Here is a 109,470-nt window from a genome sequence, read left to right on the forward strand (position 1 = left end):
AGTACAGGGAAATTCATCATGCTTAAGAAATTAAAATCACTATTCTCAAGCTCTATCGAAATAGAAGAAGCTGAAGGTAGACCTCAATTAATTGCTATTAATCATGATGATTATCATGCCGAGCACATTGGTAGAGCAGAGGATGGTAGTCAGTTCTTTTTAACTACCCCGTTCGAGCCGAAATTTTCAAATAAGGAAGGTTGTGAATATCTTGCGCTGTTCAAGTTTGATTCAGAAGGTAATCTGATTGATTCTGAAGTTGAATCTTTTGGTCCAAGAGGAACTTTTAACGAAGATAAAAGAAAAGCAAGATATACCGAGCTACTAAAAAAATTAGGAAAAGTGGCATATCAAAGAATAGAGATAAAACCATTTTCAATTACATACAACAAAACAGAAATTGGGCTTATCGTAAGAGAGCCTGAAGACTATTTTTATGGAGCTTTCTAGTGCAGCATTACTTTCAAAAAATTGTATTTTCATCTCTGATTTTGTACGTTTTCTTATTAGTTAATCCGATTTTATTTCCGCGAGAATATTCCACTGAAATTATTAACGCGTACTCTTGGTCAGGGTACGGTGGCCTATTGAATCCCCGTGGAATTCTCCCTTATTTGTTAAGTATATCAATGGTGGCGTCTCTTATCGGTATTTCACTTTACGATAGAAGAGCTAGAAAAGCGCTACTGTTTTTATATACTTTAAACCTGATTCTATTGCCACTTTGGGGTATACACGTATCTGGCCCACTCGATGGTCTATTAAGTTCTCTGATTAATGTAGGTTTGGTCAGTACTTTGGTTCTATCGTATACCAGCCTAGACAGTTTTTTTGACTAGCAAGCTGTCTTTAGAAGGTTAGAAGGCTTTAGAACGTCTTCGGTCTAAGGCGAGATGAAAAAACTGATTGAAGTCACTGTCTAGATACCCACCGAACACCTCTCCTTGAGTAAAACCGTATTTTCGATATAACTCAAGCGCCGGTTCAAATGCTTCTCCTGATCCAGTTTCAAGGCTCAGTATCTTAAAACCCGATAGGCGTGCTTCAGTCATGATGTGCTCCAATATTTTGGCCGCCACGCCTTTGCGTAAATGCTTTTGGTGTGTGCGCATGGACTTAACTTCCGCTCGTTGCTTGGTTACCGCCTTCAAGGCTCCGCATCCCATTAACTGATTGTCCTCCCAAGCTGTCCAGAATTGTATTTCCGGCGCTCTAAGCGCCGATGTATCCAATGCAAAAACACTTCCAACCGGCGAGTTCTCATGCATTTGCGCTAGGTGTTCGTGTAAGAGCTTAGTTACCATAGGGTTATCTAGACCACCTTCCACGATTTTCATGGTTTGCTGTTGATCACTAAATATTCAGCGTCAACACCTCCTAAATTTTGAAATCGTGATGCACCATGAAGTTTTAATGCCACACAGTCCATTGCTCTAACATGGTAAGGCTGGTCATCAAAGGTCAATTGAAGCTCACCCTTGAGCACAATGATGTGTTGCTCCATCCCCTCAATTGGTGGCTTCGCGTATCCGACATCGGCACCTTTAGGCAGCGTGCCGTGCATAACCTCAACTCGGTAATTTTGAGCGGGAGGAGACAGCGCAACTCGAATGAAGCCTGATTCAGGGTCGCGCCAACTTTGTGCTTCACTAAATGTCAGGTGGCGGGCTGAGTCTGCTTCTAACGCCAACATTAGACTCGACATGGTGACACCATAGACTGAGCACAGTTTTCCTAAAGTGCTGGCCGTAGGGCTTGTCTTTGCTCGTTCAATTCGCGACAACGTAGCTCGACTGATTCCTGACAAGTTAGCAACCTCATCTAAAGACAAACCCCGCTGATCGCGAATAACTTCAAGCCTAGTGGCCAATAAGTGATCTTGATTTACACCCATATTCCCATATATGCAATTAATTCTCTTATATGGAATATATTGTACTCACAGCCACAATTCAAGTTCAGACGCTAAGATCAATGAACACACTGCAATTTCATCAAAAATTATGATCGAAATAGGCCCAACTCATCACTCGCTGATTTAATTGCGTTAACGGTCTCTTCGACGTCTTCACGACAGGTTACCCATGACGAAACGCTGATTCTAAAAGCTTGTCGCCCTTGCCAGCGAGTAACTCCAAACCAGGCGATACCAGAATTAACAACCCATTCTACGATATCGGACACTCTGGCTTCATCAGGCGAATAGGTTGCCACCACTTGGTTTAAGACAACGTCGTTTAGTACCTCAAAACCCATCGCCTCCAACTCATCGGCGAGCAACCTTGCGTGATCACAACAATCATTTACTAATTCTTGCACTCCGTGACGCCCTAGGCTTTTTAAAGCCGCCCAAATGTCTACCCCTCTTGCGGCCCTAGAAAGTTCAGGCATCATGTCTTTTGCATCAATGTTTTTACTCACCTCAAAATAGGGGGCAACGGTAGCCATTGATTTGTGTACGTCTTCAGGGTGACGGCATATTGCAATGCCGCTATCGTAAGGGGTGTTGAGCCATTTGTGGCCATCGGTCACCCAACTGTCTGCTTCCTCAAACCCGGCGATCAAGTGCTTTTTACGACTACTCGCTGCCGCCCAAAGACCAAATGCGCCATCTACATGCACCCATGCGCCGTTAGATCGGGCTTTTTCCACAATTTTGCCAATTGGATCTATCGCTCCTGAATTAACGTTGCCCGCCTGAGTCAAAACGATGGTGCGTTCATCAAGCTCGGGTAGCTCAGACACCTTCATGGCACCGTTAGAGTCCACCGGCACGTATTCGATTAAATCGGTGCCTATACCCAACATTGCCAGTACCTTCTCAACGGTAAAATGCACTTCCCGTGAAGCTACCACCCGCAAACTGGGGGCTCCGAATAGGCCCTGTTTTTCCACATTCCAATTAAGCTTACTCAATAAGCGATGCCTTGCTGCAGCTAGGCTTACGAAGTTGCCCATGGTGGTACCAGTTACAAAACCAACGCTACTGCTCCTTGGAAGGTTAAACAAATTCAGTAGCCAATCGGAGGAGACTCTTTCCAGATGAGCTGAAATCGGGCTTGTGATTTCCGTTGTGGCCAGCTGATCCCATGCTGACATCAGGGCTCTTGCTCCGACGCAGGCCGGCAACGAACCACCAACGACCAGCCCAAAAAATCGTCCCCCAGCAGTGGCGACCGTTGCTGGGCTTCCAAAGCGGTGCAACATATCAACCACGTCTAAAGGGTTACTAGGCCCGTCCGGTAGCGGTTCAGAAAACGCATCCATTAACGTGATATCAGCTTTTGAAGGCGAGACTCTTCGCAAGGCTAGATTGGACAAATAGTCTGACGCATGTTCGCTGCCCTGTTGATGAGCCTTCTCAGAAAGTAGGAGTTTTGAATGTGCAGAAAGTGTCTTCATTGAGAGTTATACTAGGTTGACGTTATCTATATTTGAATATTACTATATAACTATATGACTGAACAGCATGACGTACAAAGGTCGGTCAAAGTGCTTAAAGCCATCGCCAACGAGAACAGATTGCAAATACTGCGTTGGATTTTAAACCCGGTCGCGCACTTTGAACCTCAAGTCGACGGAGATTTGGTTGACGACGGTGTTTGCATTGGCCGAATAACCGACAAGATAAGGCTCAGCCAACCCACCGTTACCAACCACATGAAACTCCTATGTGATGCTGGCTTAGTCTCTTCCAAGAAAATCAAGAATTGGGTTTTCTATAAACCACATCGTGAAAAAATACGCCAAGCCTTAGAGTCAGTGATCTAATTCAAGGCGCGAATATACAATCGAAAAAAGACTACTCAGATTTTCTTCGCTGGTCTGAACCTCTCAATTGCTTTTACTTAAACAAGACCAATAACGCCTCTAACTCTGCCTGAGTTGGAGGCGCTAAGGTACCCTCGTCGCTAATGTTACGAGCTAGACTTAATCGTTTTCGCCGCTCTTCCGATTCATGCCATTGGTATTCAAGGCTTTTAGTGAATCTGTTACCATGAACAGTGGATATGGCCCCATTCGTCAGGCCCAATAACTCTAGCGCTTGGTAGTGAACCGTCTTACCACCTATTTTACGTCCATTGTCTATCTCATTTTCGATACTGGAAGCAAAATAAAGTGGGTTCTTTAACTTCTCAGTTCGCTCGCGCTTGCGAAAGTTAATGAACGTTTTCTGGCCCTGTTGATCTAAATACTGCCATTGGCACTCCGTGGTAGTCACGCCGTCTCTAGAGGCATAGACGTTCTGTTCTACGACGCTACCCTCTTCGAGTTCAAGTAATGCAGCAATCTGAGCGGGCGTTGACGCTGCACAAGCATGCTCATCCTGAGCGTAACTTGCGCTACTAAAAGAAATTAATAGGGAGATTAAAACGGGGACGCTAAACGATGATGTTTGTTGATTCATTGACTACTCCTTTGGTTGACGCATCAAGCAAGAGGCTTAACCTTGCCGTGAACCGAAATTCTATCGCTTACTCGATCGACAATGGAATCCCCTGTTTAGGTGATATTCGATAACGTGGGCATCAATGTTTGTGTGAGCTGACTTGATTCCGCAAATGCTCCTCACGTAATTCGGCACGCGCCAGACCAAAGATTTTCACCGCCGAGGTCAACGCCAAACTCGCCATGATCACGGCAACAATCAAGTCAGGCCAACGGCTGTACGTCGCAAAGACCCCACCGGCGGCGGCAATGACCGCAAGGTTACCAATGGCATCATTTCTGCTACAAAGCCAGACCGATTGCATGTTGCTATCCCCGGTTCGAAACTTAAACAAAGCAAACGCAACGGCGACGTTCGCCAGTAATGCCAAGAATCCGATCGCGCCCATGGTCTGAGCAACTGGAACGCTACCATTCGCCGCCTTGTGGATCGCACTGAGCAGCACAAACGCGGCAAAGGCGAGCATCGTTAACGCTTTAAAAATCGACGCCCTTGCCCTCACCGTCAACGAGGACGCAACCACAAAAAGACTGATTGCATAGTTTGCCGAGTCACCAAAAAAATCCAACGCATCGGCCTTTAATGCGAGGGAATCGCTCAATTCGCTGGCCGTAATTTCGATAAAAAACATCCCTGCGTTCACGATCAAAGCAAACCACAAGACTTTTCGAAAGACCGGGTCGTTTGCATTCGCGTTCTCTGATGGACAACAGTGACCAGACATAATCTCCTCCAGGCTAAGCGCCTACTTCTCCGGTGGGCTCTGAAAAATGGGCGACCATGTCATCAATGACACATTGAACATGAGCATCTGCGGCCACATAGAATATCTGCTTACCTCGCCTCTCTGCTCTCACCATTCTTGCTGCTTTGAGCAACCTTAAATGGTGACTTACTAGCGGCTGAGATAACGATAACGTTGATGCAATATCACTGACGCTGATGGGCTCGCGAAGGCAAGTCATGATAATGCGCAGGCGAGTTGGATCTCCCATCAAACTGAATAGGTCAGCCAATTGCTCTATCAAGGCATTTTCGTCAGGTTGAACTTGCTGATTTAGCTCACCAGTCATGAATAATATCCCTTGAGATGCTCGGGTATGGGCATGGTTTGTAAAGCGCTCACTGACGCTCTGCCTGAATTTCCTTCAGGCACCCATATTTTTGAAAAAATAAGAGACGCGAGCATTCTGAGAATTTGCCCAAAAAACTCTCGCTTATCGTTCGTACGCAAGGATACTCTGAGCATCCACCAATGGCTTAACGTATGCTCTCTAATATATTTTTGCCCTAAAATGTGTGCGTCTTCAAAATGCTCATAGGCTCGTGAGTAATCACTCTGCTTGAAGAACGCGATGCCGGTCTTCAACCTTTCGCGGGATTCGCGTTTTAACAATTGCATGGCGGATTCCAACTTCTCATATAAACACATATTTATATATACACTTATGAGCACAAAAGGTCAAATTGTTTGGTTCGCAACACTGTATTGCAACAACATAGTCGCCGCATAAATAAAGGATGACGCCAACAACCCCAAGCTATTCCTTATTGGGGCTGTCGTGTGATGTTGACTGGCACAAGGGTTAGGCCCTAAGCTTTCCGCGCAAGAAGCGCATAATCCAAGCGAATTGTTTTTAACTTAGTTCAAAACAATTCAAAAGCGGCGTGCACGAGTGCAGCAAAGCAGTCGGTGCTCGGCCCTTGAATCAGCTTAATTCTACTGAATGATTTTGATCATTTGGCCCGCTTTAGGCTCACCATCAGGATACAGCCCATTGATTAAGCGAATTTGTGCTTGAGCGTACTTATCTAAATTAGACTTTCTTGCAAGTGATGCGATCGTATCTCCCCGCTTTGCTTTGATCAGCTTTATGCTGCGTCCTTCAGCTAATTTTCTCTCGCTAGGCTTTAAACGTCTCACGCTTTTCGCAACGTCAAAAAATTCTTGATTTGGCGGCTGACTTTTACCAACGCCAGAAATCACGTACGCCTGATTACCTCGGGTTACCATTGCCACCCGAAGGTTTTGTTGTTGTCCCGTTTGCTTATCGCTGATTGTGGCAACGCCCGCTACCGCCATGTCTTCATGCGTCTGTACATCCGTTGCATCTCTAAACTGAGGAAATTTCGTACCTAAGTATCTAACGCCATCTACCGGCGGCGCGACCGAGTCCATTTTCATCTGAATGAGCTTCGAACGATCCGGCGCGATTGCCGCTAAGACAGACGGTGTATTTTGTATGCTCCAGCCGTCGGGAAATTCTACGAAAAGGTCTAACGCTTTATGATAAAACTTATTTCCTCTTGTAATGCCCTGCTTCTCACTCTCTCCATAGGCCATGCCATTGGTTAACCTCAAAAATTCACCATCGTCCGGAACAGGTTTGGTTGTGTCTCGGTATTTATCCGCAGCCGCAACCGCCTCTTGTAATCGGCGATCGTTTTTGGGGTGTGTGGAAAACAAGCCATGATACCCTTGAACTTGCCTACCTTCAGCGCGCGCTTTCTCCTGTGCGAAGAGCTCCTGGTCTTTTAAAATACCAATGACTCCAACCATGTCATCCGGTGAGTAGTTATTTTGAGCAATGTATTCTGCGCCCAATCGATCCGACTGTAACTCCTGCTCGCGACCATAACCACTGATTAAAGCACCGCCGAACATTTGCGACGCTTGAGCCAACTCCTGACTCCCGGTTCCGATAGCCACTGCCACCGTCGCGAGTGTTCCCAACTGAGATTGCGCTGCGCGTTGAGCGCCGTGGGCAGCCGTCACGTGGCCAATTTCATGCCCTATGACACCCGCAAGGTGGGCTTCCTTGGTCATGTACGACATGATCCCACGTGTTATGTAGATAAATCCGCCTGGCAATGCAAAGGCGTTAACCTGGGGGCTGTCTAGCAGCGTAAACGTAAAATCCAGATTTGAACGATGGCTTTTCTTTGCTAGCCGCTGGCCGATATCATTAACGTAAGCTTGCAGTTCAGGATCATCATAGACAGAATATTCTTGCATGATTTTGGGGTGATTAGCGCGTCCAGTACTGATCTCCCAACTTTCAGACATCGCCAGTTGGCGTTTGCCTGTCACAGGGTTAGTAGAACAGCCCTGTAATAATAACAACGCAATCGCGATAAAAATAAACGGGCCAAAACGACTCATAGTGCACCTACGTGAGATAAAATTATAGCGCCTGTATGGTAACAAGCCTCAGCAACGACATAAACTCAGGTTTATGTCGTCATCAAACGTTTTGCAAAATCTTACCTTTCAGAGGGCTAGTTTTTTACCTTTCGCTTGCCTTCTAACCACTTAATGATAGGTTCCCACTCCTTCATGTCTTGCTTGACTTCCGCCAATGGCATTTCAAAGATGCCTACGCCAGTGTCTGCGGCTTTAATGTAGTTTTGAGAGTTTCTCAAAGCGCCAATAAATGGAACGTCTAAGGCTTTTAGAAACTTTGCTAAAGACTTATACGACGCGTAGTTTTTGTGCGTGCGATTAGCAACCACGCCCAAAATGGCTTTAGAGTTATTCTTTTTTACATGCCCTAGAATGTCTGCCACAAAAGAAGCGGCAACACGCATGTCAATAGCACTTGGCATGACTGGGATCAGTACGACGTCCACCAACTCAACCAACCTCGCTACCTTTTTACTGTCTGTCCGAGCTGGGCAGTCATAAATCACTCGCTCCGTATCTTCCTCGGGATAAATCTTGCCACGAAGACCATCGAACCCTTGAATGGGGTTTTCCGTTTCAGGCCTGACTCGAAGCCACTCGATACTCGATTGTTGAGGATCAAGGTCAACGAGAGCCGTAGAAATATCCCAGACAGCGTAATAGGTCGCTAGGTTAGTAGCGATCGTGGTCTTTCCACACCCTCCCTTAGGGTTAACGACTAAAATTGAGCGCATTTATTGTCTCCTATGAGGTAGCCTAAAGCAGCATTGGCCTAGCTAAGCCTACGCCATATTATGGTATGTATCGGTGCGAGCGGACTGAAAGAGCACCACGAGCATACCGCGAGCATACTATTTTTTCATTTTCTTGCCAAACGACACGAAACAGACTAGCTTCACGTTAGTACTGCACAGCATGGAGAAGAACAAATTTGAAACCCGCTATTTTACTCGTCGAGGACGAGAAGGAAATCGCCGATACCCTCAATTACGCGCTTGCGACTGAGGGCTTTGCGCCTCATTGGGTATCAAATGGGCAAGCCGCATTAGATTGCCTAAGTAACAACAAATTTGTTTTGGCTGTCCTTGATGTCGGCTTGCCGGATGCAAATGGATTTGAGTTACTCAAGTCCATCAGGACATCCGGGCAAGACTTCGCTGACCTGCCCTGCCTATTTTTGACCGCACGGAATGAGGAAATCGACCGTATAATCGGACTCGAAATAGGCGCTGACGATTACGTTTGCAAACCGTTTAGCCCGCGTGAGGTCGTGGCGAGAGTTAAAGCAATATTGAAGCGCTCAAATACGGTCCAACAGGCCACTAAGGTCAAAGAAAACTCTTCGACACAAACCAATTCAGAATTCATACACATCCAGCAAAAACGCCAGATTTTGTATCGTGGAGTTCACATAGAGTTTACTAAAGCTGAATATGAACTCATGGCGCTGTTCTTAGACAAACCTAATCACGTCCATACCCGGCGTGAGCTAATTGAGCACGTATGGTCCGATAAACACCCGTCAGACGATAGGGCAATAGATACACATATAAAGACACTGCGAGCTAAGCTAAAGCAACATAATCCATCAAACGACTTTATCGTCACCCATCGAGGGCATGGTTACAGCCTGAATTTTGACCATCTCGGCACCGAACATCAACAGAGCTAACGTTGAATATTAATGATGGCATTACCCACATCCGCAATGGTCTTGGGCTAAAAGTAAGTTACGGACTGCGCGCGTTCGCAATCTACTTTCTGATACTCGGTTCTTTAGGCTGGTTCTTACTTGACCACGCCATTGAGCGCCTAAATGACGGCATGCGCCAAGCGGCTGAAAACGTCATGGTTGATTCTGTGAACCTGCTAGCGGCGTTAATAGAAAATGACCTAACGAGTGAGGGAGAACTCAACACCGACTCTCTGTCCAACGTTATTGAAAATGCGAAATCTAGGAAACTACTCGCCAACATATACCAAGTCAAAAAGTACAAGGTCAGTGCCGACATCTATGTTACCAACCATCGTGGGATTGTCGTTTACGACTCAACAGGCGAAAACCTAGGACAAGACTTCTCCAATTGGCGCGATGTAAATCTTTCGTTAGGCGGGCGATACGGTGCGCGCACATCACTGATCAGCCGAGAAGTCGATTCAGATCAACGCAAAGCGATGGTAGTCGGCGCACCGATCTCTCATAACGCCGAAACCAGGGGTGTGGTATCTCTGTCTACGCCGATCGAAAGCTTAGAAGAACACTTGGCAACTGAAACTAAACAAATGCAAAGAACGATGATCAGCGCGTTAACGGTCGCTTTGTTTCTGGGCTTTCTTTTGTCAATTTGGTTCAGTAGGTCGGTGAATAAAATTGCTGTCTTCGCGGACAAAATGGCGACGGGGGAAGCGGTCGAAAAACCCAAATTGGTAGACCAACGACTCGCAGATCTTGCTAATTCGGTCGAAAACCTACGAACCCAGCTCGATGGTAAGGAGTACGTTGAAAACTACATTCACAGCCTTACACATGAACTTAAAACCCCTATAACGGGCATTCAAGGGGCCATTGAATTGATTAATGAAGGCCTTCCCAAAGCCGAACAAGAACTATTCCTGACTAATATAAGAACCTCCAATCAACGAATGGCTCGATTGGTAGAAAAAATGTTGCACCTCGCTCAACTAGAGAGCAAAACCATTGCAATAGATCAGAGCAAATTTAAGTTAGCGCCGATGATTCTACGGATCACCAATGAGCGCAAACAAGCACTCTCAGATCGACAGCTCTCGGTAAACACCGATTGCGAAGACGGGCTTATGGCTATAGGAGATAGAGTTCTTATCTCACAAGCCATTTCAAACCTAATAGACAATGCCATCTCTTTTTCCAGACATCACTCAACCTTGAAGATCATGGTAGAGAATGTCAGCGAAGCGACTAAGGTTTGCATTATAAATGAGGGGCCATCGATTCCAGATTTCGCCAGCGAAAGACTTTACGAACGTTTTTTCTCACTGCCTAGAAAGCAAAATGGAGGGGTAGAAACCAAAAGTACTGGATTAGGATTGAGCTTTGTAAAAGAAGTAATGAAGCTTCACAACGGCACGGTCGATGTCAAAAACCACCAAAACGGCGTCAAAGCCGTTCTCTACTGGCCATCAGCTCAGTAGTCACCCTGTATTACGCAGACTAGCCAACTAAATCAAAGATCTTCTCGCAACACCGGAATCAGCCAACCGTGATGGTCAATGAATTTACGCTCAATACGTAAACATAACAGGGGGGGTAAGTGTTCGAGCCGCAGCCCCGAAAGGCAAAATTACTTACAAGACATCACTCTGAAACACTACTGCATCGCGAGAAGAGCTTCGATAAGTCAATTATGATACGAACGTTCCGACCAAATTTCAACTTAACAACAGGTTTTAACCTTTTTTACAAATGTTTGTTATATTGCAAAAAACTAGACAATTCGACTAATTCTAAGATGTCCAAAACAGAAAAATTGTCCCCTCGAGAGCACATTCTCGACGAAGCTGAAAAATTATTTGCAAAAAAAGGGTTTTATGGAACTTCAGTTAGAGAAATAACAGACGCGGCTGACGTTAGATTGGCAAGCGTTAATTATTATTTTAAAAGTAAAGACAATCTATATTCCGAAGTACTGGCCCGACGAGCCAATACGCTTATTGACGCAAGGCGGTCGAAACGAGAGTCTCTGGACTTTAGCGGAATGAGCCAGCGAGAATCGGTTGAAGCGGTCATAAAAGCCATCGTCGACCCACCTTTTAAAAAAGCGGCTACGGGAAATCCTGGATGGCGAAACTACTTAAGTCTGATTGCAACGGAATCAACCTACAGCTACAGCAGAATCGATGAGCATGAAACGGTGCATGACCTTAAGCAAAATAGCACTGACTTTGTTAAATCCTTACAGGAATTGTCTGACTTTGAATCAGATCAAAAAGCGCATCACGCCTACCAATTTATCACCGGTGCTATTCTGTTTATGCTCACTAACAATGGAAGATTAAATCAGTTATCACAGAATAAATATCGCTCAGACGACTACGACGCAATTTATCCTAATTTTTTGAAATTTTTAACTGAAGGCACCTTGGCATTATTGAGTGATGGCGGCTAATCTCATCAAAGGATGCGTGGTCTAAAAGTTCGGTTGCTTAACTGAACCCAGACAGCAATCCAAACCAAATAACCGCTCCGACCCAACCATTGTTTAAAAACGCTTGGAAGCAAGGTATTTTTTCACGACCGCTAATCAACCAGTGCTGGTAGGCAAACATTGAACCCACAATGAGGATTGCAAAGTAAAAATGATTGGCTAGATGAAGTTGATACTTAATGGCGAGCAAACCGAGCATCACAATCAGATGAAGAACGCCAATAGCAAGCCTATCAAACCGTCCAAATAAGATGGCCGTTGATTTGACGCCAATGTTCAAGTCATCTTCACGATCAGACATTGCGTAAGCTGTATCGTAAGCAACCACCCAGCAAAAATTCACAATCACGAGCAACAAAAATACCAAATCGAAATCTCGACTCATTGCCACGTAGATCATTGGAATACAAAAACTGAACGCCACACCCAAAACAGCTTGAGGCGCTTGTATAAATCGCTTCATGAAAGGGTATCCAATCGTCACCGCCATTGCAGGTATTGCCCAAGGCCAAACCTGGGAGGGTAGTGCTAACAGAAGGCACAGTGCGACAATACTCAAAGCCACAAACAACGCTAGTGCTTCAATGGGGGCAATATAGCCAGCCGCTAAAGGCCGTTCTTTAGTCCTCTCTACCAGCGGGTCAATCTTACGATCAGCCAAGTCATTAATTACGCAGCCAGCTGAGCGCATTACAAAAACGCCCATGACGAAAATCCAAAATAAAGATGCCGATGGACGCCCTTCGGAAACTATCCACAAAGTCCAAAGCGTTGGCCACAAGAGTAATAAGGAACCAATCGGCTTATCAAAACGCATCAGCTTTAAGTAATGCGGCACTTTGGTTTCAATGATGTTATGCATTTACGTAATTTTCTTTGCTGCCGATCCAGCGTTCTATCAATGGGTCAACATTCTGAGGTGTAAACTGTAAGAACGCTGTCGCACTGGATTCAATTAAGGGTAATAGGTGCTGATCTCTCATCAGGTCAGCAACTTTAAAACTGACGCTTCCCGTCTGCCGAGTGCCTAAGAGCTCACCAGCACCACGTATCTCAAGATCTTTTTGAGCAATCACAAAACCGTCATTGGTATCTCTAAGAGTCTTCAAACGCTCCTTAGCGTGCTGACTCAGAGGGGTATGGTATAACAAAATACAATAGGATTGATCACTTCCCCGACCAACTCTTCCACGCAGCTGGTGTAACTGAGCTAGCCCCATTCTTTCAGCATTTTCAATAACCATCAGACTGGCATTGGGAACATCAACTCCAACCTCAATTACAGTGGTAGCCACAAGCAAATCTACGTCCCCTTCCCTAAACGCGGCCATCACCGCTTCCTTTTCTTTTGGCTTCAAACGACCATGAACAAGCCCCACCTTTATGCCACCTAACTGAGCACTCAATTCGTCAGCGGTATCGGTTGCGGCTTGAGCTTCGAGCAGTTCCGACTCATCAATCAATGGACACACCCAATAGACTTGCCTGCCTTGTTCGCACGCTGATCGAATCCGCTCTACCACCTCAGCTCTTCGAGACTCAGACGGAATCACGACGGTATCAACGCTCTTTCGCCCCGGCGGTAATTCATCAATGGTCGAGACATCAAGGTCGGCGTAAAACGTCATGGCGAGGGTTCGCGGTATGGGCGTGGCGGTCATAAGCAACTGATGTGGCACTTGCTTATTTGGCGTTTTTTCACGTAACGCTAAGCGCTGCTCCACCCCAAATCGATGCTGCTCATCTATAACAGCAAGCCCTAGAAACTTGTAATTTACCGCTTCTTGAATCAGCGCATGCGTCCCAACGGCCACCAACAACTCTCCAGAGGCCAAGCGTTCTAATGTTTGCCGTTTTTCCTTTGCTGGTGTTTTACTGGCAAGCCAACCCACCTCGATACCCAGGGCATTAAACCACAAAGAAATGGTACGGTAATGTTGCTCTGCAAGAAGCTCGGTTGGCGCCATCAAGACGGTTTGGACGTGACAGGACACTGCCTGCAACATGGCGATCGCTGCCACCACCGTTTTGCCTGACCCGACGTCTCCTTGCACCAAACGCATCGACGGAGAGGCCTCTGCCAAGTCAGACGACACTTCTGCGCACACGCGTTTTTGGGCAGCGGTTAGATCGAATTCAAGTAGCTGCAAAAACCGTTGTTCCGCGCCTAGATCGCGTTCCAATCTTGGTGCACGATCTCTTTCTCGTAAATCGCGTGTCTTTCTCAAACTAAAGTGGTGAGCCAGAAGCTCCTCGACAATAAGGCGTTGATGCGCCGCGCCATTAGCTTGTTGCATCGAAACCATGTTCAGGTCAGCGCTCGGCCGGTGTAACGTCCTCAAAGCTTGCTGAAGCGTCGCCGCTTCATACGCCTGCTGCAAGGATTCGGGCAAACACCGCTGATCAACCAACTCATCGACTGAGGATAATGCCGAGCCTAACGCTTGATCTGTGAGCTTGCGCCAAAGCAACTGCCCTACCCCGTCGGTGGTTGGGTAAACGGGCGTTAACGTAGTATCCAAGCCACCCCGAGGTTCCTCGGCGGTTACCCTATATTCTGGATGAATCATCTCGAGCCCTTTTGCTCCTCGACGTGCTTCGCCAAAAGCTCGAACCCACAATCCTCGCTGAAAACTTTTTTCTTGAGCCCGGTTAAAATGAAACATACGGATTGTGAGGCTACCCGTCCCGTCACTGACCTTGACAACCAGGCTACGGCGACGCCCGAAAACAACTTGTGCCAACTCTATTTGCGCAATAATTACGCTCGACATTTCCGGTAACAGTGAGCCAATCGGGGTCACTGATGTTTTATCCTCGTAACGGTGGGGCAAATGGAAGAGAACATCTCTCACGGTTCTGACATGCACTCGCTCTAACTTCTGGGCAAGTTGCGGGCCAACTCCAGTCAAAACCGTTACTGAATCAGCTAATTCGATACTCATTTGATCTTAGCTTTCCGTGAAAGTTATGAGAGTCAGTCCTAGTCAATCTGCAAAATCGCATCCACTTCAAGCAGCACACCTTTTGGCAAGGCAGACACCTGAACAGCGGCGCGCGCTGGGTAAGGCTGGCCGACGTACTCTTCCATGACCTTGTTCACGGTAGCGAAATCTTCAAGGTCGGTCATGTAAATGGTCATTTTCACTGCGCTTTTAAGGGTCGATCCGGCGGCTTGAGAAACGGCAGCCAAATTCCGAAACACCTGTTTTGCTTGTTCCTCAAACTCATCGCTCACCACATTCATGCTTTGGGGATCTAAGGGAATTTGGCCAGAAATATAGACGGTATCACCAACTTGCACCGCTTGAGAGTATGCCCCAATAGCGAGTGGTGCTTGATCTGTTTTAATAATTTTTTTCATACATTGAGTCTGACAGCACCTAATTCATTAAACAAGACGGATCAGGTGCCACCCTTAGAAATAACTGTTTATACAGCCAGCATATCGACACTAAGATGTTATTTCCAGCACTTTTCATACACCCTCAAATAGCCGCTATTTAGCAATTAATAAAAACGTTTAAATAACAAACATTTAATTAACACTAAAACAATGGTATGGTGGCGCTGGAACGGTTAAACAGGCGTATTCTTATTACATCTGTTAAAGATGTTGTATTCAAAGAATACCGACATCGCTTTCGATCAAGAGTATAATTGTCGAGAGTTGATGCAATTCCATAGATATTTGGGATGCCTTAGTCCTAATTTTTGTATGTTCGATCTGGTGAACCCGAACATATCTACACATATTTCACCAAAAAAACGAGTAAAGAAAATGAGTAAAGGTACAGTTAAGTGGTTCAATGCAGACAAAGGTTTTGGTTTCATCACTCCTGAAGGTGGTGGTAAAGACCTGTTTGTACACCATTCTGAGATTCAAAGTGGTGGTGGATACGCAACACTTAATGACGGACAAGAAGTAGAGTTCGAAGTTGGTGAAGGCCAAAAAGGACCATGTGCAAACAAAGTAATTCCGTTATAGGAAGTTACTGAGAAGTAAAGTTTTTACTTTAGAAATGAGCATCTTTTGATGCTCATTTTTATTTCCGTAGCATTACTTAGAATGCTGAGTTTTCATTCCCAAGCTGTGTAAATCCCTACTCAGCGTATCGTGCTGCACCACCTCCGGACAAGGATTTGACGTCCAAGATACAAATACTTCCAATTTCTATTGGTCTATTCACTCTATCGCAGAGTCAGTTTTCCTATCCTTTTTGCCTGATAACTTTGTTAACGTTTGATGTCCGGTAAATCGCTTTAACGATTTTAGCGAGATGAACACGATCCTTTACGTCGATCACAAAATCCATTTGTCGAACGTTATCTGCGCCCTCCCGCAAATCAACGTAGTTAATATTTGAACCATTCTCCGCAATGGCCATCGCCACGTCTGCAAACGCGCCAGACACATGATTTATCTTAACCTGGATCTTTACATGAAACATTTGATCTAAGTCTGCATCCCAATCAACCATCAAGCACTTTTCCGGCTGTCGCTGAATTTCCGATATGTTCGGGCAATCGGTGGTATGGACTGCGAGACCATGCCCTATGGTGAATGTTCCCATAATAGAATCACCGGGGATCGGGCAACAGCATTTTGAATAAGTGACTAACAGCCCTTCCGAGCCTCTAATAATTAGCGGCTCAGGTTCATGCGATTCGCCTTCGGCCCCTTCATCAGACAGTTGCGCTATTTGACGCGCCACCATGTCAGGCAATCGTTGCCCTAGCCCAACTTCAATAAGCAGATCGGACCAGGTTTCCACCTCAAGCTGACTGAGTAGCTTGGTCTTAACTTTGGCCGGTATTTTTCTGCGCCCAAACAACCTTTGCTTAGTCGCACCGGCCAAGAGGCGCTTTCCTAACTTCAGTGCATCGCCTTGAGTTTGGTGCTTTAAATAATTACGGATTTGCGTTCTTGCCTTTGCCGTCACCGCATAATTAAGCCATGCCGTGGTTGGCCAAGAGCTCTTTGAAGTTATTATCTCTACACTGTCACCGTTGGATAACACACTGGGCAGCGAAGCCAGCGAACGATTGATTCTTGCGCCCGTACAATGATTACCCACATCGGTGTGAACCGCATAGGCAAAATCGAGCGCCGTAGAGCCTCTGGGCATCTTCTTAATATCGCCCTTAGGTGTAAAAACATAGACTTCGTCTGGATAAAGGTCCGTCTTTAAGTGCTCTAAGAACTCCACAGGATTTCCTGTTTGGTGCTTCGGATCTAGTAAGTCTAACAACCATTGACGAGCCAAGTGGCTTGAGTTTTCTGCACTGTCTTCTCCTTGCTTATAAACCCAGTGCGCGGCCACGCCTGCTTCCGCCACATGATCCATGTCTTTGGTCCTAATCTGAACTTCAATATTATCGCCTAATGGTCCAAAAACCACGGTGTGTAACGATTGATAGCCATTCGCCTTAGGAATTGCTATGTAATCCACAAAGCGTCCCGGGATGGGCTTGTAAGCATTATGAACAATACCTAAAGCTCGATAACACTCATCGACCGAGTTAACCAATATTCGAAAACCATAGATATCATGCAACTCGTCAAAAGATTTTCGCTTACTGGTCATCTTCTTATAGATGCTGTAGACGGTTTTTCTACGCCCTTTGACAGCAAAGTCAGTCAAGCCAGCAGCTTCAATAGTTTGATCAAGACTGTTTTGCAGCTTTTCAACAATGAGCTTGCGGTTGCCTTCGCGCGTTTCAATCGCTTTAAGAATCGCTGAGTGTCGTTTAGGGTAGAGGTAACTAAAGCATAAATCCTGTAACTCACGCGCCCAGTGATACAGACCTAGTCGTTCAGCGATGGGGGCATAAATATCAATGGTCTGTTGAGAGATACGCTTTTGCTTTTCCGCTCGCATTATCGACAACGTGCGCATGTTATGCAGCCTGTCAGCCAATTTGATGATCATGACCCGCACGTCTTCTGACATGGCCATCAGCATTTTCCGAAAGTTTTCGGCCTCAGCCTGCTCCTTACTCTCAAATTCTATTTGGCCAATCTTGCTGACACCGTCAACCATCAACGCGATGTCTTCACCAAACTGTTCAATTATTTGTTCTTTTGTGGCGTCAGTGTCCTCGATCACGTCATGCAATAACGCGGCCATCAGGGTTCGCGAATCCATCCTAAGTTCCGCCAATGTTTCCGCCACTTCGATTGGATGATGGATGTACTGTTCACCTGACTTTCTGACCTGTCCGCGGTGATACTTTTCAGCGAAAACAAACGCGCGATAAACATCGTCTATGCCAGACTGGGGTAGATACGATGCTAGCCGGTTTTTACACACCGATCTAATGGCTTTTTCTGGCGACTGTGTAAAAAAGCGCCGTTTAGAAAAGCTGTAAGGGTAGGGCTTGATAATCAACTGAAGCTGTTTCTCATAGTGCGGTCGGTCACTGACATTTACGCCACTCAGCAGGCTCGCTGAGTGCGCACAAAAAAGGGCCTAGCCGAAGCCAAACCCTTTAGATAAATCGCGCCTAACGCTGGACGTCATTTTACTCAGACGCGCCCGTTGCTCCAGCCAATTCCGCCTGAAGAGCGGCCGTCAGCGCATCAAGCTCATTCGACTCTGCTTCCTCTTCCTCTGCTGGCGCTGCTTCCAAAAACTCATCTTCCACAACATCTTTCAATATATCGCGAGTAACAAGACCATCAGCAATTTCACGCAGCGCGATTACCGTAGGCTTATCATTTTCTTCATCAACGTACGGTTCTGAACCTAATGAAATTTGACGCGCACGTTTTGTAGCAACCAACACAAGTTGAAATCGGTTATCAACGTTGTTCAAACAGTCTTCGACGGTAACTCGAGCCATGGCTCACCTCTTAATCTTATTAAATCTAACTAAAAATTCGAATATTTTCTAACCTGATGACCGTAACTTTACGTCACGCTCAGGCTATGTTTATCTGGCTTAACGCCCATTGATCGCGCCCCAATCATTCAACGCAACTGGTGCTTCGCGTTACACACCGTCCAGCAGTGCATCAATATCCAGCGTAAGGGGACGAATACTATCACCTTCTCCATCAAGAATCAGTGTCAAATCACGTAAAGCTTGATTAAAGTCATCATTGAGCACGATGAAATCAGATTCTCTGCAGTGCGCCATCTCATCATAGGCCTTCTGCATCCGCGCTGCGATCACATCAGCTGAGTCACTACCACGACTGCGCAGGCGCCGTTCCAGTTCGTCAATAGATGGTGGAAGAATCGAAATACTCACCGCCTTTGGCATCTGCTGCCTCACGAGACGCGCACCTTGCCAATCGATATCAAGCATGACATTGTCCCCTTTCGCCAGCATTTCTTCTACCGCCAGCCGAGACGTTCCATAGTAGTTACCATAAACTTGAGCGTGCTCTAAGAAAACGCCGTCTTCCGTCATTGCCAGAAACTCATCTTTACTCGTGAAAAAGTAATCTACGCCGTCTACTTCATTTGCTCGACGATGACGAGTTGTGTGGGACACCGACATTCGGCAATTCCCTGAATTTGCAATCAAAGCGCGCGCCAGACTGGTTTTGCCCGCTCCAGAAGGGGCAGAAATGATAAATAGCTTGCCGGTGACGTGCATATTCTAATTTGGGGGCCACAAAATCTAAAGGCCGTAGTTTACTCGAAATAGCGAAGGTAAATAAAGGCTCATCACGGCTTCACTGACTATAAAGCAGACTCACTCAAAGCAATCTTATCAACGACTATTACACAAAGCCCCATAGCACCCATTTTGGCGCATTCAAGGCTGTACAAATCAACAGTGCGTAAATTGCTCGACCGCCGATACCAACAATTTAATTGAGCTCGCAACCACAGCGCGAACCGAACGAGTTAAGCCTACATCGATTCACCGAGATTTACGAAGACCCCTCTTTAACAAGCTCACCTAAGATTCGATAGCTTTCTTCTATTTTGTCGCTCCACTGAACCCCATAGCTGACCCGAATGCAGTGCTTGAATTTGTCGCTCGGAGAAAAAAGCGTTCCCGGCGCAATGCTAATATTGTGATCCAAAGCTCTGTGAAATAGATCATTACCATGATTCTTGGACGGCAATTCTACCCACAGAACTCCGCCACCTTGAGGATTACTCATTCGGGTTTCCGTGGGAAAGTACTCAGTTACTAAAGCGATAGCTCGTTGCTTATATCGCTCTAGCACTTGTCGCAAGACTCTGATATTTCTTTCATACTCTCCACTCGCCATAAACTCAGACAAAGTCCATTGATTTAGTAATGACGAAGAGCAGGACAAAGCCCGTTTAACGCGCTTAGCTTGATCATGAAAGCGCCCCGCCAATAGCCACCCAATTCTGTAACCCGGTGCCGCTGTTTTTGAAAAAGAAGAACAGGTTAACACCAACCCTTTAGTCGAAAATCGTTGAGCCAACACACTGCGCGTTTTCTGAAAGTGTAACTCTCCATAAACATCGTCTTCGATCAGGGGTATATCTTTCGACTCAAGTAAATGCACTAACGCCTCTCGTCGCTCATCGTTCATGTACGAACCTAGAGGGTTACTTATGGAACTTGAAAACACACAGGCCTTGACTGGATGTTTCTTCAAAGCGGCTTCCAAATCAGCGAGTCCAACTCCGTGATCTGGACACAATGGTATTTCAAGCGCCATCATACCCAAGCTCTCGATTAGCTCTAAAACACCAAAGTAGGTTGGCGATTCGACCGCGATGATATCTCCTGCTTTGGCCACGCATTTTAATGCTATCGCGATGGCCTCTTGAGCGCCATTGGTAATAAGCACCTCACTTGGGTCAATTTGTAAACCTTGATCAATATGACTAAGCGCCAGTTGTCGCCTTAGTGGCGGAAACCCTTCCATAGGCCCATAGGCTATCGCCTTGTTACCTGCGTTTGCTAACACTCGTCTCATAACTCTCGCCAACGCCTTATCAGAGGAATGTGCCGCGGTTGGGTTCGCCAAACCTAGAGCAACGGATCCAGGCGCATGTATGGCCGTAAATACTTCTTCAATCAGGCTTTGCTTGTTGACCACTCTAGGGCGGCGAGGCGGCGTCGCCTTTTTGGGTCCCTGAACGTCTATATTCTGGGCTTTAAGAAAATAGCCAGATTTCGGCCTGGCCTCAACCATACCCTGACGTTCTAACTCCACATACGCTTGACGAACCGTCGGTATGCTCACCTTTAGCCCCTGGCTAAAGCTTCTCAATGAGGGTAAACGATCTCCCGCCCTAAGGGTTCCAGAGCTTCGCATCTCCATCACCATCTCAACAACCTGCTGATATAGAAAACTCGACTTGTCTCGTTGAATCGCTGTGGACATGGCGCTTAACCCTCGGGTATTGACGTGATGAGAGGGGCTCTCTCGCCACACCATCTGTATATGTTCTATTTTTAATGATCTGTATCTGTTATGTAAACAGATGGAACGTACACTCTACTCAAGTACAAACATTAATGCACCTAGTCTGCCTATATTTATATGAAAAACACCATTCTATATATCGCTACGGTTCTCATTTGGGGGTCAACATGGTTGGCCATTGAATTCCAGCTAGGTGAAGCCTCTGTTCTAACGTCCGTGTTCTATCGTTTTGCGATTGCAGCAGCCGTGATGTGGCTTTACTGCCTCTGGGCGAAAGTACCGTTGAATTTTTCTGTTAAAAACCACGGATATATTGCCCTATTAGCGCTGTTTAACTTCAGCATGAATTATGTGCTGATCTACTCGTCTCAAAAGTACCTAACTTCAGCGATGACAAGCATTGCGTTCTCCACAATGCTACTGATGAACATTGTAAACACGCGATTGTTCTTCGGCAGCCAAATTAGTGCTCGAGTGTACCTTGGTGCACTGTTAGGAATCTTCGGGCTGGTGGCACTCTTTTGGAACGATCTAGCGACAAACGATGAAAACTCTTTGCTAGGACTAGCGCTTGTTCTCGCCTCGGCACTGGTTGCCTCATTGGGCAACATGGCCAGCGTCCGAAACTCTCGAGCAGGCATGAATGTGCTGGCCGTCAACGCCTGGGGCATGCTCTACGGGGCCTTGGCACTGGCACTTATCGTGATAGCAACGGGTACCGGCTTTGACGCGTCTTGGACACCAGCTTATACCGGCTCACTCCTTTACCTAGCAATATTTGGAACCGTAATCGCATTTGCAACCTACTACGTCCTGCTGAACGAAATGGGCCCAGAAAAAGCCAGTTATTCGATTGTTCTCTTTCCCATGGTGGCCGTTGTGTTGAGCAGCCTGTTCGAGGATTTCGTTTGGTCTGCCAACACCTTTATCGGCTTCGCACTCGTGTTGTTAGGCAACGTAGTGATTTTGACGCCTGTGGCTAAAATTAGACAACGCATAGCGGCCTTCAAAACAGCTCGCATTGCGGCGTAGTAAATCAGCGCTAGCGTTTTTACAATTACGTTAATTCAATCGCGATATCAACACTAATTTAACGCGTTGATATCGTATCTCACACCTAAGTAAAAAGAACGTGGCTGGCCCGGAAAATACCGCTCATCCGTAAAACTGGTAAAATCCGCTCGCTCGGCATATCGCGTATCTGAGATATTAAGAATACGCGCCATCACCTTCAAGCGATCACTCACTTTATAGTCAGCTCGCATGTGCCACACATCGTGCCCAGGATACCGTCGTGTATTTTCAGGCTCCAGAAAGTAGGAGTCTGTGTGCTGCCATTCTAATTGGGCTGAGAAAGAGTCACTTGCGCGCCAAGATAAGGTACTGTTTACTAGGCGCTTAGGTGCAGTATCCACCTGATTTCCGTTAATATTAACGTCACCAGAGAATTGGTCAGAGGCGTACTCATGATCCGCCATGGTCGCGGCCACATTCAGCATGACTGACTCACTAAAATTGTGCAAAAACGACACTTCCAGCCCTTGGCTGTCAATCTCGTTGCCGTCAATATTGAAGAAATCACTGTCTCTGATGATGACGTTCTGTTGTTGCATTGCATAGATACTCGCAACAAACTGAGTTCGCTCGCCTTGATAAGAAAAACCAACTTCAATATTGTCTGCGCGCACACTGTCCAAATTCGCTACCTGTTGCTGACGCTGTAAACGATACAATTCCGTCGCTTGAGGAGCTCTAAAAGACGATGCCGCCGAAAAGTGTAACTTTGAGGCGTCGCTGAGCGAGTACTGCAATTCCAGTTTTGGAGACAACTCTGAGAACGAATCGGAGCCGTCTGCAGGACGGCTGTAGCGGCAGCCACCAAACCCACACTCTGTCCCGTCATCTCGAGTTCTGCCGTCAAGGGTTAAATTATCATAGTCGTACTCTAATCTTTCCGCTCTCACGCCCGAGATCAGACTCAGCGAGTCAGTTATTGCCCACCGGATATGGCCAAATGCAGCAAACTGTTGAGCATCCACTTGGTAATCATAGTGAATTCCAGTGGGAATCGTGGCTTGTAAAAACGCAGCCCCCTGAGTGGGCTCGGACTGAGTCTGCAGTAATTCTCCATCTGAAAAGTCAGCGTCTAGGCCAACAGACCAAGATACTAATTCTGCCATGCCTCCACTGAGAGATGACTGCCAACCAATTCCAGTTTGCTTATTCTGCTCAAGGGGGTCTCCAGGCAAAAAATGGAGTAAGAAGTCCATATCAGTTGAACGCAGATAGGGCGTAATTTGTAATTTGTACCCTTGTGCTACTTCTCTACTGAGCTTAGCCCAAGCTCTTAAAGATTTCGTTTTACGAAATGCCTCAGGGTCTAAATTTTGCTCTGACAACGATTCGCTTCGATAACTGTCTAAGCCTGTAATAAAACCCGCTGTTTGCTGATCTAAGCGTGTAAACGTAAGCCCCAAGTCGAGCTTCCAGTCGGCTAATGAACTGGCTTGACGCCAACTGACTTTCTGCTGTTCATAGCCGGCTTCTTGACGAAAAGAATCAGCGTCGGTGATAGTCGCGTAGAATCGACCCTTCGACGTCTCGCCTGCGTATGAATACCCAGTCTTTAAACGGCGATAGGAATCACTCCCAACTTCAAAAGCCACGAAGTCATTACCTTGGCTCGGCAGGTGAACATTAACGCTGCCAGTTAAACTGTTTGAACCGTAAAAGGACGTACCGGGACCGCGAGTCACTTCAATTTGAGATGCTTGCTCAAAATGAGTATCAAACAATTCATTCACATTACAAAATGCCGGCCCCCGCACTGGAATGCCTTCTTCCATGATTAACACGCTAGCACAAGCACCAGCGCCAGTCAGAACCGCACTGCGAATGCCGGGCAAAGATTCCTGTCCATCACCTCGCTGCATACTCACGCCAGGAACTTGCGCGAGGTGCTGCTGAATGTGTTCGGCTTGAGTCCTTGTGAGCTGATCTTCATTGAGAATGGCGATGTTGCTGGGCGCATCGCTCACGGACAGTTCTGTTCGAGTAGCTGAAACAACCACCGTTTCGATGTCGCTAGCAAAGGCCGTGAAACTGGATGAAGACATCAGAAACAAACCAATAGCGGTGAACCTTAACTTACTTTTCATGAGTGCATACAACGTGATTTTTTTGCAGAATATCACCAATCAGATGAAACTTGTCTTGGCTTATGAAACAACTGGAAAGATTGGCCTCAATTCACAATCCATTGCACATAATCTGCAGTAAACTCGATCAAGTTAACCAATTAAAAGCTGACTAAAGAAACATGAAAACACAATTATTGGGAATTACTCTTGCCTTATCACTCTTGTTTTCAAATTCAGACACTCTGGCAACTCAACACAGTACTTCTATGGCCGAACAACTTTATACAACGCAAGACGCCGCCACACCAGAACTGGCCAAAGCCGGCTCCTTAACGGTTGGAGTAACAACAATAACGATCCCTGGGCCCAGTCTTCTTAAAAGCAAAGAAGAACGGACGCTTACCTTAGAGGTTTGGTATCCGGGTAAACACACTGTAGGCGCAATCAACGCGACTTACACCGACGTTACTAGGACAAAAAAGAGTTTTACTCTTCAAGGGAGCGCATTCCGAGATGCCAGCCCACAAGATGGCGATGTGAGCCATCCATTGATAATTTTGTCGCATGGCTACACTGGGTACAGAAGCATCATGTTCTACCTTGGCGAGCATCTCGCCAGCCACGGGTACGTGGTAGCCGCCATTGATCACACCGATTCGACTAACAGTGAAGTTGACTTTGAAAATGGATCTGGAGCAGGGTTTCAAAGCACACTATTACATCGATCTAGAGATCAACAGGCCACGCTCGATTTCTTCAAAAAGAACGGGGCACCATGGAACATCGACTCGAAACGCGCTGGCGTAATCGGCTATTCCATGGGCGGCTATGGCGCACTCAACACGGTAGGAGCGTGCCATTCATTTTCGGAAGAAGTCGCTTCAGCCTTCGGTTTTAAGGCAAATGAACAAAAGGACATTCTGCGTCATCTCAACGGGTGCAACGCCGGGCTAACAAACGTCGATGAAAGCTGGAAAGCAATGGTCGCCCTGGCCCCGTGGGGCGGAGAAAGTGGTGTGATTAGCCAATTGGATAAAATACGCGTGCCAAGTCTTTTTATTGCAGGGGAACAAGACGACGTTTCGGGCTATGAAAATGGCGTTAAGAAATTATTTCTGGAAACGGGAACAAAACATAAGTACCTACTGGTCTATCAAAATGCCCGCCATAACATAGCCCCTCATCCTGCCCCTAAAGCCGCGTACGAAAATGAGTTGGGCCTAGGGCATTATTTCGAGCCAGCGTGGAATACCGAAACTCTGAACCGAATTAACAAGCACATGATTTTAGCGTTCTTAAACTATCATGTAAAAGAACTAAGCTCATTTGAAGAATTCCTTCCAAAAAGAGAAAACATCACTCAGACAAAGCAACAGAATGGACAACTCAACCAGCCTTGGCCTGGATTTAAAGATAGATTTGGAACCGGCGTTTTGTTCTTTCGAGGCGCCAAGTAACGAGAAAGCCTCGAAGCTTTCACAACGAGGCTCTTAAAGTTACGCTCAATTAGTATTGAGCGTAAGCAATACCAAAAGCTTTGGCCGATTACGCTGCAGCGCTTTCGTCTTTCTCCACACCCATCGATACTTGCACAACTCGTTCGCTGCCGCTGTGCTCATTATGCAGTCGAATTAAATGATTCAGTTGATACAAAGAGATCAAAAGCGAATACAGTGGCGCAAGATAATTCTTTTCTCTGAGATCCTTAAATTGCTCTTCACTCAAACCTGCTAATTTAGCCTCGTCAATCGTATTCAGGCCTTTTAGCGTATTAACAGATCCGCCTTCGTAACGGACAGTGACGTCGATCGACCGAATTAAACCCAGCTCATCGATGTATTTACAAAACTGATAAGTGTGAACGTCATTTCGCATATCGTCTTGCAGTACGGAGGTAATGCGAGAAAGCATCGCGCCTGCTTTTTTGTTTTCCTCGAATAATGGTTCACCGTCTTCTTTAGAAAAAGCCGCGTGCTCGGGATCAATCCCAATAGTATATTGCTTCTCTTCTGTGGGATGTTTCATCAAGAAAAAAGGGTACGTCGTCATAGCTGAAGGCTGATAAATGCCTTGCCATTTGCCATCGCGAACCAATAAGTTTTTCTCTAGTTCATACGATGTAATCGCTGAAATTAACCATTCGCCATCTTGACCAGACTTGGTTAAAAACACGGGAACCTCACAAGCCGCTCGACTAATTTCAGTCACACGTAAGCTCATAATATGAGTTCTTCTTGCTACCTCTACTGCGGCTGACGTATCTAATTTAAGATGACCATGAGCCTCGGGGGTTAATTCTACTAATTCTGCCATTGGTATAAAATCGTTCAAATATTTTTATTATTAGCAACCCATGTCGGGCCACCATACTGATTAATGAGTCGTGGCTAACCACTTCTCTATGTATTCACGGTGTGAAGGCAAAGTCTGTAACATTTGCTGCGTGATCTGATGATTCTGCTGCATGATTCGATTCGCCTGCGTCTTTTCTTTGTACAAATAAGCTTGCTCGGAAAAGTTTGGCCGGAACCCCATACCATACAACACATATTGATAACTCGCAGCGGGAAATAACTCGATTGCACTATCAAAGTCAGCACTTATTGGCCCTCGAGTTGACCAAATCGCCAAATCTTCTTTTAATGAGTCAGGAATGTAGGTCTCATCCGCATGCGCTCGCCAATATGGCTCAGGTCGTTTGGTCAACATGTAATGCAACTTAAGAAAATCAACAATACGCTGCCACCGATAATCCATTTGCTCATTAAATCGCTTCTCAGTGATCTTCATAATGGCCCTATTGGGGGGCATATTTTCAGCCACATACCTTGCTGCGATTTCGACTAACATGATAGCCGTCGCTTCCAATGGTTCAACAAACCCTGCCGACATCCCAATTGCAACACAGTTATTGTTCCAAAACCGTTCTCTGTAACCCGAGTTAAAACTAATTTTTCTTGGTTCAAGCGTCTCCGGTTCGGCTCCAAGGTAATTATGAAGGTTCTTGGCCGCTTCATCGTCACTTAAGTACTTACTTGAGTACACGTGCCCAACACCTCGCCGGTGAGTCAGGCCGATGTCCCATATCCACCCGGCATTTTGCCCTGTGGCAATGGTATGCGGCGCAATGTCAGCGCTTTTGCTCTGGTACTCAACATGCAACGCTAACGCCGAATCATTAAATAGAACGTGATCCATATTGTGGAACTCAACGCCCATTTCTTTACCAAGCAACAAAGAGCTAAAGCCAGTGCAATCGATGAACAAATCACCGTCAACTTTTTGTCCATTGCTTAAATGCACCGCCCCAATGTCCCCATTGGGGCGCGAAGCCACCCTCTTAACGGTGCCGATAATATGGTTAACGTTAAGCTTACTTTTGCAGTGCTTTTTTAAGAGTTCGGCAAATGCGCCTGCGTCTAAATGATACGCATAGTTGCACTGACCAGAATATTCGTTCTCGGCCAAGGTCCTAGGTGCCAAACCTGCTTCACACACGTGATGTTGAAAATTTGCTTCAACCGCAAACTGATCTATGTCATTCACATACGGCGCCAAGTCAAGGCGTCCGTATCCCAGTGGAACCGTAAAAGGATGATAATAAAAGTCTCCATTGCCATGCACCCAATCTACGAACTTACCGCCCTGCTTAAACGCAGCAGAACAGTGTTCAAATAGGTCGCTTTCTTTGATGCCGATGCTGCGCACGGTATTTTTCATTGTTGGCCAGGTTCCCTCTCCAACTCCAACCGTTGGAATATCCGACGATTCCACCAACGTCACCCTAATCGCATTAGGATCATCGCTCAGATGATGCGCAGCAATCACCCCAGCGGCCAACCAGCCAGCGGTGCCACCACCGACAATAACTATTTCTTTAATCGAGTCACTCATTACATTTTTGCTCTAATTTCTCCGATTAATCATAAACCATCGAAGTGATAACCTTGAAAAAGTTTAGGACAAAAAAATAGCTCGCGCTTTTAACAGCGAGAGCTATTTCTAGTTAACACTTGATCAAGTGAGGACAACCATTGTGCCCCCACTAACGTGATCTTTGTTAGAACTTACCACGTAGGCCAACGGCGTAACGTGCTCCATTGTCTTCGATGTTGTATGTCTGGTTTTCAAAACGACCAGTCTGAACCAATTCTTCTTCAGTAATGTTAACCCCTTCGAAGAAAACCGTCAGCGTGTCATTGATATCGTAACTCGCGCTAATATCAACTTGCCCAAACTCGTTAGTGTTGATCGGCTCACCATTAAAACCATTATTAATGCGTCTTAAGAAAGCTTCACGGTTGTTGTATGCAATACGTGCTTGCAAACGCTCATTCTCATAAAACAGAACAAGGTTTTGAGAATCGCCAACGCCTTCTAGAGCGAAAGTCTGTGAGGTATCCCCAGTTAAGCTTGCATCACTATCAACAAACGTTGCATTCGCCGAAAAACCAAACCCATTATCAAAAATATGCGTTATTGATACTTCGAAACCATCAACTTTGGCTGATTCACCGTTCTGAGGTCGAGTAACACGATACGTCTCAAACTGACCGTTCAGTTCTTCCGTGGAAGCAACGATGTCCTGACCCGCCACTAATGCGCCAGGGGCACACAATGCATCGGCGCAACGAAAACCATTAGCCGCACTACGATCAGTCAATTCAAACTGCTCAGTTCCGACCAATCGAGTGACAAAATTATCAATGTCTTTCTCAAAATACGCGATTGAGAATACATTTGAGTCGCCGTAGTAATACTCGAAACCCAAGTCTATATTGCTTGACTCAAACGGGTTTAGTCCAGGATTTCCGCCCTGAGCCGTCAAGTTTTGACGTCGAGGCTCATTAAACGTGGTTGCCGGAGAAAGCTCTGAAAGAGTCGCTCGCGTCAGAGACTCATAGATTGCCGCCCGCAAAACCATACTGTCATTGAGTTCGTACTTAGCGCTGATATTCGGTAAAAAGTTATCGTAGTCATCGCCTTGGTTGAACTCATTCGCAGGACCAAAACGGTTAGCAAACAGAGTTAAATCAGTCGTAGGTATAACATCACTAATGAAGCTTTGAACGGTATCGACATCAACCTCAGTTTCAGTATAACGAGCACCTACGTTCAACGTTAGAGGCTTGTCAGCTACCGACAAGTTAAACGTCGCGTCTACATAAGCACCGGTAATATCTTCATTTACAGTGAATCGATTATTTTGCAATGTTGGGGAGACAGGGTTGCCTGTCGACGCCAAGAAAGCCTCATAAGCATCGCCGTCGTACGTGTAAAAACGATCAATTAACCCTGGGAAGAAGTTCTCGGCTTGAAAAGCACGCAAACCAACCGTGGCATTAGGCGCTGCTGTGCCATAACCACAAAAAGCACATTGATTTCCAAAGATACTGAAACGCTCGTTTTCACGCGTTTGACTGTAAGCTCCAAACTTCACCGAGTCGATGATGTCAGAGTCAGGTAAATACTCAAAATCTAGCTTCAGTTCACTGATTTCATCTTTGAAGGTATTACCACCACGCTCATTGTAATGTAAGCGTGTGCGTCCGGCATCCGCTAGCTGCCCGTTACCAAAACCGTCGTGCGCTACCGTTGGCGTTCCGCCAGGATTTCCCGTGAATTGGTAGTTATTAATAATACCAATAACGTTGAATCTGGCTTGCGCTGCGTAATCATTTTCTGACTCGGAGGTCGATGCATCAAAGTTAGCTCGAAGCTTCTCGTTAATGTCCCACTGTACGTTAAGCCCAAACCCCGTCGTCTCTGTATCACGTCCGTTACGTGTGTGAGACACAAAATCCGTAGCAGGATCACCAGACCCTTGATTCAAACCAATTTCTTGCGTGAAATTTGTCAGCGTACCATTCGATGCAATAGCGCCTGATCCAACGCGATCGGGCTCAAACCAAGAAGCCAAGTCAGTCACCACAGAATCGATTTCAAATTTTGAAACGAAGCCGTCTAACGTAACCTGTAAATCATCAGAAGGCGCGAACTGAAGCACGAGACTCGCATTTGTACGCTCGCGTGATTGCTCATCCACTATTTGATCCCAGTTACGCGGAATGTAGGCATTTTCAAATAGCACACCGTCGCGATTATTCGAGATCGTTTGACCGGGTCGCCAACCGGCTGTCTGAATGCGGTTTATTTGAACTTCTCGCTCTTGATGACTGACGGCGACACCGATGCCAATTGTGTCATCTGCAAACGTGTTGCTGATCAATAGTGAAGCGGCCGGAGCGGTCTCTTCAGAGAGTGTTTCATAGATGGCTTTGACTTGACCAGCAATTTGTAGGCCGGGATTATCCAACGGCTTTGCTGTATTGACGTTGATCGTGGCGCCAATACCACCGTCTTGCAAGCTTGCCTTACCAGTTTTGTAAATGTCTGCCCCGGAGATTTGCTCTGACGCCAAGGTATCGAAGTTAAATTCGCGTCCACCGGTATCTGTTGCAATCTGACGCCCATTGACTAGTACGGTATTAAATTGTGGCCCTAAGCCACGCACCGTTACCTGCTGGCCTTCGCCGCCAGCGCGATCAATCGAGACGCCTGAAATACGCTGCAATGATTCCGCAACGTTCAGATCTGGAAACTTACCTAAGTCCTCAGCCGCGATCGAATCTACCACACCTGATGCATCGCGCTTTATATCTTGTGCACGTTTGATTGACCCTCGTATGCCGGTGACAACAATTTCCTCTAACTCATTGTTTTCCTGCGCTAAGGTAGTAGTGCTTACACCCATCATCGGAATTGCACTGGATACGGCAATCGCTAAGGCCGTGCGTCGCAACGCAGTCCTTGATCGAAAGCCTGGTTGAGTAGACTTCTTATTCATAACTTAACTCCTCGATAATTAGTTAATTCAAATATTCGATTCGGCCAAATCAGCGACTTTTGAAAACCAGAAAGTCACGTCAAACTTCCAATTTTTCTGCTGCGTTCAACACGTTTCACTTATTTGATCGCCCTCGCCATAGTTTGACGAAAGACATTTTGAGTTCTGCGTCTCTCGAACAGGCTAAATGCTCTTACCACCCGCTCCACAAAACTGGTTCACCATAGAAAAAGAAGACATATAACTTCGAGTCATTCAGTTGAACCACTGATTCACTTCCGAGGTTATTCTTCTGCCTCTAAACTGATTATTCTTTTTTATCATATAAATAAGACTTAATCAAACCAAATGCGAACTTGTGTTAAATTTTGATGTCAACCTCAAAAAAATAGGCAACCAATTGATTAATAAGGAAATATCGCGGGAATTTGCCGTAAAACATGGACCTTTCGTCTAAAAAATAACAAGAAAGAGATGAGTGGCAACCAGCACAAGAAGGGACGTTTTTCGAGTTAGCGTACAGACTGTAAATTATTCCTGCGAGGAATACTGAGCCAATGCGATGAAGAACCGCTAACCGGCGAAATACCCGCTTTGTCATCGACCAGCTATCGGCTGATCGACGATAATCAGTCAGCGGATTTTCTTACAATCAGCTTTAATCGATCCTTCGAGTTCCCGACTGCGTTACACTTAGCGTTTGATACTCAATTTAGTTTTTTAAACGGAATTTAGCATTGAACGAATTGATAAGCCGATGCTTACCCACTAAAAAATTCTGATCGATTATTTTTGAGAAAAAGACATGAACATTAGCGAACTGTATATACACCCACTAAAATCCGCGGCAGCAAAATCCGTTGAGGAATTAAGCTACACAAGGGTTGGGCCTGCTTATGATCGACAATGGATGGTCGTGGATGATAGTGGGAAGTTTATGTCTCAAAGGTCGGAGCCCATAATGTGTAAGATAACCGCCGACATCGACATCGGCACGCTCGTTCTGAGTGCGCCTGGAATGGACATTCTCGCCGTACCAAAAATGTCTTCAGCTCGCTCAGTTAAAGTGTGGGGCGATGACGTATTGGCCAATGATTGCGGCGAGCAAGCCGCCCAATGGCTAAGTGAATATCTGGGAAAGTCATGCCGCCTTGTTGAGCTATCTGAGGACACTGAACGTGCGGTGGATTTGGACTACGCAAACAATGGGGAAACCGTCAGCTTTGCAGATGGATTCCCCACACTGATCGTTTCTCAAGCGTCGCTGGATGAATTCAATACTCACTTAGATGTGCCAGTGGATATGCGAAGATTTAGGCCCAATATTGTCATCGATGGCTGCTTACCCTACGCCGAAGATGCGTGGGAGAAAATACGAATCAATGATATCGAATTCAGTCTAGTAAAACCTTGTTCTAGATGCATTATGCCGTCCATCAATCCAGACACCGCCGTCAAAGAGCTTAACGTTAATGACGTTCTTCTGAAGACACGCAGAAAAGACAGAAAGACGTTCTTTGGCCAAAATGCGCTTCATCGAGGAGTAGGCACCGTGAGAGTCGGTGACAAAGTGGAGCTTATTCGCTAGTTTGCTTAGCCAAGTGAGCGACTGATGTTACTAAGTTCTCGTAACACCTCGTCAGACTCTTTTAACGTCTTAATGCTCTGAAAAGCATCTTTTGCTTCTGGGTAGGTAACCAACAAGAAGCCTAGCCATTGCTTGGCTCTATTACCCACAAACTTAGGGTGTAAATTTGTGGAACGAGTAAGGTAAGTAATCAACATGGTCAGGACAGCATTCCAAGGCATGCTATTGTAAGGAACGTTCTGCTGATGTTGTTTAATCTGCAACGCTAAATCTGGAGAACGAAGTGCTCCGCGCCCCAGCATGATATGTTGTGCGCCACTTTCAGCTAAAGCGCGACCGGCCAAATCGACACTCCAAATATCACCATTAATTGTCAGCGGCACGCGCGCAACGTCTGTTAACCCACTGACCCGTCTGACTTCATGCCAGTGAGCCGGCGGTTTATACCTGTCTTCCTTTGTTCGCGCGTGAACGCAAACCTCGGTGGCACCAGCTCTGATCACTCGTTCAACGATGTCTTCTAAATCATCGGTATGAGAAAAACCCAATCGAATTTTTGCCGTCACAGGAACGCTGGGGTCTACTGCGTCTCGGACTGCTGCAACGATATCTCCGACTCGGTTCGGTTCGCGCAATAAAACAGACCCGCCTTCTCGCCTAGTCACCGTTTTGGAAGGACAACCGAAATTTAAATCTATGCCTGCGGGCTCCAATTTTTCAGCTCGCATTGCATTTACAGCCATCCATTTTGGGTCCCCTCCAAGTAACTGTAAGTAAACAGGCACACCTGATGACGTTACTCCCCCAGCATGTAATTCTGGACAGAATCGCAAGAACACATGGTCAGGGATTCGCTGTTCCGTCACACGTACAAACTCCGTTACACAACGATCAAACCCACCGAGTGCTGTAAAAACTGCTCGCATTTCGGCATCAATTACGCCTTCCATGGGCGCCAATAATATTTTGGTTTCTGAATTTAAAGCCACTCGAAGTGTCATACGCGATCAAGAACAAAAGCGAATTATACGGGCATTATCATTTACAGAACTACTATTCAAATAATGTGGCTGAATCTAATCGACGCGTAACTCGCTCTGACGGCGAAAACCTCATGCTTTTACTTAACTCCGACGCCCTCTAAATCTAACTCCAGATTTTCAGAACGCTGAACCATGACATTGCCTCGCCCACTGTCTTCCTGTTCAACTTTCAGCTTTTCGTCACCGCCACCGACAAACGTGGACGCTACGATCCGTACGGTAACATTACCCGCACCGGACTCCTCTAACTCTGCGCCTTCTTTTCGACCATTATTGTCAACACTGACCGAATCTTTAACGACGGCGGACAAACTCCCGCCATCCTCTTCTGATGCTTTGATCCCTTCACCTTTATTGCCCATTGCGAGCAAACCATCAACGCGCAATGAGATATCTCCCTTGCCCTGTTCATCAAAGTCGAGCCCTTCATCAAAATTGTTACTTACCGTTGAGTGATAAACACCTACGTGAATAGAGCCTTCACCAGCTTCATCTATGTCAAAACCATCGTCCACATCCCGTTCTCCATCGTCGTCACACGGCCCCTTCGCGTCAAAGGGTATCAAATTGCAATATTCACCATTGCTATCAAAGACGCTATTTCGAACATCCGCAATCACATCGCCCTCATTGCCTTCATCCAACTCGATACCATCAGCCCCCACTTTGATAAAGCTAGAGTTTTGCGCTGAAAAGTAGATATCGCCCTGGCCGCGCTCATCGACACGGACACCATCCGCATCCTGCTTACCATAACCAACTCGATTAATTTTCACATCGTCAAGCTGTACCGACACGGAGGCCGGAGAACCTTGGCCGATCCCTCCACTACCGCCGCCGCACTGATCTCGCAAGGCGCAATCAGAAACATGAACCCCATGATTACCAACAGCGGTAACGGTTACCCCACTCAATTGTACTTTTACGGTGCCTTGACGAACGCTCGGCACATTGACAACTATGCCTTTACCGCCTCGATGGTTGTTCAAATCAGCGTTAACCGCCGAGTAGTTGCCGACAAACTGCAGATTACTAATCGATACGTCAGCCCCATTAACAATGGCTAAAATGTCCGACTGCCCCGTTAACGCCGATGCATCTATCGTCTGTCCAGCACCTTGAATCTTTAACTTTTTGTCGCCTGTATAGGTCAGCGTCTCTGTGATTGATATCGAAGATACCTTGCTTGAAATTTTCACGGTGCTAGCCCCACTTTTTAGGGCAGCGCGAAATGAACCAACACCGTCATTATCACCATTTTTGACTGTGGCCATATTCGCGGCATACGACATGACAGGAAAACTACAGACAAACATGATCAGAGTCTTGGAAAAAGTGTGTTTCATAGTAAGAGTGTCTTTTATTCAAAGGTTGTGGCGCATCGCAAGTCTACGTCACAATTATTACGATTACTTTAAATCAACCTGAGCGTAATTGGGCTCACTAGCTAGGCTATTCAAAACCGCACACTTCATTGCGCTTCATTACTCTCTAAGACTTACGCGTGTATCTCGCTGGCGGAGCGAAGTATCCCTATCCTGTTAATTCACAGATAAGACCGTCGCTGTCAAACAAGGTATGATCGAACCGCACCTTATCACCTACGTTTAGGCAGCGGCACCCAGGTTAACTTTAATCTGAAATTTCAAAAAATCAGAACTAAACATTTGGAAAAATGGACTATATTTTTAACTATTTCAACATATTGCTGACAGGCTTTAGTATTTTTACTTGTTTAATCTTACTGGCCGCCTATCTGTTTTTCCTGCCGGACATGAGAAAGAGCCGGTCATCAAAAATAAGTTGCATCGTCCTGCTGCTGGGTCTCGCCACATTACAGTCAATGCATTCAATGTATTTTTTTGAACAACTGACATTGCTTGACGGACGGGCTTATGGCTTTTTATTCACGCTCATTCCTCCGAGCTTTTATTTTTTCAGTCGAGCTATTTTATCTGGCGCCACTGCGCAAGCGCACATCAAAAGTTCAGACTTGGCGCATGGGTTACCTCCAATATTGGCACTGATACTGCCCATTTCGATTCTACCAGTCGTCGCATTTGTCTTCGGAACTGGGTATACATTTTGGTTCACCCGAGTCATCGTTCAATTGCGAGGCCACACTAATCGATTCAAGTTTGAATTGTTTTTCTTCGCCATGTTCGCGGCAATGGCTCTTGGCGCCCTAATATTAGGCCTGTTTTTGCCTAGCATGGACCCACACATATTCTATAGCGCCTACGCAAATTCCATTTCTATCGCGCTCCTGTTGATCTTGTCTTCCTTGTTGTTTTTTCCCGAACTGCTTAGCGACATACTGTTGGTCACGGAAATGGCGTACGCAAACTCCAGACTCGGCGGCATAGATACTGATCTTAAATTAAAAGAATTAGATAAATTGGTTATCTTAGATAAACAGTTTCAGAATGAGGATTTGAGCCTTACTACCCTGTCCGAATTAATCGAACTGACCCCACATCAACTATCTGAACTAATTAATAGCCATCATGGTTTTGGCTTTCCTCGCTATATCCGAGAGCAAAGAGTGCATGAAGCCAAACGCTTACTCCGTGAGGACACCAAATCCTCTATTTTGGCCATCAGCATGGAGACGGGATTTAAATCTCAATCGAATTTCTATACCGCATTCAAAGAAATCGTTGGCATGTCGCCAGGTCAGTATCGGAAACTTCCGAAATCATAAATCAGGAAAACCCCAAGCCCTTGTATTTTAAATAGAAATAATTTTTCTATTCCAGTTCTATGTCTTAAGAAGACGCCTTTCCTTCAATTTAATATCGTTGCCTCTATAACGTAAAACTAGAGGTAACATCATGTACAACGCCAGCGCATACGCTCTGTATATCGTCATTAGCATCATCATCACCGTGGTGGTTTCAAAAACCCTAAGCCGCAACGGTGAGGTCTATCTGATTGACGGGTTCAACGGAAATGAAGTGCTAGCAAAATCGGTTAACCATATGTTGGTAGTCGGTTTTTACTTGCTAAACGTAGGTTTCGTTCTGCTTAGGATGGAAACCGCGCTCACGATCAACGAAGTTGACGCGCTGCTGCTCTATCTCAGCAGTAATATCGGTATTGTTCTATTTGTGCTCGGCATCATGCATTTTATTAACATGTACTTGATTAATCGTTTTCGCAACCTTCAGATAAATAAGGTTAGAGATGACGTGGCGTTTAACCGATCATTGAACGCAAACCAAATTAACAACGCCATGATCACTGAGGGCCAACATGATTAGGACACCCAAACTCGGCGCTCACCCAACGCTGTATTATGGCTTGCTGGGCCCACTCATAGGCCTAGGGTTAGTAAATCTGGGGATGATCTCCGTCTACGTTTTTGAGCTAATAACTTCAGCCACGCTGACGCCCTCTAACCTAATCGACGGCATGAAACAATTGATCGTGATAAATCTCTTTGGTTTCATTGTTGCCTACCTCGTTGGCTTCATCCCTGCGATGATTACAGGCTTTTTTGCAGGTAAAGCGGACACAATCAAGGAGGAAATTTTTTACGCTACGTCGATTGGCTGCTTACTATATCTGTCTCTTGCCGTATTACTCAATGACAACTCAAACCCTACCCCACTTATTATTCTGAGCGGTATTGGAACGATAAGTGGTGGCTCATGCGCGCTTCTTCGCCATACGTTTAACGGTCATAAATAGAGCCCTATTAATAATCGCTCTTGCGCGTTCCGCTAATACAGCACTTGATCTTTGGTAAACAAAGACGCGAAAATGGGCAAATACCAAAACGTTCACCAAGCTGTTATTGATCATGTGCGGCCGATACAACGAACATCTCCCTAAAATGCACGGTTGGAGTAACGTATTAACTGACTGGCCTGAAGAAGTCGAGGGTCGCTTCAATGCCTACCCAACCTCGACTGTCACCGCCTTTGCTGGAGAGAACTTTAATACCCTACGCGGCCATGCCATGCGCTGGCAGCTCGTTCCATCTTGGGCTCCAGAATTTAGCGTAAAGTTCCCCACTCATAATGCTAGATTAGAAACTGTAGAGGAACGCCCCACCTTCAAAAACGCTTGGGTTCGGGCGCAGCGATGCCTAATCCCCATGGCAGGCTTTTATGAGCGACAGCAATCAGGAGCCAAACAATGGCATTATATTCATGATGCGCATACTGGCTGCCTAGTGGTTGCTGGGCTCTATGAGCGTTGGCACGGCCAGAATGAAGTACGCCACTCATGCACAATGATCACCAAACCCTCGACGTCAGTGATAGCGCAATTGCACCACCGCTCACCCGTACTCTTAACCAAAAAAGCGGCTCAATCTTGGCTCAATAGCGACCTTAATGACCCAATAGGTTTTCTAAGCTCCGTGGACGACGTGCCTGTGACGGCCTACCCAATCAGCTCAAGAGTTGGCAACGCGAAAAACAACGATGCCAAGCTTATTCATGAAGAGCCGAAAATTAAAACACTCTTTGACTAGTAAAATGGCTAGCCAGTTACTTCTTTAGGGCCGCCGCCAATTTTGCTGCCATTGCATTGTTCGCAACCGGTTTCGACTGTTTTATTTTACGCTCTTGATGCCGGTTAGTTTTAGGCCGAGGCTTTCCTGGATTGCCTGCTCGATCACGCTGGTCTTGCTTGGTGTCCTGCAAACGCATGGTTAGTGCGATTCGTTTACGCTGCGCGTCCACCTCCATGACTTTCACCTTCACAATTTGCCCCGCTTTAACAACGGCGTGAGGATCGTCGACGAACTTGTCTGCCAAACAAGAGATATGAACCAATCCATCTTGATGAACCCCGATGTCCACAAAGGCGCCAAAATTCGTAACGTTGGTTACGGTTCCCTCTAGGATCATGTCTTCAACCAAGTCCTTAATGGTTTCAACACCGTCTTTTAGATTAGCGGTTGTGAATTCAGGGCGGGGGTCACGGCCGGGTTTATCAAGCTCTCTAATAATATCGGTGATGGTCGGCACGCCAAATTGTTCAGTGGTATAGTCTTCCGCCTTAATCGACTTTAAAAAGGCGGTATCGCCAATGATGGAGTCTATTTTTCGACCATTGTTTTGCGCAATAGACTCAACCACTGCATACGCTTCAGGATGCACACCTGACGCGTCCAAGGGATTAACATTATTCGACACAATTCTCAAAAAGCCTGCGGCCTGCTCAAACGTCTTGTCACCCAAACGAGGAACTTCTTTAAGAGCGTCTCGGCTCTTAAATTCGCCATGAATATTACGATGAGCAACAATATTTGATGCAATTGTTTCATTGAGGCCAGAAACGCGTTTTAGCAACGGCATAGAGGCCATATTCAAATCAACGCCGACGTCATTCACACAATCTTCAATCACGGTGTCCAATTGGCGACTAAGCTGATACTGATTTACGTCATGCTGATATTGCCCAACACCAATAGACTTAGGTTCTATTTTTACGAGCTCCGCCAATGGGTCTTGCAGGCGTCGAGCTATTGAAACAGCGCCACGGATCGTCACATCAAGATCAGGAAACTCCTTGGCCGCGAATTCTGACGCTGAATACACCGATGCTCCAGCTTCATTGACCATTACTTTCTGCAACTTAAGCTCAGGGTGCCGTTTCATAAGATCTCCAGCTAACTTATCCGTCTCTCGAGATGCCGTTCCATTTCCGACAGCCACGAGTTCGGCACTGTATTTTTTAGCTAAGATTGCCAGTTGAGCAATTGACTGGTCCCATTGATTCTTAGGGGCATGTGGGTAAATAGTTCCTTGATCAAGGTATTGGCCCGTTTGATCTACCACAGCCACTTTTACCCCAGTCCGCAGGCCTGGATCTAAACCTATTGTCGCTTTCGCACCCGCTGGCGCAGCCAACAATAGGTCCTTTAAGTTCATTGAGAACACCCTGATCGCTTCCGCCTCAGCCCGCTCTTTAAGGTTTAACATCAGATCCCCGCTGATATGCAACAACACTTTAATTCGCCAAGCCCAACTCACTACTTGAGCCAGCCACTTATCAGCTGGGCGCCCTTGAGCGGATATACCCACGTTTTTAGCGATCATTTGTTCGCAGGGATGCGATAAATCGCCGATCCAGCCTCCTTCTGGGGCTTCAATATCCAAAGTGGACAAAAGAATGCCCTCATTACGCCCACGAAAAATCGCCAATGCGCGATGGGAAGGGATATTTTTATAGGGTTCTTGATAATCGAAGTAATCCCTGAATTTCGCTCCCTCTTGTTCCTTATCCTTAGCAACGTTAACTGATACCACCGCTTTCTCTTCCAAGAAATTCCGAATTTCGGCAAGTAATTTTGCGTCTTCGGCAAAACGCTCCATGAGAATAGCTCTGGCTCCATCTAACGCAGCCTTGCTGTCGGCGACAGGTGTTTCTTCGGAGACGTTCACGTATTTGGCTGCCTCATCTTCAGGAACCAATAGCGGATTACCCAACAAGGCTAACGCTAACGGCTCTAGACCCGCCTCTATGGCTATTTGCCCCTTCGTTCTGCGCTTGGGCTTGTAGGGTAAGTAGAGATCTTCCAGCGCCGTCTTAGTTTCAGCGGCATTAATTGACTGCGCCAAGTCGGCTGACAGCTTCCCTTGTTCATCGATACTCTTAATAATGCTGGTCCGACGCTCTTCTAACTCCCTTAGATACTTCAGTCTTTCTTCTAAGGTCCTAAGCTGAGTATCGTCTAAACCGCCCGTGACCTCTTTTCGATATCGAGAGATAAAGGGTACCGTAGAACCATCATCAAGCAGGCCGATAGCGGCGGTTACTTGCGCTTGACTGACGGGATTGGAGGCTTGCGATATTTCTTCAGCTATGCGCTTTTCTATGGACAACATTAACAAGATATTTGAGGGTAAGATAAATACAGCTGCCGATTATCAAGCCTCGCAATATCTCGTTCAACTAGAATTTTCATTCTGACCTCACTTGGGATAAAACCATGCCAAATGTCCAATATTTTCCACTTTTTGACCAAAATCGACTTGAAATAGCAGTCAAATGGTAGCAATGTTTCATAGAGGGTAAGGTAATCGGTCAAAAAGGGAAGGGTTATCATACGATTAATAACTAGGAAAGGAGCATACCTAGTAAGGTGTGAGTATTGCAAAGGGGTGATGTATGAGCAGTTATAGAGTAAATATATGCGAGCTGACGCTAGGTCAGTTGAACGCGCAATGTCTAATAAAGATCAACCAGCTTGCCAAACTTGTCGAGAGACAAGACCCAACCATCGAGTTGGATTTAAGTGATGATCAAGTGATCAGAAAGTTGGTGAGAGTCGCAAAGAAGAGCAAAGACCCAGAAGTGCAACGTTTGTATGTGTCAACCAAGGAAGAAATCAGCAAGCACATAAACAGCCCGCGCTTCACGAAACAACTGGATTTGGCGATGAACCGACCGAACGAGTCAGCATCACAAACAGAGCCAGCGGGTAAGCTAACTGGCCGCTAAAGGCCCGAAAACGCTCAATAGAGGCAGGCGACAGTGATGTGACAGCATGTGACATCAGTATGACCAATGCACGACTAAGGCCGGACAAGCGATTTTATTGTTCCCATTGTGTGTTAATTTTCACTCATCGAAAATCAACCTCACTCAGGGAACAAACCAAATGCAAACGCAGCCCCCAAAATCATTAAGGTGGTTTAGCTCGTTAGCCGCTTACTTACCGCGGCTCAGCAAGAAGCCAAACGTTCACCTCCTAACTGCATCCACGCTCACTCTATTTATCATCACCCTACTTCTGACCACGGTGCTGACAGCAGCAGAACTTAATTCCTTGGACTTCAAACCGTGCACCGTCACGGTCGCCGCCGTCGAGGTTGATGCCCATTGTTCAGACTTCGCTCGATTAGAAAACCCCGAAGATACAAATGGTCGAGTTATCACACTCGCAGCAATCAAATTCCCTGCGCGAACCCCTGAGCCTGAAACTGATGCATTCACGATTATCCAAGGTGGCCCCGGCGGCTCATCTATCGATATGGGTATTGGATTCAGTCGCGCTTTTGAGGACATCCGCCGAAAGCGGGACATTATTATTATCGACCAAAGAGGCACTGGGCGTTCAAATATGCTCACGTGCGACATGCCAGAAGACTCCTCTGTGCAATACAACCCCGAAATAGCAAAACGGCTTAACAAAGCGTGTGCGGACAAACTGTCTAAAGACAATGACTTGCGGTTTTATACAACCAGCGTTGCAGTCGATGACTTAGAGGCGCTTCGCCAAGCAGCTGGGTATAACCAACTCAACCTTTATGGAGTATCCTACGGTACTCGTGTGGTTCAACATTTCATGCGCAAGTACCCTGACAGTACGCGCACGGCAATACTTGACGGCGTGGCTCACATTGGCCTCAATCTAGCCGGAGGAGAAATCGCAAGACGTTGGGAAAACAGCTTCAACGCAATAAATCAGCGCTGCCAAGCGGACGCAGTATGCAAAGCACAACATGGCGACTTAAGAGAATCGTTTGATCAAGTCATCAATGACCTCTCTGAGGCGCCGGTGTCTGTCAACATTCCTCACCCATCAACCGGAGAGCCAAAACAGTACACCTTTAATAAAGACAGTCTTTTTGGCGCCGTTAGATTAATGGCCTACAGCACTGAATCCGTCTCATTGATGCCATTACTAATAAGCCGAGCTAAAGCTAAGGATTATCGATTCATGGCAGCGCAACTCATAAAACTCGAAGAAGGGTTTAGTAAAGAGTTTGCCTTTGGCATGCATAACTCGGTCGCTTGTACCGAAGACGCGCCCTTTGTCACGCAAGCTGAACGAGCAAAAGCCGATGGGACGATTGTTGGTGACCTGATGGCCAGCGTCATGCAAGCCTCCTGCAGTGTTTGGCCAAGAGGCGTAATGGATGAAAATTTCCGAGAGCCCTTTTCCAGTAACGTTCCTACTTTGGTACTGTCCGGCGCAACGGACCCAATTACCCCTCCTGAAAATGGTGAAATTGCCACCAAGATGCTCGGGAACGCAAAGCACATTGTGATGCCCGCTCATGGACACGGTGTGATCGCTCGCGGTTGCATGCCTAAGCTAGCGAGTATGTTTATTGAAGATGGAAGTTTTGCTGAGCTCAAAACAAGCTGCGTTGAACGAGAACGTGCAATGCCAATTTTCACTAGCCTAACAGGACCACGACCATGATTAAGGTAGATAATTTAAGCAAGTATTTTGGCGACGTGAAAGCCGTCGATGGCGTTAGTTTTACTGCAGAGGATGGCAAAATAACTGGCCTTCTAGGCCCCAATGGGGCCGGAAAGTCTACAACACTGAGAATGCTGTACACCGTATTCAAGCCCGATTCAGGAACCGCCAGCATTGATGGCCATGATATTCAAAAAAATGCGTTGCAAGTTAAATCCAATATCGGTGTTTTGACTCACGGCGCTGGGATTTATGAACGACTCAGCGCACGTGAGAACGTTCGCTATTATGGCCAACTCCACGGCCTTGGCGGAAAAGCCCTCGATACCCGGGTTGACGAGCTTGCCGAACTTTTGGATATGCAAGATTTCTTAAATAGACGCGCTAAGGGCTTTTCTCAAGGCCAAAAAACCAAAGTGGCATTAGCGAGAGCGTTGATTCACTCACCCAAAAACGTATTGCTGGATGAACCAACCAATGGCTTAGACATCATCGCAACACGAGGCCTTAGAACGGTTATTTCTAGGTTAAAGGACGCGGGGCATTGTGTCTTGTTTTCAAGTCACATCATGCAAGAGGTGGCTGCACTTTGCGATGAAATAGTAATTATTGCCGGAGGTACCGTCGCTGCATGTGGATCACCAGCTCGCCTACTTTCCGACACAGGTGAACATAGCCTTGAAGATGCCTTTGTTAAGGCCATTGGTTCTGAGGAGGGACTAATCTAATGACTACAGCTCAACAAAAATCGGCCCACAAGTTCAACGGCTTGTGGACAGTTTTCAAAAAAGAAGTGATCGACAACCTGCGTGACAAGCGAACACTCACCACCATAGCGGCATCCGTGGTAATCACACCCATCATAATGATCGCATTCATATGGTTTGCCGAAAAAACCGTCAAAGAGGAGACTGATCCAGTAACGGCGACCGCATTTGAACTTCCTGTTATTGGCGCCGAGCACGCACCAAACTTAATGGACTGGTTACGCAATAACAATGTAAGCATTTTACCTGCTCCAGAAAATGCGGAAGAAGTGATTAAGAGTGGCGAACGCCGGGTGGTGATGGTCATTAAAGAAAATTTTCCGGAAGCCTTTGAAAAAGCCAAGACAGCACCTGTATTACTGATCCATGACAGCTCCATTTCAGGACTGGAACAACTCGGGTTTGTTACCGTAAAAAACGCACTACGTACGTACAGTGGCCGCATCGGCCAACTTCGCCTAGAGGCTCGAGGAATCAACCCAGAGATTACGCGCGCCATTCAGGTCAATGTCTCAGACGTTGCTACCCCTGAGTCTCGCAATGCTAAGATAATTGGAATGATGCCTTATATGATCATCATGTTTATCATGGCGGGCGGTATGTACTTGGCTATCGACAGCACCGCGGGCGAGCGAGAAAAAGGGTCTTTAGAATCATTGCTTACATTACCCATCACTAGAAATCACCTTCTGATAGCAAAACTGCTAGCCACAGCCTTTTTCTCAGCATTAACATTAATGTTCATGCTAATCAGTTTGAGTCTCTCTATGCAGTACGCTCCAGTCGATGCGTTTACAATAAATCTGAGTACTCCTAAGCTCCTGCATATTTTTGTTACCTGTCTGCCATTTGTTTTCGTAGCCAGTTCGATGCTTATTTTACTTGCCTCGTTTACGAAAAGTTACAAAGAAGCGCAATCCTATTTGAGCTTCGTGATGCTCATCCCCAGTATGCCGTTGATGCTTTTAATGTTTCTATCGCCCGAAGCAAGCATGGCAAACATGTGGGTACCCAGCTTAAGTCAAGCATTGATCATTGTTGAGACACTCAAAGGTGAAACCATACCAGTGCATCTAACAGCCCTGTCGATGGCGGTCAGTCTGGCGGTCTCGGTGATTCTGGCATCCATTGCCATCAAACTATATCAGCGGGAGCGAATCCTTGGCTAGAACAACATAAGCCAATAAAGTCTATAAACCCGCCTATTCAGGGCGGGTTTTCTATTGATCAACTAGGTCGGGCTTACTGGCTGGCTTTTGGTTAAGTAGTTAGGGTAAACGTAGCCTTCCTCTTGCTTAATGCGCCGATGAAGAATTTCGGAGATCTCATCCATCCTCTGCAAAAATTCGTCATCAATGGCCGTGGACTCCTTAATTCCATAATCGAGGAACTGCATCACTTCGCGCCCTATTTGTTCCATCTCAGATTTTACCGAACGAATTGCTCTCTTCGATGTAACGCCCTGCGCTGAATGCTGAAGATAGATATAAAGAGATGTGTTTTCTCGCAGAACATGATCTACGAACATGTCTTTAAACTGACTCAAGAGTTTTTTGGCGCGTTTCGTAAGCCGAGCATGCGCAGCTTTCGAAGACCTATCGTAGACATCAAGTAATTCCTGATGCTCTTTTTGCAAGGTAGGAATCAGTGATGGCTTGTAGGCAATCTTAGTATTAGGCGCGAATTTAGGTGAATCTGGACGTGAAGACACTTCGCCTTCTTTAAGTTCGGCCTCATCTCGGCCGAATAACTTCTCAAACATGGTTGAACTCTCCAAGGTAAATAAGCAGTGACTGTCTATTACAACCCCTCGAACCCCAACCAAGCTCGACCCGACCCGCCAAGACGGAGAAAAGCAGAGTCGGCCTCTAGGTATACCACGCCAACCCTTTGTTTGTAAAACAAATTTCTAATCACATCTGTTTTAGCATTAGATTTCTCGCACCGGCACCCACACATTACACAGCTCAATTTTACCCGTTGACTCGATAAACCAATCTTCATTTCGCGTTGTTCTAAGCTCAACAAAGCGAGAAAATTCGGGCGTATTGGTCTTCAATACTTCTATTTTTCGAGTGGGCTTAAGAAACTCAACCGCCTCTATCGGCACGTATTTTTCCGCAGTAGTATAAAAACCTAAAGAGCCTTTTCCTCTAGGCAAACTGGATAAATGTTCCATTCCGATCCACACTTTTCCCACCAAGGTAACATTTAGGTCTAAGTGTCTTGGCGCATGCCCGGTAATGGCGTACAAACCCGACCCATTGCCACTGTCCGTAGGCATCCCTCTGGACACCCCGACCATGCCATAACAATGGCTCAAATAAGCGCCTTTTGACGTCACTGAGGTTGGTAACCCTCGAGTAAAACCAACCTCGTCGGCGTAAGCATCACGACTGACGATTGCGTTAAACGGCACATCGGACTTATTTCTAAAAAACTCGACTTCGACCTTTTCGACCGCACTGCCAATCGACTTAGGCTTGCTGTCTGGATTGCTGTCACTTACATCAGTCGTGTCCCCCCATTGAGCCACGTAATTATCTTGTGAACGAATAACCGCTGTCCCGTCAAAGTATTTTTCGGCAACGAGTGTTTTTATATTTGCGACATGATTGGGAGCAAAGTCTGGCGCCAACTCAATAACCACCTCACCCGTGGGCAGGCTCATGACAATCGTATTGTCTGGAGACAGGCTGCGCCAAGCTGAGGCTGGCAACGATTGAATCAAATCCGCAGAAGACTTGTATTTATCTAATGCTGATTTTTCTGCCATTGCAGGGCTTATTGTACTAATTAAAAAACAACTAAAAATTGCATTGATGATGTGACTTTGCTTCATGTTCAAGACGCTCCTAGTTAGTCCTCTGAAATATATACGGGTGTAATGAATGGTGGTTGAACTGGGTAATTATAACTACTGTAAGATGACATATTCGGAGAACCAGCATCCTGCCAGGCCAATAGCCAGAGATTTGCCAACACATCGGCTCCAATCGCTAGCCGCTTAACAGCAAACTTTTCGAACTTCGAGGCGACGTCTTTAGCAGGTTTTCGAATTGCCGAGTCTCTGTTTTCTGGCGATATATTACTCTTAGTCACAATAGCATACCGGTCATCCAGTGCCGTTAGCTTGGAAACCTGCGCATGGCTGTTGGCAAGCAAAGCCCAAACCAGTTTTTGCGGATCAGCCAATATTTCGCGTTGTTCTTTTTTACTGTACTGGGATAACCAACGCCGTCTACTGCCAGCCTTCTTATATACTTTTTCAGGCAATTTGAGTGACAACTCAGCTACCACGACGGACTCAAAGTAGGAGTGCAAACCCTTATTACCCGTCAATTGCCCATCGTAATTGGCACTCGTATGATGTGGATTAGCCAAATCACCAACGAAATGCGCCATTAACCCAGCATACATTAGAGCTTGATTAATGTGACGTACTTTTAACTCGTCTGGCTTGGCGTCTAAATTGATAAGTTCATTGACGATGAGTTTATATAACTGAAGTACCCGCCACGGAACGGTACCGACATCGGCAGTGGATTTATCATGGGACTTACAAAGAGCACGATACTCGCGAAAATCTCTGGGTAAATCGTCCCAACGCGCAACCCCAGATATCACCTTTTCGAGATTGATGTAATGCGTTGGCGAGTTTGCTTTCTTAGCATCTTCGTCCATATAGTCAGCTCGCCAAACAATGTCGGGCACATTCGAAAGGTGTGCAAGCATATGATCTCTTAGTAAAAATGGCCGCATAAGCTGAGCATTATCATCACTGAGTTCCCGGAGATGTTGTACGGCCACCCGTGTGACAACATCATGCCCTCGCTCGCCCCACGCTGATGCCGGCGCCGTCCAAGCTTGGCCAACAATTAAGACGAGAAGACTTACTACGTATTTTATTTTCATTAAGAAGACCTTTGCTTGGATTACTAAGCAAATTAAGTTTACATTTTCAGGTTCAGACTATAACGACTAAAAGTACCTAGTCTATAAAGCTTGTAGAGAAATTCACAATTGAATTGCTAGTATTCCAATAAGCAACGTGAACCTAGGCCAGAACCGTAATGCAGAAGAACACTCAGATCCCTAACAGCCCACACATTCCGACGACCCTACCGATGGCTAAGCACTTAATTACGCTCGCGGAGAAGGGCAAGCTTCCAGACTTTCTTATTCGATTTGGAATACGACAATTGTGTTTAAATAGATTAAAACAAGAACAAGCTAGCGACCCTGAATCACAACAACGCCGTTTCCAAGCATTAATTGAGGAATTAAGGAACAGTCCTATTGCCGTTGAGACTGAGACGGCAAATGAACAGCATTACGAGGTTCCGACCGAGTTTTATTTGGCGACTCTGGGATCACGGTTAAAGTACAGTTGTGGTTATTACTCTGAGCCCAACAGTACACTTGATGAAGCTGAAGATGCCATGTTATCTAAATACTCTCAAAGAGCAGAGCTGAACGATACTCAACGCATATTAGAGCTAGGCTGTGGGTGGGGTTCATTGACACTTTGGATGGCTGAAAAGTACCCCAACAGTTCAATTACCGCCGTTTCCAATTCAAGCACACAGAAACAACACATTGAGAGTCAATGTCGTAATCGCGGTTTTAACAACGTGACGGTGATAACGGCCGACATGAATGCGGTCGAACTCCCACCACACCATTTTGACAGAGTCGTTTCAATAGAAATGTTTGAACACATGCGCAACTATCGAGTGCTTCTCAACCGTATTGCTGGGTGGCTGAAGAGTGATGGCAAGTTATTTATTCATATCTTCGCTCATCGCAATGTCATGTACACGTTTGAACCTCAAGGGGATGAGGACTGGATGTCTAGGCATTTTTTCACCGGCGGCCTGATGCCATCCACCGACACCATGCTGCACTTTCAAGAACATCTGAATATTGAGCAACGCTGGCTCGTGAATGGCACACATTACCAAAAGACGTGTAACGATTGGCTAAAAAAAACAGATCAACAAAAAACCACTGTTATCGAAGCATTCCAAACGTCCTATGGCAAAGATCACGCCGAACTTTGGTTTCATCGTTGGAGAATTTTCTATATGGCTTGCGCTGAACTCTTTGGACTGCGCAATGGGAGAGAATGGATGGTTGCCCATTTTCTATTCAATAAACGCTAAGCGCTTCAGTCCTTTTGAAACTCTGCATACGCTTCCAGCATGATTTGGTCGCCAACCAATGGAATGAACGCATCCATGCCAAAATCGGATCGTTTAAACTCTCCTATCGCCGTAAAACCTAGCGTGTATTTGCCCGTCAGAATATTTTCGGCACCGCCATTGAAGGTCACCTGCATCACCAGGTCTTGAGTCACCCCCCTCCAAGTCAGCGCTCCTGTGAAATCAAATGCATTGGCCCCTGAGGGCGCTACTCTCTTAGTTACAAAGACCGCTTGTGGGAATTTTTTTTGATTAAACCAAGATGCTCCCATCAAGTCTTCTTTCAAACTTTCATCATTGATATCAAGAGATCCAATATCAATGACCGCATTCAAATCCGCTTGTTCTATGTTACTTGGGTCGAATCTTAAGGTGGCGTCTATTTTATTAAAACGCCCCACGTACGTAGAGAGTCCTAGGTGTTGAACTTTAAACAGAACAGCCGCGTGCGATTTATCCAATCGATACTGGCCCGGTTTCAACTTCACCAGCTCGGTGTCAACCTTCGGGGTAACCAATGAAGTCAAAAAACTCCCACAGCCTGATAAAAGCATCAGGCCGAAAACAACAAAGGCCCGCGTAACATGTTTCTTTAATCTACGATTTCTCATTAAGAATAAGCCTCCGTCTTGACGTTATTAGATACGCACCCGTCCCCAGCACAATCGTCGGCAAAACAGCCAATAACTTTGACGGTTGGTTAACTGCTGAGAGCCCAGCGAAACCAATTGTGCACCCCACAAACAATAAGGGAGCAATGGGATAAAAAAGAGAATCTGGCTTTTCACCACGGCGCCAATGCCTTACAAACAAACTACTTACCGCTAGGGCTAAACAAAGAGACAGCGTCAAACCAAGGTAAGAAAGCAGACCTTGTAAGTCAGAAACTATCACCAATAGCAATGCGGTAGAAACCTGAAGCACGATTGACGACCTAGGCGGTTCTCCAGACCTGGCTTTAAAGATGGCTGGAAGCGCTCCGTCCTCGGCCATTTTTGCATACACTCTCGGCCCAGCCAAAACCATGGCGGTGATCGATGTTAACAACGATACCGCTATGGTTATCTCAACGATGCGTCTACCGAATTCACCGGATAAGTGGCTAGCCGCTATGGCGGCTATCTGTGGTTGCCCCACCAACGCGTCATAAGGAGCGCCATAGAGAATAATTCCATTTACCAAGACGCACAATACCATGGTAATTAGCGTACCAATCACCATGCCTTGCCTTACGGTCACCTTGGGATTCTTAACCTCTCCGGCCACGTAAGCGGCGGCATTAAAACCTGAGTAGCTTAGTGATATCCAAACCAAGCTGTTGGCAAACGCTACCCAATTAAACATCGTCGATTGTGAATGCGACACCGGCAATTCTGGCCTTGAGGAAAAAACAATGAGGCTCCATATGATGATGAGTGTTAGTGCAATAATCATCAAAAACACAACCCATTCGTGGGCTATGGCACCGGCCTTTACCCGGACTATGTGAATAAGACCGGCGAAAAGAATGATTCCCGCCGCCAACCAATCAGTTGAAATGAAGCTCAGATCAATCGCGTTTCTGAGGTAACTCTCAAAGGCGGTTGCAGCAAAAGCGATTGCTCCAGGAAATCCGGCTAACAACGACACCCAACCAGCGATAAAGCCCGCGAGAGGGTGAATCGATCGAGATAAATATAGATATTCACCTCCCGATTCAGTCAATTTCTGCACTAACATCCCGTAGGAAATAGCGCCCATAAGAGCAATTAGCCCGGCAACCACCCACGCCAACATGACCCAATTCCGGTCTCCGAGGTCGGCAAGCGAAAACCCTGAAGTTGTGTAGATACCAGCACCAATGGCATTACCAACCACCAAAGCAACTAAGGTCCATAAACCAAACTGATGTGACTTATCAGTCATTACATGAGCTTAAAAGGCCCTGCATGTGTTCGGCCCCAAGCTTTTTCAACAGGGCAATATTCGCCAGCGGGATTTGCTCAGTATCTTTGTGGGACTCTATGACTGAATCCAAACTCGCCTCTCGTAGTACATGCAACATCGGGAAAGGCGAACGATTAGTGAAATTTTCAGCGTCACCATGTGCGGTACCCGCGAACTGATAATCAGGGTGAAAACTGGCAATCTGATAAACACCATCGAGTTGCATTTCTTCCAATAGGACATCAGTAAAACTCAAAAATTGATTGTAATCATCAAAATCAACCAACACCTGCGGGTGAACAATGATTGTGGTTTCTATCTCCGGCTTGCGGGCTAACAATGCCAATTCAACCACGAGATTCTGCAACAACGCTTCATTATCTAGGGCGTCGCTTTCAATGATTCGGATACTGCCTTTCACCCATTCACGTTTCGCAAAGGGGCATAAGTTTAAACCAATAACAACACGTTCAACCCAATTACGTGTTGTTGAAACAACGTCATTTCTCACTCGCTATTGCCCTTCAATTTTCGTTCAATACGTCTAAGTTTGTCCGTCGCCAGTGTCCACTCTGGCTTAATATTAAGTGCGGCCGTGTAATCTTTTTTGGCTTGCAAAAAGCCTCCTAAGTTTTCGTGTGCCAGACCTCTGTTGAGCAGCGCCACAAAGCTCTTAGCCGCTCCAAGCTCGAGCGCTTTATCATAGTCTTTAACGGCTTCTTCAAATTTTTGAACCGCAAACCATAAATTACCACGGTTTATGTACGCCTCCGCTAGAAGAGGATCTATTTCAATAGCCCGATTATAATCACGGTACGCTTCCTTTAACTCCTCCATCGCCATGTGGATCACACCCCGATTGGAAAACGTCGCTGCGAGTTCTGACTTATTGAGTGAACCTTGAAATACGGCTTTATCACACACGGCGACATCCATACGACTGGCAGACCTTGACATAGCGGCATGCTGTGAGAGGTCGAAACACTCCCTTGCCAATGAACCGCCGCCGATAACCGTGGAACTATTTTGTGCACCCACATCAGTGACACAAAGCCCGTGAAGCACCAGAGCGAATATGACTACGATTTTGTTTTTCATCAACGCCTCCTCTTTATAGATACCGCATTTTCTACGCATCAAGACAAGACCATACTAGGCAAAAGACATGCCTAGATGATCGATTTATTGTCGTTAACACTAGGCCAAACGGCGTAAAGATTCCAGTGGCGCAACGGTAATAATTTCACGACTACGCAATAAGCCCAACAGCACAATCAAAGCGACACCAGCAAATATACCAATGGCCCAGAGCGATGGATGCCATTGAGCGCTAAGATCAAACACCTTAGTTTGCACAAAATACAGTACCGTTTCCGCCCCCATGCTTGCGATCAATCCTGAAACAAAGCCAAGAGCGGCGTATTCGACAGTCAACGCCCCTAGTATCACTTTTTTCGAACTTCCCAATGTGCGTAAAATGGCATTCTCTCTGAGTCTTTCATCAAACGACACTCCGATCGACGCAAAGAGCACCATGGCTCCACACGCTAGGACTAACAATAAGATCAATTCTAGCCCTTGAGTAACACGAGTAATGACGTCTCGTATTCTTGATACTACGTCAGTCAGCTCTAACACAATGGCTGTTGGGTATCGCTGTACCATTTCCTTAATAAAGGGCGCTTGCTGCGTCAATGCATCACCCTCTTTTCGCACAAGATCGCCTGCTTTCACTGCCGTGACCCAATTGGGCGCGTATTTATCCAGGGCGCCAGGGTAGAAAATGACGTAGAAATTCGGGTTCATACTTTGCCAATTAACGCTTCTAAGGCTGGTCAATGTCGCTGAAAATGTAAGTCCTCCTACGCTGTAAGTGATTTCATCACCTAGCGTGACGCCTAACTCGGTCGCAACTTCTTCTTCCATCGAAAAAGCTGGCTTCTCTGGTGCTGACTCCCACCAAGAACCAGCCACAATCTTATTCGAGGGCGGTAACGTGGTGGTTTGAGTTAAGTTAACTTCGCGACTAAGACCACCCGACCTCGCTAATCTTTCTTTTGAAATTAAATCACCGTTAATATGGGTTAGCCGCCCTCTGACCATGGGGTACCACTCAGTCGTTTCAAGGCTGTCTTTCGCCAAAATTTCTCTCACCCCTTCTACTTCGGCGTCCGCCACATTGAATAAGAAGTGGCTTGGTGTATCGGCGGGCAATTGGGCCTCCCACTCTGAAATTAGATTTGTCCTCATTCCAGTCACAATGAGCAGCAACATCAGAGTGGTTGCAAACCCGACTAGCTGAACTAAGGTTTGCGCTCGGCGACGCCAAAGATTAGCCAAACCTAAACGCACGTAGCTTCCCTGCCAAGCACCAAATCCCTTGACCAGTCTCAAAAATTGCAAAGCCACCAACGCACACACGGCAAATAAGACAAACAAAGCGCCCAAGAACAGACTGGCGGTTACCAAGCTGGTGCTGTACCACGCTGTCAACGCAAACAAGGCTGCAATACCTATCCACAGACGCTTACCTTGGCTGACAAGCGATGTGGGCAAATCACGTCTCAACACTTTAAGTGGCGCTATCGCAGGCAAATGCCACAAGGCAGGCAAAGCGAAGCCGAGCACACAAATAACCCCTGTCACCGACGCAACAATCCACGGACGCCAACTTGGCAATGGCAATTCTACGTTTAGCAAGCCCTTGGCCAGCTCTAGCAAAAAGTAATGGGCTAACCAACCAAAGAGGATGCCTAAACACGTCGCCACCAACGCAATCATGAGTAATCTAACGAATTGGCTTCGCCTGACCGCTGAGCTTGGCTGCCCCCATGCTTTCATCAACGCCACTTGATCTGTCAATCGGTTCGCATAGCGATGACTAGCAAGGGCCATTGCTAAGCCAGCCAAAAGAACCCCGATAGTGCCACTCAACAGTAAGAAAGCACGCCCACGGGTAAACGTTTCTCCGAGTTGTTCTTCGGCACCCTCAGGCGTCAGCAAGCGATAATGGGGTACAGTTAGTTCATCAGCCTCTTTGCGCTCCTTGTCCTCATACCATTGTTTAAAATTACTGATCGACGACTCATTACCACTCATTAACAGCCGATAGGTCGCCCGACTGCCTGGCCGAATGAGCTTTGAAGCTGGCAGATCCTTCAAACTGATCATTATTCTGGCTCCAGCACCTCCAAAACCCGTTCCACGGTCCGGCTCGTTGATAATTAACCGAGTGATTTCAAGAGTTAGATACCCAACCTCCACTCTATCTCCGAGTTTTGCATCAAGCAACGTAAGCAATCGAGGCTCTACCCAAGCTTCACCTTGACTCGGACCGATGCCACTGACCGACACATTATGCCCAAGGGGGTCCGACGTGAGTTCCATTTGCCCACGTAGAGGGTAATCCATTGAAACGGCTTTGACCGCGGCTAAATGGTTCTTATCTCCAACGAAAACCATCGAGCGAAAACTCGCGGTGTCGGCCGTTTCAAGACCCAGCTCAGTGGCTTTTACACGGTACTGATCGTCTATTTCAATACCGCCTCTAACCGCAAGATCAGCCGCTAAAAATTGGCTTATTTGTTGAAGTATTCCCCGTTCCACCCGGTCCGCGAAGAGACTCACCGCCGTCACCACCGTCACCGCCAAAACCAAGGCCGATATGACTAAATTTAGCTGGCCACCGCGCCAATCACGATAAAGAAGTTTTAAATCAATTAACCTCATGCGATTGCTCTACTTTGCTCTTTACGATTATCGACAGTTTGGGTCAGTTCACCCCCATCAATCGTAATGATGGTTTGACAGCGATTCGCTAACCGTTGTTCATGCGTCACCAACACCAGCGTGGTTTGTGATTGCTCATTTAGCTCGAACAATAAATCCGATACCTTTGCGCCGGTACCTTGATCTAGATTCCCAGTTGGCTCATCCGCAAATAAGAGCTTAGGAGCGCACGCAAATGCGCGTGCCACTGCGACTCTTTGTTGCTCCCCGCCCGAAAGTTGTTTTGGGTAATGCGAAAGGCGTTCCGAAAGCCCGACTTTATCAAGAAACTCTTTGGCTCTTGATTGCGCATTAGTTTGCCCCGCTAACTCCATGGGTAAGGCGACATTTTCTAATGCGGTTAAACTACCAAGTAGTTGGAATGTCTGAAACACAAATCCAACCAGCTGCGCTCGCACCCGCGCTCGCCCCTCTTCATCCATCTCTGTAATATGGTGCTCACCCATCCAAATATCTCCCGACGTAGGTTCATCTAAACCCGCAAGCAGTCCGAGCAATGTTGATTTTCCAGCTCCGGATGGACCGACAATCGCCAAGCTCTGACTGGCTTCAAGGTCGAAGGATATATCGTTTAAAATTGTTAGGCTTTGATCCGCCGTTTGCACGGTCTTGTTGACCGAGCGAACTCGCAATATTTTGTTTGGCATGGTTTTGATTTGGATTTTAGAGGGCTATGCTAGAGTAATAGGCTAAAGATTTTTATAATGTCCACAATGATACTGAACATGCGATTTAAAAACTTCACACATATTGCACTTTTATTGCTTTGCACTCTCAGCGTCTCTATTCCACCGGTAGATGCAAAAAATATTTTGATCTATGGCGACAGCTTAAGCGCCGCCTACGGGATGGATGAAGACCAAGGCTGGGTGAAGTTACTAGCCGATGCCGTCGAGGGTGAGCATCTGATAACCAACGCAAGTATTTCGGGTGAGACCAGTAGCGGCGGCTTAGCCAGACTTGAGTTAACGCTTAAGGAGCTTTCGCCAGACATGGTTTTTTTAGAGCTAGGTGCAAACGATGGCCTCAGAGGGTACCCAACAGATTTATTAAAAACCAACTTAAAAGCGATGATTAATGCTATTGAGGCGTCTGGGGCAAAGGCTGCGATCGCAAGCATCTCATTGCCTCCAACCTACGGTCCCCGGTACATCGACCAGTTCAGGAATGTCTATAGTGAATTAGCCCGTGAACATAATGTTCCTTTGCTTGATCTATACCAACCAAGTTTTGCCGAAACACCAGGCTATATTCAAGAAGATGGACTTCATCCAACCGAAGTTACCCAGCCCATCATTCGCGATATGGTTTTGGAGTTTTTTAACAATTCTAATCTATTGAAATAGAATATGGGCATAACACTTTACGGTTTAGGGCCATCGCGGTCCTTCAGATGCTTATGGGCGCTAGAAGAATGCGAGCTAGAGTACGATTATGTGAATTTAGATCTTGCCAGCACCGAGCCTGATGGGGCTAAATCGCATCAGTACTTAACGCTTAATGCGCAAGGAAAGGTCCCAACATTAGTTCACGATGACTTCGTCCTTACGGAAAGCGCGGCGATTTTAAACTACCTAAATTCGATTTCGTCTTCAGGATTCGTCCCAACTGACGATACACGCAAGCGAGCACTCTATGATGAATTGGCATTTTTCATTTTGACAGAATTAGAACAACCTCTGTGGACAACAGGCAAACACCGGTTTGCAATCCCCGAAGAACAACGAGTAGAAGCCGTCTTAAGCACGGCAAAATGGGAGTTCGAAAAGGCCGTGAACGCACTAAAATCGATCGTCCCTTTCACCTCTCAATCAAGTTATAAGGGCGAATATGCACTTGGAGAGACATTCAGTTTTGCCGATATTCTGTTAGCCCAAACTATCAATTGGGCCGACCGGTTTAACTTCGAACTCGCAAATTCGATGCTCAGCTACCGCGATGCTATGTATGCGCGCCCAGCCTCTAGTCGCGCCCTAAATCGCATCGATTGACCATCAGCATTAATACTGGCTAGGTAAAAAGTTACGCTTCATTAGACTTATATCGTCTTCTTAAAAGAAGTAACCTAATCGTCGGCCGCAAGTTTTTCCAGTGCAAGCCTCACGGCACTAATATAAGGGTGCACTTGCGGTCTCTGGCGCCGGAGAACATCCAACCCTTCGTCAATGCTCATTCCGCGGTAATGACACAAGTACGCCAGTACAGTCGCCGGAGCACGGCAAATTCCAGCATTGCAATGCACGTAAACTCGATGATTCAAAGACAAGATTTGATGAAGCGCCTTCGCAGGCGAATGAAGCTTTCGCCCTAAGTCCGCTTCATCAAAATCAATGATCGGAAACCGCTGAACATACACACCGGTAGACTGATACGCATCTTGCAACTTGTTCCAATCTATTCGGTGCGCGTTAAAATCATCATCGCTTTGCAAAGACAAAACCGACGATATTTTCATCTGCTTCAGCCGAGCAACGTCGACCGCGCTTTGAGGAGCGCTGCCTATGAACAAATTTTCTTCGATGCGGCTAAAGTTAATCATTTCACTGGTCGCGATTAAGTATGAAACTGCGAACTATTCGCTTGAACCGTTTGAACTAATCTCTGCATATTTTCAGGATGCGCAAACGGCTGGATACCATGCCCCAAATTGAAAATATGGCCTTTATCGTTAGGCCCGTGATTACCATAACCTAGCAACACTTCCATGGCTTGCTCAGAGACTTGCTCGGGCCCTGTGTTCATGACCACTGGATCCATATTGCCTTGCAAAATAACCTTATCACCCACGCGAGCCTTAGCATCCGCTATGTCAACGGTCCAATCCAATCCCAAACCATCACAACCGGTGTCAGCCATTAATTCAAGCCACCGCCCTCCACCTTTTGTAAACAAAACAATGGGAACAGACGAGCACAACGGGTCAGACTTGATGGCACTCACAATTTGAGACATGTAACTCAATGAAAAACGTTTATAGTTTTCCGTGGAAAGCATTCCTCCCCAAGTGTCAAACACCATTAAAGATTGTGCCCCTGAAGCCACCTGAGCCTTTAAATATTGAATGACGGAATCCGTAACGATTTGCAGCAATTTATGAGCGGATTCGGGAGACTCAAACATCAACCCTTTGATTCTACGAAAGTCTTTACTACCACTTCCTTCAACCATGTAGCTGGCTAACGTCCAAGGGCTTCCAGTAAAGCCTATCAATGGAACCCGATCGTCAAGAGCGTGACGAATCACTCGTATGGCATTCATCACATAACCAAGCTCCTGCTCAGGATCAGGAATGCCCAAGGAATCAATGTCGGCTGCACTGCGGATTGGTTTATTAAACACTGGGCCAACGCCTTCCTCTAACACCAATTCCAACCCCATCGCATCTGGGATGGTGAGAATATCAGAAAAGAGAATCGCGGCATCTAACCCAAACCGATCAATCGGTTGAAGAGTGACTTCGCACGCAAGTTCTGGAGTTTTACACAGCGTCAAAAAGTCTCCAGCCTGTTTTCGTGTCGCTCTGTATTCTGGTAAATAACGCCCTGCTTGGCGCATAACCCAAATTGGCGTTCGTTCCACCTTCTCACCGCGTAGGGTGCGCAGGTATAAATCATTTTTTAAATCAGTCATGACGTGAAGTATAACGTGAGGAAGAGACTACTGGTGTATAAATGACGTAAAAAAGCCGCTTTGAAAGCGGCTTTTTTACGTCTGGCATTTCAATTAATTTGGCCATCGGCACTGCTCGCGCCATCAGCCAGTTAATCCGTGATTCTATTGCTAATGAACACTCAGGTAATTTAATATTCCTTGAGCTGCCTCGCGACCTTCAAATACCGCGGTCACGACTAGGTCCGAGCCTCTGACCATATCCCCGCCCGCAAATACCTTTGGGTTAGTGGTTTGAAACTGTACCGACAAATCACTGCTAGTTTGAACGCCACCCCACTCGTTAATTTGAATGTTGTGGTCGGCAAACCAAGGTGCGGGGCTTGGTCTAAAACCAAACGCGATCACCACATCGTCTGCTTCGATCACTTCTTCTGAGCCTGGTATCACTTCAGGCCTTTGACGCCCACGCTCATCGGGTTCTCCCAGTTGAGTGGTTGCCAATTTTATACCCGTGACTTTTCCGTTCTCTCCAACGACTTCTATCGGCTGCCTATTCCAGAGAAACTCAACTCCCTCTTCTTTTGCATTAGCAACTTCGCGCATCGACCCGGGCATGTTTGCCTCATCTCGCCGATACGCACAAATCACCGAATCGGCGCCTTGGCGAACCGAGGTCCTTACACAATCCATGGCAGTATCGCCACCACCCAAAACCACGACTTTCTTGCCTTTCATATCAACAAAATCCATGGCGTCTTTTTCGAACCCCATGAGACGATTGATGTTAGACACCAAAAATGGCAACGCTTCATGGACGCCCTCCTGTTCTTCGCCAGGGAAACCTCCCTTCATATAGGTGTAGGTGCCCATCCCTAAGAACACAGCATCATAATCATCAATGAGTGATTGAAAATCAATATCTTTACCAATCTCTACGCCAAGTTTAAATTCAACACCCATCTCTTCCATGATCGCACGGCGAGTTTTAACAACGTCCTTTTCCAATTTAAACGGTGGGATGCCAAACGTCAGCAAACCGCCAATTTCAGGGTACTTATCAAACACAACTGGCTTCACACCGTTTCGAACGAGTATGTCCGCACAACCAAGGCCCGCCGGACCGGCACCAATAACGGCTACCTTTTTGTCGGTCCATGTCCTATTAGACATATCAGGTCGCCAACCCTGCTTAAGCGCCTCATCTGTGATGTATTTTTCCACAGAACCAATCGTTACTGCGCCGAACCCATCATTGAGCGTACACGCCCCTTCACAAAGCCGATCTTGAGGACAAATACGGCCACAGACTTCAGGCAATGAGTTTGTTTGATGGGACAGCTCAGCTGCTTCAAACAAATTACCCTCAGAAACTAATTTGAGCCAATTTGGGATGTAATTATGAACAGGGCACTTCCATTCACAGTATGGATTACCACACCCCAAACACCTCTCAGCTTGTGCGCCGGCTTGGTCAGCGTCGTAATCGCCATAGATTTCTTTGAATTCTTTACTGCGTTGTTGTGCCGAGACCTTTTCGGGGTCTTGGCGAGGCAAGTCTAGAAATTGAAAATCATTACTCATAGTAAAACCTGTTGAGGGCCGCTTATGCCGCCGCCCTTAGTGAATCGATTAGGGTTTCAAGGTCGCTGGCTTTTGGCTTAATCATCCAAAAGCTCGGTAGAAAGTCCGCAAAGTCCTCCAGTATTTCAGCCCCACGCACGCTGCCCGTGGCCTCAACATGACGCTCGATCATATTCTGTAAGAAAAGAGCATAAGACTCCATTGCTTCTGGCATCAGACGATAGGTATCGATCAGCTCATGATTATAACGGTCAATAAATCGGCGGTCTTGATCTAGCACAAAAGCCACACCGCCGGTCATTCCAGCGCCGAAATTAACCCCTGTTTCACCCAGTACGCAAACCGCACCGCCAGTCATGTATTCACAACCATGATCTCCTAAGCCTTCAACCACCGTCAAAGCGCCTGAGTTTCTAACGGCAAATCGCTCACCAGCTTTGCCCGCCGCAAACAATTCGCCACTGGTCGCACCGTACAAGCAGGTATTACCAATAATTGTGGAATCAGCGGCAACGAAACGAGTTCCTTCAGCGGGGTATATCGCAACGGTTCCACCAGACATTCCTTTGCCAACATAGTCGTTAGCATCACCCTCGAGATTTATATTCAAACCATTTGCGTTCCAAACAGCAAAACTTTGACCCGCGTTACCTTTAAGGTTCAACGTCACAGGCGCGTCAATCAGCCCTTCGTGACCATGAGCCTTTGCGATCTCACCCGATAGCCTTGCGCCGATAGAACGATGAATGTTTTTAACTTCATAACTAAAGGCGCCTCCCAATTTGCCAGTTATGGCAGGAAGCATGTCGGCCACCATTTGTTCAGCTAACTCGGCTCTGTCATAGGGTTCGTTCTTTGGTTCAACACAAAATTGTGGTTTATCACTGGATACGTAGTCACTGGATAAGAGTTCAGATAAATCCAAGCCTCGTTGCTTTTCAGTTTCCCCTTCAAGCACCTCAAGCAGATCGGTCCGACCAATCAGATCCGTTAGTTGAGTGACACCCAACTTAGCCATCCACTCTCGAGTCTCCATTGCAATGAACTTAAAGTAATTGACGGCTCGCTCTACTGTTCCCACGTAATGCTTTTGGCGCAACACATTGTGCTGAGTTGCAACACCAGTCGCGCAATTGTTCAAGTGACAAATTCTCAAATATTTACAACCCAGGGCAACCATAGGCCCAGTACCAAAACCGAAGCTTTCAGCGCCCAAAATTGCCGCCTTGATCACATCTAAACCGGTCTTCAACCCGCCATCAGTCTGTAATCGGACTTTGTCTCTGAGATCGTTGGCACGTAGCGTTTGATGTGCTTCCGTCAATCCCAGCTCCCACGGTGAGCCGGCGTACCTGACCGACGTTAACGGGCTGGCTCCGGTACCGCCATCGTAACCAGAAATGGTAATTAGATCGGCGTACGCTTTAGCAACGCCTGCGGCAATCGTTCCCACTCCGGCTTCGGCCACCAGCTTAACTGAGACAAGAGCCTGAGGGTTTACTTGTTTAAGATCGAAGATTAGCTGAGCTAGGTCTTCAATAGAATATATATCATGGTGTGGAGGAGGCGAAATCAGCGCAACGCCCGGCCTTGAGTAACGAAGTCTGGCAATTAAGCCATTTACTTTGTGGCCCGGCAATTGACCACCTTCACCGGGTTTTGCACCCTGTGCCACTTTTATCTGTAACACTTCGGCATTGACTAAATAGTGAGGAGTAACGCCAAAACGACCCGAAGCGACTTGCTTGATTTTTGACATTTTGGCCGTTCCAAAGCGAACAGCGTCTTCGCCACCTTCTCCAGAATTAGACCTACCACCAAGCGTATTCATGGCTTCGGCCAACGACTCGTGCGCCTCAGGTGATAATGCTCCAAGGGACATCCCAGCGCTGTCAAAACGCAGAACAATATTCTCCCATGGCTCTACGCTATCTAACTCTACCGGAGTCACATCGTCACGAAGCTTTAATAAGTCTCGTAGGACCATCGGCTTGCGATGATTAACGGTGTCTGCGTAATCTTGATACAACTCATAATCGCCGCTTTCAACCGCCGCGTGCATAGTTCGAACAACATCAGGATTGTAGGCATGATATTCACCTCCGTGAATAAATTTAAGCAACCCGCCTTGCTCTAATCCTGTCTGAGAGTTCCAAGCGAATGTGTTCAATACTCGCTGATCGTTTTCTAAATGTTCAAACGTACTGCCTTGAATACGACTTGTGGTGCCATTGAAACAGAGATCAACGACTTCACGTGAAAGACCAACCGCTTCAAATAACTGGGAACCACGATAGCTGTGTATCGTAGAGATACCCATCTTAGAAATAATTTTGTATAGCCCTTTATTCACCCCTTTACGATACTGACGTAGCAATACCGTTAACTCACCAACGATTTTGCCGCTACGACACATGTCATTGATACTTTCATAGGCAAGATAAGGGTGAATTGCCGTTGCGCCGTAGCCAATTAAGACAGCGTATTGATGTGAATCACGCGCCGTGGCCGTATCAACGACGATATTTGCATTACAGCGCAAACCTGATTCGGTTAAACGATGATGAACGGCGCCTGTCGCCAACAGAGCCTGCACGGGCAGCCTGTCTTTGGCTATCTCACGATCAGAAAGAACAATGATTCTAATGCCGTCCTTAATCGCTTGTTCGGCTTCATCAGCAATGGCCAGCACTCGATCCACCAACGTTTCATCTCGAGTGTAAGTTATATCTATGGTTCGACTCTTAAATCCCGAATCATCACTGTTAATAAGTTTTGTAAATTTACCCGTTGATAACACAGGAGAATCAACAACAATTGACTTCGCCATACGCTCACTGGGTTCGAACAAACTGGACTCAGCCCCAAAGTACGTTTCCAACGACATCACGATTTGCTCACGCAATGGATCAATCGGCGGGTTTGTCACTTGCGCAAACTGCTGGCGAAAATAGTCACTTAGCATACGATGACGCATAGACAACACCGCCATCGGAGTATCGTCGCCCATCGAACCAGTCGCTTCTTGCGCCGACTCTGCTAGAACTCGAATAACGTCTGTGCACTCTTCATTCGTTATTTGAAAAAGTTTTTGGTAGATTTTTAACGACGCGGAATTCAACGAAACCGTTTCTTCTTGCTCTGTTAATCCGGATTTTAACCGCACAATATTATTTTTCAGCCAAGCCTTATAAGTGTGCTCAGACTTAATTCTCTGATGTACATCATCAGGAGTAATGATGTCTCCCGTTTGAGTATCTACGGCCATCATTTGGCCAGGTTTCAGACGCCCCTTTTCGACCACATCTTGCTCGTCATAGTCGTATACACCAACTTCTGACGCTAAGGTGATTATTCTGTCTTTGGTTACTACGTATCGTGCAGGACGCAGACCATTTCTATCAAGCGCACAGGATGCGTAACGCCCATCGGTCAGTACAATTCCAGCTGGGCCATCCCATGGCTCTGCATGAATCGCTTGAAAACGATAAAATGCCTTAAGGTCTGGATCAATGTGTTCAGCGTTTTGCCACGCTGGTGGAACCAGAGTTTGGGTAGCACGAAAGATATCCATACCGCCCATTAAAAACACCTCAAGCATATTATCCAAGCTCATGGAATCAGAGCCGGTTTTATTAACGAAAGGCGCTGCATCACTGAGGTTTGGAAGAAAAGGAGACTTAAGTTTTGCGCCACGGGCAATAGCCCAATTTCGATTGCCCTGAATCGTGTTGATCTCACCATTATGAGCAAGATAGCGAAATGGTTGAGCTAAGCGCCATTGAGGCAATGTGTTTGTTGAAAAGCGCTGATGAAACAAGCAAAGTGAAGACGCCATGTCTTCATCATTTAAGTCTTTATAAAATACCGGTAAATACTCGGGCATAACTAGCCCTTTATAAAGAATAACCTTTGAAGACAAACTGGGAATATAGAATGAATCGTCCGTTTGCCAAATCTTTTTCTCGGCTCGCCGTCTGGCTAAGAACAACTTTCGCTCAAGGCCACTGGGCGTTTCTCCGTCACGGGCGCTGACAAATACTTGCTCTATACGCGGCACAGAAAGTTTTGCTTGATCGCCCAATGCGGACTCATCAGTTGGTACAACCCTCCATCCAGCAACGCAAAGCCCTTCAGCTTCAATCTCGCCATTCAAGACGTCCTTGGACGCTGCCGCTTTACCTTCATCAGAAGATAAAAACACCAATCCGGTGGCGAAGTCATCGCCCAATTCGTAATTATTCTCCGCCGCGACCTGACGCATAAACGAGGTTGGCATTGACATCAAAATGCCACACCCATCACCAGTTTTACCATCCGCGGCTACGGCGCCACGATGAGTAAGTCGAGCTAGTGCGCTGATAGCCGTACTGATCAACCAATGACTTGGTTTACCATCCATTTGGGCTATCAAGCCGAAGCCACAATTGTCTTTTTCGAACTCCGGTCGATAGAGTCCGCCTTTGCCGTGATACATATCGGTCATGAATCAATACCTACTTAGTTTTGATCGAACTTAGCGTTCGAAAAGCTATAGTCGTTGAGCCAGCAACGAGGCCAAACTAGTTCGCCCTCAATAAAACAGTATGCCGTGCAACACCCTCGCGCGCATTTCTTAAAAATACGCACGATACAAGTCCAAACTTGCTTTTAATTAGAACTCAGCGTGCGGCTTTCACAAAAGCCTACGTCGTGAGCGGTGAATTTTTCTTACATGAATTTGAATTCCCAATAAACATTACCCTCACCCAAAGAGCAACTGAATATATTTTCAAAAACATCAAGCAAACCGAATTTTATTCGGTTTAAAGTCAAATGGAGCCATAGTATATGCTAAAACGACTCCCTAGTCACCATCCCTGCAATCATTCAACCTAATAGCCACTATCTAACCACAACCCAATCCAAGGACTGTGGAAATTTTAGGCAGAAACTTAATGAACTCTAACGATCCATAGCTTCAATAATTTCATCAACAACCTTCGACACAATCCGATCGCCTGAGACAACGATTAAATCAGCCTCTTGCTCATACAAAACGCCACGCTCAGACATAAGCTCTACCAATTTGCTTTCTGCATCTACATTTTCCAATAAAGGACGATTTTGGTTCTTTTGCGTACGAGCCAATTGCGTTTCGATACTCGTTTTTAAGTAGATAACGTATCCTTTTCGCAGGAGAATACGATTTTCTTCGCTGGTGATCGCACCTCCACCGGTAGCAAGAACCACACCAGCTCGCTCACATAACTCAGATAACATCTTTGTTTCACGCTTACGAAACCCGTCTTCCCCTTCAATATCAAAAATCGTGGAAATGGAAACGCCGCATCGCTCTTCAATCATGTGATCCGAATCAACAAAGTCTAAACGTAGCCGCTTAGCAAGTTGTTTTCCTACGGTGGTTTTCCCTGACCCCATCGGGCCGATTAGAATGATATTTTGCATAGTGTATTCAAATGTTTGGAGAGCTGTCGAAAGCCGACATGAGCACTGAAGTTTTCGCAAGCATAAACGTAAATTGTAAGGCTATACGAAAACAAAAGCAGGAGACTCAGCTCCTGCCTTGTACAAATTTAGATGCTGCACACAATTAAGTATGCAGCGGATCGTCATAGTATAGTGATCATTATCCCAAATTCAATTTCGGACTGATAATTTTTGGTGTCAAAAAGATAAGTAACTCGGTGCGAATCGACTCTTTGCTCTTCTTTTTAAACAAATTGCCCAGAACAGGCACGTCACCCAATAAGGGAACCTTTGTCTCGCCGCTCGTTTCTCGCTCTTGATAAATACCACCAATCACCACGGTTTCACCGTTATCGGCCAATACTTGAGTTTCAATTTCCTTGGTTCCGAGCGTAGTAAACGTACCCGACGCATTGATCAATTGGTCTTGTATAATATTAACATCCAAAATCACTCTGTCATCCGGGGTGATCTGAGGAGTAACGATCAATTCCAATTCAGCATCGATTCTCTCAAGGCCACCACCGCCACCACCGGCACCACCACCGTTACCAGGAATAGTGACGAAGACCTCTTGTCCTTGGCTGATTCTGGCTTCTTTTTGATTAGCAGTCAGCAGCCGAGGACTTGCAACAATCTTGCCTCTACCGTCAGCTTGCAATGCAGAGAGCTCTAGAGTAATTAAATTTCCAAACCCAGTTCCTGCGCGAAAGATATCCACAGCATAGGACGCTGCGTTATTACCACCAATAGCATTAGCACCGAGATCTACAGCCAAACCGCCCGGCGTACCAGTGCTGGTATCGAATGTTAATGGTGGCGGAAAACCAAAAGGATCATCAGCAATAGCTTGCTGCTGCTCATTATAGGAGTTAACCAAAGTAGTATTACCCGCTAGAGTTCCGCTTCCGAATACTGTGCCAATGTTAGAATCATTGGCGCCAGGAAATCGAGCATTCTCAGTAACTCGCTGAAAACCCAATCGAGCACCCAGTTCGCGACTGAAGTTATCATTAGCTTCGACTATTCTAGTCTCAATGAGCACTTGCCTAACCGGCTTATCAAGCTTTGCAATGACCTTTCTTAGCTCTTTGATTTTTTCAGGAACGTCTTGAACCAACAAACTATTCGTTCGCGCATCAACGGTGACACTTCCTCTAGAACTTAATAAAGAGTTTTTGTCTGTTTCTGTCACATTCAAAGAATTTTGAACACTGTCCGCAAAATTATTCGAAGATGAAATCGCTCCCTGCCGCACGACTTTTACTGATTTAACCACATCTGCAATAGCCTGCGCCTTAGCGTAATTTATCTGCACAACCTCTGTCACTAAAGGCGCGTATTCAGCAATCACTGCGTTTGCCTTTAGCTCCTCTTCTTCAAATTTCTGTAGCTCAGGATTTGGTGCAATCCATACGACATTACCGGTCTTTCTCTGTCCCAAGCCTTTGGTTCTGAGAATGACATCCAATGCCTGATCCCAAGGTACATCTTTCAAGTTGATCGTTATTGAGCCTTGAACTGCATCACTGGTAACAAAATTGATCCCAGTAAAGTCAGCAATCACCGCCAGCGCAGAGCGCACATCGATGTTTTGAAAATTGATCGACAGCCTTTCACCTTCATAACCTAAAGCGAGGTCGGCCTCATTACGAAGGTCTTCTTCTTTTTCTATGATCGGATCTACGATCAAGGTAAAACGACCTCCAGCCTGAAAAGACAGATGCTGATACTTGCCCTGCGGGACAACAACAATCCTGACATTTTCCGAGTTTTGAAAGGAGTCCACTTTCTTCACTGGCGTTGCGAAATCAGTAACGTCCAAACTCTGCTCGTACGTAGATGGCAAGTTTACACCGATCAAGTCAACGACAATTTCCCCATCTCGCTCGCGAGTATCTACCGCAAAATTATCATCATCCAAGTCGACAATTAATGTTCCCCCGCCGGCTTCTGAACGGCGAAAGTCTATATTAGAAACAGAAACATCCGCAATCACATCGGGTCGTTTAGAAAAAGGTTTAGGAGCCAATGTTGCGCTTAAATCCGCCTCCTCTTGAAAAATAGTGATCGAGTAGCCGTTTTCGCTTTCGTTTAATGTGTATCGCGCGGATTCATAAAGGTTCACAATAACGCGCGTTCTATCTGAAGTTTCAACGGCAACCACGCTTTTGACTTTTCCAGCTTCAACCAAAGTTTGCGCAGAAGCTAACTGACTTTTCATTCCAAAAAAGTCTAACGCGATACGAGCAGGCGTGTCGGTACTGAAACTGCCCGGCTCGGCTAATGGCGCATCGGCCACGATATTAATTTGTACATTATCACCGCTCAGTTTACTGTGCACAATGTCAGTCAAATTCACTGTTTGTGCGTGTACAGTATGTGTTATTGCGGTGCCGCAGATGACAACCATTGCGACAAGGCACTTGAAGCTTGTTTGCACGCGGCTATTGATTCGGCTTGCTTTCATAATTCTGCTTCCTAATTTCATGATTCATCTATTGTTATTTCTACGTCACGAGTCACCCATCGCCCCGCTGGATCGAGAACGGTTTCTACTAGCACCACTCGCTGCTCTTCTGGAACTATTTCTTTAATTTTTCCATCATTTTGCCCCATATAACTTCCCAAAGTAGCCAACACCGCAGTACCTTCATTGGTCTTTACAACAACATGAGGAACTCCTTCTTTAGTTATGGTGCCCACCATGCGAAGAGCATCTAAAGGAAATTTCTCTAACGGCTCTTTACGTCTATCAGCATCAGGTCGCTTACCAACACCCACTCCTCGCCCATCACCATCATTAGAAACGATGTTTGCAGCACTAAATGGATCAGTTTCATCTTCCCTTTCATACTCGAACGCTTTAAAAGGTGGAATTTCTGGTAATGGCTCTATCTCAGGCTTTCTATCTTGGTGCGCTGTCTTTACGAAATTTTCCAAGTCAGACATATCCCCACCCACGCAGCCGCTCAAAACGACTGCACAAGCTAACGAACTAAGCCTTAACGTCCACGCCGACTTAGCATGTTGTTTAAATTTACTTGACATCAGCTTCTTCCAAATAGTGGTAGGTTTTGGTGACTGCATTCAATGTCAATTCATCAGTTCCAGCTATTCGCCTAAGACCAAAGTTATCGACATTAATAATTCTTTGCAGAGCCGCTATATCACTCACGAAACCGGCGATTTGATGATAGGTTCCGGTCGCTCTCACATTAACCAATTTTTCGGCGTAAAAATCTTTTTCAATAACATTACCGGGTCGAATTTGCTGAAATTGCAACCCTCTTGATAATCCAACTTGAGTCATATCAATTAACAAATCAGGGATTTCACTTTCGTTGGGCAATTGTTTCAACAACACACCGAATGTTTCTTCAGCCTCAACCATTTGTTGTTTGTAGGCATCTAAATTAATTGCTAAAGCCTTCTTATCGAGGTAAGTATTCTTCAGAGTGGGCTCTTTTTTCTCGACCTTCGTTAGGCTCGCAATTTGTTTTTTTATTACAAAGTGATAACCAGCGAAAATTAGGCCAATGGCCAAAACACCGGCCATAATCAGCTTGACTCTACGAGTCCACGACCCGATGTCATTGAAGTCTAAGCCATTTAATTCTTCTATTAGTCCCATAACGATATCTTCTTATAATTTGCTAAATTGCGCGGCTCAATCAAAGATCACCTAGATTGTCACTATTTTTATCTTTACGCTCTTCTTTAACGCTCAAATCAAACTTACTGACCAAAGCACCATTTTCATCGATCACATCAACCACTTTCAAACTGGCGCCATCAAACCAATCTGATGCATCAAGACTACGCATTAGAGCCGAAACGCGTCCATTCGACTGAGCTTTACCATTAATGCTAAGCCCGCGATTACTCTTAGAAACATTGTCGTAATAAACACCTTTAGGTAACTTGCTAACCAGATCATCAAACACATGTACGATTTGTGAGCGGTTTTGCTGCAAATTCTGTATTACTTCCATTCTCGCCAAAAGTGCATCTCGCTTGTCTTTTAACGTTTCAATCTCATTTATAATTTTAGAAAGCTTATTAATTTCAGTTTGCAAATATCGATTACGCGACTCTTGATGATCGATTCGCATATCCATAAATGTCTTTGCTGCGAACACGATAAGACCAGCGACTACCCACAAACCAATACACATAAACAGTGTCATTTGATTGCGCTCACGTCGCTGAGCCTCACGCCAAGGCAGTAAGTTAATATTTGCCATTAGTTTAAACCTCGCAAAGACAAGCCGTACGCCATAGCAAGAGCCGGCGCCTTCGCCAACACAGCATCTCGCCTAGATTGCACATTGGCGTTAGTGAACGGATTGAGAACAACCACCTTCGAGCGTAGCTTGAGCTCAAGATCTCCGCCTAACCCGGCTAGCGCACAACTTGCACCAGTTAATACTACGCTATCGATATTCGAGTGAGAGCTGGACGAATAGAAAAACTGAAGGGCGCGACTGATTTCCTGCCGCAACATTTCAACGTATGGCTCTTGTACAGCACTGAGAAAGTCAGCCGGCGGCTGCGAAGAATTAAGAATCTCTTCAGCTTCCTCAGCAGAAACCCCATATTCCTTGCGAATCAATTTAACCAACTGGGCTGCGCCAAAATTTTGATGACGCGAATAAAGGACCCTTTCACCATCGACCACCATTAAGTGGCTACTCGAGGATCCAATATCAAAAATAGCAACTGGCTCATCCGAATGTGAGCCTAAATTATTCTGAGATCGGTAAACGCGCTCGAGAGCATAAGTATCGATGTCTACGTACTCTAGACTCAACTCAAGGCTTTCAATCAAATCAATATAATCTTCAACAATGGTTCTGCGGCAGGCAACCAAAAGAACATCTTCTTCGGAGTCGTTAGATAAAGACGGCCCCAACACTTCGAAATCCAAGTTCACTTCATCAATCGGGTAAGGAATAAAGTGCAACGCCTCAATGCTGATTTGCTCTTCCATTTCTAGATCACCCATACCGGTGGGCATTCCTAACACTTTGGTAATCGCGTGCGAAGAGGATACGGCAACCGAAACAGTGGTTCCTTTAACGCCAGAGCTGACCAACAAGCCAGACAAAGTGTCTGCTATGAGCTCGGCGTTTGCGATCGCATTTTCTGAAAACGCACCAACAGGCAAGGGGGCTACTCCCCATGCGATAACTCTTGGATTTGCTTTTGTTCCTGCAAGTTCGACGACTTTAACGGAGTGCGTTCCGATATCGATTCCGACGACTGCTTTGGATTTTGGGCTGAAAAGTTTCAAGAAACCTCCATAAAAAACCGCTATTTATATTGTTTTTATAATCACTTACCTTAAAGTCTAACCAACCCGTGGCAATAATGCCACACTTCTATTTAGGAAATCCAACAATTAATATATTATCCGCTTGTACAAAACCATTCTAATACCGCAGGCATTTTGAATAAGTCTAAGCTCTGGTTGAAAATCACGACCGCCCTAAGCGCCCTTACTTGCCTTGGGCTATTCATCGGCACGTTCGTAGTATTGGAGTTTGCAAAAGGGCTACCCGATGCCGACGGCATCCGCGAAATTGAACTTAAAGTCCCTCTGCGTGTCTTTTCTTCGGATGGCCTATTAATCAGCGAGTTCGGCAACGAGCGGCGCATACCCATCGACTTTGAGGACACGCCACAAGCGTTGATCAACGCGGTTTTAGCCAGTGAAGATGACAACTTTTTCAATCACTTAGGCATCGACCTCTTTGGTTTGGTGAGAGCTGCACTCGCCAATTTCAGTAGCGGACGCTCCGGTCAAGGCGCGAGCACAATCACCATGCAAGTGGCTCGAAACTTCTATCTCACGCCCGAGAAAACCTACACAAGAAAAATTAAGGAAATTTTGCTAGCGATACGTTTAGAGCAAGTCCTAGACAAAGAGGAAATTCTGTCCCTCTATCTGAATAAAATTTTCCTTGGCCACCGCGCCTATGGTTTTGGAGCGGCCTCCGAGGTGTATTACGGAACCACATTGGATCAACTGAGCCTGGCCCAAATCGCCATGTTAGCGGGGCTGCCGAAGGCGCCATCGAGCTACAACCCTCTCAGAAACCCCGAAAGAGCAACAATCCGACGCAATTATGTCCTAAAGAGAATGAAATCTCTGGAATGGATAACCGAATCCGCCTATTCCGACGCGGTAGACGCACCTGTGACGGCCGAAAAGCATGCGCGTGAAACCGGGCTAAACGCCCCGCACATCGCTGAAATGGTACGCTCACAACTCACCGAGCAATATGGTGAAGGCGCTTACTGGCAAGGACTTAACGTGTACACCACCGTTGAATCCGACAAACAGGTGGCCGCCACTAACGCACTTAGATCAGGATTGAGGGCCTACGATCGCAGACACGGGTTCAGAGGCCCAGTAGGGCACATTGATCTGAGCGAGCTTGAGATAACAAATGAAAACGCATCTGAGTTATACGAAGATGCGCTAAGAGAGTTCCCAGGCAGCCAAGAACAGAGTCCCGCACTAATACTTGGCTTTTCAAACGAAAATGATTCATTTCTTGCAAGGATATGGTCGAGAGACAGCGGTTTTACCTCAATAGACCTGAAAGAAGCTAAATGGGCTAAAAAGCACATTAACGCAAATAAAGTGGGCCCCCCTGTTACCGCATGGGATGATTTATTCAAAGTCGGTGACATCGCCTATGTTGCCCCAGCAGAGGACAAAGATGCATCAACGAGCGAACAAAAAGAGCCTAACCGCTGGGTTCTATCGCAAATTCCCGACGTAAGCGGCTCTATTATTTCTCTTGACCCGTCCAATGGTCGAATTATCTCTCTAGTTGGAGGATATGATTTCTTCCTAAATAAGTATAACCGCGCTACTCAGTCAATTCGTCAACCAGGGTCTAACATTAAGCCATTTATTTACTCGGCATCACTGGAGAAAGGCTTTAGCCCTGCAAGCTTGATTAGCGGCGCTCCTATAGTGCTTACAGACCCGACTCACGGCACCAGATGGAGACCTGAAAATTACAGCGGCAAGTTTTTTGGCCCTACTCGCATGCGGGTTGCGTTGAGTAAGTCGATGAACTTAGTTTCGATAAGACTACTTAGGGCAATCGGAATCCCATTCGCGCGAGATTACGTGTCTCGGTTTGGAATCGATTTATCTCGTTTCTCAAGCACACTCACCATGGCACTCGGGTCTGGCGGCGTTAAGCCCATTGAAATGATTTCCTCATACGCTGTCTTAGCAAACGGCGGATACAAAATTTCACCCTATTTCATAGAGCGCATAACAGACAGATCCGGAGCGGTCATTTTTGAGGCTCCCCAGCCCACCTATTGCGACGAATGCATTCTAGACTACCTGCCAAAGCCTGAAATCGAGCAACCAGAGGTCGAGCCGGATTTTGCCCTAGACGTCGATGAACCATCCAACCAAGACCAAAGCCTAATCACACTCGAGGTGTCAGAGCAAAAAGAGAGTTTAGACATTGACGCTAACACCTACCCGGCACCACGCGTAATGACACACGCAAATAATTTCATGATCGTCAGCATGTTAAAGGATGTGGTAAAACGAGGGACGGCGCGCAAAGCGCTAAGCCTTAATCGCCCCGATATTGCTGGAAAAACAGGCACCACAAACGATTACGTCGACGCGTGGTTTAGCGGCTTTACTTCTAACGTTGTCACCACAGTTTGGGTTGGATTTGATCAACCCAGCTCCATGGGTAAAGGCGAAGCGGGCAGCTTGGCTGCGCTGCCAATTTGGATCGATTATATGAAAGTCGGCCTAAATGGAGTCGAAGTAGATCGAGACGTTATCCCTCCGTACATTGAAACAGGGTTCGTCGATCGCAACAACGGACAAAGGACAGACGAAAGCAATCCTAGCGCAACTGCTGAGTACTTTACGATTGAAAATCTAACGCCAGAATACACGCTTATGGAAAATTTCGTCGACAGCATGCTGGGCGACACAAGCAGATCTTTAGAGATCAGCGATGAAGGCGCCGATGTGATTGGCGAAATGTTAGATCAAGATAGCGACTTTGAAGAGCTAGACGACGCACTCATTCTTGATGACCCAACTCTGCCTGAAGAAAGAATCATCGAGTCTGAAGAAGACACGGACGGTCTGTTTTAAATACAAGCCAGACAATGATCGTGAGCCACACTAGACTAAAGAGGCTTGCTGTAAACTCACGATCAGTCAAATTTAATAACCCTTTTGGGGCTAGGTCGAAGCCGAGTCGAGCCCGAGCCTAGACTTTTTTACTTACTTTCTTTTTAGCTTTTTTCTTTGCTTTCTTTTTAGCCGCTTTTTTCTTGGCTTTTTTCTTTACCGTCTTCTTGGCAGTGACGACCCACTTGCCTCCTTCATAAAACGCTTTCCACCCCGTCGCTTTACCTTCTTCTTCAGACTGAACGTAGATTTCTTTGGTTTTACGGCTATAACGAATAACGGTAGGCAGCCCATCATCATCAGCGACTGGAGCCATAAATAAGTAATTATATTTACTGTCTATCTCGTCTTTATGTGGCAGTATTTCCGCGACCAGAGGTGCGCGTGTCTCACGGTTTTTTGGAAAACCACTTGCCGCCAAGAACATGCCCGATGCGCCATCCCTCAAGACATAATGATCATCCACCTTTAAGCATTTGAGCTCCGGCATCTGCACTGGGTCCATTTTAGGCGGCGCTGCCTCTCCATTTCGAAGCAACTTTCGAGTATTTTTACACTCATCATTTGTACACCCAAAATACTTGCCAAAGCGACCATTCTTAAGCTGCATTTCACTGCCACACTTGTCGCAGTCCAGCACAGGCCCTTCGTAGCCCTTAATTTTAAATGACCCTGCTTCTATTTCGAAGCCGGAACAATCTGGATTATTGCCACATATGTGCAGCTTACGCTTTTCGTCCAGCAAATAGCCATCCATTGCGGAGTTACAAATACGGCAATGTCGCTTCAAAATCAGAAGCTTTGCTTCAGCCTCGTCATCCTCATCAACGTTAACAGCCTCATCACCTGATACCAAATTCATAGTGGATTTGCACCGCTCCTTTGGCGGCAAGGAATACCCTGAACACCCTAAAAACACCCCTGTGCTGCCCGTGCGAATTTGCATATTACGACCACAGGTGCCGCATTCAATATCGGTTTCCGTCGGCGAGTTCGGCCTCATCCCACCGTCATCATCGTTCTCGGCTTTCAATAGGGTTTGAGAAAAATCACTGTAAAAACTATCCAGCAAATCACGCCATTGACGCCGCCCCTTTGCGACGTCATCCAGCGCTGCTTCCATATTGGCTGTAAAGTCGTAATCCATGAGATCTGTAAAACTCTCTACCAATCTTTCGGTTACGATGTCGCCCATTTTTTGAGCATAAAAACGTCGTTTCTCTACATTGACATACCCACGATCCTGAATCGTCGAAATGATCGCTGCATAAGTCGAAGGGCGTCCTATACCGCGTTTTTCCAACTCCTTAACTAAACTAGCTTCTGTGTATCTGGCAGGCGGCTTAGTAAAATGTTGTGATGGCAACAAGGACGTCAAATGCAATACCTCACCAACCTTCATAGCAGGCAAGACGCCATCATCATCGCCTCTACTCATCGGAGGCTGAACCTTCTGATAACCATCAAAGACCACAACCCTACCACGAGTTCTGAGCTCATAGTCTCCGGCATTAATAGTGACGCGAGTACTCAAAAATTTAGCAGGCACCATTTGGCAAGCAACGAATTGGCGCCAAATCAACGTATAAAGCCGCTCAGCGTCGCGATCAACATTACTAATTTGCGTTGGCTTAACATTAACATCTGAGGGCCTAATCGCTTCGTGAGCATCCTGAGCACCATCCTTGCTCGAATAAGATATGGGTGCACTAGGCAAGTATTTTTTTCCGAACTCAGAATTGATGTATCCGCGACAGTCGTCCACAGCGGTCTTACTCAAATTCGTTGAGTCAGTACGCATATACGTTATATAGCCTGCTTCATACAGCCGTTGGGCCAGCATCATGGTTTTCTTAACACCGAAACCCAACCGCGTGCTCGCAGCCTGCTGAAGTGTCGACGTAATGTATGGGGCCGTAGGTTTAGTACTGGTTGGACGCTCATTAACGTCCGATATTATAAATTGTTCATTCTCAAGCTCGGCAACTGCTGTCGAGGCTTGCTCCTCATTGACTGGCCGGAAGGCAACGCCTTTGTGGTTTTTAACCTCGAACTTCACGTCATTTTGATTGCCGGTTTTTAGATCGGCAAATAGATCCCAATACTCCTCAGGAATAAACGCTCTAATTTCGCGCTCACGCTCAACAACCAAACGCAATGCAACCGATTGAACGCGACCAGCAGACAATCCTCGAGCAATTTTTGCCCAAAGTAGCGGGGACACCATGTAGCCTACAACACGATCAAGAAAACGCCTCGCCTGTTGGGCATTTACACGGGCCATATCCACTGGCCCAGGATTTTCAAAGGCTGCTTGAATTGCCGGCTTTGTGATCTCATTAAACACAACCCGTCGATATCGAGCGGGATCTCCACCGATGGCTTCTTGAAGATGCCATGCTATTGCCTCTCCCTCTCTGTCCATATCAGTCGCGAGGTAGATGGTGTCTGCATTCTTGGCCAAGCTAACCAACTCATCCACAACCTTTTCTTTACCAGGCAAGATTTCATATCGAGCGGACCAGTCACTATCAGGGTTAATCCCCATCCTTCGAATCAACTGCGCTTTGGCCTTCTTTTTTCGATGGATCACCTTATCTTCTGGTGACAGCTTGCGAGTAATGGCTGCTTGTCGAGCCCTTTCTTTCGGGTCTACGTTTTTTTTATCGCTACCACTGGTAGGTAAATCACGAATATGGCCAACGCTGGATTTTACAATGTAGTCGCTCCCAAGATACTTATTGATCGTTTTCGCTTTCGCTGGCGACTCCACAATCACTAAAGATTTACCCATATTAGTATTCTATTTCTATTTCCAAAAAAGGTTGTAACTTATCATCGCTCTCTCGAGCCCTTAATTACCATAACCGAGTTTTCATCAAGATAACAATACCTTTATTGGGGTATGCATTATTTCAACTCAAGGCCAGATAATCTTGAATTACAGCGTTTCTCCAATCCAAAAGCAGGCATGATGCGAGAAAAGACGGCAAATTGGAGGCCACATAAGCGGCGCGAGTATCCACTCATTTTATGGTTCGAGCAAGCACTACAAGTGTAAACTTTCCATATTTAACGCTTTGAGTGCCTACCTAACAGCGATAAACGCTAATGAATCAACGGCACGAGTCCGTCCCCAACAATGCTTTCTGCCCACTCAGAAATTTCTTCGAAACCAGGCTGATTACTCAATACCATCAATACCACCCATTTAATATGATCGATATTTATATCCTTGGAATCGAGTGCAAGCACGCGGTCGATCACCATTTCTCGAGAATTAAGATCTAACACACCAGTATTCACTAGGCGTGTAATAAGCGCCCGGCCTTCTATGCCTAGCCGATCTTGTTCAGGCTCAGAGTAATGTCGAACTAACGTTGTGTTTTTGACGTTAAAAGGCGTTATTGATTCTTGCTCACATACGATAAGTAGCTCTTCTAACCACAAAAAAGCTTTGTCAATTTCTGATCCATCAAAACCTGCGCCGAGCAACTCTTCTTCAATTTCTGAATGATCGGCATCCCACTCCATACCATCGGCAATGTAGTTTTCAAAAAGATAAACCAGCACTTCTAACATATCCTCTTTCACTATTACCTCACCACTCTATATTTACCGAGCTAAATTGTTTTAATGTAACCACCTTCAATAGTTTTTGCTACACAACCATTGAGCTCTAACTCCAATAGAATGGCCGAAACTTCCGCAGCCGTCAACGAAGTCTTCTCCACGATCGAATCGACACCAACTGACTCATAGTCCAACACTCCCATGACTGTCGCCTCTGCTTTAGTTAAAGACTGCGTTGAACTGTGCACCTTCTTCTTTACCACCGACCTTGAGAAACAATACGATGAGAGTTCAGTAGACAGCTGCTCGAGCACTTGATCGGCAGAGCAAACCAATGAAGCCCCCTCACGAAGCAATTTATGCGAACCGATGTACTGAGCACTCACAGCGGGCCCAGGTACGACCAGCACCTCTCGATTTTGATCTACCGCGTGCTCGGCGGTGATTAACGTTCCACTGCGCCGCGCAGCCTCAACAATCACCACCCCCTCGCTCAACCCACTCACTAGGCGATTCCGATCTGGAAAAGAATACTTTGTTGGTCGAAAACCTAAAGGGTATTCAGACAAGACAAGCCCCTTATCAGCGACCTTCTCGAAAAGGCCCTTATTCTGATTCGGGTAAATAATATCCAGCCCCGCCCCCAAGACAGCAATAGTGGGTCCGCAAGACGATAGCGCAGCCGCGTGCGCCACTCCATCAATGCCCAACGCAAGCCCACTAACAACGGACACCCCGGCCACTGCGAGCTCACTTGAAATATCTGAAGCCGCTCTCACTCCGACCGGAGTGGGGTTTCTAGAGCCTACAATGGCGACACAGGGTCCATCGAGTAAATCCAGATTGCCTATGGAAAAGAACCCCAAAGGAGGATCGCTGATCTCTCTCAGCAATCGTGGAAACCGGCTATCTAGCCTGTGCACAAATTCACAACGATCACCGCTCAACCACTGTAGATCACGATTAAGATCTTGCTCCCTCACCAGTGGCGCATCTCTGGGCTTTCCAACCACAGCATACCGCTCTCCATCAGTAGCCCGCAATACATTGAGCGGCCCGCCAAAAAAAGCTAACAACCTGTTTTTTTGTTTACGAGACCACCTTCTGTCTCTAATGAGACTCAACCAAAACCTAACATCACTGTGAACAACATCCGTGTTGCTAATCTTCATTTCACTTGCCCTCCAATGGCATTGAACTAACTGTCTCTACTCACATCCGTGTAAGTATTACTCTACTAGTAAGACGACTCCGTTTTATTTCTTGGGACTGATGAATATATCGCCCGGCGTTACCTGTTGAGACGTATCAGTAATAAGCGCATAGCTTACTTTCTCAAACGTTCTAAACACCAGTGCCAGCCCAATTTTTTCCTCGGGAATCTCATAACTTTCGCCATTAAACGGATCTTTACGAGTCTGTTTTTGACTTAAAATTCTGAATACATCTCCGGCACTAACACCTTCCCTTTCCCCCAAATTGACGGCTACAACTGACATTGCACCCAATTCGGTTGCTTCATTTTCAGTAATTAAAATCATGCCTCTCAGCTCATCATTATCAGGAGCTTTAGGGTAGAAGAAAGGCAAAGCCTGTTCTTCATAAATGGGTCTCAATCTGTCTCTAACGCCTGCATCCGTGTAAGTTTTAGTCAATACCAAACGAGACACATCATCGCCTCGGCGTAACATATTCGCATCGCCAACATGGACAGCCTCAAAACCCAATGCCTCTTTACTCACTGGATCGACGAAAGTTCTGCCGGGCCGGAAAACGCGGAAAGAATCAGCATCTTCAGCGACTGCCCTCGCATAAACTTGGTCGTACTTTCCTGCGACCAAACGGTTGTCCTTCCCTTGCACGATATACCCAGCCTGCTCTAACTCTTTAGTGTTAGTAACCAGAGGAGAGTTTATGTACGCTTCAATAGCACTGGGGTCAATGGGTGGTATCGCATCCAGAAAGGACGTTGCTCTGGGTTCTGGCGACAACTTGACGGTTTCCCGTCGAAGAGCCCGCAAACTGGGGCGACCGTCAATGAACGACAACACCAATACATCGCCTGGATAGATCAAGTCAGGATTTTCTACCTCAGGATTTCCTTTCCAAACTTCAGGCCAGCGCCAAGGGTCGCTCAAAAATCGAGACGAAATTCCCCAGAGTGTGTCCCCATCGACCACGGTATAGCGATCAGGGTGCCCATCAACTAGGCCTGCTGTATCGGCTGATACGGCAAACGTCCCAAAAAAGGAGGTCGATATGGCCAAAAGCAATACGCGCGCGGATCGTTTAAACCTTTCAATTCGCCCTCCCATTTTGGAGTAAAAACGTTCTGCCTGGGCAGGCTGGGTAGTTATGCTTGAGTTATCAATATTCATTTTTATCATTCTTATCATGCGACTGTAATTAATCAAAAGTGCATTTTTTGCGCTCTGCTGAACGCCAATCTACCAATCACGACAAGTAGTTATCCAAAACGCGTAAACTGTATTGGCATGCTCGCTTGCATAATTCATAATACGGTCATCAATCAACTGTTTTAAACAGTTTAACCTACGGCCTTTACAATATCTTCGCGTGCAGTCATATTTCGCATTATCACTGGATCGTCGTGCATAAGACAGGTACCAAATACGTATCTAGTTACAACATACAATTCATTTTAATACATCATTCATCGGCACATACGTTTGTATCATAACAACGGCCTGCTTAATGACTTTAAAAAAGCGAAAACATCACCTTTTTAGGTTAGTTGTAAAGCAGCGCAGTTGCACAATCTACCCTCAAACACCCATTGTTATGGCTTTTAAAATACCATAAAGCGAATCATTAAGAACCTCGGAAAAGACTAAAACCATCTTATCCGAAATTCAATAATCACAGCTAATTTAGCATGTTACGTAAATAATGTAGAATGTAGTTTACGTTATTTTTAGCTTAAACAGTAACCATTAAAGAGATTTAGTTGCCTGCTATGGCCATTTTAGAAATTCTTGTATATCCGGATGAGCGTCTGCGCAAGATCGCAGAGCCAGTTGAAAACGTCGATAAATCAATACAAACCCTGGTCAATGACATGACTGAAACAATGTACGATGCTAATGGCATAGGGCTTGCGGCCACTCAAGTTGATGTCCACAAACAAGTCATTGTCATGGATCTATCTGAGGAGCGCAATGAATCGCGGGTGTTAATAAATCCAACGATCATCGAAAAAGACGGAGAGCAAATTTACGATGAAGGCTGTCTCTCAGTGCCCGAGTATTATGCCCCGGTTAAAAGAGCCGAGCGGATAAAAATCACGGCCCTTGACGAGCAAGGAGAAATATACGAACTCGAAGCCGATGGGCTACTGGCTGTTTGCATTCAACATGAAATGGACCACCTTGCTGGGAGAGTCTTTGTTGACTATTTATCTCGACTGAAACAGGACCGTGTTCGTAAAAAGTTGGTTAAAAGAGCCAAATCAGCCTAGACATCACAACGGTAAGACATCCTGATGAACATACTATTTGCGGGCACTCCTGACTTTGCAGTACCCGCGCTTAAACTATTATTCGAAGAACACGCCATACTGGGCGTTTTCACCCAGCCTGACCGCCGCTCTGGACGTGGAAAAAAAATAACACCGCCACCCGTCAAAGTAGCCGCTCAAGAATTAGGGCTGGAGGTACATCAGCCGTCCAGCCTGAAAGATCAGGCTGCATTGATTGAAAGCATCAAACCCGATGTAATGATCGTTGTCGCCTATGGCATGTTATTGCCACAATCTATCCTCGATATCCCAAAACACGGCTGCATCAATATTCATGCCTCTCTGCTGCCCAGGTGGCGAGGCGCAGCGCCGATTCACAGAGCAATAGAAGCCGGCGACACAGAATCGGGAGTCTCTATTATGCGCATGGAGTTAGGATTAGATACTGGCCCGGTCTACCAAATGCTTAAGACACCAATCGCGATTGATGACACCACAACAAGCCTGCACGACAGGCTTGCTCAATTGGGCGCAAAAGGGGTTTGCGAAACTCTGCGTCAAATTAATCAAAACCCGTCGCTCATTCCTACACCACAAAACGATGAATTGGCTTGTTACGCAAAAAAGATTTTGAAAACCGAAGCCAACATCGACTGGTCGCTAAGCGCGACCGAAATACAACAAAAGATTCGTGCATTTATTCCGTTCCCCGTAGCGCAATGCCACCATAATGATACTCGAATCCGAGTCTGGCGAGCCTCTGTCGCAGACGGCCAGAAAATGGGCGACGAAATCGGAAAAGTAATTTCCGTCTCCGACGAAGGAGCTATAATTCAGTGCGGCAAAGGCTCACTTCTTTTACAAGAACTACAACGAGACGGCAGTAAAGCGTTGAGCTGGAGAGAATTCGCCAACGGCTACCAAATCGGCGCAGCCGACACGCTCGCTTAAAAATAGGTTATGCACAAAAAATCGAACAAACAATTAAACAGTAGAGCCGCTGCCGCGAAAGTTTGCTGGCAGATCATTGATCAAGGCCGCTCGCTGGATTCCGCATTAAATGACTACATCGCAAACCAGCAACCCAGCGTTAAGGACAAGGGGTTCGTGCAAGAAGTGGTTTATGGCGTCTGTCGTTGGTACGGCGAACTTGATCAGGTATCTAAAAAGTACTTGCGCTCACCTATTCGTAAGAAAGATCGTGTGGTGCACTTCATTTTATTGGTAGGTTTTTACCAGTTACGTCATCTACAAACGGCCGATCATGCCGCCGTAGCGGAGACGGTTCAGGCTTGCAAACAGTTGAATAAAGTTTGGGCGAAAAAACTCGTTAATGGCTGCTTACGTAACCATCAACGTAGCCCTGCTGAAGTTTCAAATCCTATAAACCTTAGCCATGGTGAATGGCTTCAAGGCCAAATAATAGAAGCATGGCCAAACCACTCCTTGGCAATCATGCACGCCAACAATCAACGACCTCCAATGTGCTTAAGGGTGAATACCACCCATCAATCAAGAGACGACTACCTTGAAAAGCTTGAAAAAGCGAAGATAGCCGCGACTATCGATCAAAGCTCCCCCGACGGAATAATATTAGGTCAGCCTGTTAGCGTGAACAAACTCCCAGAATTCAATGTTGGCGCGTGTTCAGTTCAAGACACGGCAGCACAGTTGGCGGCGCACATACTTGAGGCCAAACCAGGAGACACTATCTTAGACGCCTGCGCAGCACCAGGAGGAAAAACCGCTCACATGCTTGAGCGAATGGAAAACAAAGGACTAATGCACGCGCTGGATATCTCTGAAAAACGATGTGAGCAGCTGCATGAGACTCTAGCCAGACTCTCATTTGATGCGTCAGTCTTTTGCGCGGATGCCACACTCCCACCCACTTGGTCGCCTCCGGAGCACGGGTACGACAAAATTCTCATTGATGCACCTTGTTCAGGACTGGGAGTCATTCGACGTCACCCAGATATAAAACATCACCGAAGAGCGGACGATATTCAAAAACTAAACGCAATCCAACAGAAACTAATCGAAAATTTGTGGCAACTTTTAAAACCCGGTGGCACCATGCTATACATGACCTGTTCGATCTTGCCCTCTGAAAATGACCATCAAATCAAACGATTTTTGTCTTCCAACAAAGAAGCGCATGCCGTTGCCGTTGCCCACCCATCTGCACTGAGTTTAGAACACGGAGTTCAAACGTTGCAAGGCGTTCACGCAATGGATGGTTTCTACTATGCACTACTGCAAAAAGCCTCCTAAAGTAGGGCCATACCGACCATGACGTTAAGCCGGAAATGTGTCGTACCCTTCACTTTGGCCATGTCTTTATTCACCCAAGGTTTTTTTCCGGCCGTTGCGGAACCCGGTATTGAGCACTCGGTCGAAGGTCCCGTCATAGAACTGTCTGCACATACGTTGGAAGCCATTGATAGTGGAGTCAGTCTCACTTTCAAATGCGACTACGCAATAATAAAAAAATGGCTGTTTATGAAATGGCCAGAACAGAGAAAGAAACACCAGTTTGTCATCAGCAAACACGCTTTATCCGACCGTTACCTGGTTCACATTGACGATAAGGCAACGCCTTATATATTTCGATCCAGTTCTCAAGGGGTCGCATTCATAGGCAAGTCTGCGCAGAACCTATTCTACGAATACGTGCGTCAAGACCCTGAGACTCAACTGCGGATCTCTTTAAGCAAATATGAACTTCCTGCACCCATTCGACTGAGTGCGTACACGTCAAAACAATGGAACTTTGATTCCGGGTGGGCTGCATGGAAATCCGTAGAGCAATAAAAGTACTAACTCACCCGGCGCTGGTAACCGCCGTAAGCACTCTATTTTTGTTTGCCTTATGTTTCCTTATAGTACGCAGTTTGAGCGACGATAGCTTAAGTCAAAGTCAACTGTCGTGGATCGCTATCCTGGGCATGGCTGGCATTTTGGTTTTAATGCTGCTCCTAGTCATCAATATCTATTACCTCGTTAGGCAATTTTCAAAGGGGGAAATGGGCTCGCGCTTGACCGTTAAGTTAGTCTCAATCGTTCTATTTTTAACCCTGATTCCATTCTCACTGCTTTACTACTTCTCAATTCAATTTCTTAACAAAGGAGTGGACAGTTGGTTTGACGTTCGAATTGAACAGACCATCCAAGACTCTTTACTCTTAAGTCAGTCAGCTCTAGAGGGGCTAAAAGAAGAGATAACCGCGGATGTTGAAGGCTATGCCAACAACCTAATCGGCGGCTTGGCGGGAGGAGGCCTGCTTAGAAACCTTGACGAGCTCAGAGAGTTAGAAGGCTATTCCGAGCTATCACTGTATCGAGATGACGGACGTGTTATCGCTTTTTCAAGAGAAAACTCCTCAAACCTACTACTCAGCCCTCCGTCAGAAGAGGCTTTTTCTGAGTTACGACTAAATCAGACCTTCACGCAACTGGAGACCTTATCAGCGGATGTTCAACAATTCAGAGTCGTGGCCCCTATTCCCGCCAATGAACTCGGCCGGCAGTTTTACGGACTACAAGCGATTAAAGTTCTACCATTGCGTTACGCAACATTAGCCAGCAGCGTCGAATCGGCCAATAAGCAATACAAACAAATGGTGTTCGCTCGCGGCCCTCTTAAGTTTGGCTTAGTGGTCACGTTAAGCCTTATTTCGCTAGTCAGCCTATTGTTTTCCATACTCACTGCGGTTTATTTATCCCGTCGCCTTGTCGCTCCCATTTCTAATTTAGCCGCGGGAACTCAGGATATTGCTGAAGGCAATTATGGGGCGCAATTGCCAGTCACCACACGGGATGAACTCGGTATATTAACCAACTCATTTAATAATATGAGCCGCAAGATCGACGATGCCCAACAAGCCGCGCTTGCCAGCCAAACCGAAACAGAACAACAAAAAGGCTATCTAGAAACCGTACTCACGAACCTATCCTCTGGCGTATTCTCGTTTAATAGTAGCAAGCAACTTGAGATATCCAATAGTGCTGCCGCGGAAATTTTGGGCTTGGACCTCAGTGAGGCACTTGGAAAATCTCCGCTAGACCTAGCAACACAGCAAGATCACAGTAAGCGATTCTTCGAACTCATCAACCTCGGAATTGATTCTGGGCAAGAACAGTGGCAAGACGAAGTCAATCTTCTGGGAACTCATGGGCGACAAATGCTAATCGTTCGTGGCAGCCAATTGCGACACGCGTTCTCAAATGAAAACGCTAAAGCAACCTATGTGATCGTATTTGACGACGTTACTAACCTAATTCAAGCTCAACGAGACGCCGCGTGGGGAGAAGTCGCTAGAAGGCTGGCGCACGAAATTAAGAACCCGCTCACACCTATTCAACTATCCGCAGAACGAATCAAGCATAAATTGACCAATCATGTTGATAACGAGCTTCAAGAAACGTTAGACCGGAGTACAAGAACCATTGTTCAGCAAGTCGAATCAATGAAAGAGATGGTGAACGCGTTTTCCAGTTACGCCCAACCTGTCAGGGCAAAACTGGCACCTTTGGACCTAAATCAACTTGTTCGCGATGTGGTTGAGCTGCATGTATCAAGCTTAAAAGACATTGAATTAACACTCGACTTAAGTGAAACCTTGCCCGAAATAAAAGCCAACTCTAGCGCCTTGAGGCAGGTCCTTAACAATCTTCTTATTAATGCCTGTCACGCAATTGAGAGCGTGTGCGTGTCCGATAGTAGCCACAAAGGTCAGATACGAGTTAGGACGTCAGCAGCGGAGCATGTTGCTGGACAGTACGTAGACCTAGTCATTGAAGACAGCGGAGAAGGCGTACCCGATGACATCAAAGAATCCCTATTTGATCCCTACGTCAGCTCAAAGGCCAAAGGTTCAGGCTTGGGCCTTGCCATTGTCAAGAGAATTGTTGAGGAGCACAGTGGCTCAGTGTGGTCAGCCGATAGCCTTTTAGGCGGCGCAACCATGCAGGTGCGTTTACCAATCAACGCGATGCAAACATATCGTGGCAATCGAACACAAAATCCCTTACAGTCCGATTGATGTAAGGCAATCAGGCCAAATAGATAATGCCAAATACCAGCGCGCACATATTAGTCGTCGACGACGAGCCAGACATACGAAATATCTTGCAGGATATCCTGCAAGACGAAGGTTACTCTGTCAGCGTAGCTGAGAATGCAGAACAAGCTCGCATCAGGTTTAAGGAAGATCAACCTCATTTGGTTATGCTGGATATATGGATGCCAGGAGAGGATGGCATGAGCGTACTAAAGCATTGGGTTGAGACCGAACAACTCCAGAACACACCCGTCGTGATGATTTCGGGCCACGGGACCGTAGAGAATGCCGTCGAAGCGGTGCGCTTAGGAGCCTATGATTTTTTGGAGAAGCCTCTATCAACGGGAAAACTTCTGCTAAGCGTTGAGCGTGGCCTTGAGAATGCGTCCTTACGTAGAGAAAATCAAAAACTGAAATCTCGCTTGAAGAGCGACGACCCCATGATCGCCAACAGCGATGCTAGCCGAGAACTCATGCGGCATATTCAATTGCTTGGTCCGACTGATAGCTGGGTCTTCATCACCGGCGAATCAGGAACTGGAAAACATTTGGTCGCCAAGAAAGTTCACGAAAATAGTCCTCGAGCTGAAAATGCATTCGTCGAATTGAATTTGGCCGCCATGCCAGCAGAAAATGTAGCTCAGGCACTTTTCGGCAGCGAGCACGGTGGTAATGTTGTGCTCGGGCGATTTGAAGCGGCAAAGGGCGGAACATTGTTTATCAATGAGGTCCTAGACCTAACGCTCGAAACACAAAACAAGCTCTACAGCGCCCTGCAAGAACGTCAGTTTTTGCGGGTTGGCGGCACCCAGTATGTAGAACTGGATGTCAGAGTTATTGTCACGACCAGTGGCAACCCTCAGAACGCGGTGAGTGAAGGCTTGTTCCGAGAAGATCTGTATTACCATTTAAACGTTATCCCAATAGACGTCCCACCACTAAGACAACGTAAACAAGATTTACCAGAACTAATTGCTATGTTTATCGAGGGTGTCGCCCAAAAAACAAACGCGCCTGCGCCGGACATCACCGTCGCCGCTCTGCAGTGGTTAACCGACTTTCATTGGCCAGGGAATGTGCGTCAGCTGCAAAATATTGTCCAGCGACTCATCATTCTGAATATGGGCAAAGTGATTGATGTAGCTCAGGTCGAAAGCGCTCTGGGCGGCGACGCGAATATTAAGCCCGAAGGCGTGAGTAATGAAATGCCTGATTATTTTGACCACGATATGCGTTCCGCAAAAGAAAGTTTTGAAAAAGCCTATTTGTCGTACCACCTAGGTAAAGTCGATGGAAACGTAAGTGCCTTGGCGAAAAAAATTGGCTTAGAGCGAACACACTTGTATCGAAAGCTGAAAAACCTAAACATTAATGCAAAAGACGCTAAAAGCTGATGAAAATTCTTATTTTAGGTGCTAGTCAAGTTGGCATATCCATTGCCGAAGTGCTGGTGGGTGAAGAGAATGACGTCACGATTGTTGATGTTGATAAGCGAGCGTTACAACAACTCCAGAACAGACTCGATATTCGCACAGTCGCAGGCAACGCGGCACACCCGTCTGTATTACGAGCCGCCGGGGCTGAGGATGCTTCGTTAATTCTTGCGGTCACCAATAATGACGAAGTCAACTTGGTTGCTTGCCAGATCGCTGAGGCATTCTTTTCCACGCCCACAAAAATTGCTCGTTTGAGGTCTAAAGAATACTTAAACAATGATGAATTATTTTCAAACGAATCTGGATTCCATGTCGATGTTGTCATTTCACCCGAAGTAATTGTCAGAGATCACATCGCAAGACTGATCGAGTTCCCTGGCGCTCTTCAGGTCTTGGACTTCGCTGACGGGCTCGTCCAACTGGTCGGAGTGAAAGCCGTATTGGGTGGTGCTCTGATCGACTGTCCTTTAAGTGATTTAAAGTCCCACATGCCTGGAATAGAGACACGGGTGGCAGCAATCTATCGAGATGGCGAGATAATCACGCCTAAATCCGAAACAGAAATTCAGACAGGTGATGAGGTTTTCTTTGTTGCAGCCCGTCAACACATTCAAGCTGTAATGCAGGAGATGAGGGGGAAAACCAATAAGATAAAACGAATATTCATCGCCGGCGGTGGCAACATTGGACTAAACCTTGCACGCGAGCTTGAAAGAAAAGGCTACAGCGTCAAACTCATCGAATTCGACGTCAAACGCGCAGAAGCCATTGCGGACATGGTCAGTAGTACCGTCGTTCTGAACGGAGATGCCGCTGACGCTAGCCTCTTACTGCAAGAAAACATCGAGAATGCCGATGTATTTTGCGCCGTCACCGAAAAAGATGAAATCAATATTCTATCCGCTAACCTTGCGAAACGGTTAGGAGCCAAGCGTGTCATGGCGCTGGTAAACCGCCCTGCCTTCGTTGATCATTTGGATCACAGAGACATCAATGTCATTGTATCACCCCGAGTGGCGACCATCGGAAGCGTACTCGCCCACATCCGAAGAGGAGACGTGGTCGCAGTACACTCACTACGTCGAGGCAAGGCTGAAGCCATTGAAGCCATCGCTCATGGAGATGCCAGCACATCAAAAGTGATTGGTCGAGGCGTGCGTGAAATACCGTTTCCTCCTGGCACTGGTGTTGGAGCGATTGTGCGCCTTGGTGAAGTCATCATCCCCAACGTGGACACCGTTATCGAACCTGAAGATCACGTTATTATTTTCATGGACAATAAATCGTGCATCACGGACGTCGAGACCCTTTTCCAAGTCGGTGTGACTTTCATTTAACCCATGCACTACCAAACAGTCGCAAAAATACTAGGCGTATTGCTGGGAATATTCAGCGTAACGCACCTAACGCCATTACTAGTTTCAATCATCTACGACGATGGCAATTCAATGCCCTACGTCATTTCCTTCTCCGTGACACTTTTAACAGGTCTTCTTCTATGGGCGCCCAATCGTAAGCTCAAAAAAGATTTACGTTACCGAGACGGCTTTTTGGTCGTGGTTCTCTTCTGGACCGTACTAGCCACATTTGGAGCCCTACCGTTCATATTTGCCGACCAGCATAGCTTAAGCATTACTGATGCTTTCTTTGAGTCTATGTCTGGCTTAACCACGACGGGCGGAACCATTCTGGTTAATCTGGATCAACTTCCACAATCGACTCTGTACTACCGTCAGCAACTACAGTGGCTTGGCGGCATGGGAATCGTTGTCTTAGCCGTTGCAATTATGCCCATGCTCGGCATCGGGGGTATGCAGCTCTATCGGGCCGAGACTCCCGGCCCGATGAAAGACTCTAAGTTGACTCCTAGAATAACCGAGAGCGCCAAAGCGCTTTGGTATATATATCTCGGTTTAACGGTGTCTTGCTTACTTGCGTATTGGGCTGCCGGGATGACCTTATTCGACTCGATCGGCCACGCGTTTTCCACGGTTGCCATCGGCGGATTTTCAACACACGACGCAAGTCTGGGGTATTTTAATAGCCCGTTAATTGAATCAATTGCGATCATTTTCATGCTGATAGCGTCCGCTAATTTTTCACTGCATTTCTTAGCATGGCGCAACCGAACTGTGGCTCCGTACTTTAAAGACAGTGAATACCGATTCTTCCTCCTAATCGCCTGCGTCGCGACCGTCGTACTGATTCTGTTACTAATTTCTCAAAATGTATTCGCGAACAACCTAGACGCAGTTCGCTCAGGGCTTTTCCACATGGTGTCGATCATGACCACAACGGGTTACACGGCCGGCGGTTTTGCTTGGTGGCCAGGAGCCCTCCCAGTCATGCTGATCTTATTTAGCTTTATGGGCGGCTGTGCTGGGTCGACAGCAGGCGGAATGAAAGTCATGCGCATTCAGTTAATGTACAAACAAGGTCGAAAAGAAATTGTCAGATTAGTGCATCCTAATGCCGTGTTGTCGATCAAGACGGGTGGCCAAGTTATTAGCGAAAAAGTCATTAACACCGTCATGGCCTTCTTTTCAATGTATATGTTGAGCTTTGCTATGACCGGATTTGCATTGTGTCTGGTTGGTCTTGATTGGGTTACTGCGTTTTCAGCCGCGGCGGCATGTCTGAATAACTTAGGTCCTGGACTGGGGTTGGTGGCTGACAATTACGCTCAAATTAATGACAGCGCAAAATGGATTCTTTCCTTTGCTATGCTACTTGGTAGGCTCGAGCTATTTACCCTGTTAGTTTTGTTCACCACTACATTTTGGCGTGACTAAGCGAGCGTAAAAAAGGCCGCTAGTTGCGGCCTTTTAAAAGTCTTTAAGTAATCATTACTTATATAAAGAAGCTTTACGAAAATGCTTTACCAACAAATAATAAACAACAGCACGATATTTGTTGCGATTTGAACGCCCATATTTCTCAATAACGGCTTGAATGCCTTCATCCAGTTTAGGGCCGTCTTTCAATCCTAGCTTTTTGATCAAAAAATTCTTCTTAACGCGGTCCAGTTCCTTAGGATCTCCGGCTGAAACAGTCGCAGCGTCCTTATTATAAATTGATGGGCCGCAGCCTATAGTGACAGCGGTCAGTAATTTTTTATCTACTTTTTCTTCACACTTAGTTTCCAAATCACCGGCATACTTGGCAATCAATTCTTCACGTTTACTCATCAAATGTCTCCCATGGTTTAGCGGACGGGAAAGGAAATTATTTTAACCTCACCCACAGATTCCGGCTGTTTAAACGACACAACCGCCTCGACATTAACGCAACAGTGTAGAAAAATAAATTACTATTCGTACAAATTAACGCTTCGTTTCAATTAAACAAACTTAATCAATAGCAATTAGTCGCGCAAAAGTCAGGTCTAAAGAGTCACACACACGATCACAACAACTTTGTTAAACTAACAAAATACGAAGGGGGCTTCACCATGAATCGCAGAACTCTAATTTTTGCATCAGCGGCTACCATGCTCGGTGCTGCCAGCTGGCTCAGAGCACATAATCACGTTGACGACGAAAGCGCCGACGCCAACACATTAAAAACTAATCCTATGAACTCTACCGATCTGCAAACAGAAGCTCACCCACAAACAATAGAAAAATGGAACCTAAGCAAAGATGAGTGGCAAGCCAGATTAGATGAAGCCGCCTTTCATGTGTTGCGCAAAGAAGGCACTGAACGTCCATTCTCAAGCCCACTCAACGACGAAAATCGAGAAGGCGAATTTGTATGTTCAGGCTGTGGCCTTGCGTTATTCACGCAATCTCAAAAATTTGACAGCGGCACAGGTTGGCCGAGTTTCTTCGACACGATAGATGGCCACGTTGACACCAAAAGAGATTTCAAATTAATCATGCCTCGCACTGAATATCATTGTGCTCGGTGTGGTGGCCACCAAGGTCATGTGTTCAAAGACGGCCCTGCTCCAACGGGGCTTAGGTATTGCAATAACGGCGTGGCCATCAAGTTTGTTCCCGCTTAAACTAATAAATGCTTTGCAGAAAAATAGCGCTTAACCAGCCCCTAAAAGGTTCTGCCTCTTTAGGTAGCGTTGTATTGTTGGCAGCAAATGCAATTCTGACACCAAGTCTTGCCACTCATCAATATCTTGAAGAGTGGCAAGCTCCTTAAGCTCGAAACCCGCCTGAATAGCACGCTCTCGTGTAAGACTAAGAACCTCCGATGTTCCCCATGGCATATCACAAAAGATAGAAGGCAGCATTTCGCTCAACCCTATTAGATAGTAACCTCCGTCTAAACTTGGCGCGATCGCCGATTTACCTTGCTGGAGCAACTTATGCATACTGATTAACGTTGCTTGCGTTACGTGCGGTGCGTCGCAGCCCATAATTGCCATCGGCAATCCGTACGATTCGAATGCGTCTTGCATCTTGTCCCCTAAAGACCCATTGCACTGCTCCACCAACTTAACGCCAAAGCGCTCACAAAGCCTCAGTAACACAGGGTGATCGATATCCAGCCAAGTACTCACCAAGACTTCTCCGGGCCAATGTGAGCAGGCCTGATGCAACGATGCCTCAAGCAACAAATGGGCTATTTCTGCTGCCTGCTCAGCACTGCAATCAGTCTGTAACCGTGTCTTTACACGCCCAGGGATCGGCGCCTTGGCAAATAGTAATAGTGGAGTAGGTCTAGCCACTTCAACACAACCGTGCGCTATCTATTTCGACGGCGCTACTGCCTGACTATCGAGCCCCAAAACATCCTTGCCCTGCTTATAGACGATGTCGACAGGTATATTTTTTGCCACCAAAAGATCTAAGTCTGATTTCAGCTGATCACTCATCCCGCCTAAGTCGGCTACAAACTGATCTACCGTTTGGTAATTTCCATCGCCTTGTAAAACCAGTATCTTTTGGCTGAGGTCACGTATTGCTTTTTCAAATTTTGGAACGTCAATGCTATAGGTTCCTGTATTCGAGTTACGAGCAAACGCGCCCTCTTGACTAAAGTAATTGAATCTAATCATGTTCGCTCGCCCATGCGCACTGCTGGCACCAAAACGAACAGACCTGAAAATGCCGGCAAGAAACGTCACGTAATTATCCATCAATTCGCCTTCTTCGATCTCCCCTTTAGCACGTAACTCCTGAATCATGTATAAACCTAAGATATCGGCCTTCCCTTCTTCAAGAGCCGACGCATGCTCCTTGAGAGCCTGGCGCACCGTACCCTGACCATCTAGTGTGTTTTTGATTCCCAGACCGTGTGCCACTTCATGAAACATGGTGTTTGCAAAAAAGGCATCAAAGGTTATGTTTTCGCGCTGCTCTACGTCTATGAGTTGCTCTGAAATCGGCAGTAAAATACGATCGAACTTAGCTCGCATGGCATTTTTTAGCTGGAGCCTACGAGTGCCTTTGGCAAGCTGGACTTGCTCGTCGTTGGGCAAATTAATGGCAATCGTTTTCGCACCAGAGTTACAGTCTCCCGCGCAATACAACATATCGTAGGCGTTTAGATCTGCATCAGAACCCGGCATTTCATCCTTATATTTTTGGGAAACCGGCAAGCCTTTTTGCAAATCCGGCATGTACTGAGCAAACTTAGCCAACCTCTTACTCCAAGCCTGATCCTTTAACAATACAAATGTTTCAAACGCAGCTCGATAGCCATAAAGAGCATCCTGGTAGGTCTCGATAGGGCCAATAACGACTTCTATCAAATTGTCTTTCATGTCCATCCAAGCCATATCCGACGCTTGGTATTCGCCTGATAAGAGAGCATCCGCTCTCAAATTCAAGTACTCAGCAAAGCCTTTATCTTCCGCTAACGCAGAAGCCTGTCTTAACAACTTAGCGATTTCACCCAGCTGCTCTGCATAGGCCTCTCGATATGGCTGGAGTATTAACTCGCCCTGCGAGTCCCTTTTGACCAAAGAGTAAAGCCCGTCCTTCCCTTTCATTGACCAAGCGGCAAACTCTTCCTTTGACATATCACGAGGGTAGTATTGCGCGCCTTCGGGTCTGGCCCCAAACTCTGCGATGAACGGCTTGTCTCCGTCTAAGCGATCCCAAGGGCCATAATTGTAAAGCGCGAACTGTCTTGCTTTAGGGTCGTCTATGCTACGTAATAAGGCTTCCTTATCGCCCCAAACTTGCTGCCAAAATAATTCATCTGTGATTTTCCCTGCGTCTATCAGTAAGCTCACCATCTTCTTTTGATCTTCGCTCAACTCTCCTAGATCCACCGACAATTCAACCTCTGAATATATATCGAACCTGGGGTTATTGATTGGAGCCGTGGATTTGACATTGTCGACTGACGGAATCTTGCTCTTAGACTCTACTTGCTCGGTTGCTTTTGTCGGTGAATTCGCAGTCAGATTACCGTTGTCGCACGCAGCTAAAGCAAACGAAAAGAACGGCACAAAGATGAGGGGTGAAAATTTCATGATCGATGAGCAGGTTGGTTTTTTGTGTCGGTACTATAACAAAGATCGATAGGCAGGAAATAATTTGAACGACGTTCTAAGAGCCAATAAAACGGCAACGCCCTCTTGCCAACACAAGAGGGCGCAATCAGAGATCCACCCACCCAAAGATGGTTACCACCGGACTGATCGAGAGGTTTAACGCTAACTAAACTCCTCTCTCCCAACTGTCCGCCTTCACTCCGATACCCTACCGAACTCTTCCTTGAACTAACCCAGACCCTACTACTTAGACCTCTTTACCCTGACCAACTTCGATTCCTAACGACCCTAACTACCCTAACTACCGACGATTAAAGCGCTCACTTCACTGTATTTGCCCAGCGCAGTCACGCTCTTCTTGTCTAAAGTAACGCTATTAAGCCCCAGAGATTAATAGCGATACTCAGCTCTGTCTCCGACAACTTCTATGCATTCCAAATCAATATTCGGGTTATTTTGTAACGCCTGAAACAGTTCATTATGATCAGAGATATCCTTTGCAAGACTTTTGAGTTCGTCCAGCGTTAGGTCTTCATTCATGAGTTCTTCAACCATGCCACTTAGAATTTCTAACATAATGCCCTCTCTAACAATGCTACTTAAATGTTGCACGGTATATCAGGCTCCAAACTTATTGCCTTTAACCGCTAAGCCTTTATTGGCTGAGTTAAGATTCTCACAACAACGTAAAATGATCCTGAGGAGAACATAGAAATAACATGATGGTTTTATGATGAAACAAAAATCCTTTTTAAATCAATGATGTGGAGCTACTTTTAGCTAATATTTATTCTGACTTTCGCCTACTTACATTCAAACTGGTGATTTGAGCCATCGGTTCCTTTGAAAGGCTGCACCGTTTCAGGCCACCCATACTTCTGCCATGCTCTGACCAAGCCAATGGATTCGGCAAACTTAGGGAAGTCTTTGTGGGTTCTCACACCGATGGCTTCTTTGGTTGGCTCCCAAATCCGGCTCAGAGAAAAGCCGACATAGGGGTTTGGCTTAGTCAGCACGTGTTGGAAGAATTTCTCCGGACGCCCAATCATAATAAAACCAATAATCGTACCCAGAGCCGGCTGATACTTTGGGTCGTTCATCCGCTTGGTTAAAATACCGTCCATGATTACTCTAGCTGTACGCGAGTTTCTAAAAAAAGCCGAATAAGTGAGCTTTCGAACAAATGGTGACTTCAACTGAGCCCGTGTTACCGCTCCTAATTCATCAAAATTATCCGTCATAAACTCAATCGCTTCATCTTCTCTACCTAGATGAGACAACAACTGAGAATACAAAATAGCGCCGTAACCGAAATTACACTCAAATGATTGCCTAAACAAAGATTCCGCCTGATCCAGCCGCCCCATTGAAAACTGAACAGTACCAAAAGCAGCATACCAAGACCCAATAAGTGGCTCTCGATCCAGTGCATTTCGCATCAACTCATCGGCCTGAGCATGCAAGCCAATCGCCGCTAAAATATAGCCGCGAACAAACATCAGCTCAGGATTATTAGGCTCCAATTCGTACGCCTTTTCATACGCTTCAACCGCGAGATCAAGCTGAAGTTCGTACGAAAGAATGCCTGCTTTTGCACGCTGAGCCCAAGCCACATTGGGGTCCAACTGCAACGCATGCATTGCTTGTTCTTTCGCTTTTTCTATATGATCTCGCCAGTGCGAGGTGGTTGAATATTCTGGAAGCGTGAAGTTTGCTATTGCTAGATTCGCCCAGGCTTTAGTAAACGCAGGGTCTTCCTCAATTGCCTTCTCAAACGCAGCAACAGCACGCGGAATAGTCCGTTGACCGCTGAGTTCGTACATTAGATGACGACCTCGTAAAAAATGTTCGTAGGCTTCCTTATTTTTGGTGATCGACTCCGTCAAACGCGCACCCTCTTCGGCACGAGAGGGCTCAACGCTAAACAACGTTCTTAACTTTTTCTCAACCGCGCACGCGATCACTTCTTGCAACTCAAAGATGTCGTTTAAGCCAGCGTCGAAGTTCTCAGACCATACATGATCATCCTCAGAAGCCTCAATAAGTTGAGCTGTAATTCTCAGCCGATCACCATATTTACGCACTGACCCTTCTAATACATAACTGACGTTAAGTGCCTTAGCGATCTCTTGAACTTTGGTATTTTCACCTCTAAAAGAAAATGAGGAAGTTCGGCCGGAGACCCGAAGAAACGGGAGCTGAACCAGCGCGTTAATGATCTCTTCTGAAACGCCGTCGGATAAATAACCTTGATCTTGGTTTTCGCTCATATCAACAAACGCCAAAACGGCAATTGAAATGATATCTTTGGAGGACTCAGTTGAGGTTGCACCATCACGTTGTTTAGTATCACCACTGACTGGGGCAATCAGTCGATACCCCTTTTTAGGGATCGTTTCGATGTATTTTATGTCTTCGCCAACCTGTTTAAATGACTTACGAAGAATAGAGATAGCGCGCGTGATGCCTTCATCAGACCCATGTTCGTCCAACATACTCTCGCGCAACACCACTTGCCCTGAGGCGTCCATCAACTGCGCTAAAATTTCAACTACTCTGGGCTCAAGTCGAACCTCCTTATCAGATCCAGTGAGCAGGTTCCGATTAAGATCAACACTAACCGAGCCGACTTTCAGAGTGCTGGTCAGTGATTGAGATTGAGTGTCAAGTTTGTTTCCCATAGCTAAGGTCGATTCTAGTTAGAAATGAGTTAGGCCTATACAATGCGATTATAAACTCTACACGTCAGCTCCGTGACTCTTTCTGCTGACGGTAAGATTATTAAGCAGCTTGATTCTTGATCATGACACTCGTTGATGCCTCACAGCGTTTTTAAAAACTCTATCAGCTCATATCGCTGTGCTTCACTCAGTTGGGTGCCGTACTCATGCCCCGAATTACTATTGCCATAGAGACTGGTATCGAACTTAAATAGCCCTTCCTTTTCGGCGCTGACCTGCCCTACAACAACAGGGTCAAATTCGCGATCGCCGGTATAGAAAACAGAGTCACGTTGCGCACTCGGTAGCAATAATTGGTATAAATTTGGAACAGACCCATTATGCAAATAGGGTGCTGTTGACCAAATCCCGTTGAGTGGTCTGGCTTTATACTGATAAGTATCCTTAACAAGCCGACCTTTGGTGCCGGTAAAATCTCGTAAACCTTGTCTAATAGTTTGAATAGGGTGACGCACCATTGCCCCAATACTGGTTACATTTAGTAGGTTCTTAGCTGGCGTTGTTGGGCCCAGTTTTTCGCCGGCGATGTAATACATTTTGGTTCCTTCCAAAATGCCCGTTTTCTGAACTGATTCCTGAATTAACACCAGCTCTGCCCTATCGGTACCAACCTCGGTTTGCGGAACCATTACCGCATTATAGGGTTTCATTTGCTCTTCTCGCGTCAACATCACCTGATGGCATTGAGCGCAATTTTCATCGTACAAGCTACTTCCCTTGGCGGCCTTAACAGCATCAATTTTCGGCAGCACGAACTCGGGCCACTTAGGCGATTTTAACACTTTCACCCAAGCCAGCATGTCGCCTAATCCTTTAAAGTCAGCCGAAGATTTATAGCCGCGCACTTGGTACCATTTTTTCTTCTTTAAATACGCCTTTCCGCCGCCACCCCAAACATCACCAAGCACTCTGAATATAGGCGCAATGGGTGGTGTGTTGGGCGCCATGCCATTCCACTGAAGCACATCCGATTGCGCGGTACCCCAAATAAAATTGTAATTCGCGGGCGCTACGCCATCAATATGATTTTCCGGGATACCAAGAAAGTTAACCCCAATGTTGTTGTAGGCATACGCAAACGCATCAACACGCCCATAACCAAACTTTGATGGAGTTCTATTAGTGTGGTTAAAACTGACTTGCCGTTCAGATTGAGACTTTAATTCGGCTCTCAGTTCTTGGCTTTCTTCCGATGAGTGATCTTGGCCCAAAATGTTTTGAGCAAATCGGGTGAATTTCTCTTCGTTGTTAAGCGTGGCTAGCAAGGCCTCTTCGAGCTCCTTCATCATGGTTTGAAAGTCGCCCATCGTGGCGGCCCCATTAATCACCATTGAGGTTCCTTCATACGAAATCTTAGTAGAATGGCATCCACCGCAACTCAAAGCCATCCACTCACTGCCATCGGTATTGTCAATATTCTTAGCGAACCCCGCTGGCATACCATTAGGATTCCACTTCGACTTAGGTATCGAGGTGTATCGTAAACGCTCGATGTTCTCTGCCGAGCGAAACAATTCATCGCTGCTGGCCTGTTCAAGTACTAAGAACCAGTCGTAAGGCACAATGAGGGAACCATCTCCTCCGTACCAGTACCCCGCTTGCATTTCTTGGCTCCAACCTTGGTCCAAGTTTATGAGGCTTTTATCTGCACCGGCTATCGGGGTTCCGTCCTCTATGCCAACACCGTTACTCTTACCACTAGCGCTCGACAACGCTAAGCTTGCAACCAACATTACAACAAAATTTCGAAGCCTCATTCCTAACCTCTCAGATTTTTTATATAGCGATCTTTGAACTTCAGTCTACATGAAATGTCAAAGACGTGTGCTCCAATATCAACCAACCAATAAACGTCAACTAACCTCGTTTTCTCAAACGAAAGTCAGCGCTCGATCACATCAAACAAGTTTAATGACTGTGATTTAGAGCTTGGATTTAGTTGACTCCAAAATTTTTTTCAGAACGCCTTTTTTCCAATCCAGTCGGTGTGTGGTTGGATCCAAACTCTCCATCAGCACCGCCAAATCGGCCTGATCATTAAAGTCACCGACCCACGTTTGAGGCGAATTGGCGGTCGCCCTATTTATGACCAATTGATAGTTGCTCATTGAGTGCCAAGCTTCAACGATCGTCTGCGGTAAATGTGCGAAGCTTTTAGTGCCGAATGACACCAGAAATTGATTCCCCACATGTTGAAAGTCAAACGGCCAAGATTTAAATGGCACCTTAGGAACAACATCGTAATGGTTACGAATTCTTACCGTGCGACTTAACAAGTCGTACTGACTATTATAGGCCTCCGCGAACCCGTTAGTACCGACCCTTGGACTCGCAAAATTTACGTTAGTGACCTTAATGTTCGGTCGACTCACCGCCAAATCAAAAGCAAACTGGGTGCAAAGAGCACAGCCCAAACTGTGCCCCGTCACAATAATGTGCTTAACCGATTCGGCCTGATCATCAATGAGCGCGAACAGCTGTTTCTGCATCGAAACTTTCATCGCAGAGTCTTCTTTGGTGTAAATATGATTAAACCCTTCGCCGACACACACGCGCTTTGGAAAATTTACGTTCTCGCTGAACGGCTTAAAATTGCACGCTTCGGCAGACTCTAAATCTTCCCACATATCGTAAGGCGAGGAGGTCCCTCTAAATGCAATCAATAAAACGCCTTCCGATTCACTCCAGCGATACACCAACCCGAAGCGTTCCTCTTTCTCGCTTCCCCAAGGTACTGTATCGAGACCAGTAAACCGATGCAGATAATCAAACGATGTCGAGCCAAACGCTAATGACTCTGGGGCATGGCCGTCTTTGCTTGGTTTTTCAAAGTCGGTATACGCCGCAATGGCCGCGTTGGCCATTAAAGCAATAAATTCAGGCTGTAGACTAACCGCCCCACCTTTTGAAATAGAAAAACCGTCTATATCAGTCATTTTATAAGCCAGATAATCAAGTTCACACTGTTCATATTTTTTGCAACTGGGGCATTAAGCCTCCATTAAAGTGTTAAAGCTAAACCCTCAAATCCGAGCTAGGAAAAAGGGCTCGCCGTACTAATGTAGCCACGTATCAATGATCTGTTAAAGCGTCTTCATATATTCGATTACGGCCCATTTTTGATCGTCACTCCATTGAGTCCCAAATTCATGGCCTCGATTAGAATTCCCAGGTTGGATCCTATTCTCAGAGTCTTTAACCTGGAACTCATTGAGTCCCTGCGTGGTGTCAAATCCAACGTTGACTGGATCAAAATTTCGACTGCCTACCCAAAAAGAATCTACTCTCTTGTCGCCCTCTTGCATCAACTCCCAAAGATTTGGTACTGATCCGTTGTGAAGGTAAGGCGCTGTTGCCCAAATGCCGTTCAATGGTCGGCCTTTGTAAACTAGTTCCGCGTCTGGGTCACCACAGGTTGCCGTCGTTTTTTCTGCGCTCGAACTATCTTTGCCTGAGCTTATCGCCAGCCTCGCTTCGAGGTGCTGCGTAACTTCTTCTTTAATGGACCTCGGATGATTGTCCGCATCTCGATCTAATGCGGCCTCCTCGTCTTCGGGTGAGCTAGAACTCTCAGTGGCGACATCACCCGCAGACTTAGTGGAGGAACTCTTCGCTCGGATTGGTCTCAACCCTGCTTCCAGAGATTCACGTGGATGATTTAAGATCACACCAACAGCGCCGTTCACTGGAATGCTAATGGCTGATGTTTCAGCGGCAAATCGATCACCAATCAAAATGGCCTTTTTGGTTCCTTCTAAAATCAAGGACTCAGCGCATCTTAAGTCAGCGTTCTTTGCGGTCACAGGGTCCGTTCCAATTTCGTCAACTGGTGTCCTATTGGCTTTGTAATTCTTCCCTTCATCTTCTCTGGCAATCACTTGATGGCAGCTCGCGCAATCGCTCGCAAATAACTCAGCACCTTGCGCTGCTTTGATCGCATCAATTGGCGGAAAATGAGATGCTGGCCATTCCGGTGAACGCAAGGTTTTCACCATCGCCTCAAGTCGTCCTAACCCTTCTATATCCACATTCGATGAATAAGATACCTTCAGGCCCAAAAGTCGCTTCCACCAAGGTGCCTTATCAATGCTGAGGTCACCAAACACGCCAACCACTTCGCCAACGTTTCTCGCCAATGGCCCGATGATTCTCGGTACGTTTGGCGCGGAGGCATTCCATTGAACGACGTCAGACTGGTGGGTTCCCCACAGAAACGGGTAAGAAACTGGACCGCTGGGAGTATTTCTATTTGCTAGATCATGCAGTGCAAACGCGGTGCCGGCGTTTTGTATATTACCAAACGCATCTAAACGAGCGTAGCTGGTAAAGTCTTTAGGGAAACTTTCAGGCAGGGAGTTCACTTCTTGCCTTTGCGCCGCCGCCACCGTTACCGAAGTCAGAGTTTCGCGCAAGTTCTCAGCGGCAACTTTGGTATAACCATCGCCCAAGACGTTTTTTGCAAAGCGATTGAACTTCGCGTCATTCATGTTGGTTTCATTCAAGGCATCAACTAGCCGACTGTAGAATAAGACAAAATTCGCCAACGTCGGTGCACCATCGATCAAAAGCTTCTTGCCCTGATAATCAATCTGATTTGTATGACAGGCCGCACACGTCATGCCAACCCATGGCTCGTTGGTTTTTTTATCGTGCGCTGCAACGAAGCCAATTGGCAACCCGGAAGGGTTTTTTGCAGATGAGTCGACGGGCAAATATCGCAACATTTCCATGTGCTGCACAGAACGAAATAACTCAGAGCTGTCAGCTTGCTCTAACCAAGTAAACCAGCTGTAGGGAATAATCCGCGAACCTTGACTGGTGAACCAGAATTTACCTCGGGTTTTGTCATCCCAGCCTTGCTCAACCTTAATTCGCTCAGGAGCCTCTCCAACGACCGGAACAACATCGATCGAATCTACAACTGGTTGATGATCTGCTGCTGAAAAGCAGCCCGTTAGACACAACATTGCGCCTACAAACAGAAATCGTGTTCCGTTCAACATAAAAATCCCTCAGGGTATTTGGTGTGATGATTAGACTTCTTAACCGCTTATTGGAGCAGTTTTTACTACAACTGTAAAATAATTAACACTTTTTCATAATTTACGGAATTACAGTTCATTACAGACGTTCCTTGTCCGTCACAAAAACCCAACTAAAAAATCCAACAGAATCTATTTCTTGGCTCTAGCGATACAATCGACTTAGCCTTTCAGGAGACACGCCGATCAAGTAAGCGAATCTAAGAAACCACATCAAAACAATGGTGCGCCACACCCCCCCAGTTTTCCAACGACGAGCACTGGTCAAAACCTTACATGAAGAGCAATAGGGGGCATGTAATTGTTTTAGCGTTTTGCTCAATTGCACATCTTCCATTAAAGGAATATTGTCAAATCCATTGACCTTTTCGAACAAACAACGGCGCACAAACATCGCCTGATCGCCAGTCGCAACGTTGCTTAGCCGAGAACGCAGATTAATCATACGCTGAACCACAGCCAACGAAAGACGTTTGGGACTATGGTTATCTGAAAAACGAATATCAAAGCGGCCCCATACTCCTTTTTGAACCTCCGTCATGGCTTGCTCAGGAAGCCGAGTATCCGCGTGCAGAAACACCAGTATTTCAGCCGTGGCTAGCCCTGCCCCATAGTTCATTTGTTGTGCTCGCCCAGCTGCGCAAGAAACCACTTTTACACGAGCCGAGCTCTGCGTTGACAGCCACTCCTTTCCGCCGTCATCACTACCGCCGTCAACGAAAATAATTTGTTGCGGCCCCAAACGCAAAAGCGCTTCCACTAAACTCGGAAGCGCTTGCATTTCGTTCAAAAAGGGAACGATGACCGCGACTGATTTTTCGTCAGCCATATTTAATTACACCGATCGAGCGATAATACCGAGGGCTCATCGCTATTTAATACGCTTAGACCCTATGCGCAAACGCAGCGCGTTTAACTTAATAAACCCTTCTGCGTCGGCTTGGTTGTACGCACCCTCATCGTCTTCAAACGTAGCAATGCGCTCGTCGAATAACGAGTCTGCCTCAGATTTTCTGCCAGCGATTTCAACATTTCCTTTGTACAGTTTTACTCGCACAGTTCCATTCACATACTCTTGAGATTCGTCAATCATCCGCTGCATCATCTCTCGCTCAGGACTCCACCAGTACCCGTTATAAATCAAAGACGCGTATTTCGGCATTAACTCATCTTTAAGGTGCGCAACTTCTCTGTCTAATGTCAGCGATTCCATCGCGCGGTGGGCCCGAAGCATGATAGTACCCGCTGGTGTTTCATAGCACCCTCTGGACTTCATACCAACGTATCTATTCTCAACAATATCATCGCGACCAATACCGTGAGCGCCACCTACTTTATTGAGCCATTCCATAACCGTGGCTGGAGACATCGCCTCACCGTCAATGGCCACGATATCACCTTTACTGTACTCAATTTCTACGTACTGGGCTTGATCTGGCGCTTCCTCGGGAGACACTGACCAACGCCACATGTCTTCTTCAGCTTCAGCCCAAGGGTCTTCTAAAATACCGCCTTCGTAAGATATGTGAAGAAGGTTTGCGTCCATCGAATATTGAGACTTGCCGTCTTTCTTTTTTTCAACTTCTATTTGATGCTCTGCCGCGTAGGCCATTAGCTTTTCGCGTGAGTTCAAATCCCACTCCCGCCAAGGCGCAATGATTTTAATGTCTGGCCTCAACGCATAAGCACCCAGTTCAAAACGCACTTGGTCATTTCCTTTGCCGGTTGCCCCATGCGATATGGCATCGGCACCGGTTTCATTGGCAATTTCTATCAGACGCTTAGCAATAAGTGGCCGTGCAATGGACGTACCCAATCGGTACTCGCCTTCATAGATCGCGTTGGCTCTCATCATCGGGTAGACGTAATCGCGCGCAAATTCCTCACGCAAATCATCGATGTATATACTCTTAACACCCATTGCTTGAGCTTTAGCCCTTGCCGGCTCGACCTCTTCGCCTTGGCCGATATCGGCGGTAAAAGTCACAACCTCACAGTCATACTCCTCTTGCAACCACTTCAAAATAATTGAAGTATCGAGACCACCTGAATAGGCTAACACTACTTTTTTAATATCTGACATACAGAAAACGCTTAACTTTTAATAAAAATAATTGCGCGTAGTGTCTTGTTTTAAACAATAAAGGTCAATACTAAGCGACGACATTCATCATTTTTCACTTTAAAAGCCCTAAAAATAAGGGTTTAACGACCTTAAACGTTCATTAAGAAGCAGTTTTTCTTAAAAAATACGCGATATTTAGTTCTATTATTTCGACTCATAATGAATTTTATTTTGTAAATTGTAATTTTTATGAATAATATTGCAGAAAGTAAATTGAAAATCTGCGCCAAATACAGTTAAACTTAAGCCATACTAAGAATCGATTAAAAATAGGCGCTCCAGGGCGCCTATTTTTTATTCTCCAATTCGGCTCTTTAAATCAGTACGAGCTAATACCTCACTCTCGCGTAAACCGCGTTTATGAGAATTAAGAACAAATTTACGACTATGTTAAAAAAACTATTTGGCCGTTTCCGAAGAAAGCAAGGAGACCAATATCCAGAACCTGCATTGATGAATGCGTACGCGCGGCTTCCCGTAAGCTTTGTGCGCGGCGAAGGCGCACTGCTGTGGGATGCCAACGGCAAGCAGTATATTGACGCCTTAGGAGGCATTGCGGTTACCTTTCTTGGGCATTGTCATCCGACAATCAGTCAGACCATATCGTTGCAAGCAAACACTCTGTTGCACACCAGTAACCTCTTCCACATTTCAGCGCAAGCGAAACTGGGAGAAGAGTTTTGCCGAATCGCGTCCATGGACAAAGTTTTTTTTGGAAACTCTGGCGCAGAGGCGAACGAAGCCGCCATCAAAATTTCTCGTTTATACGCGCGAACAAAAAACGTTGAGCAGCCTGTGGTTATTACCATGAACAACAGTTTTCACGGGCGAACCATGGCCACGCTATCAGCGACCGGTAATGAAGCCATCAAAAGTGGTTTCGAACCACTTTTGAGTGATTTTATCCACGTAGATTTTAACGATCTCGATGCACTCAAAGCGCTACAAGACAACGCCAACGTCGTCGCCGTGATGCTGGAACCCATTCAAGGTGAGGGCGGTGTTATTGTTCCTGACCCAGACTACTTATCTGGCGTACGAGAAATTTGTGATGCCAACAACTGGCTCATGATCCTAGACGAAATTCAAACTGGCATGGGCCGCACCGGCGACTGGTTTGCTCATCAAGCATCAGACGTAAAACCGGATGTGTTAACCAGCGCCAAAGCATTAGGTAACGGAATCCCGATTGGCGCATGCGCGGCTCGAGGCAAAGCGGCTGATTTAATATCACCGGGAGTCCATGGCACTACATTTGGCGGTAATCCGTTTTCCAGTCAAGTTGCTCTTAGCGTCATTGACGTTATTGAGAGCGAGCAGCTGTTAGAAAAATCGAAAGAATTAGGCCAGCAATTAAAGAAGCAGCTGCAACAAAATCTTGGAACTCTGGACAAGGTCATTGACATACGTGGGCGCGGTCTAATGCTCGGTATCGAGCTAGACAAGGCCTATCCAGGACTTGCTCAGACTTTCTTGGATCACGGTCTGGTCGTTAATATTACCGGCGCAGGCAAAGTCATCAGACTCCTACCTAGTGTGGTAACCACAGAAAAACAAATTAAGACAATTACCGAAACAATTTACTCGGTAATTGAACACGTATAATCTCGTTCGTACCAATTATGCCATGACCATACAGCACTTCATCACCTTAGACGACTTACCCCAAAGCACGCTCAGCAACCTAATTGAGCGCGCCATAGAGCTTAAGGCACTAACCAAAAGCGGCGCCATTTACGAACCGCTTAAAAATAAGTCCTTAGCGATGATCTTTAGCAAATCGTCAACTCGTACGCGTGTTTCATTTGAAGTGGGTATGCGGCAATTGGGCGGCGGCACGCTTAACTTAAGCCCCAACGACACACAAATCGGTCGCGGCGAGCCATTGGAAGATACGGCCAGAGTGATCTCGAGCATGGTGGATGGGGTGATGATCCGAACCGATGAACATCAGAAGCTAACCACCTTCGCTGATTTCTCCAGCGTTCCAGTCATTAATGGGCTCACCGACGATTTCCACCCATGCCAATTGTTAGCGGATATCCAAACGTTTGTGGAACTTCGCGGAGCAATTCAAGGAGCAACCATAGCGTGGGTAGGTGATGGCAATAACGTCTGTAATTCATTTATGAATGCGGCTCGCATCTTTGACTTCACGCTCAATGTCGCCACACCAGTCGACTACCGACCCAATCAAACACTAGTGGATTGTAACCAAAGCAATGTTCACTTGTTTGACTGTGCTAGAACCGCCGTAACAGGCGCTGACGTGGTGGTAACAGACACATGGGCGAGTATGGGACAGGAAAATGAAAAAGACTCTCGGTCGGCCGCATTTTCAGGCTTTTGCGTAGACTCTGACTTGATGGCCTTAGCTGATAAGGACGCTCTTTTTATGCATTGCCTTCCAGCTTATCGAGGCATGGAAGTTAGCAATCAAGTCATTGAAGGAAAACAAAGCGTGGTCTTTCAAGAAGCGGAAAACCGCTTGCATGCACAAAAAGCTTTACTTGAGCATTTACTTGCATAAACTGCAGCGATGCAGTCTCCATACTTATCAATAGAAAACGTAAGCGCCGCCTACGACTCTAAAGAAAACGTCGTCAATGACGTGTCCTTTGACCTACTGGAAGGCGAGTTAGGATGTTTGTTGGGACCGAGCGGTTGCGGCAAGACTACCATTTTACGAGCCATTAGTGGCTTTCAAAACATCACTGGCGGGACAATAACGTTAGCCGGTGAAACCCTTTCCAGCACTCGTGTCAGCGTGGCACCGGAGAACCGAGGAGTAGGCATGGTATTCCAAGATCATGCGCTTTTTCCTCATCTTAGTTTAAGCGACAATATTGGCTTTGGCTTAGACAAGTTAAATCGTGCTGAACGAACTAAGCAAATAGAAAAGATGTTGGAATTGGTTGGCATGCGCGAATACCACGACAGCTACCCTCATGAAATTTCCGGCGGGCAAAGTCAACGCATTGCATTAGCCCGTGCACTCGCTCCAGAACCAACGCTATTGTTAATGGACGAACCGTTTTCAAACCTAGATACCTCTCTGCGTGAAAGCTTAGGCTACGAAGTGAGGCAAATGCTAAAGGAGACGGGAATTACAGCCATAATGGTTACCCATGATCAACACGACGCGTTTGCATTAGGCGACCAAGTTGGCGTCATTTTAGATGGGCAACTGGAACAATGGGGAAGCCCGTTCGAGCTATACCACACACCTCAAAGCCGGTTTGTTGCGAGTTTTATTGGTGACGGCGTGTTTATCAACGGGAATATAGAGAATGAAACTACCGCCATTACCGCGCTAGGGGAAATTCAAGGCCAAGTATCAAACCGCAACTTAGTCGGCAAACAGGTAGAGCTGTTAATCAGACCCGACGATGTGGTCCACGACCCCGATGGAAACGTTTCAGGTGTAATAACACGTAAGGCATTTAAAGGTGCACAAACCCTGTACACCGTCATCACCCATCATGACACAGCCTTATTAAGCTTAGTTCCAAGTCACGATGACTATGAAATTGGAGACAGCATAAGTCTAAGAATCGACGCTGACCACCTCGTGTGCTTTGCAAAAAACAGCGCTGCTACCTAACAGCCGAACAAGTTCCAGCAACCCCAAAATCGGCCCCTCCTAAAGCAAATAGAACACGCTCTTTTGCAATGCCAAACACTGCCCGTTTATACAGTGCTTTCGCAGAATCTGCGGTGCAGAGTTAACTTTACCAATCTCGTTTGCGCACTTTTGTCCATTCACAAAGCAAATAATTCATTAAAAACAGCGCTTTATAAAAACCCACGAGAATGTTAGTGTGCTCAATCTAGAGTGAAAATGAGCATGCTCATTTTAATTCCAAGCAAAAAGGAAAATTTCTTGAAATATGATTCAAAATCAAAAACTTACGGTAGATTCATGAAAACCAACTTAGCGCGTAAACGCGCATGCACACTAATACGCTGTTAGTTTTACGGAATAGATCATGGCAGATGAATACTGGAATATTATTGAGCCTATCTGGGATGACGTAAGTATTTACGGTTCTGCTGAAGATTTTATAGATCAATTTTCAAAACTTAATGAAAAACAGAAAGTGCTATTTGCAAGCCATTGGACACAATCAGAAATAATGAATGGCGGGCTTGGTCAATTTTTTTCTAACCCAACAGGTATTTTAGCCCCAGAAGCTGTTTGGGCGTTTGAAAAATTAGGTTTACCTAAATGTGCAGTAGTACTTTCAAAAGCGATGAAATTCTTCGGTCCTGAATATCCGAGATCTCAATCTATAAGAGAGGATTCCTTTGAATTGTTTTATAAGTTAAATGGCGATGACGCCATTCCACTTCTAAAAGAAGAGAATGAAATGGCAACTGAAATCGAAGATGAAAATGGTGGTTTTTGGGAAACAGCAGACTCTTATGCAAAAGAAAACTAACAAGAACCAAAACTTACGCCTTTGGCTCGGACGCGGTAAACCGCGCCCGTTTGGTGGGCGTTATGTATGCGTGGCATAGATCTGTCAGTTTCACGTTTTTTTACCATCGCCTTTGGTCTGTGTATCGTACTGTGTGCTCTCTTTTTATTAATTGATTCATTTGGTGGTTTTTTTGCCGTTGCAATAATGTCACCTTTGATAGCATTTTTCGGAATTGGTATGCTAATCATAGGTTGGAACCAGAATGATGAAGAAGAAAAGCAGATTAAATTTAGAAAAAAATGGTTACTGACTATCACAACGATTCTGATTCTGTTATTCCTTGGGTATATAGTGTACGAAGCTATGAACTTTGAATTCAGATGAGTAAACAGATACATAACAAGCGCCAACAGAAAAGCTCACTACGTTCGCTGGACGCGCAACAAGTTACGCGCCCCTGTGGCGGGCGTTATGTCGAAGAGATGATCAATGTCTAAGAATAAAAAACAGAGGCGTAAAGCCATGTTAGACAATTTAGCTGAAAGCTTATATGAGGAACCAACGGCACGTCTTAGAAATGAATCAATCACAAAAATTCGAAGCGAAGGGTTCATCATATCTTCCGACCCTTTTTTCGGGCCTAATCATGTAATGCCAAATGGATACTTTGTATTCAGAGAAAGAGGAATAGTAGGTAATTCGCTTAGGGGTTATGAGGCTCATTTTACTGACGAAAACGGAAATGAACTAATTACTGACGGTCCATCACCAATAATATTCTCAAACAGTGAAAGTGGATGGTCGGTAATAGTGCACGATTACGTTCCAGGACCTGGGCCAGGTGACTTTAATTATTCTTTCACAGATGAGTCACGAGCAATAGATGAGGTAATAAAATACCTAAAGGGAACACACGAAAAATTTAAGGAGAGACAATCTGCGCATGAAAACATACAAACATAACAAGTTTGCCAAGTACACTTCGTTCGTTTCACTCACTGCGCGGGACGCGTTTTCAACGCGCCCCTTGCAAAGGCGTTATGTATATAAGTTTAGATCGCTAATTTAATATGTTCAGATGGTTTATCGAGCGTCGCAAGGAAAGAAAAAGGTTAGAAGAACTTTATGAATTTACTACGTCTGAAATTCATAAATTGCAGCTGAGTAGAGCTAAAAGTCTATTTATAGAGTTAAACGAAAAATTCAGCGAAGACTTCTGGATAGGAAATCATAGTAATGATAACTTCGAAGGCGTTAAAGACTTGCTCCCTGAGCACTTAAGTCACTTTTTTGAAACCTATGCCTTATCAGATTTTGTTTGCTCGGAGCTAGTAATTTCAAGCAGCAGTATCAAACATTCAGAACTTCATTCTGAATGCATATGCATTGGTGAAGATGGGTTCGACGCTGAAGTTGTGATTTTACCTAAAAAAGAAGATATATATGTTTTGTATAACGATGACCCAAATACCGAAATAACTGCGTATTTAAAAGAAGGCGCTCCTTCTATTTATCACTTTATAATTGAAAAGCTTTGTATTAATGACCAGATCTATGAATACGTTAATCAAAATCTTTAAAATACATAACAAGAGACTATGC

The 109,470-nt window shown here is 46.1% G+C and carries 93 protein-coding genes; 37 read left to right on the plus strand and 56 right to left on the minus strand.

Translation table 11 applies throughout. The features are described 5' to 3' along the window. The coding region (locus tag ABWW54_RS18010) for a hypothetical protein (RefSeq protein WP_353414320.1) at positions 1–450 on the plus strand (450 nt) is incomplete at its 5' end. A gap of 407 nt (positions 451–857) precedes the next feature. Here the strand turns inward: ABWW54_RS18010 and ABWW54_RS18015 are convergent. The 3 genes from ABWW54_RS18015 to ABWW54_RS18025 all read right to left on the minus strand — a co-directional run bounded on the left by ABWW54_RS18015 (position 858) and on the right by ABWW54_RS18025 (position 3,402). Continuing rightward, entirely contained in the window at positions 858–1,337 is a 480-nt protein-coding gene (locus ABWW54_RS18015) for a GNAT family N-acetyltransferase (RefSeq protein WP_353414322.1), read from the minus strand. Further along, the gene (locus ABWW54_RS18020) at positions 1,334–1,894 is read right to left on the minus strand and encodes a helix-turn-helix domain-containing protein (RefSeq protein WP_353414323.1); all 561 of its coding nucleotides are present in this window, start codon (positions 1,892–1,894) and stop codon (positions 1,334–1,336) included. Before ABWW54_RS18020 ends, ABWW54_RS18015 begins: the two co-directional genes overlap by 4 nt. 107 nt (positions 1,895–2,001) lie before the next feature. After that, positions 2,002–3,402: a pyridoxal phosphate-dependent decarboxylase family protein gene (locus ABWW54_RS18025; protein ID WP_353414325.1), complete on the minus strand. Its 1,401-nt coding sequence runs from the start codon at positions 3,400–3,402 to the stop codon at positions 2,002–2,004. Positions 3,403–3,456: 54 nt separating this feature from the next. On the opposite strand from ABWW54_RS18025, the gene ABWW54_RS18030 reads away from it, so the two are divergent. Next, on the plus strand, positions 3,457–3,771 hold the full coding sequence (locus tag ABWW54_RS18030; RefSeq protein WP_353414326.1) for an ArsR/SmtB family transcription factor: 315 nt from the start codon (positions 3,457–3,459) through the stop codon (positions 3,769–3,771). Positions 3,772–3,844: 73 nt separating this feature from the next. Here the strand turns inward: ABWW54_RS18030 and ABWW54_RS18035 are convergent, their stop codons facing one another. From ABWW54_RS18035 to ABWW54_RS18060, 6 genes are all read right to left on the minus strand, one after another. Then, entirely contained in the window at positions 3,845–4,408 is a 564-nt protein-coding gene (locus ABWW54_RS18035; RefSeq protein ID WP_353414328.1) for a hypothetical protein, read from the minus strand. A 121-nt stretch (positions 4,409–4,529) separates the two neighbouring features. Further along, positions 4,530–5,174 (minus strand): cation efflux transmembrane domain-containing protein, encoded by a 645-nt coding sequence (locus ABWW54_RS18040; RefSeq protein ID WP_353414330.1) that lies wholly within the window; start codon positions 5,172–5,174, stop codon positions 4,530–4,532. Between the two features lie 13 nt (positions 5,175–5,187). Further along, entirely contained in the window at positions 5,188–5,523 is a 336-nt protein-coding gene (locus ABWW54_RS18045) for an ArsR/SmtB family transcription factor (protein ID WP_353414332.1), read from the minus strand. Next, positions 5,520–5,852 carry a DUF3703 domain-containing protein gene (locus ABWW54_RS18050; protein ID WP_353414334.1) on the minus strand — a complete coding sequence of 111 codons (333 nt, stop codon included), beginning with the start codon at positions 5,850–5,852 and terminating at the stop codon, positions 5,520–5,522. The genes ABWW54_RS18045 and ABWW54_RS18050 overlap by 4 nt, the downstream gene beginning before the upstream one ends. Before the next feature lie 318 nt (positions 5,853–6,170). Further along, a complete protein-coding gene (locus ABWW54_RS18055) occupies positions 6,171–7,613 on the minus strand; it encodes a M48 family metalloprotease (protein ID WP_353414336.1) in 1,443 nt (480 codons plus the stop codon). 116 nt (positions 7,614–7,729) lie between these two features. After that, a complete protein-coding gene (locus tag ABWW54_RS18060) occupies positions 7,730–8,368 on the minus strand; it encodes a ParA family protein (RefSeq protein ID WP_353414338.1) in 639 nt (212 codons plus the stop codon). Positions 8,369–8,565: 197 nt separating this feature from the next. Between ABWW54_RS18060 and creB the strand changes: the two genes are divergently transcribed. From creB to ABWW54_RS18075, 3 genes are all read left to right on the plus strand, one after another. Then, a complete protein-coding gene (creB, locus tag ABWW54_RS18065) occupies positions 8,566–9,306 on the plus strand; it encodes a two-component system response regulator CreB (protein ID WP_353414340.1) in 741 nt (246 codons plus the stop codon). Between the two features lie 2 nt (positions 9,307–9,308). After that, positions 9,309–10,805, plus strand: a complete 1,497-nt coding sequence (gene creC / locus ABWW54_RS18070) for a two-component system sensor histidine kinase CreC (RefSeq protein WP_353414342.1) — start codon at positions 9,309–9,311, stop codon at positions 10,803–10,805. A 317-nt stretch (positions 10,806–11,122) separates the two neighbouring features. Further along, positions 11,123–11,779 (plus strand): TetR/AcrR family transcriptional regulator, encoded by a 657-nt coding sequence (locus tag ABWW54_RS18075; RefSeq protein WP_353414344.1) that lies wholly within the window; start codon positions 11,123–11,125, stop codon positions 11,777–11,779. 37 nt (positions 11,780–11,816) lie between these two features. Here ABWW54_RS18075 and ubiA read toward each other — a convergent pair whose 3' ends face one another. The 3 genes from ubiA to ABWW54_RS18090 are packed head-to-tail and all read right to left on the minus strand — an operon-like array spanning position 11,817 to position 15,182. Continuing rightward, positions 11,817–12,680 (minus strand): 4-hydroxybenzoate octaprenyltransferase, encoded by an 864-nt coding sequence (ubiA, locus tag ABWW54_RS18080; RefSeq protein WP_353414346.1) that lies wholly within the window; start codon positions 12,678–12,680, stop codon positions 11,817–11,819. Beyond that, a complete protein-coding gene (recG, locus tag ABWW54_RS18085) occupies positions 12,673–14,763 on the minus strand; it encodes an ATP-dependent DNA helicase RecG (protein WP_353414348.1) in 2,091 nt (696 codons plus the stop codon). Before recG ends, ubiA begins: the two co-directional genes overlap by 8 nt. Positions 14,764–14,801: 38 nt before the next feature. Next, a complete protein-coding gene (locus ABWW54_RS18090; protein ID WP_353414350.1) occupies positions 14,802–15,182 on the minus strand; it encodes a RidA family protein in 381 nt (126 codons plus the stop codon). A 417-nt stretch (positions 15,183–15,599) separates the two neighbouring features. Between ABWW54_RS18090 and ABWW54_RS18095 the strand changes: the two genes are divergently transcribed. Continuing rightward, the gene (locus ABWW54_RS18095) at positions 15,600–15,806 is read left to right on the plus strand and encodes a cold-shock protein (RefSeq protein ID WP_353414352.1); all 207 of its coding nucleotides are present in this window, start codon (positions 15,600–15,602) and stop codon (positions 15,804–15,806) included. Positions 15,807–16,029: 223 nt separating this feature from the next. On the opposite strand, the gene ABWW54_RS18100 is transcribed toward ABWW54_RS18095, so the two are convergent. From ABWW54_RS18100 to ABWW54_RS18115, 4 genes are all read right to left on the minus strand, one after another. Beyond that, entirely contained in the window at positions 16,030–18,210 is a 2,181-nt protein-coding gene (locus tag ABWW54_RS18100) for a RelA/SpoT family protein (RefSeq protein ID WP_353414354.1), read from the minus strand. A gap of 133 nt (positions 18,211–18,343) precedes the next feature. Beyond that, the gene (rpoZ, locus tag ABWW54_RS18105) at positions 18,344–18,664 is read right to left on the minus strand and encodes a DNA-directed RNA polymerase subunit omega (protein WP_353414355.1); all 321 of its coding nucleotides are present in this window, start codon (positions 18,662–18,664) and stop codon (positions 18,344–18,346) included. A gap of 150 nt (positions 18,665–18,814) precedes the next feature. Further along, a complete protein-coding gene (gene gmk, locus ABWW54_RS18110; RefSeq protein WP_353414356.1) occupies positions 18,815–19,426 on the minus strand; it encodes a guanylate kinase in 612 nt (203 codons plus the stop codon). Positions 19,427–19,706: 280 nt separating this feature from the next. Beyond that, positions 19,707–21,149, minus strand: coding sequence for an aminotransferase-like domain-containing protein (locus ABWW54_RS18115; RefSeq protein ID WP_353414358.1), 1,443 nt, complete (start codon positions 21,147–21,149; stop codon positions 19,707–19,709). 159 nt (positions 21,150–21,308) lie between these two features. On the opposite strand from ABWW54_RS18115, the gene ABWW54_RS18120 reads away from it, so the two are divergent. Continuing rightward, positions 21,309–22,223 (plus strand): DMT family transporter, encoded by a 915-nt coding sequence (locus ABWW54_RS18120; RefSeq protein WP_353414360.1) that lies wholly within the window; start codon positions 21,309–21,311, stop codon positions 22,221–22,223. Positions 22,224–22,276: 53 nt separating this feature from the next. On the opposite strand, the gene ABWW54_RS18125 is transcribed toward ABWW54_RS18120, so the two are convergent. Continuing rightward, a complete protein-coding gene (locus ABWW54_RS18125; RefSeq protein WP_353414362.1) occupies positions 22,277–24,349 on the minus strand; it encodes a TonB-dependent receptor in 2,073 nt (690 codons plus the stop codon). Between the two features lie 161 nt (positions 24,350–24,510). On the opposite strand from ABWW54_RS18125, the gene ABWW54_RS18130 reads away from it, so the two are divergent. Further along, positions 24,511–25,788 carry an alpha/beta hydrolase family protein gene (locus ABWW54_RS18130; protein WP_353414363.1) on the plus strand — a complete coding sequence of 426 codons (1,278 nt, stop codon included), beginning with the start codon at positions 24,511–24,513 and terminating at the stop codon, positions 25,786–25,788. An 88-nt stretch (positions 25,789–25,876) separates the two neighbouring features. Here the strand turns inward: ABWW54_RS18130 and ABWW54_RS18135 are convergent, their stop codons facing one another. The 3 genes from ABWW54_RS18135 to ABWW54_RS18145 all read right to left on the minus strand — a co-directional run bounded on the left by ABWW54_RS18135 (position 25,877) and on the right by ABWW54_RS18145 (position 31,178). Beyond that, positions 25,877–26,644 (minus strand): SapC family protein, encoded by a 768-nt coding sequence (locus ABWW54_RS18135; RefSeq protein ID WP_353414365.1) that lies wholly within the window; start codon positions 26,642–26,644, stop codon positions 25,877–25,879. 60 nt (positions 26,645–26,704) lie between these two features. Then, on the minus strand, positions 26,705–28,225 hold the full coding sequence (locus ABWW54_RS18140) for a tryptophan halogenase family protein (RefSeq protein WP_353414366.1): 1,521 nt from the start codon (positions 28,223–28,225) through the stop codon (positions 26,705–26,707). 166 nt (positions 28,226–28,391) lie between these two features. Next, positions 28,392–31,178 (minus strand): TonB-dependent receptor, encoded by a 2,787-nt coding sequence (locus tag ABWW54_RS18145; protein WP_502907830.1) that lies wholly within the window; start codon positions 31,176–31,178, stop codon positions 28,392–28,394. A gap of 805 nt (positions 31,179–31,983) precedes the next feature. Between ABWW54_RS18145 and ABWW54_RS18150 the strand changes: the two genes are divergently transcribed. Then, entirely contained in the window at positions 31,984–32,766 is a 783-nt protein-coding gene (locus tag ABWW54_RS18150) for an MOSC domain-containing protein (protein WP_353414368.1), read from the plus strand. Between the two features lie 5 nt (positions 32,767–32,771). On the opposite strand, the gene ABWW54_RS18155 is transcribed toward ABWW54_RS18150, so the two are convergent. Further along, the gene (locus ABWW54_RS18155) at positions 32,772–33,767 is read right to left on the minus strand and encodes a tRNA dihydrouridine synthase (RefSeq protein WP_353414370.1); all 996 of its coding nucleotides are present in this window, start codon (positions 33,765–33,767) and stop codon (positions 32,772–32,774) included. A 119-nt stretch (positions 33,768–33,886) separates the two neighbouring features. Further along, on the minus strand, positions 33,887–35,155 hold the full coding sequence (locus ABWW54_RS18160; RefSeq protein ID WP_353414372.1) for a hypothetical protein: 1,269 nt from the start codon (positions 35,153–35,155) through the stop codon (positions 33,887–33,889). A gap of 329 nt (positions 35,156–35,484) precedes the next feature. On the opposite strand from ABWW54_RS18160, the gene ABWW54_RS18165 reads away from it, so the two are divergent. From ABWW54_RS18165 to ABWW54_RS18180, 4 genes are all read left to right on the plus strand, one after another. After that, on the plus strand, positions 35,485–36,513 hold the full coding sequence (locus ABWW54_RS18165) for an AraC family transcriptional regulator (protein WP_353414374.1): 1,029 nt from the start codon (positions 35,485–35,487) through the stop codon (positions 36,511–36,513). A gap of 130 nt (positions 36,514–36,643) precedes the next feature. Continuing rightward, positions 36,644–37,072: a hypothetical protein gene (locus tag ABWW54_RS18170; protein WP_353414376.1), complete on the plus strand. Its 429-nt coding sequence runs from the start codon at positions 36,644–36,646 to the stop codon at positions 37,070–37,072. Beyond that, a complete protein-coding gene (locus tag ABWW54_RS18175; RefSeq protein WP_353414378.1) occupies positions 37,065–37,502 on the plus strand; it encodes a hypothetical protein in 438 nt (145 codons plus the stop codon). The genes ABWW54_RS18170 and ABWW54_RS18175 overlap by 8 nt, the downstream gene beginning before the upstream one ends. Before the next feature lie 112 nt (positions 37,503–37,614). Next, positions 37,615–38,292, plus strand: coding sequence for an SOS response-associated peptidase (locus tag ABWW54_RS18180; RefSeq protein WP_353414379.1), 678 nt, complete (start codon positions 37,615–37,617; stop codon positions 38,290–38,292). Positions 38,293–38,308: 16 nt separating this feature from the next. Here the strand turns inward: ABWW54_RS18180 and ABWW54_RS18185 are convergent, their stop codons facing one another. Beyond that, a complete protein-coding gene (locus tag ABWW54_RS18185; RefSeq protein WP_353414381.1) occupies positions 38,309–40,654 on the minus strand; it encodes a Tex family protein in 2,346 nt (781 codons plus the stop codon). Between the two features lie 283 nt (positions 40,655–40,937). On the opposite strand from ABWW54_RS18185, the gene ABWW54_RS18190 reads away from it, so the two are divergent. The 4 genes from ABWW54_RS18190 (at position 40,938) to ABWW54_RS18205 (ending at position 44,917) form a co-directional block, all read left to right on the plus strand. Beyond that, positions 40,938–41,270: a hypothetical protein gene (locus ABWW54_RS18190; RefSeq protein WP_353414383.1), complete on the plus strand. Its 333-nt coding sequence runs from the start codon at positions 40,938–40,940 to the stop codon at positions 41,268–41,270. 160 nt (positions 41,271–41,430) lie between these two features. After that, on the plus strand, positions 41,431–42,981 hold the full coding sequence (locus tag ABWW54_RS18195; RefSeq protein ID WP_353414385.1) for an alpha/beta hydrolase: 1,551 nt from the start codon (positions 41,431–41,433) through the stop codon (positions 42,979–42,981). After that, positions 42,978–43,709, plus strand: a complete 732-nt coding sequence (locus ABWW54_RS18200; protein ID WP_353414387.1) for an ABC transporter ATP-binding protein — start codon at positions 42,978–42,980, stop codon at positions 43,707–43,709. Before ABWW54_RS18195 ends, ABWW54_RS18200 begins: the two co-directional genes overlap by 4 nt. Then, positions 43,709–44,917, plus strand: a complete 1,209-nt coding sequence (locus ABWW54_RS18205; protein ID WP_353414389.1) for an ABC transporter permease — start codon at positions 43,709–43,711, stop codon at positions 44,915–44,917. Before ABWW54_RS18200 ends, ABWW54_RS18205 begins: the two co-directional genes overlap by 1 nt. Positions 44,918–44,979: 62 nt before the next feature. Here ABWW54_RS18205 and ABWW54_RS18210 read toward each other — a convergent pair whose 3' ends face one another. The 3 genes from ABWW54_RS18210 to ABWW54_RS18220 form a co-directional block, all read right to left on the minus strand. Beyond that, positions 44,980–45,510 (minus strand): hemerythrin domain-containing protein, encoded by a 531-nt coding sequence (locus tag ABWW54_RS18210; protein WP_353414391.1) that lies wholly within the window; start codon positions 45,508–45,510, stop codon positions 44,980–44,982. A gap of 168 nt (positions 45,511–45,678) precedes the next feature. Continuing rightward, the gene (locus ABWW54_RS18215; RefSeq protein ID WP_353414393.1) at positions 45,679–46,524 is read right to left on the minus strand and encodes a peptidylprolyl isomerase; all 846 of its coding nucleotides are present in this window, start codon (positions 46,522–46,524) and stop codon (positions 45,679–45,681) included. A gap of 83 nt (positions 46,525–46,607) precedes the next feature. Next, positions 46,608–47,663 (minus strand): S1/P1 nuclease, encoded by a 1,056-nt coding sequence (locus tag ABWW54_RS18220; protein WP_353414395.1) that lies wholly within the window; start codon positions 47,661–47,663, stop codon positions 46,608–46,610. A 158-nt stretch (positions 47,664–47,821) separates the two neighbouring features. On the opposite strand from ABWW54_RS18220, the gene ABWW54_RS18225 reads away from it, so the two are divergent. Beyond that, positions 47,822–48,913, plus strand: a complete 1,092-nt coding sequence (locus ABWW54_RS18225) for an SAM-dependent methyltransferase (RefSeq protein WP_502907831.1) — start codon at positions 47,822–47,824, stop codon at positions 48,911–48,913. A 5-nt stretch (positions 48,914–48,918) separates the two neighbouring features. On the opposite strand, the gene ABWW54_RS18230 is transcribed toward ABWW54_RS18225, so the two are convergent. From ABWW54_RS18230 to ABWW54_RS18255, 6 genes are all read right to left on the minus strand, one after another. After that, positions 48,919–49,563: a YceI family protein gene (locus ABWW54_RS18230; protein ID WP_353414397.1), complete on the minus strand. Its 645-nt coding sequence runs from the start codon at positions 49,561–49,563 to the stop codon at positions 48,919–48,921. Further along, positions 49,550–50,857, minus strand: a complete 1,308-nt coding sequence (locus ABWW54_RS18235) for an APC family permease (RefSeq protein ID WP_353414398.1) — start codon at positions 50,855–50,857, stop codon at positions 49,550–49,552. The genes ABWW54_RS18230 and ABWW54_RS18235 overlap by 14 nt, the downstream gene beginning before the upstream one ends. Next, positions 50,850–51,389 carry a DUF1415 domain-containing protein gene (locus ABWW54_RS18240; RefSeq protein ID WP_353414400.1) on the minus strand — a complete coding sequence of 180 codons (540 nt, stop codon included), beginning with the start codon at positions 51,387–51,389 and terminating at the stop codon, positions 50,850–50,852. Before ABWW54_RS18240 ends, ABWW54_RS18235 begins: the two co-directional genes overlap by 8 nt. Further along, complete coding sequence (locus ABWW54_RS18245) at positions 51,386–51,976, minus strand: tetratricopeptide repeat protein (RefSeq protein ID WP_353414402.1); 591 nt, start codon at positions 51,974–51,976, stop codon at positions 51,386–51,388. Before ABWW54_RS18245 ends, ABWW54_RS18240 begins: the two co-directional genes overlap by 4 nt. Before the next feature lie 99 nt (positions 51,977–52,075). Then, on the minus strand, positions 52,076–54,607 hold the full coding sequence (locus ABWW54_RS18250) for an ABC transporter permease (RefSeq protein WP_353414404.1): 2,532 nt from the start codon (positions 54,605–54,607) through the stop codon (positions 52,076–52,078). Beyond that, complete coding sequence (locus tag ABWW54_RS18255; RefSeq protein ID WP_353414406.1) at positions 54,604–55,314, minus strand: ABC transporter ATP-binding protein; 711 nt, start codon at positions 55,312–55,314, stop codon at positions 54,604–54,606. The genes ABWW54_RS18250 and ABWW54_RS18255 overlap by 4 nt, the downstream gene beginning before the upstream one ends. A gap of 57 nt (positions 55,315–55,371) precedes the next feature. Between ABWW54_RS18255 and ABWW54_RS18260 the strand changes: the two genes are divergently transcribed. Together ABWW54_RS18260 and ABWW54_RS18265 are read left to right on the plus strand one after the other, a co-directional pair. Continuing rightward, positions 55,372–56,013, plus strand: a complete 642-nt coding sequence (locus tag ABWW54_RS18260; protein WP_353414408.1) for an arylesterase — start codon at positions 55,372–55,374, stop codon at positions 56,011–56,013. A 3-nt stretch (positions 56,014–56,016) separates the two neighbouring features. Further along, positions 56,017–56,658, plus strand: coding sequence for a glutathione S-transferase family protein (locus ABWW54_RS18265; protein ID WP_353414410.1), 642 nt, complete (start codon positions 56,017–56,019; stop codon positions 56,656–56,658). Between the two features lie 74 nt (positions 56,659–56,732). Here the strand turns inward: ABWW54_RS18265 and ABWW54_RS18270 are convergent, their stop codons facing one another. The 10 genes from ABWW54_RS18270 to pilM all read right to left on the minus strand — a co-directional run bounded on the left by ABWW54_RS18270 (position 56,733) and on the right by pilM (position 70,625). Then, entirely contained in the window at positions 56,733–57,206 is a 474-nt protein-coding gene (locus ABWW54_RS18270) for a dual specificity protein phosphatase family protein (RefSeq protein ID WP_353414411.1), read from the minus strand. A 14-nt stretch (positions 57,207–57,220) separates the two neighbouring features. Continuing rightward, the gene (hemE, locus tag ABWW54_RS18275) at positions 57,221–58,297 is read right to left on the minus strand and encodes a uroporphyrinogen decarboxylase (protein ID WP_353414413.1); all 1,077 of its coding nucleotides are present in this window, start codon (positions 58,295–58,297) and stop codon (positions 57,221–57,223) included. Positions 58,298–58,447: 150 nt separating this feature from the next. Further along, positions 58,448–59,860 (minus strand): glutamate synthase small subunit GltD family protein, encoded by a 1,413-nt coding sequence (locus tag ABWW54_RS18280; protein WP_353414415.1) that lies wholly within the window; start codon positions 59,858–59,860, stop codon positions 58,448–58,450. Between the two features lie 22 nt (positions 59,861–59,882). Then, the gene (gltB, locus tag ABWW54_RS18285) at positions 59,883–64,346 is read right to left on the minus strand and encodes a glutamate synthase large subunit (protein ID WP_353414416.1); all 4,464 of its coding nucleotides are present in this window, start codon (positions 64,344–64,346) and stop codon (positions 59,883–59,885) included. Between the two features lie 458 nt (positions 64,347–64,804). Further along, positions 64,805–65,308, minus strand: a complete 504-nt coding sequence (gene aroK / locus ABWW54_RS18290; RefSeq protein WP_353414418.1) for a shikimate kinase AroK — start codon at positions 65,306–65,308, stop codon at positions 64,805–64,807. Between the two features lie 181 nt (positions 65,309–65,489). Next, positions 65,490–67,799 carry a type IV pilus secretin PilQ gene (locus tag ABWW54_RS18295; RefSeq protein WP_353414420.1) on the minus strand — a complete coding sequence of 770 codons (2,310 nt, stop codon included), beginning with the start codon at positions 67,797–67,799 and terminating at the stop codon, positions 65,490–65,492. A gap of 17 nt (positions 67,800–67,816) precedes the next feature. Continuing rightward, complete coding sequence (locus ABWW54_RS18300) at positions 67,817–68,380, minus strand: pilus assembly protein PilP (RefSeq protein WP_353414422.1); 564 nt, start codon at positions 68,378–68,380, stop codon at positions 67,817–67,819. Next, on the minus strand, positions 68,370–68,963 hold the full coding sequence (locus ABWW54_RS18305; protein WP_353414423.1) for a type IV pilus inner membrane component PilO: 594 nt from the start codon (positions 68,961–68,963) through the stop codon (positions 68,370–68,372). Before ABWW54_RS18305 ends, ABWW54_RS18300 begins: the two co-directional genes overlap by 11 nt. A gap of 40 nt (positions 68,964–69,003) precedes the next feature. Next, a complete protein-coding gene (locus ABWW54_RS18310) occupies positions 69,004–69,576 on the minus strand; it encodes a PilN domain-containing protein (RefSeq protein WP_353414425.1) in 573 nt (190 codons plus the stop codon). Further along, positions 69,576–70,625, minus strand: a complete 1,050-nt coding sequence (gene pilM, locus ABWW54_RS18315) for a type IV pilus assembly protein PilM (protein ID WP_353414427.1) — start codon at positions 70,623–70,625, stop codon at positions 69,576–69,578. The genes ABWW54_RS18310 and pilM overlap by 1 nt, the downstream gene beginning before the upstream one ends. A 177-nt stretch (positions 70,626–70,802) precedes the next feature. Between pilM and ABWW54_RS18320 the strand changes: the two genes are divergently transcribed. Next, positions 70,803–73,487 (plus strand): penicillin-binding protein 1A, encoded by a 2,685-nt coding sequence (locus ABWW54_RS18320; protein WP_353414429.1) that lies wholly within the window; start codon positions 70,803–70,805, stop codon positions 73,485–73,487. A gap of 118 nt (positions 73,488–73,605) precedes the next feature. On the opposite strand, the gene topA is transcribed toward ABWW54_RS18320, so the two are convergent. From topA to ABWW54_RS18340, 4 genes are all read right to left on the minus strand, one after another. After that, positions 73,606–76,320 carry a type I DNA topoisomerase gene (topA, locus tag ABWW54_RS18325; RefSeq protein WP_353414430.1) on the minus strand — a complete coding sequence of 905 codons (2,715 nt, stop codon included), beginning with the start codon at positions 76,318–76,320 and terminating at the stop codon, positions 73,606–73,608. A gap of 314 nt (positions 76,321–76,634) precedes the next feature. Beyond that, on the minus strand, positions 76,635–77,108 hold the full coding sequence (locus tag ABWW54_RS18330) for a Smg family protein (protein ID WP_353414432.1): 474 nt from the start codon (positions 77,106–77,108) through the stop codon (positions 76,635–76,637). A gap of 41 nt (positions 77,109–77,149) precedes the next feature. Next, positions 77,150–78,271, minus strand: coding sequence for a DNA-processing protein DprA (gene dprA, locus ABWW54_RS18335; RefSeq protein WP_353414433.1), 1,122 nt, complete (start codon positions 78,269–78,271; stop codon positions 77,150–77,152). 84 nt (positions 78,272–78,355) lie between these two features. Continuing rightward, positions 78,356–79,477, minus strand: coding sequence for a LysM peptidoglycan-binding domain-containing protein (locus ABWW54_RS18340; RefSeq protein WP_353414435.1), 1,122 nt, complete (start codon positions 79,475–79,477; stop codon positions 78,356–78,358). Positions 79,478–80,076: 599 nt separating this feature from the next. Between ABWW54_RS18340 and def the strand changes: the two genes are divergently transcribed. Genes def through ABWW54_RS18380 form a run of 8 tightly spaced genes read left to right on the plus strand, consistent with a single transcriptional unit; the run spans position 80,077 to position 89,868 of the window. After that, a complete protein-coding gene (def, locus tag ABWW54_RS18345) occupies positions 80,077–80,577 on the plus strand; it encodes a peptide deformylase (protein WP_353414437.1) in 501 nt (166 codons plus the stop codon). A 24-nt stretch (positions 80,578–80,601) separates the two neighbouring features. Continuing rightward, positions 80,602–81,528: a methionyl-tRNA formyltransferase gene (fmt, locus tag ABWW54_RS18350; RefSeq protein ID WP_353414439.1), complete on the plus strand. Its 927-nt coding sequence runs from the start codon at positions 80,602–80,604 to the stop codon at positions 81,526–81,528. Positions 81,529–81,537: 9 nt separating this feature from the next. Then, on the plus strand, positions 81,538–82,851 hold the full coding sequence (gene rsmB, locus ABWW54_RS18355) for a 16S rRNA (cytosine(967)-C(5))-methyltransferase RsmB (RefSeq protein ID WP_353414441.1): 1,314 nt from the start codon (positions 81,538–81,540) through the stop codon (positions 82,849–82,851). A 60-nt stretch (positions 82,852–82,911) separates the two neighbouring features. Next, the gene (locus tag ABWW54_RS18360; protein WP_353414443.1) at positions 82,912–83,391 is read left to right on the plus strand and encodes a DUF4390 domain-containing protein; all 480 of its coding nucleotides are present in this window, start codon (positions 82,912–82,914) and stop codon (positions 83,389–83,391) included. Then, complete coding sequence (locus ABWW54_RS18365) at positions 83,370–85,622, plus strand: sensor histidine kinase (RefSeq protein WP_353414444.1); 2,253 nt, start codon at positions 83,370–83,372, stop codon at positions 85,620–85,622. Before ABWW54_RS18360 ends, ABWW54_RS18365 begins: the two co-directional genes overlap by 22 nt. 26 nt (positions 85,623–85,648) lie before the next feature. Then, the gene (locus tag ABWW54_RS18370) at positions 85,649–87,034 is read left to right on the plus strand and encodes a sigma-54-dependent transcriptional regulator (RefSeq protein WP_353414446.1); all 1,386 of its coding nucleotides are present in this window, start codon (positions 85,649–85,651) and stop codon (positions 87,032–87,034) included. After that, complete coding sequence (trkA, locus tag ABWW54_RS18375; RefSeq protein WP_353414448.1) at positions 87,034–88,413, plus strand: Trk system potassium transporter TrkA; 1,380 nt, start codon at positions 87,034–87,036, stop codon at positions 88,411–88,413. The genes ABWW54_RS18370 and trkA overlap by 1 nt, the downstream gene beginning before the upstream one ends. A gap of 3 nt (positions 88,414–88,416) precedes the next feature. Beyond that, positions 88,417–89,868, plus strand: a complete 1,452-nt coding sequence (locus ABWW54_RS18380; protein WP_353414450.1) for a TrkH family potassium uptake protein — start codon at positions 88,417–88,419, stop codon at positions 89,866–89,868. Positions 89,869–89,922: 54 nt separating this feature from the next. Here the strand turns inward: ABWW54_RS18380 and ABWW54_RS18385 are convergent, their stop codons facing one another. Further along, complete coding sequence (locus tag ABWW54_RS18385) at positions 89,923–90,264, minus strand: DUF2853 family protein (RefSeq protein ID WP_353414452.1); 342 nt, start codon at positions 90,262–90,264, stop codon at positions 89,923–89,925. Between the two features lie 386 nt (positions 90,265–90,650). Between ABWW54_RS18385 and msrB the strand changes: the two genes are divergently transcribed. Further along, entirely contained in the window at positions 90,651–91,082 is a 432-nt protein-coding gene (gene msrB / locus ABWW54_RS18390; protein ID WP_353414484.1) for a peptide-methionine (R)-S-oxide reductase MsrB, read from the plus strand. A 30-nt stretch (positions 91,083–91,112) separates the two neighbouring features. On the opposite strand, the gene ABWW54_RS18395 is transcribed toward msrB, so the two are convergent. The 9 genes from ABWW54_RS18395 to ABWW54_RS18435 all read right to left on the minus strand — a co-directional run bounded on the left by ABWW54_RS18395 (position 91,113) and on the right by ABWW54_RS18435 (position 103,402). Beyond that, on the minus strand, positions 91,113–91,760 hold the full coding sequence (locus tag ABWW54_RS18395) for a TIGR04282 family arsenosugar biosynthesis glycosyltransferase (protein WP_353414454.1): 648 nt from the start codon (positions 91,758–91,760) through the stop codon (positions 91,113–91,115). Between the two features lie 21 nt (positions 91,761–91,781). Beyond that, positions 91,782–93,515, minus strand: coding sequence for a dipeptidyl-peptidase 3 family protein (locus ABWW54_RS18400; RefSeq protein ID WP_353414456.1), 1,734 nt, complete (start codon positions 93,513–93,515; stop codon positions 91,782–91,784). Between the two features lie 411 nt (positions 93,516–93,926). Beyond that, complete coding sequence (locus tag ABWW54_RS18405) at positions 93,927–94,112, minus strand: hypothetical protein (RefSeq protein ID WP_353414458.1); 186 nt, start codon at positions 94,110–94,112, stop codon at positions 93,927–93,929. 227 nt (positions 94,113–94,339) lie between these two features. Next, positions 94,340–96,217, minus strand: coding sequence for a winged helix-turn-helix domain-containing tetratricopeptide repeat protein (locus tag ABWW54_RS18410; RefSeq protein ID WP_353414460.1), 1,878 nt, complete (start codon positions 96,215–96,217; stop codon positions 94,340–94,342). Between the two features lie 140 nt (positions 96,218–96,357). Continuing rightward, positions 96,358–98,034: a di-heme-cytochrome C peroxidase gene (locus ABWW54_RS18415; RefSeq protein WP_353414462.1), complete on the minus strand. Its 1,677-nt coding sequence runs from the start codon at positions 98,032–98,034 to the stop codon at positions 96,358–96,360. Positions 98,035–98,199: 165 nt separating this feature from the next. Then, positions 98,200–99,213 (minus strand): lipase family protein, encoded by a 1,014-nt coding sequence (locus tag ABWW54_RS18420; protein ID WP_353414464.1) that lies wholly within the window; start codon positions 99,211–99,213, stop codon positions 98,200–98,202. 147 nt (positions 99,214–99,360) lie between these two features. Further along, a complete protein-coding gene (locus tag ABWW54_RS18425) occupies positions 99,361–101,280 on the minus strand; it encodes a di-heme-cytochrome C peroxidase (RefSeq protein WP_353414466.1) in 1,920 nt (639 codons plus the stop codon). A gap of 184 nt (positions 101,281–101,464) precedes the next feature. After that, entirely contained in the window at positions 101,465–102,148 is a 684-nt protein-coding gene (locus ABWW54_RS18430; protein WP_353414468.1) for a TIGR04283 family arsenosugar biosynthesis glycosyltransferase, read from the minus strand. Between the two features lie 42 nt (positions 102,149–102,190). Next, positions 102,191–103,402, minus strand: a complete 1,212-nt coding sequence (locus ABWW54_RS18435) for an argininosuccinate synthase (protein WP_353414470.1) — start codon at positions 103,400–103,402, stop codon at positions 102,191–102,193. 495 nt (positions 103,403–103,897) lie between these two features. On the opposite strand from ABWW54_RS18435, the gene ABWW54_RS18440 reads away from it, so the two are divergent. From ABWW54_RS18440 to ABWW54_RS18470, 7 genes are all read left to right on the plus strand, one after another. Further along, positions 103,898–105,049: an aspartate aminotransferase family protein gene (locus ABWW54_RS18440; protein WP_353414486.1), complete on the plus strand. Its 1,152-nt coding sequence runs from the start codon at positions 103,898–103,900 to the stop codon at positions 105,047–105,049. Between the two features lie 22 nt (positions 105,050–105,071). Next, positions 105,072–105,974 (plus strand): ornithine carbamoyltransferase, encoded by a 903-nt coding sequence (gene argF, locus ABWW54_RS18445; RefSeq protein ID WP_353414471.1) that lies wholly within the window; start codon positions 105,072–105,074, stop codon positions 105,972–105,974. 9 nt (positions 105,975–105,983) lie between these two features. Next, entirely contained in the window at positions 105,984–107,048 is a 1,065-nt protein-coding gene (locus ABWW54_RS18450) for an ABC transporter ATP-binding protein (RefSeq protein ID WP_353414473.1), read from the plus strand. Positions 107,049–107,433: 385 nt separating this feature from the next. Then, the gene (locus ABWW54_RS18455; RefSeq protein ID WP_353414475.1) at positions 107,434–107,886 is read left to right on the plus strand and encodes a DMP19 family protein; all 453 of its coding nucleotides are present in this window, start codon (positions 107,434–107,436) and stop codon (positions 107,884–107,886) included. Between the two features lie 66 nt (positions 107,887–107,952). Next, positions 107,953–108,252, plus strand: a complete 300-nt coding sequence (locus tag ABWW54_RS18460) for a hypothetical protein (RefSeq protein WP_353414477.1) — start codon at positions 107,953–107,955, stop codon at positions 108,250–108,252. Between the two features lie 105 nt (positions 108,253–108,357). Then, positions 108,358–108,831 (plus strand): hypothetical protein, encoded by a 474-nt coding sequence (locus ABWW54_RS18465; protein WP_353414478.1) that lies wholly within the window; start codon positions 108,358–108,360, stop codon positions 108,829–108,831. A 107-nt stretch (positions 108,832–108,938) separates the two neighbouring features. After that, positions 108,939–109,448, plus strand: coding sequence for a hypothetical protein (locus ABWW54_RS18470; RefSeq protein WP_353414479.1), 510 nt, complete (start codon positions 108,939–108,941; stop codon positions 109,446–109,448). Positions 109,449–109,470: the final 22 nt, after the last annotated feature.

The sequence above is a fragment of the Arenicella sp. 4NH20-0111 genome, from assembly GCF_040366405.1.
Classification (GTDB): Bacteria; Pseudomonadota; Gammaproteobacteria; order Arenicellales; family Arenicellaceae; genus Arenicella.

Excerpts from the sequence above, each read along its gene's own strand:
- ABWW54_RS18015 (WP_353414322.1), bottom strand. The coding sequence starts at position 1,337 with ATGAAAATCGTGGAAGGTGGTCTAGATAACCCTATGGTAACTAAGCTC.
- ABWW54_RS18020 (WP_353414323.1), bottom strand. The coding sequence starts at position 1,894 with ATGGGTGTAAATCAAGATCACTTATTGGCCACTAGGCTTGAAGTTATT.
- ABWW54_RS18025 (WP_353414325.1), bottom strand. The coding sequence starts at position 3,402 with ATGAAGACACTTTCTGCACATTCAAAACTCCTACTTTCTGAGAAGGCT.
- ABWW54_RS18030 (WP_353414326.1), top strand. The coding sequence starts at position 3,457 with ATGACTGAACAGCATGACGTACAAAGGTCGGTCAAAGTGCTTAAAGCC.
- ABWW54_RS18035 (WP_353414328.1), bottom strand. The coding sequence starts at position 4,408 with ATGAATCAACAAACATCATCGTTTAGCGTCCCCGTTTTAATCTCCCTA.
- ABWW54_RS18040 (WP_353414330.1), bottom strand. The coding sequence starts at position 5,174 with ATGTCTGGTCACTGTTGTCCATCAGAGAACGCGAATGCAAACGACCCG.
- ABWW54_RS18045 (WP_353414332.1), bottom strand. The coding sequence starts at position 5,523 with ATGACTGGTGAGCTAAATCAGCAAGTTCAACCTGACGAAAATGCCTTG.
- ABWW54_RS18050 (WP_353414334.1), bottom strand. The coding sequence starts at position 5,852 with ATGCAATTGTTAAAACGCGAATCCCGCGAAAGGTTGAAGACCGGCATC.
- ABWW54_RS18055 (WP_353414336.1), bottom strand. The coding sequence starts at position 7,613 with ATGAGTCGTTTTGGCCCGTTTATTTTTATCGCGATTGCGTTGTTATTA.
- ABWW54_RS18060 (WP_353414338.1), bottom strand. The coding sequence starts at position 8,368 with ATGCGCTCAATTTTAGTCGTTAACCCTAAGGGAGGGTGTGGAAAGACC.
- ABWW54_RS18075 (WP_353414344.1), top strand. The coding sequence starts at position 11,123 with ATGTCCAAAACAGAAAAATTGTCCCCTCGAGAGCACATTCTCGACGAA.
- ubiA (WP_353414346.1), bottom strand. The coding sequence starts at position 12,680 with ATGCATAACATCATTGAAACCAAAGTGCCGCATTACTTAAAGCTGATG.
- recG (WP_353414348.1), bottom strand. The coding sequence starts at position 14,763 with ATGAGTATCGAATTAGCTGATTCAGTAACGGTTTTGACTGGAGTTGGC.
- ABWW54_RS18090 (WP_353414350.1), bottom strand. The coding sequence starts at position 15,182 with ATGAAAAAAATTATTAAAACAGATCAAGCACCACTCGCTATTGGGGCA.
- ABWW54_RS18095 (WP_353414352.1), top strand. The coding sequence starts at position 15,600 with ATGAGTAAAGGTACAGTTAAGTGGTTCAATGCAGACAAAGGTTTTGGT.
- rpoZ (WP_353414355.1), bottom strand. The coding sequence starts at position 18,664 with ATGGCTCGAGTTACCGTCGAAGACTGTTTGAACAACGTTGATAACCGA.
- gmk (WP_353414356.1), bottom strand. The coding sequence starts at position 19,426 with ATGCACGTCACCGGCAAGCTATTTATCATTTCTGCCCCTTCTGGAGCG.
- ABWW54_RS18115 (WP_353414358.1), bottom strand. The coding sequence starts at position 21,149 with ATGTCCACAGCGATTCAACGAGACAAGTCGAGTTTTCTATATCAGCAG.
- ABWW54_RS18120 (WP_353414360.1), top strand. The coding sequence starts at position 21,309 with ATGAAAAACACCATTCTATATATCGCTACGGTTCTCATTTGGGGGTCA.
- ABWW54_RS18125 (WP_353414362.1), bottom strand. The coding sequence starts at position 24,349 with ATGAAAAGTAAGTTAAGGTTCACCGCTATTGGTTTGTTTCTGATGTCT.
- ABWW54_RS18130 (WP_353414363.1), top strand. The coding sequence starts at position 24,511 with ATGAAAACACAATTATTGGGAATTACTCTTGCCTTATCACTCTTGTTT.
- ABWW54_RS18135 (WP_353414365.1), bottom strand. The coding sequence starts at position 26,644 with ATGGCAGAATTAGTAGAATTAACCCCCGAGGCTCATGGTCATCTTAAA.
- ABWW54_RS18140 (WP_353414366.1), bottom strand. The coding sequence starts at position 28,225 with ATGAGTGACTCGATTAAAGAAATAGTTATTGTCGGTGGTGGCACCGCT.
- ABWW54_RS18145 (WP_502907830.1), bottom strand. The coding sequence starts at position 31,178 with ATGAATAAGAAGTCTACTCAACCAGGCTTTCGATCAAGGACTGCGTTG.
- ABWW54_RS18150 (WP_353414368.1), top strand. The coding sequence starts at position 31,984 with ATGAACATTAGCGAACTGTATATACACCCACTAAAATCCGCGGCAGCA.
- ABWW54_RS18155 (WP_353414370.1), bottom strand. The coding sequence starts at position 33,767 with ATGACACTTCGAGTGGCTTTAAATTCAGAAACCAAAATATTATTGGCG.
- ABWW54_RS18160 (WP_353414372.1), bottom strand. The coding sequence starts at position 35,155 with ATGAAACACACTTTTTCCAAGACTCTGATCATGTTTGTCTGTAGTTTT.
- ABWW54_RS18165 (WP_353414374.1), top strand. The coding sequence starts at position 35,485 with ATGGACTATATTTTTAACTATTTCAACATATTGCTGACAGGCTTTAGT.
- ABWW54_RS18170 (WP_353414376.1), top strand. The coding sequence starts at position 36,644 with ATGTACAACGCCAGCGCATACGCTCTGTATATCGTCATTAGCATCATC.
- ABWW54_RS18175 (WP_353414378.1), top strand. The coding sequence starts at position 37,065 with ATGATTAGGACACCCAAACTCGGCGCTCACCCAACGCTGTATTATGGC.
- ABWW54_RS18180 (WP_353414379.1), top strand. The coding sequence starts at position 37,615 with ATGTGCGGCCGATACAACGAACATCTCCCTAAAATGCACGGTTGGAGT.
- ABWW54_RS18185 (WP_353414381.1), bottom strand. The coding sequence starts at position 40,654 with ATGTTGTCCATAGAAAAGCGCATAGCTGAAGAAATATCGCAAGCCTCC.
- ABWW54_RS18190 (WP_353414383.1), top strand. The coding sequence starts at position 40,938 with ATGAGCAGTTATAGAGTAAATATATGCGAGCTGACGCTAGGTCAGTTG.
- ABWW54_RS18195 (WP_353414385.1), top strand. The coding sequence starts at position 41,431 with ATGCAAACGCAGCCCCCAAAATCATTAAGGTGGTTTAGCTCGTTAGCC.
- ABWW54_RS18200 (WP_353414387.1), top strand. The coding sequence starts at position 42,978 with ATGATTAAGGTAGATAATTTAAGCAAGTATTTTGGCGACGTGAAAGCC.
- ABWW54_RS18205 (WP_353414389.1), top strand. The coding sequence starts at position 43,709 with ATGACTACAGCTCAACAAAAATCGGCCCACAAGTTCAACGGCTTGTGG.
- ABWW54_RS18210 (WP_353414391.1), bottom strand. The coding sequence starts at position 45,510 with ATGTTTGAGAAGTTATTCGGCCGAGATGAGGCCGAACTTAAAGAAGGC.
- ABWW54_RS18215 (WP_353414393.1), bottom strand. The coding sequence starts at position 46,524 with ATGGCAGAAAAATCAGCATTAGATAAATACAAGTCTTCTGCGGATTTG.
- ABWW54_RS18220 (WP_353414395.1), bottom strand. The coding sequence starts at position 47,663 with ATGAAAATAAAATACGTAGTAAGTCTTCTCGTCTTAATTGTTGGCCAA.
- ABWW54_RS18225 (WP_502907831.1), top strand. The coding sequence starts at position 47,822 with ATGCAGAAGAACACTCAGATCCCTAACAGCCCACACATTCCGACGACC.
- ABWW54_RS18230 (WP_353414397.1), bottom strand. The coding sequence starts at position 49,563 with ATGAGAAATCGTAGATTAAAGAAACATGTTACGCGGGCCTTTGTTGTT.
- ABWW54_RS18235 (WP_353414398.1), bottom strand. The coding sequence starts at position 50,857 with ATGACTGATAAGTCACATCAGTTTGGTTTATGGACCTTAGTTGCTTTG.
- ABWW54_RS18245 (WP_353414402.1), bottom strand. The coding sequence starts at position 51,976 with ATGAAAAACAAAATCGTAGTCATATTCGCTCTGGTGCTTCACGGGCTT.
- ABWW54_RS18250 (WP_353414404.1), bottom strand. The coding sequence starts at position 54,607 with ATGAGGTTAATTGATTTAAAACTTCTTTATCGTGATTGGCGCGGTGGC.
- ABWW54_RS18255 (WP_353414406.1), bottom strand. The coding sequence starts at position 55,314 with ATGCCAAACAAAATATTGCGAGTTCGCTCGGTCAACAAGACCGTGCAA.
- ABWW54_RS18260 (WP_353414408.1), top strand. The coding sequence starts at position 55,372 with ATGTCCACAATGATACTGAACATGCGATTTAAAAACTTCACACATATT.
- ABWW54_RS18265 (WP_353414410.1), top strand. The coding sequence starts at position 56,017 with ATGGGCATAACACTTTACGGTTTAGGGCCATCGCGGTCCTTCAGATGC.
- ABWW54_RS18270 (WP_353414411.1), bottom strand. The coding sequence starts at position 57,206 with ATGATTAACTTTAGCCGCATCGAAGAAAATTTGTTCATAGGCAGCGCT.
- hemE (WP_353414413.1), bottom strand. The coding sequence starts at position 58,297 with ATGACTGATTTAAAAAATGATTTATACCTGCGCACCCTACGCGGTGAG.
- ABWW54_RS18280 (WP_353414415.1), bottom strand. The coding sequence starts at position 59,860 with ATGAGTAATGATTTTCAATTTCTAGACTTGCCTCGCCAAGACCCCGAA.
- gltB (WP_353414416.1), bottom strand. The coding sequence starts at position 64,346 with ATGACCGATATGTATCACGGCAAAGGCGGACTCTATCGACCGGAGTTC.
- aroK (WP_353414418.1), bottom strand. The coding sequence starts at position 65,308 with ATGCAAAATATCATTCTAATCGGCCCGATGGGGTCAGGGAAAACCACC.
- ABWW54_RS18295 (WP_353414420.1), bottom strand. The coding sequence starts at position 67,799 with ATGAAAGCAAGCCGAATCAATAGCCGCGTGCAAACAAGCTTCAAGTGC.
- ABWW54_RS18300 (WP_353414422.1), bottom strand. The coding sequence starts at position 68,380 with ATGTCAAGTAAATTTAAACAACATGCTAAGTCGGCGTGGACGTTAAGG.
- ABWW54_RS18305 (WP_353414423.1), bottom strand. The coding sequence starts at position 68,963 with ATGGGACTAATAGAAGAATTAAATGGCTTAGACTTCAATGACATCGGG.
- ABWW54_RS18310 (WP_353414425.1), bottom strand. The coding sequence starts at position 69,576 with ATGGCAAATATTAACTTACTGCCTTGGCGTGAGGCTCAGCGACGTGAG.
- topA (WP_353414430.1), bottom strand. The coding sequence starts at position 76,320 with ATGGGTAAATCTTTAGTGATTGTGGAGTCGCCAGCGAAAGCGAAAACG.
- ABWW54_RS18330 (WP_353414432.1), bottom strand. The coding sequence starts at position 77,108 with ATGTTAGAAGTGCTGGTTTATCTTTTTGAAAACTACATTGCCGATGGT.
- dprA (WP_353414433.1), bottom strand. The coding sequence starts at position 78,271 with ATGAAGATTAGCAACACGGATGTTGTTCACAGTGATGTTAGGTTTTGG.
- ABWW54_RS18340 (WP_353414435.1), bottom strand. The coding sequence starts at position 79,477 with ATGAATATTGATAACTCAAGCATAACTACCCAGCCTGCCCAGGCAGAA.
- def (WP_353414437.1), top strand. The coding sequence starts at position 80,077 with ATGGCCATTTTAGAAATTCTTGTATATCCGGATGAGCGTCTGCGCAAG.
- fmt (WP_353414439.1), top strand. The coding sequence starts at position 80,602 with ATGAACATACTATTTGCGGGCACTCCTGACTTTGCAGTACCCGCGCTT.
- rsmB (WP_353414441.1), top strand. The coding sequence starts at position 81,538 with ATGCACAAAAAATCGAACAAACAATTAAACAGTAGAGCCGCTGCCGCG.
- ABWW54_RS18360 (WP_353414443.1), top strand. The coding sequence starts at position 82,912 with ATGTCTTTATTCACCCAAGGTTTTTTTCCGGCCGTTGCGGAACCCGGT.
- ABWW54_RS18365 (WP_353414444.1), top strand. The coding sequence starts at position 83,370 with ATGGAAATCCGTAGAGCAATAAAAGTACTAACTCACCCGGCGCTGGTA.
- ABWW54_RS18370 (WP_353414446.1), top strand. The coding sequence starts at position 85,649 with ATGCCAAATACCAGCGCGCACATATTAGTCGTCGACGACGAGCCAGAC.
- trkA (WP_353414448.1), top strand. The coding sequence starts at position 87,034 with ATGAAAATTCTTATTTTAGGTGCTAGTCAAGTTGGCATATCCATTGCC.
- ABWW54_RS18380 (WP_353414450.1), top strand. The coding sequence starts at position 88,417 with ATGCACTACCAAACAGTCGCAAAAATACTAGGCGTATTGCTGGGAATA.
- ABWW54_RS18385 (WP_353414452.1), bottom strand. The coding sequence starts at position 90,264 with ATGAGTAAACGTGAAGAATTGATTGCCAAGTATGCCGGTGATTTGGAA.
- msrB (WP_353414484.1), top strand. The coding sequence starts at position 90,651 with ATGAACTCTACCGATCTGCAAACAGAAGCTCACCCACAAACAATAGAA.
- ABWW54_RS18400 (WP_353414456.1), bottom strand. The coding sequence starts at position 93,515 with ATGAAATTTTCACCCCTCATCTTTGTGCCGTTCTTTTCGTTTGCTTTA.
- ABWW54_RS18405 (WP_353414458.1), bottom strand. The coding sequence starts at position 94,112 with ATGTTAGAAATTCTAAGTGGCATGGTTGAAGAACTCATGAATGAAGAC.
- ABWW54_RS18410 (WP_353414460.1), bottom strand. The coding sequence starts at position 96,217 with ATGGGAAACAAACTTGACACTCAATCTCAATCACTGACCAGCACTCTG.
- ABWW54_RS18415 (WP_353414462.1), bottom strand. The coding sequence starts at position 98,034 with ATGAGGCTTCGAAATTTTGTTGTAATGTTGGTTGCAAGCTTAGCGTTG.
- ABWW54_RS18420 (WP_353414464.1), bottom strand. The coding sequence starts at position 99,213 with ATGACTGATATAGACGGTTTTTCTATTTCAAAAGGTGGGGCGGTTAGT.
- ABWW54_RS18425 (WP_353414466.1), bottom strand. The coding sequence starts at position 101,280 with ATGTTGAACGGAACACGATTTCTGTTTGTAGGCGCAATGTTGTGTCTA.
- ABWW54_RS18430 (WP_353414468.1), bottom strand. The coding sequence starts at position 102,148 with ATGGCTGACGAAAAATCAGTCGCGGTCATCGTTCCCTTTTTGAACGAA.
- ABWW54_RS18435 (WP_353414470.1), bottom strand. The coding sequence starts at position 103,402 with ATGTCAGATATTAAAAAAGTAGTGTTAGCCTATTCAGGTGGTCTCGAT.
- ABWW54_RS18440 (WP_353414486.1), top strand. The coding sequence starts at position 103,898 with ATGAATGCGTACGCGCGGCTTCCCGTAAGCTTTGTGCGCGGCGAAGGC.
- argF (WP_353414471.1), top strand. The coding sequence starts at position 105,072 with ATGACCATACAGCACTTCATCACCTTAGACGACTTACCCCAAAGCACG.
- ABWW54_RS18450 (WP_353414473.1), top strand. The coding sequence starts at position 105,984 with ATGCAGTCTCCATACTTATCAATAGAAAACGTAAGCGCCGCCTACGAC.
- ABWW54_RS18455 (WP_353414475.1), top strand. The coding sequence starts at position 107,434 with ATGGCAGATGAATACTGGAATATTATTGAGCCTATCTGGGATGACGTA.
- ABWW54_RS18460 (WP_353414477.1), top strand. The coding sequence starts at position 107,953 with ATGCGTGGCATAGATCTGTCAGTTTCACGTTTTTTTACCATCGCCTTT.
- ABWW54_RS18465 (WP_353414478.1), top strand. The coding sequence starts at position 108,358 with ATGTCTAAGAATAAAAAACAGAGGCGTAAAGCCATGTTAGACAATTTA.
- ABWW54_RS18470 (WP_353414479.1), top strand. The coding sequence starts at position 108,939 with ATGTTCAGATGGTTTATCGAGCGTCGCAAGGAAAGAAAAAGGTTAGAA.